The sequence below is a fragment of the Streptomyces sp. NPDC047841 genome, assembly GCF_040704085.1.
GTDB lineage: Bacteria > Actinomycetota > Actinomycetes > Streptomycetales > Streptomycetaceae > Streptomyces > Streptomyces argyrophylli.
In genome coordinates, this window is the sequence record NZ_JBEYRP010000004.1 from 225175 (window position 1) to 340517 (window position 115343).

Here is a 115343-nt window from a genome sequence, read left to right on the forward strand (position 1 = left end):
CAGGCGTAGCATTGCCGCGTGGCTACGACCTATGAATTCCCCAGTGACCTCCTCGCCGGTCAGGAGGAGCTGCATCAGGTCCGGGCCGAGCTGTCGGCCCTGCTCAAGCGGCTGCCCTGGTCGGTCGAGCCGATGGACGGCTTCAGTGACGACACCGGCTGGCGCAAGGTGGAGCGGCCCGCGTCCCCCGGCTGGACGGAGGACGAGCAGGCCGAGGTGGAGAAGCTGCGGCGGCGCGAGCACGAACTCGCGGTCTTCGTCAGCACGCACCGCTTCTGGGCGGAGGTCGCGGCGGCGGACCGCATGGAGGCCCGCTCCCGGCTCAAGCACGCCCACGAGACGGCGGCGGAGGAGGAATAGGGCAAGGAAACGGCCCCTCGGAGACTGCTCCGAGGGGCCGGACCGGTGGGCGCGGACGGTTTCGAACCGCCGACATCCTGCTTGTAAGGCAGGCGCTCTACCCCTGAGCTACGCACCCGGGACAGGCCGACAGCCTACATTGCCCGAGCGGCTGCCCTGCAAACCCGGACAGGGGGCCGGGACAGGGGGGTTAACCCCACCCCGGTCCGGGAGGCCGCCGGATCGCCGGCGCGGGCCCGCGGGCCCTAGCGTCGGCGGCGACCGAAGCAGCACCGGCGCCGGGTCCCGCGCGCCGGATCAGACCGGTTCGCGCCGCAGGGCCGGTTCAGGGGGAGACATCACATGGTCCGTTCGCACTCGTTCCGCGCCGCCCGGCCGGCCGTGCTCGCCGGCGCGCTCCTCTCGGGGCTCACCGCCTGCGGCGCCTCCGCCGGCGACGACACCCATCCCGATCACCGCTCCTTCGCCCTGCACGGCCGTACCCTCACCGTCGACTCCGACGACTCGGCGCTGGAGATCGTCGCCGTACGGGGGCAGAGGACCGGCACGGTCGAGGTGACCCGCTGGTTCGAGGGGTCCGTGGTGGCCGGCGGCGAGCCCGGGGTGCGCTGGTCCATGGACGGCGACCGGCTCGTGCTGCGGGTGCACTGCTCCGGGTTCATCGCCGACTGCTCGGCCCGGCACCGGATCGAGGTGCCGCGCGGGGTCGGCGTCAGGGTCGTGAACGAGGACGGCGCCGTGCGCGCCTCCGGATTCCGGGACGCGGTCAGCATCCACGTCGACGACGGCGCCGTGCGCGTCACCGACACCAGCGGCCCGCTGGACCTGCGCGCCGGCGACGGCTCGGTGCGCGCGGTGGTCTCCTCGCGCCGGGTGAGGGCCGCCACCGGCGACGGTTCCGTGGACGTCGAGCTGACCGGTCCGCCGGACCTGGCCGACGTCCGCAGCGACGACGGGCCGGTGACGGTGGGCCTGCCCAAGGGCGCGTACCGGGTGTCGGCGGGGGCCGACGACGGGTCGGTGACGGTGTCCGTGCCCCGCGACGACAGCAGCCCGCACCGCGTGTCGGCGCATACCCAGGACGGGAAAGTCACGGTGCGCACGGCGAACTGACCGGCCCGTGTGTTCGTCTTCAACGGGTGGGAGAATGGCACCACCCAGGGCGGACCACAGCACGGGAGAGGGATGTGACGGCGACACCGGGCACGCCAGCGAGCCAGCCGTACCCGTCGTCGTCCACCGCACGGGCCCGGCGCGGCCCCACCCCGCTGCGGGACGCCCTCACGCTGCTCGGCCTGCCGGTGCTGGCCGCGCTCGCGCTGCCCCTCGCGTTCGCCGGCGGCGGCACCCGACGCTGGTTCGGCGGGCGGGCGGAGAGCCACCGGGCCGACGCGCAGGCCGCGAAGGACGCGGCGGCGACGGCGTTCTACGAACTCGACACCGCGCAGCGGGACCTGCGGATCTCGGTGGAGACCATCTCGGCGGTGGACGACTCCCCCGCCGCCCGGCGTGCCGTGGCCGACTTCGAGGCGCTCGGGCTGCGGATCGACGAGGTCAGCCGGCGCTACATCCAGGCCGTGGACGCCCACGACCTGGACCGGGACGATCTGGAGGCCGGCGCGGCGGCGCGGGCGCGGGCCGAGCTGACCGCGGCCAAGGACGAACTGGACCGGGTCCGGCAGGAACTGGACCGGTTCGGCGGCTCGCTGGAGCCGCTGCTGGGCAAGGCGGAGACGCAGCTGGCCCGGCTGGCGCCCGCCGTGGAGCGGGCCCGGCAGTCGCTGCTGGCGGCGAGCAACGCCCTGGACGCCGTCCGGGAGCGCGCGCTGCGGGCCGACGAGCTGGCCGCGCGGCTGGCGGCCCTGTCGCCGGAGCTGACCAAGCTGAACCAGGGCGCCGGGCGGCACGGGGTGCAGGCGACGCTGGAGCGGGCCGAGCGGGTGCAGCGGGAGGCCGGGGCGATCCGCGCGGAGGCGGAGCGGCTGCCGGAGCGGGCGGCCGAGATCGACCACCGGCTGGTGAGCCTGCGTACCAGGGCCGAGGCGCTGACCACGCGGGCCGGACAGGTGGAACCGGTGCTGAGCGAGCTGCGCCGCCGCTTCACCGCCGCCTGCTGGCAGGACCTCCAGCACGTGCCGGACCAGGCCGCGCAGAACGTACGGCAGGCCGAGCTGAAGCTCCGGGAGGCGCAGACGGCGCGGGACGCCCAGCGCTGGGCGGACGCGACCGCACTGCTGGCGACCGTGCGGGCCCTGCTGAACACCACCGACGAGGCGGTGTCGGCCGCCGGTGACCGGCTGGGCCGGCTGAACGCGGTGCAGAAGGACCCGCAGGCGGAGATCGAGCGCACCCGGTTCGCGATCCGGGACGCCCAGCGGCTGGCGATGACGGGCCGTTCGACCCCCGATCCGCGGCACGCCCGGCCGCTGGACGACGCGGTGGCCCGGCTGGAGCGGGCGGTCGGCACGCTGGAGGGGCGGCACCCGGACTACTGGCAGTTCCTCACCGAGACCGAAGGGGTGCGGCAGACGGTGGCGCGGGTGGTGGCGCAGATCCGCGAGGAGCGCGGCGCCGGGCACTGACGTGCGTGTTGCCGGGTGCTGTGCGGCAGCGGATATTAAGAGGACGGATGGCCTCCGCTAGCGCCCGAGGGAGGCGGACATGGCCACACACGCGGTGCACACGAGGAAGGCCGAGGAACGACGGCCCCGGCTGGACGACCATCTGCCCGTCGATCACCGGCTCAACCAGGTCTACCGGATCGGTGCCGGCCTCATCGGCGGATTCCTGGTCGCCTTCGGGATCCTCGGCCTGATCAACCGCATCGGCTTCTTCGACACCGGCGGCAACACGGTCGCCGGGCTGAACTCCAACGGCGCGCTGAGTGTGCTGTCGATCTGCATCGGCGCCGTGCTGCTGGCCGGCATGGTGATCGGCGGGAACCTCGCGTCGACCCTGAACATGGTGCTCGGCGTGCTGTTCCTGCTGAACGGCTTCCTGTTCCTCGGCCTGCTGGACACCGGCAGCAACTTCCTGGCGTTCAAAATCCAGAACGTCTTCTTCAGCTTCATCGTGGGCCTGCTGCTGATGACGTTCGGCATGTACGGCCGCGTCGGTCACAACCTGCCGCACGACAATCCCTACTGGCGGGCCCGCCACCCCGACGCCCCTCCGCGGGAACAGCGGGCGCGGCCCGAGCAGCTGACGCCGCCGGAGCGGCGTCCGCCGGACGAGCGGCGGGAGGGGCGGGAGCAGCGGGGCCCTCGGCAGCCAGGACCGGGTCAGGTCCTGTAGGCGTAGAACGCCGCGTTCGGGTACGAGGCGACGAGGCTGGCCACCGACCGGTTGTACGTGTTGGTCGAGTGGTAGCTCACGTACGGCACGCCCCGGCTGTCCCGGTACGTGACGATCATCGAGTGGTCCTTGGACCCGTCCCGGTTGAAGTCCATCTGCAGCACGTCGCCGAGGTCCATCTGGTAGACGTTGGCGAGGCTGGTGGCGCGCTGGGAGGACAGGGCGAACCAGGAGAACTCGTTGACGCCGACGAACGAGTCCGACTGGATGTCGGCGGTGCCGAACCACTTCTTCCAGTCGTACGTGTAGCCGGGCACGTGCTTCCAGCCGCCGGCCTTCAGGACCTGGCTGACGAAGTTGGTGCAGTCGCCGCCGGCGCCCTGCCCGTTGAAGTCCGGGTAGGCCGGGTTGTACGAGTTCCAGTACTTCTGCGCGTACGCGACCATGGCCTTGTAGTCGTAGCCGGTCGCGGAGAAGTTCTTCTTGTTGACCGGCGCGGGCCAGGTCGTGGCGGCGCGGGCCGCGGAGGGCGGGCCGTCGTCCGCGGTGGCGGTCTTCACCGAGGTGACGGCGGGCTTGGCGACCTGGTTCACCGCGAGGTAGCCGTCGTCGGTGTCCCGGATGCCGGTGAGCCGCCAGGTGCCCTTGCGGTCGGCCTCGAAGGTCAGCTCGTGGTGGGCCTGGAAGCCGGTCGACTTCGGTCCCTTCACGGTGGCCTTGTCGTAGGTCAGCGACGTGGTCTCGGTGACGGCGGCCTCGGCGTGCCGGCCCTTCACCCGGGTCGCGTCGAGCGTCACCTTGGTGCTGCCCGCGCGGTACGTCTCGCCCAGCCGGGCCAGCCGGCCGCGGCGGTCGCGCAGCTCGTCCAGCGCGGACTTCTCCTGGCGGGTCTGCCCGCCGGACAGGCGCACGGAACCGGAGAAGCCGGACGTGTGCCGGGTCTCCGCCTTGCCGGCGCCCTGCACGAGGGCCTGCGTGCGGTCGGTGAAGACCGCGTCGGCCAGCCGCTGGAAGGTCGCCTTGGTCGCCGCGTCCACCGTCGGGTCGTCGGTCACCGCCGCACCCGCGCTCCAGTTGGGCACCAGTGCCACGCCGGCGACCACCGAGGCGGCCGCGGCGGTGACTATGGCCGTGCGGCGCCGCCCACGGCTCAGTCTTCTAGATTTCAATGATGTTCCCCTCTACGCCGGTACACCTACCGGGCGAGGGGCATCTTCGCACGCCGTGCGCGTCGGTTGTGAAGGGGGTTGCACAAGTGGAATCCCCGGCGCGCGCCGGTCACTTGACGACCGCCGACCAGTCCGGCGACTGGGCCGGGTCGAGGCTGCGCAGGGCGGCCAGGGTCTGCGGCTTCTGCGCGTCGAGCCAGTCGGCCAGCTCCTTGAAGGACACGCACTTGACGCCCTTCTTGGTGCAGACGTTCTTGACCACCTGGTCGATGGACTTCATGTAGATGCCACCGTTCCAGTCCTCGAAGTGGTTGCCGATGAACAGCGGGGCCCGGCTGCCGTAGTACACCCGGTTGAAGCCGGCCATGTAGGAGTCGACGGTCTGCTGTTCCCACTGGGGGAACTTGGCCGGGTCGCCCTGGGTCTCACCCTCGGACTGGTTGTACAGGAAGTTGAAGTCCATGGACAGGCCCTGGTACTTGCCGCTCTCGTACGGCAGCATCTGCAGCGGGAAGTCCCATATGCCCTTCTTCTTCGACGGCCATATCTGGAAGTCGCCCGGCGAACTGGCGTCGTAGCGCCAGCCGTAGCTCTTCATGGCCTTCAGCAGGTTCGGCTGCCCCTCCAGGCAGGGCGCCCGGCCGCCGGTGACCTCCTTCCTGAAGTCGAAGGGCAGCGGCGCGAGGTCCTTGAAGCCGGTGTTGGTCTTCCAGTGCTCCACGAAGGAGTAGAACTGGTCGATCTCGCTCTTCCACTCCTCAACGCTCCAGTCGCCGCCGCCCTTGGCCCCGCAGAAGTGGCCGTTGAAGTGGGTGCCGATCTCGTTGCCGTCCTCGTACGCCTTGCCGAGCTGCTCCACCGTGGTGCGGATGTGGTCGTCGGTGGCGTAGTCGATGGCGGCGTCGCCCGGGGAGTGCATGGGGCCGTGGTACAGCGACTTCTTGCTCTTGGGCAGCAGGTAGATGCCGGTGAGGAAGAAGGTCATGTGGGCGTCGTACTCCTTGGCCAGCTCCCGGTAGTGCGAGAACAGGTGGTCGCTGCCCTCCAGCGCGCCGTCCCAGGAGAAGACCACGAACTGCGGTGGTTTCTCACCGGGCTTGAGCGGCACCGGCTTCAACTGCCCCTTCTGCGGCCCGGTGTAGGAGGTCGAGCCGTCCCCGAGCACCTTGGTCGTGCCGTCCCACTCGGGGGTCGGGCTGGCCTTCGGCGCGCTCTTCTGTCTCTTGCCGGCCGCGGCGGCCGGGGTGCTGTTGCCGTCCGTGCCGGACAGCGCCAGGAACCCGGCGACCAGCGAGGCGACGACGAGGAGGGCGGCCAGAGTCAGGACCTGCGGCCGCGTGGCGCGGGGCACACTGCGGCTGCGGGGGGCTCGACGGCGGCCTGACGACGACATCTTGCGGGGCATGCGCGGCTCATTCTGCGGAAGGGGAGGGTGTACGGGCCCCGGCTCAGCCGAGACCCGTCGCTGCCGACCAGAGGGCATACGGGACGCTGTGGGCGGACGTGCCGGCCAGGCCCTTGAGCGGCAGTGGCTCCAGGGACTTGGCCAGGTCGATCCGGTAGACGACGATCGCGGTGGACACGGAGTCGGCCGTGCCGACGTACCAGGCGGCGGTGTCCTTCTCGGTGGTGCCGGCCTTCCCGGACACCCCCGTCCGGCCGGCCGCCGCCTCGGGATGGGCGGTGCGGAAGGAGTCGCCGAGCGCCTCCGTGACCTGCCGGGCCACCTCGGCGCCGACCGCGCGCTTCGGGCGCGGGGTGGCCAGAGCGACCGGGGAGCCGTTGCGGGTGATCCGGCGCACCGAGTACGGCTCGGTGTGGTTGCCGCCGGCGGCGAAGGTCGCGTAGCCGCTGGCCATCCGGATCGCGCTGGGCGTGGAGTTCCCCATCGACAGGGCCGGGACCTGGGGGCCCATGCTGGAGGACAGCAGCCCGGACGCCACGGCGGTCTGGCGCACCCTGTCCAGGCCGGTGTCCATGCCGAGCTGCATGAACGGCGTGTTCACGGACCGGGCCACGGCCTCGCGCAGGCTGATGTCCCCGTACGACCGGCCGCCGTCGTTGTGCGCGGCGACCTTCTTGCCGCTGCGGTCCCAGTACGGCCCCTCGGGAGTGGTGACGGGCACGCCGTCGTCGCCGTCGTAGACGCTGTCCGGGGTCACGGGGGTGGCGGGTCCGCCGCGCGTCTTGTGCACGCCGTGTTCGAGTCCGGCGGCGTAGACGAACGGCGTGAACGCGGTGCCGGCCGGGACGGTGGTCGCGTTGGACTCGTTGTAGCCCTGGGTGCGGTGGTCGGGGCCGCCGTAGACGGCGAGGATCCGGCCGTCCGCCGCCACCGAGGCGGCGCCGTAGTGGCCGTTCTTCGCCGCCGCCGGATTGTCCCGCCCGGCCTGCTTGCGGGTCTTGGTGACGGCGTCGGTGAGCGCCTTCTCCCGCTTGCGGTCGAAGGTCGTGTAGATCTGGTAGCCGCCCAGGTCGAACTGCTTGTCCGTCAGGTGGCCGGACTTCTTGGCGTACTGCGAGGCCAGCTCCACCAGGTAGTCGCTCTGCGCACCGGTGTTGTACAGCGGGTTGCTCTTCAGCGGCTCGGGGAACTCGGTGTACTTCGCCCGTTCCCGCGGCGACAGCTTGCCGATCTTGACCATGCGGTCGAGGATCCAGGACCAGCGCTCGACGGCCCGCGCGTGGTTGGCCTTGCTGAGCGTGGGGTCGAACAGGCCGGCGCCCTTGAGCAGCCCGGCGAGCATGGCCGCCTCGGAGGCGTCGAGGTCGCCGACGTCCTTGCCGTAGTACGCCTGGGCGGCGCGCTGGATGCCGTAGCTGCCGCGGCCGAACCAGCTGGTGTTGAGATAGCCCTCCAGGATCTGGTCCTTGCTCATCCTGTTGTCGAGCTTGAGCGCGATCATCGCTTCGGTGAATTTGCGGCTGATCGTCTGGTTCTGCGTCAGATAGACATTCTTGACGTATTGCTGGGTGATGGTCGATCCGCCCTCGGTGTCCCCCTGTCCCAGGGTGCGGAACACGGCCCGGGTGATGCCCCTGGCGGATATGCCCGGGTCCGAGTAGAAGCTCTCGTTCTCCGCCGCGAGCACCGCCCAGCGGACGTCGGGAGGGATGTCCTTCAGCGGCATCGCCTGCCGCTGCACCCAGCCCGTACGGGCCATGGGCGTGCCGTCGGACCAGAAGTAGACGTTGTCCTGCTGGGTGGCGTACGAGTTGAGGTTCTCCGGTATGTCCGTCATCGCGTACGCGGTGACGAGGAAGGCGCTGAGCAGGCCGAACGAGGTCAGGGTGGCGCCGATCCACTGGCGCCAGGAGGGTATCCAGCGGCGCCAGCCGGTACGCCCGGGGCGCGGGTACACCGGCTTCAGGCGGCGCGCGTAGGGGGTTATCCGGCGCGCGTACGGGGCCAGCGGGGCGAGCAGCCGGACGACGGCGCCCAGGGCCGCGCTCGCGGGCGTGGGGCGCTCCCGTCCGGCCGCGCGCGCGTCACGCCGGCGTTCGGCCCGGCCGCCGCCCGGAGCGGGCGGCTCCGGTGGCGGGGGCACGCGCAACTGCATGGTCTGGTCGGCCCTGAGGGCGTCGACTCTCAGGTGCAGCGTCTCATCGGCGTCCAACGGCTCCTCGCCACGGCCACCCCCCATGGGGCCGTCCTCCCCCTGCGACGCATTGGTCACGCCTGCGTCTCCCTCCGCACTCGGTCTTGCTCGCGCGGGTGAGCTGACATCCTCGCAACGGCGTTCACAAATTATCAGTAACGTTTTCGAATGCCCCGCACATAGGCCGGATAGAAAGCAACACTCATGAAACATTGAGGCGCCCCCGGCCGGGCCCCGACGGCTAACCTGGGGCCATGCCTCGTTACGAGTACCGCTGCCGGACCTGCGGCGACACGTTCGAACTCAGCCGGCCCATGGCGCAGTCCGCCGCCCCCGCATCGTGCCCCGCGGGGCACGACGACACGGTGAAGCTCCTGTCGACGGTGGCGGTAGGCGTGTCGAACAACACGTCCGCGGCTGCGCCTTCGCCGAGGGCCGGCGGGGGCGGGTGCTGCGGTGGCGGGTGCTGCGGTTAGCCGCCTGCGGCGGGGCCGCACATCGATGCGGCCCCGCGCCCCTAAGGGGTTGCCGTGCGGGTCGCCTTCACGAACTCCCGCAGGATCCGCTCCCCCGCCAGGACGCCGCGTTCCGGCAGGGCGCTGATCCGCGGGGCCGTCCAGTCGGTGTCGGCGAGTTCGCCGTGGCCGGGGCGCCAGCCCCGGTCGGCGGCCAGCAGCAGGTCGGCGTCGAGCAGGGAGTCCCCCGCGGCCAGCGTCAGCTCCGCGCCGGTGCGCCGGACCACCTCGCGCACGGCCGCGCTCTTGGTGAGCGGCTTCGGCACGGCGTAGATCTTGCGGCCCTGCAGGGAGACCGTCCAGCCCCGGTTCTCCGCCCACACCGCGAGCTCCTTCACCCAGTCCCCGGGCAGCAGGTCACGCTCCACCACGAGGTAGGCGAACAGGTCCTCGGCGATCCGGTGCTTGCGCACCCACACCGGGTCGGCGGACCGCAGCAGATGCTCGCTGACCTCCGCGAGCGGCGCGCACTCCTCGGCGAGCCGCGCCTGGACGCCCGCGTGCCAATCCGCGTCGGTGACCCCGTCGACCAGCAGATGGCCCCCGTTGGCGCAGATCGCGTAGGCCGGCGGCGGCCCCGGCAGATTGATCCGCTGGTACTGCTTTCGCGTCCGGGTCGTCGTCGGCACGAACACGGCCGTGTCACCGAGGTCGGTGAGCAGCTGGGCCGCGGTCTCGGTCATGAAGGACAGCGGCTTGGCCTCGTGCACCTCCACGCACAGCAGCCGGGGCGCCCGCGGGTCCGGCATGGTCAGCGCCAGGGCCGCCGAGGAGTAGATCAGCGTGCGGTCGAGGTCGCTCGCCACCAGCACCGGCATCAGACGTTCACCGCCTTGCCGTCGGCGCCGGTGGCGCCCCGCGTGTACCGGGGGTGGATCAGCCCGACGCAGGTGTACGGCAGGTCGTCCACCTCCTCCACCGGCACCCCGCGCTGCTCGGCGAGCAGCCGCACATGGGCCAGGTCGTCGCCCGCCCCCGCCCGCGCCAGGATCTTCCACGGCACCCGGCGCAGCAGCACCCGGGTGGTCTCGCCGACGCCGGGCTTGACCAGGTTGACGTCGTGGATGCCGTACTCCTCGCTGATCCGCTCGACCGCCCGCCAGCCCGCCCAGGTCGGGGTCCGGTCCGCGGCCGACAGCTCCTTCACCGCGCCGTCCACGCCGTCGGCCACCTCGGGGAAGCGGGCGGCGACGGCGTCGAGGAAGGCCACCGAGACGTCCGCGCCCGCGAGTTCGCGGTAGAACTTGGCGCCGTGGAAGTCGTGCGGGCCGACCAGGTCGGCGCGCAGCACCGTGCGGGAGATCAGCCCGGAGACGGTCGAGTTGAGGCACGCGGAGGGGATGAGGAAGTCCTCGCGGGTGCCGTAGGTGCGTACGCAGGAGCCGGGGTCGGCGAGGACGGCGATCTCCGGGTCGAAACCGCTGATGCCCTCCTTCCGCTCGAACTCCTCGACCGCCTCGGCGAGTTCGCGGGTGATCGCGCCCTTGCCGGTCCAGCCGTCGACGAACACGACGTCCCGGGGGTCGTGGTGGGCGGCCAGCCAGCGCAGCGCGTTGGCGTCGATGCCCCGGCCGCGCACGATCGACACGGCGTAGTGCGGCAGGTCGAGACCGTGCCGGAAGCGGGCCCAGCGGCGCATCAGGATGCCGACGGGGGTGCCTGCGCGGGCCAGGGAGACGAGCACCGGGCGGGGCGAGCGCTCGGTGAGGACGGCCTCGGTCACGACACCGACGGCCCGCGCGAGGCGGGCGGCGGAGGCGTCCAGGGCCGCGTGGAACAGCTCCTGGTACCGCGCGCTCGGCTGGTACTCCACCGGCAGTGACTCGGCGTAGTGGGCGCCGCCGCGCTGGACGGCCTCCTCGCGCTCCTCCGTCGGCGCCTCCAGGGGCACGTCGGACAGGTCCTGGAGCAGCCAGCCGACCTCCTCCGGCGCGTACGAGGAGAACGCGGGGCCGCGGAGGGGCTCGGGCAGCATGGCCGGCCTTTCGGGAGCGTGCGGGACGTAGGAGGGGACGACCGCGAGCAGGACGTGCGGGACGTGCGCGGCGAGGGCGGCCAGCAGACCGTCCGGCGCGTGCAGGGCGGGAGTGTCGGCGGCGGAGTCGACCACGGCGACGACGGCGTCGAAGCCGGCGCCGGCCACGTTGTAGGCGTACCGTTCGCCGGGGCCGTCGGCCGGGTCGTCGTGGGCCGGGAAGACCAGGCGGCTGCGGATGGCGTAGCCGGGGTCGTCGACCGCGAGCACGGGCGACCGGGTGGTGGTGGAGAACCGCACCTCGGCGTCCACCGCCCGCTCCAGCTCGCGGGCGAGCCGCAGCGGGGCGTACATCAGCTCCTCGAAGCCGAGCACCAGAACGCGCCGGGCGCCGGCGGGCAGGGCCGCGCGTATTCGCCCGGCCATGGCGGGCAGCGCCGCTTCGAGCCGGGCGCGGTGGCCGGGGGTGAAGCCGTGCCGTCCGCCGTCGGGGAGCCCGGGGGGCCAGTGCAGGTCGACCTGGGCGACGGGCCCCGGCCGTGGCGTCCCTCCGGGGGCGCGGGCTCCCCCGTCGCTCCCGTGCCCGGCGGCCTCGCGTTCCGCGACCAGCCGCTGCCCCTTCTCCAGCACGCCCTCCGGCAGCCGTACGGTCCCGGACGCGGCGGCGATCACGTCGACCCGGGCGCCGATCTCCTCCGCGAACCGCTGGAGGCGGGCCGTGTCCCCGGCCGACCGCATGTCGACCAGGGCGACCACCACGTACCGCCCGCGCGGATACCGTGCGTGCAGGTCCCGGACGGTGTTCAGCACGGTGTTGCCGGTGGAGAACTCGTCGTCCACCAGCACCAGCGGTCCGTCCCCGGCCAGCAGGGCGGGGTCTTCCGGCAGCAGGAGGTGCGACGTGGCGTGCGAGTGCGACTCCTCGAAGCCGCCCGCGGGGGCGACCCCGGGCACCGGCCGCCGCGTGGAGTGCAGGTACGGCACCGCGCCGAGCCCGTCGGCGACCGCGTGCCCCAGCCCCGTCGCGGTCTCCGCGTAGCCGAGGACGACGGCCCCGGCCCCTTCCCCGCCGAGCAGCGCGGCGACCCGCCGGCCCAGGTGGAAGCCGTACTCGTACACCACGGCCGGCGACTGGGGGACGTGCTTGCCGAGGACGTTCGAGACCAGCAGGTGCGCCCGCTTGGGGTTGCGCCGCAGCGCGAGCCCGAACAGGTCCGGCAGGCCGTCGTCGCCCACGAGTCCGACCCCGAGCCGCTCGGCGACCCAGCTGCCGGACCAGACCCCGTCGTTCACTGCGTTGTTCATTCGTTCCTTGGAGAGGCGGAGGTGGAGGGTTGAGGTGAAGGTGGAGAAGGGTCAGCCGGGTATGCCGGCGGCGAGCAGTTCCACGAAGCCGACGTCCTCGTTGGCGACGCCGAACACCTCGGCGCGCAGCAGGGTCCGCTCGGCCCAGGCGCGGTGCGGTTTCACTTCGTTCATCTTGTTCGTGTAAGCGGACCGCAGTACACCCCCGCCGCCGCGTTCCGGCCGCAGGATGTCCTGGGCGTCGCTGAACTCCTCGTGGCTGACCACGGACAGCGCGTGCACGGGCAGCACGTGGGACGGGTGGATGCAGGTCTTGCCGAGCAGGCCGTTGGCCTGGTCGAGGGAGATCTCCCGGAGCAGTCCGTCCATGGCGTGTTCGATCAGCTTCTCGCGCAGCGAGACGGCCTGCACCTCCAGGAAGGGGCTCTGCCTCAGCTGCGGCTTGAACATGCGTTCGGAGACGCGGAAGTACTCCCAGACCGGGCCGGTGACGGTGAAGCCGGTGCCGTCGGCGCGGCCCAGCATGTTCACGACGTCGGCGATCACGGACGCGACGATCTGGACGTCGTAGGCGGTCATGTCGGGGGCGCGGCGCAGGCCGTAGGAGGAGCAGAAGTCGGTCACGCCGAGGCGCAGGGCCAGCACCCGGTCCCGGTACTTGCCGACCGCGCGGGAGATGCCCTCCAGGGTCTCCACCCGGGACTCGCGGTAGAGCAGCTCGGGGGACTCCAGGACGGGCATGGCGAAGAGCCGCCGGCCGCTGCTGTTCTCCGCCGCGGTCAGCGCCTCCAGGAAGGGGATGCCGCGTTCCTCGGTGAACTTGGGCAGCACGAACCCCGACAGCAGGCGCACGGCGGGGCCGAGACGACGGACCAGGTCCGGTATCTGCTCGGGGGTGCGCACCCGGATGAACAGCAGGGGCGGCTCCGCTCCGGGCCGGGCGGCGAGGTCGGCGAACTGCCGGACGAGGTTCTTTTCCCCCGGTTCGACGTCCGCGTCGTCGATCGAGTCCTCCAGGCACAGCACCATCGAGACCACGCCGTTGCACGCCTGTCTGACGATGTCGTCGGCGAGCCGGGGCCGCGTGGCCGGGCTGTACAGCGTGGCGCCCAGGGCCGCGGAGAGCAGCCGGGCCGGGGAGTCGGCGGTGAACGCGCACGGCTCCTGGTGGAAGAGGCGCTGCCGCACCTCGGGGGCGATGTGCCCGAAATGACGCATAGGACTCCCTCAGGGCGCGAGCCGATCCTCTGGGTTCGGTAAAGGGTGGCCGGTAATAGTACGTAGGGATCCGTGTCCGGGGTTCCCTGCGGGCATGAATTCCCGGTAACCCTGCCATGTCGGCGGTACCGCCCCCGCATTGTCGTGACCAGGACCGAGAGGGCAGGATGACCGTATGACGCACGCCATGCTGAAAGGGTCGAACGTCCCGCTGGACGCCGCCACGGTCCGTGCCGTGCTGCGCTGGACCCCCGGGCAGGGGGTCCCGGACGTGGACGTGTCGGCGCTGCTGCTGGGCCCGGACGGCCGTGTGCGCTCCGACGAGGACTTCGTCTTCTACAACCAGCCCCGGCACCCCTCCGGGAAGGTGTGGCGGCTCGGCAAGAAGCGGATCACCGAGGGGCTGACGGACACGATCCAGACCGAGCTGTCCGGGGTGGAGCCGGGCGTCGGCCGGATCGTGCTGGTCGCCTCCGCGGACGGGGTCGCCTTCGACCGGGTGCCGGCGCTGTGCATCCTGCTGTACGACGCGGCGGTCGCCGACGGGGAGCCGCTGGCCCGGTTCGAGATCAAGCCGGAGACGGGCGCCGAGACGGCGCTGATCTGCGGTGAGCTGTACCGGCGCGGGGAGGGCTGGAAGTTCCGGGCGCTGGGCGAGGGCTATTCGAACGGGCTGAAGGGGCTCGCCACGGACTTCGGGATCTCGGTGGACGAGTCCGAGATGGAGGAGGAGCCGGTCCCGTCCCAGCCGTTGCCCCCGGAGCAGCCGACGGCCGCGGTTCCGGCACAGCCGCCCGCGTACGGCTATCCCCAGCCGATGTCGGCGCCGGTGGCCGTGGCCGGGGACCCGTACTTCCGGCTGCCGCCGCAGGGGCCGCAGTTCCTCGGGCGGTAGTCAGCCCCTGGGGCGGGCGCCGGTCACCTGTCCACCTTCGTCTTGAAGCCCCTGCCCCACTGCAGGCCCCAGCCGTAGAGGCGGTCCAGTTCGCCCTGGAAGCCGTAGACGAACTTCACCTCGCGGCGGACGATCAGTTCGCCCTTGACGTTCTCGATCATGACCACGGCGCAGGAGCGGGCCTGGGGGTGGCGTTCGTCCAGGCCTATCTCGATGCGGGGGCCGTTGCTCGGGTAGAGGGTGACGATGGCGTGCGTACGGTCGAAGGCGGGGGTCTGGTCGTAGATGTAGACGAAGACGAGCAGTCGCTTGAGGGCGTCGCGGTGGTCGAGGTTGACGTACATCGTCTCGCCGGACGCCGAGCCGAACCGGTCGTCGCCGCTGAGTTTGATGTACGGCGGTGCGTTCACGTCGCCGAGATAGCCGCCGAGGGGCTGTACGACCCCCTTCGTGCCGTCGGTCAGTTCGTACAGGCAGCCGAGGTCCAGGTCGACGTTGACCATGCTCTGGCCGTGGCCCAGGACCTCCGGCGGTTTCAGTGCCTTGAACGGGTGCCGGAACAGGCTGGTGCGCTGGACTCCGTCGAAGTCGGAGGTCCGCATCCGCCAGGAGAGGTTGACGCGCAGGTGGCCGGTGGCCGCTTCCTGCTTGGTGAGGGACACCGTCTGGTGCCGCCTGGTCAGTTCTATGGCGTTGCTCGACGCGTTGCCCGAGTCGAAGTCGGCGGCGCGCCCGCCCAGCAGTCCGTCGAAGAAACCCATTCCCGCCCCCAGTACCTGTCGTGACGCCGGCGGGGCGGCCGGCCGTGCCGGCCGCCCCGTTCAGAGCGTTCCTCACCGTCCGGACCGTCACACCCCGGAGGAGACCTCGGCCTTCTCGCCGCTGCCCTCGCCCGCCGCGGCCAGGGCTCGGTTGCGGCGGACGGAGGAGAGGAAGGACGCCGCGATCAGGACGACGCCGACGAGACCGGTGACGACCTCGTTGATCTCGTACCGGATGGTGACCATGAGGATCACGGCGAGGGCGCCGATGGCGTAGTGGGCGCCGTGCTCCAGGTAGACGTAGTCGTCGAGGGTGCCCTGGCGGACCAGGTAGACCGTCAGCGACCGGACGTACATGGCGCCGATGCCGAGGCCGAGGGCCATCAGGACGATGTCGTTGGTGATGGCGAAGGCGCCGATCACGCCGTCGAAGGAGAAGGACGCGTCCAGGACCTCGAGGTAGAGGAACATGAAGAACGCGGCCTGGCCGGCCAGGACGATCGCGGGTTTCTGCCTGCCGGTGCGGGCGGCCGCTTCCTCCGCCTCGTGCTCGCGCTCCTCGTCCGCCTCCAGCTTGTCCTCGAAGTAGCCGGAGAGGCCGCCGACGACCATGTAGGTGATCAGGCCGGCGATACCGGCGATCAGGACCGTCTGGGCCTTGTCCGCGTGGGCGCCGCCGTGCTGGTGGGCGTGGGTGGCGAAGGTGAACGACGTGATCAGCAGGACGATCAGGGCGATGCAGACCGACAGCATGTCGACCTTGCCGAGCTTGGCCAGCGGCCGCTCGATCCAGCGCAGCCACTGGATGTCCCGGTCCTCGAAGATGAAGTCGAGGAAGATCATCAGCAGGAACATGCCACCGAACGCGGCGATCGCCGGGTGGGCGTCGGTGACCAGCTGCTGGTAGCGGTCCTTGTTGTTGAGTGCCAGGTCGACGGCCTCGATCGGACCCATCTTGGCGCTGATCGCGACGATGACGACGGGAAAGACCAGCCGCATGCCGAAGACGGCGATGAGGACGCCGACCGTGAGGAAGATCTTCTGCCAGAAGGCGCTCATCTTCTTCAGGATTCCGGCGTTGACCACCGCGTTGTCGAAGGACAGCGAGATCTCCAGGACGGCCAGGATCGCCACGATGCCGAAGGCGGTCCACCCCCCGTAGAACGCCGCCGCGACCAGACCGAGCGCGGTGACCGCGAACGACCAGCCGAAGGTTTTCAGAAGCACTGGCTACCCCATCGTGTGTGGGGGGCACCTCCCAGACGGAGTCCGGGGGAGGGTCTCCCCTGAGTCGTACCGATTTTTACGAAACGTTGACTCCGAAGTCTAGAGCGATGCCCCGTAGGCCGGACGCGTACCCCTGACCCACCGCCCGGAACTTCCACTCGCCCTGGTAGCGGTACAGCTCGCCGAAGATCATGGCGGTTTCGGTGGAAGCGTCCTCGCTGAGGTCGTAGCGGGCCAGCTCTTGGCCGTCGGCCTGGTTGACGACGCGGATGAAGGCGTTGGAGACCTGGCCGAAGGTCTGCCCGCGCTCGTCCGCCATGTGGATCGAGACGGGGAAGATGATCTTCTCGCACTGCGCCGGCACCCGGGCGAGGTCCACCAGGATCGACTCGTCGTCGCCCTCGCCCTCACCGGTGAGGTTGTCACCGGTGTGCTCCACCGAGCCGTCGGGGCTGGTGAGCTGGTTGTAGAAGACGAACCACTCGTCTCCCAGCACCCGGTTGCCGGCCCCGCACAGCAGCGCGCTGGCGTCCAGGTCGAAGGGGGCTCCGGTGGTCGACCGCGCGTCCCAGCCCAGTCCGATCATGACGTTGGTGAGGTTCGGTGCGGCTTTGGAGAGGGAGACGTTGCCTCCCTTGGCGAGCGTGACACCCATGCTGGTCCTCCCCTGGCGGTGCTTTCCCTGGTTGTCCTGCGCGTCCGGCGCCGCCCCCGGACGGAGCGGCGCCGGTCGCACGGGCTGGCGGGTCTCACACGTCCTTCGTGTCAGACGTTGACGCCGAAGTCCTGCGCGATGCCCCGCAGGCCCGACGCGTAGCCCTGGCCGATGGCGCGGAACTTCCACTCCGCGCCGTGCCGGTACAGCTCCCCGAAGACCATGGCGGTCTCGGTGGAGGCGTCCTCGCTGAGGTCGTACCGGGCGATCTCCTGCTGGTTGGCCTGGTTCACGACGCGGATGAAGGCGTTGCGGACCTGGCCGAAGGACTGCTGGCGGTTCTCGGCGTCGTAGATCGACACCGGGAACACGATCTTCTCGATGTCGGCCGGGACACCGGCCAGGTTGACCTTGATCTGCTCGTCGTCGCCCTCGCCCTCACCGGTGAGGTTGTCACCGGTGTGCTCGACGGAGCCGTCGGGGCTCTTGAGGTTGTTGAAGAAGACGAAGTGCTGGTCGCTCGCGACCTTGCCGGAGTTGTTCAGCAGCAGCGCGCTGGCGTCGAGGTCGAAGTCCGTGCCGGTCGTCGTGCGCACGTCCCACCCCAGGCCGACGATGACGGCGGTCAGGCCCGGGGCCTCCTTCGTCAGCGATACGTTGCCGCCCTTGCTGAGGCTGACTCCCACGGGTCCTCCATGTGGTGTCCAGGGGCGGGGAGCCCCGTCGTGCTTCGGATATGGGATCAACGTGCCGATCCTAGTGACGGGTTCCCGCACCTCGCAGACCCTGGACCCGAAGATGCGCGGGTGTCGCCCGCGGTCCGCTCACAGGGTGTCGAGAGCCTTCACGTAGTCGTTCAGATCACGGGCGTCCGGCAGGCCGTTGACCACGGTCCACCGCACGACGCCCTCCTTGTCGATCACGAAGGTGCCCCGGACGGCGCAGCCCTTGTCCTCGTCGAAGACGCCGTACGCGCGCGAGACGTTGCCGTGCGGCCAGAAATCGCTCAGCAGGGGGTATTCCAGGCTCTCCTGCTCGGCGAAGACGCGCAGGGTGTGGATGGAGTCGTTGGAGACGGCGAGCAGCTGGGTGTCGCGGTCCTCGAACCGCGGCAGGTTGTCGCGCAGCTCGCACAGCTCGCCGGTGCACACGCCGGTGAAGGCGAAGGGGTAGAAGAGCAGGACCACGTTCTTCTCGCCGCGGAAGTCCGAGAGCTTCACGGTCCGGCCGTGGTTGTCCTTCAGCTCGAAGTCGGGCGCCTTGTCGCCGACCTGGATCGCCATCGTCGTGCTTCCCTTCGGTGGGCTGTCGGGGTGGGAGCGCGGACGCTCGGTTCCACCCTACGCAGCGGTCACCGGGGACTTCCGGACGGGCTGGGGCGATGTCCAGCCCGTCCGGCGTCCGAGGACGGTCATTTCTTGGACTTGGCCGCCTTCGGCGTCGCCAGCCGGCTGCCGCTCCAGTCCTTGCCGACGCTGACGCTCTTCGAAGCGGTCAGGCCGGCCGTCGTGGCGGCGTCCTGGATGTCGCTCGGCTCCACGTACCCCGCACGGCCGGTCTTCGGCGTGAGGAGCAGGATCGCGCCGCCCTCTTCGATGTACGTGGTGGCATCCACCAGCGCATCCGTCAGGTCGCCGTCGTCGTCACGGAACCACAGCACAACGGCGTCGGCCACGTCGTCGTAGTCCTCGTCCATGAGGTCGCCTGCGATGGTTTCCTCGATGGCCTCGCGGAGCTCCTGATCGACGTCGTCGTCGTAGCCGATCTCCTGGACCACCTGCCCGGGCTGGAACCCCAGCCTGGCGGCAGGGTTCGTCCGCTCCTCCGCGTGGTCCGCGGTCGCGCTCACGGGTTGCCTCCTGATCATGTTTTGGTAAGTATCTCAGCCACGCGCGTGCGCGAAGCATTGGCCGTAGTCCACACGGGCGGGGCGGATCGCGCAAGTACCCGGCCGTCGGGACCGCCGAAACGGTGACGATCCCTGCCGTGTCGCCGCAACTCCCAGCACCGTATCTCGATTCCGCGCGACCCACATCACGCCCGTGTGCCCGGTTTGTCGGGTTCGGAATCATCCGGGGTTACGTCGCTCGAACAACTTTGCCATGCCCGTCACGCCCCGGGCGTATCGTTGCGTTTTGACCGGTGCAGACGACGGCGCGGATGACGGCGCGGATGACGTACGCCTTCCCGAGGTACACGATGGGGAACGGTGTAGGCAGGTGCAACGAACTGGCCCTCTGACAGCTAAGGAACAGCGTGGCTTCCGGATCCGATCGCAATCCGATCATCATTGGCGGCCTTCCGAGTCAGGTTCCTGACTTCGATCCCGAAGAGACCCAGGAGTGGCTCGACTCCCTGGACGCCGCCGTCGACGAGCGCGGCCGGGAGCGGGCCCGCTATCTCATGCTGCGTCTGATCGAGCGCGCCCGCGAGAGGCGCGTGGCCGTGCCCGAGATGCGCAGCACGGACTACGTCAACACGATCCCCACCAAGAGCGAGCCGTTCTTCCCGGGCAACGAGGAGATCGAGCGCAGGATCCTGAACGCCACCCGCTGGAACGCGGCCGTCATGGTCTCGCGCGCCCAGCGCCCGGGCATCGGCGTCGGCGGCCACATCGCCACCTTCGCCTCCTCCGCGTCGCTGTACGACGTCGGCTTCAACCACTTCTTCCGCGGCAAGGACGAGGGCGACGGCGGCGACCAGGTCTTCTTCCAGGGCCACGCCTCCCCCGGCATCTACGCGCGCGCGTACCTGCTCGACCGGCTGACCGAACAGCAGCTGGACGGCTTCCGGCAGGAGAAGTCGAAGTACCCGGACGGCCTGTCCAGCTACCCGCACCCGCGCTCGATGCCGGACTTCTGGGAGTTCCCGACGGTCTCCATGGGCCTCGGCCCGCTCGGCGCGATCTACCAGGCGCGGATGAACCGCTACATGCAGGCGCGGGGCATCGCCGACACCTCCCGGTCGCACGTGTGGGCGTTCCTCGGCGACGGCGAGATGGACGAGCCGGAGTCGCTCGGCCAGCTGTCCATCGCGGCCCGGGAGGGCCTGGACAACCTGACCTTCGTGGTCAACTGCAACCTCCAGCGCCTCGACGGCCCGGTCCGCGGCAACGGCAAGATCATCCAGGAGCTGGAGTCGGTCTTCCGGGGCGCCGGCTGGAACGTGATCAAGCTGATCTGGGACCGCACCTGGGACCCGCTGCTCGCGCAGGACCGGGACGGCGTGCTGGTCAACAAGATGAACATCACGCCGGACGGCCAGTTCCAGACGTACGCCACCGAGTCCGGCGCGTACATCCGCGAGCACTTCTTCGGTGACGACCTGCGTCTGCGCGCCATGGTCGAGAACATGACCGACGAGCAGATCCTGCACCTCGGCCGCGGCGGCCACGACCACCGCAAGATCTACGCGGCGTTCAAGGCGGCCCAGGAGCACAAGGGCCAGCCGACGGTCATCCTGGCCAAGACGATCAAGGGCTGGACGCTGGGCCCGAACTTCGAGGGCCGCAACGCCACCCACCAGATGAAGAAGCTGACGGTCGACGACCTCAAGCGCTTCCGGGACCGTCTGCACCTGCCGATCTCCGACAAGGAGCTGGAGTCCGGTGCGCCGCCGTACTACCACCCGGGCCGCGACTCGGAGGAGATCCAGTACATGCACGACCGCCGCAAGGGCCTCGGCGGTTACGTCCCGACCCGTGTCGTCCGCTCCCAGCCGCTCGCCCTGCCGGACGACAAGGCGTACGCGACCGTGAAGAAGGGCACGGGCCAGCAGTCCATCGCGACGACCATGGCCTTTGTGCGCCTCCTGAAGGACCTCATGCGGGACAAGGAGATCGGCAGGCGGTTCGTGCTGATCGCACCGGACGAGTACCGCACGTTCGGCATGGACTCCTTCTTCCCGAGCGCGAAGATCTACAACCCGCTCGGCCAGCAGTACGAGTCGGTCGACCGCGAGCTGCTCCTGGCCTACAAGGAGTCGCCGACCGGCCAGATGCTGCACGACGGCATCTCCGAGGCGGGCTGTACGGCGTCACTGATCGCGGCCGGCTCGGCGTACGCCACGCACGGCGAGCCGCTGATCCCGGTGTACGTCTTCTACTCGATGTTCGGTTTCCAGCGCACGGGTGACCAGTTCTGGCAGATGGCCGACCAGCTTGCGCGCGGATTCGTCCTGGGCGCGACCGCCGGTCGTACGACCCTGACCGGTGAGGGTCTCCAGCACGCGGACGGCCACTCCCAGCTGCTGGCCTCCACCAACCCGGCGTGCGTGGCGTACGACCCGGCGTACGCGTACGAGATCGCACACATCGTGCGGGACGGACTGCGCCGGATGTACGGCGGCTCGGCCGAGCACCCGCACGGCGAGGACGTCTTCTACTACCTCACCGTCTACAACGAGCCCATCCAGCACCCGGCCGAGCCGGCGGACGTGGACGTCGAGGGCATCGTCAAGGGCGTCCACCGGCTCGGGCAGGGCACGAACGGCTCCGTCCCCGCGCAGATCATGGCGTCGGGCGTGGCGGTCCCGTGGGCCCTGGAGGCGCAGCGGCTCCTCGGCGAGGAGTGGGACGTCAGGGCCGACGTGTGGTCCGCGACCTCCTGGAACGAGCTGCGCCGCGAGGCGGTGGCGTGCGAGGAGTACAACCTGCTGCACCCGGAGGAGGAGCAGCGGGTGCCGTACGTGACGCGGAAGCTGAGCGGCGCCGAGGGTCCGTTCGTGGCCGTGTCCGACTGGATGCGATCGGTTCCGGACCAGATCGCGCGCTGGGTGCCCGGGACGTACCAGTCCCTGGGCGCCGACGGCTTCGGCTTCGCCGACACCCGGGGCGCGGCGCGCCGCTTCTTCCACATCGACGCCCAGTCGATCGTGGTGGCGGTGCTGACCGAGCTGGCGCGCGAGGGCAAGGTCGACCGCTCCGTGCTCAAGCAGGCCATCGACCGCTACCAGCTGCTGGACGTCTCCGCGGCGGACCCGGGGGCGGCGGGCGGCGACGCGTAGCCGGTGCCCTCGGCTTCGGCCGACAAGGGCCCCGGGACCGACAAGGGCCGCGGGGATCTGCGGGTCCGTGGAGGGCTGATCGCGCAGTTCCCCGCGCCCCTTCGAGGCGCGCTGCCGTTACGGTTTCTTTACTATGCGGGGCATGGACCAACTGTCGGCGCAGGGGCGGTGGGAGGGGCTCACGCAGCGGCCCCTGCTGGGGCTCGCGGTGGCGTTCGCCGTGGCGTACGCGGTGCCGATCGTGGACGCCTCCGCCGGCCACGTGCTGACCACCCTGTGCACGGGTGTCGAGTGGGTGGTGTGGGCGGCGTTCGCCCTCGACTACCTGGTCCGGCTGGCCCTGGCCCCGCACCGGCGGGGCTTCGTACGGCAGCACTGGCCCGACCTGTGCGCGGTGGTCCTGCCGGTCCTGCAACCGCTACGGCTGCTGCGGCTGGTGTCCACGCTGCTGCTGGTCGGCCGGCGGGCCCGGATGGCACCGCAGATCCGGCTGACCACCTACGTCGTCGGGGCCGTGGTCGGCCTGCTGATGTTCGGGTCGCTGGCGGTGCTGTCCGTGGAACGGGAGGCGCCGGAGGGGAACATCCGGACACTGGGTGACGCCGTGTGGTGGTCGTTCACCACGATGACGACCGTCGGGTACGGGGACCACGCGCCCACGACCGGGCTCGGACGGATGATCGCCGTCGGCCTGATGCTGTCGGGGATCGCGCTGCTCGGTGTCGTCACCGCGAACATCGCCGCGTGGTTCATCTCGCGGTTCGAGAAGGACGACGTGGAGGAGCGGCGGCAGACCGAGGCCATCGCCGCCCTGGCCGAAGAGGTACGGCTGCTGCGGGCGGAGGTGGCCCGGTTGGCCGAACGCGAGCGCCCCGAACGGGGGGTGGAGAACCGCGCGGGCGGCCACGGCGTGCCCGCGGCCGCCAACGCGCCCACTCCCCGCGGCGGGACGCCGCCAGCTGACGAGAGGTCCTAGAGGAGCCCGTGACCCCACGTCGCCGCGCCCGCCAGGGCGACGATGGCGAGCAACGTGTCGATGGCGCCCAGGATCAGGGCGACCAGTGCGGGGACGTTGCCGTCGTTGGACCACTTGCGGCCCATCGACTGCCAACCGCAGAACATCGCCACCGGGCCCAGGACGATGCCCAGCGCGAAAAATCCGGCCACGGCACAGATCGTGCCGATGATCCCGAGCGTCGCACGGTCCGGCCCGGTCCGCTGCCACGTGCGGCCGCGTGACCGGGGGTACCCGCTTGTTCCTCGCCCGAAGCCCGCCATCATCAACTCCTCGCGGTGAATGGACAGTTCGGCTTCGGTGTGCGGGTACCCCGGTTCCGCGCCGGCAGACGTGCGCGCGCCGCCCCCCTCCGGCAGCGCGCGCCGCGGCCCGGCCTCCTCCCATGCCCTGCGGAGGACTTGACCCACTGTGACCTGCGGCGCGTGCCGGGGCGAGCGATCTTGAGCGGAGTCACCCTGATGGGGGAACTCCGCCGGGGAGGGGCGGGGCGGCCGGGTTCAGATGTGGCCCACGCCCACGCCCGCCTCCGCGTTCGCGCCCCGCTTGGTGAGCAGCGCGACGAGGACGGCGACCAGTGCCACGCCGGCCGCGACGAGGGAGGCGAGGCTCATGCCCGAGATGAAGGTGTCGTGGGCGACGGCGGTGATCTTCGCGACGACCGGTTCCGGCATGCCCTTCGTCACCGGGGCCACGCCGACCTGGACCGCCTCGGAGGCCTTGTCGAGCTGATCCGGGGTCAGCTTCGGCAGCCCCGCATCCGCCCAGTTGCCCGGCAGGTCACGGTCGACCTTGGAGGCCATCACCGCGCCCAGCACCGCCGTACCGAGGCTGCTGCCGATCTGCATGGCCGCCTGCTGGAGGCCGCCGGCGACACCGGACAGCTCCAGCGGCGCGTTGCCGACGATGACCTCGGTGGCGCCGACCATGACCGGTGCGAGGCCCAGGCCGAGCAGCGCGAACCAGACGGACATCAGACCGCTGCCGGTGTCGGGCTCCAGCGTCGACATGCCGTACAGCGCCGCCGCCGTCACGGCCATGCCGAAGGCCAGCGGGACGCGGGGGCCGAGCCTGGTGATCGCGGTGCCGGCGAGCGGCGAGCCGACGATCATCATGCCGGTGAGCGGCAGCAGGTGCAGGCCGGCCGTGACGGGGGTCATCCCGTGGACGTTCTGGAGGTAGAACGTCACGAAGAACAGGCCGCCCAGGAACGCGATGGCCATCAGGACCATCAGGACGACACCCGCCGACAGGGCCACCGAGCGGAACAGTCCCAGCGGGATCAGGGGTTCGGCGACCTTCGTCTCCCAGAAGGCGAAGAGGGCGAAGAGCACCACGGACGAGGCCATGAACGTCCACGTCTTGCCGTCGCCCCAGCCCCAGGTGGGGGCCTTGATGAGCGCCCAGACCAGGCAGAACATCGCGCCGGACAGCAGGGCGATGCCGAGGAGGTCGAAGGAGCGCGGGGCGTTCTCGGCCCGGTGGTCGAGCAGGATCATGGTGCCGAGGAGCAGCGCGAGGGCGCCGACCGGCACGTTGATGAAGAAGACCGACTGCCAGTTGACGTGCTCGACGAGGACACCGCCGAGGATCGGGCCGCCCGCGGTGGAGGCGCCGATCACCATGCCCCACACACCGATGGCCATGTTCAGCTTCTCGGCCGGGAAGGTGGCCCGCAGCACGCCGAGCGCGGCCGGCATCAGCAGCGCGCCGAACAGGCCCTGGAAGACACGGAAGATGACGACGGCGGCGATGCTGCCGGACAGTCCGATGGCGCCGGACGCGGCGGCGAAGCCGGTCACACCGATGAGGAAGGTCTGCCGGTGGCCGAAGCGGTCACCGAGCTTGCCCGCGGTGATCAGCGTGACCGCGAGGGCGAGGAAGTAGGCGTTCGACACCCACTGCACGTCGGCGAAGGACGCGTTGAGGTCGTCGCGGATGGCCGGGTTGGCGATGGCCACGATGGTGCCGTCGAGGGCCACCATCATGACCCCTACGGCGACGGTGATGAGGGTGAGCCACGGATGGCCGCGCAGGCCAGGGGCCGACGGGGGCCCCGACGGGGCTGCCGGCGCCTTGTCCCCCGGCCCCGTCGCGTCGACGGTGGTCTGACTAGTCATACTTCTCAGGCTAGTGACAGTCACTGACAGTTGACAAACCAATTCACTCGTCGGTTACTGACACGACATCGGCGCATAGGCTGGGACGGCCGGAAACGCACGGGAGAGAGGCCATGGAGACGCTGCGCGAGCGCAAGAAGCGGCGTACGAGGGAATCGCTGCTGCGGGCCGCTCTCGAACTGTTCACCACGCAGGGTTACGAACACACGACCGTCGACGAGATAGCCGAGGCCGTCGACGTCTCGCAGCGCACCTTCTTCCGCTACTTCGCGGGCAAGGAGGAGGTGGCCTTCGCGGTGCAGAACATCACGGAGGCGGCCTTCGTCGCGGCCGTCCGCGCGCGTCCGCCGCACGAGGCGCCGATGAAGGCCCTGCGGCAGGCGTTCCTGGAGGGCTGGGACGCGATACGCGAGACCGTCGAGTCGCTGGTGCCGGTCGAGCTGTACCTGCGCATGTACCGGACGATCGAGTCGACGCCCGCGCTGCTCGCCGCCCATCTGCGCCGGTCGGCGGCGACCGAGGAGACGATCGCCCGCCTGCTGGCCGAGCGGGAGGGCGTCGACGTGGACGACGATCCGCGCCCCCGGCTGGCGGTGGCCGTCTTCGCCGGGGTGATACGGGTCACCGAACGGCAGTGCTCCCTGCGCGAGGACTTCGGCCCGGAGGCGCTCCGCACGCTCAGCGCGGCGTACCTCGATCAGGTGGGTTCGGCCCTCACGGGTAACTGGCGCGCCGCCTGAGACCGTTGGCAGACCGCCGGACTCCGTGCCCGGCGGACCGCGTGCGCGGTGTCCCGCCCCTCGCCGTCCCGGTGTTCGGTCACCGCCGAAACGTGATCCCTGTCACTCGGTTACCCCGAGACCGTGCCGTTCTCCTAGTGTGTCCTCCCAGTGACTTCCTTCGACACCTCCCCGCAATGGAACGTCTGGCGCGCACTGCCGGCGCTGGCCGTCGTGTTCGTGATGCTCGCGACCACCGGCTGGACCGCCCTGCGCAGTCACCGGGAGGCGACAGCCCTGCAGGCCTCGCTCACCAAGTGGGAGCACGGCCGCCTGCACGGCCACGGCCTGCCGGACCCGCAAGCCGACCCGTCCCGGCTGGCCCGCTTCTTCGCCTCGCTCACCCCGCACGACCGCGGCCGTCTCGCCCACCGCTATCCGCTGGCGGTCGGCAACATGAACGGCGCGCCCGTCTCCCTGCGCTACCGGGCCAACCGCATCGCGCTGGCGCAGGCCCGCGAGGTCGAGCGCAAGCGCGTGCACGACAGCCGGCTCAGCACGGCGGGCCAGCAGGACGCGGCCCGCCGGATGGACCGCTACACGTCCCTGCTGAGCCCCGGCCGGCACATCCTGGCCTTCGACCCCGAGGGGTCGGGCCGGGTCGCCGAGGTCTTCGGCGACCTCTCCACGGCGCAGCGGATCTCGGTCGTCGTCCCCGGCGTCGACACCGACGTGCTCACCTTCCAGCGGACCAACCGCAAGTACAGCGCCCCGGTCGGCATGGCCACGGCCCTGTACGCGGCCGAGCGCGAGGCGAGCCCGCGGACCCGTACGGCCGTGATCGCCTGGGCCGACTACACCTCCCCCGACGGGCTGGGGGTGGACGCGGCCACCGGACTGCGCGCCGAGGAGGGGGCCGTACGGCTGAACGCGCTGCTGCGGGCGCTGCCCGGCCGGGCCCCGGTGTCGATGTTCTGTCACAGCTACGGCTCGGTGGTCTGCGGGGTCGCCGCACACGGCATGCCCCGCCGGGTCGCCGACATAGCGGTGGCCGCGAGCCCCGGCATGCGCGTCGCCGAGGCCTCCCACCTGGGCACGACGGCCCGGGTGTGGGCCATGCGGGACGCCAGTGACTGGGTGCAGGATGTTCCCTACCTGGAGCTGGGCGGTCTCGGCCACGGCGCCGACCCGGTCTCCCGGGCGTTCGGGGCGCGGGTGCTGTCGGCCCGGGACGCCCAGGGGCACAGCGGTTACTTCCAGCCCGGCACGGACAGCCTGCGCAACCTCGCCGACATCGGCGTGGGCGCGTACGAGGCGGTGACGTGCGCACGGGAGAACGATGCGTGCCGGTCCGGTCTGTCCGGCACGGTGACGGCCGGACGCGCGTAGAAACAGCAGGAAGTGCGGTCTGCGCGGGTGGCGACGGAGGAGCACGTGCCGCATACGATGAGCCGCATGGGTGACGTACTGGCGGGTTTTCATGCCGTCTGGGAGTTCGGGTCCGACTCCGTGCTCATCCGTTACGAACGGGGGATTCGATCACCGAAGCTGTTCCAGGCGCTCGGCGAGCGCCGGATCCCGCTGTCCGCGGTCGAGGGCGTGACCCTCGCCCCGGGCAGGCGCGGCACGGTCGTCCTGCGCCTGACGCCTCGTCCGGGTGCCGATCCGCTGATGGAGGCGGCCGACGGCCAGTTGAAGGAGGGGTCCGACCCCTACCGGCTGGTGCTGCCGGCCGAGCGGGAGACCCTCGCCGAGTACTACGCCGACGAGCTGAAGGGCCTGCTGACCGAGTCGGGGCCCGCCGAGCGGCACCTGGTGGCGGCGCCCGAGGCGCCGCTGCACTTCAAGGCGTACGACGGGAAGGCGTCCTTCGACGGGACGTCCGTACAGTTCCGCTGGTCCTGGACCGGGGCGTCGTCGGCGAAGTGGAAGGCCGGCGACCAGAGCTTTCCGGTGACCGGGCTGAGCGGGGTGGAGTGGCGGTCCCCGGAGATCTTCGAGGGGCACCTGCGGCTGGTGCCCCGCGAACCCGGCCCCGCCCGCTCGGCGCAGCCGGACCAGGACCCCGCGTCGGTGGTGTTCGGGCTCGGGTACGGGCCGGTGCACGAGTCGCTGCCGTTCGCCGCGGCCGTGCTGGCGGCCGTGCGGGCGCGCGGACCGGTACCCGCCGTACCGGCCCCGGCCCGGCGTGACCCCGCCGACATCGCCGAGCGGATCCGGCACCTCGGGGAGCTGCACCAGGCGGGGCTGGTCACCGACGAGGAGTTCTCCTCCAAGAAGGCCGAGTTGCTGGCCGAACTGTAGCTACCGCTCGCGCCCGTAGAAGCTGATCTTCTTGTCCAGGACGCCCAGCGTGTCGTGGAGTTCCGCGATCCTGGACAGGACGTCCCTGCGGGTCGACTCCAGCAGCTGACGGCGTTCCGCGAAGGTGTGGTCGCCCTCCCGGACGAGTTCCGCGTAGCGCACCATGTCCGCCACCGGCATGCCGGTCAGCCGGAGCTTGGTCACGAAGTCCAGCCAGTCCAGGTCGCGGTTGCTGTAGCGGCGCTGGCCGGTGTGCGAGCGGTCCACGTGCGGCATCAGCCCGATCCGCTCGTACCAGCGCAGCGTGTGCGCGGTGAGGCCGGTGAACGCGACGACCTCGCTGATCGTGTAGCGGTCCTGGCCGTCGGGGCGGGGGTGCCGCCGGGGCGGGGCGGAGCAGATGTCGGCGGGGGTGGCGTGCTCGGTGGCCGCTGGCGTGGTCTGCATCACCGTCATGCCCCCACGCTAGGGCCTTGGAGTGCACTCGAAGCAAGCGGGTCCGCCGGGAAAACCGCGGGACGGCGCCCGGGGCGGCTGACTAGCGTGCGTCCCATGAGACGTGTACGCCGGGCCCGGCCCGAGGACGCCGCCGAAGTGTTGCGACTGCGCCAGGTGATGATCGACTCCCTGTCCGGCGCGGGAGGTTCCGGGTCCGCCGAGTGGCACGCGGAGTCGCTGCCGGTGCTGCGGGAACGGCTCGCCGACCAGGACGGGGACTTCGCGGCCTTCGTCGTGGAGCATCCCGGCCGGCCCGGGGCGCTGGCCGCGCTGGTGGCGGGGACGGTGGAGTACCGCATCGGCAGGGCCGGGAACCCGCGGGGGCGGGTCGGGCACGTCTTCAGTGTGGCGACCGACCCGGACGCCCGGCGGCGGGGGTACGCGCGCGCGTGCATGGAGGGGCTGCTGGACTGGTTCCGGGCGCGGGGCGCCGGGCACGTGCTGCTGAACGCCTCGCCGGAGGCCGAGCCGCTGTACTCCTCCCTCGGCTTCACGCGCGACCCCGACCCGTCGATGCGGCTGCCGCTGTGAGCCGCATAGGCTCGGAGGCATGTCGTTGCAGAGCCTGGCGCTGATCGAGAACTGGCCCGTCCCCACCGTCGCGGCGGGTGTCGTACGAGCCGACGGGACCGTCCTCGGGACGCACGGTCCCGTCGGGCACCGCTTCCCGCTGGCCTCCGTCACCAAGCCGCTGGCGGCCTACGCGGCGCTCGTCGCGTACGAGGAGGGCGCGATCGAGCTGGACGAGCCGGCCGGGCCGCCCGGGTCGACGGTCCGTCACCTCCTCGCCCACACCTCCGGGCTCGCCTTCGACGAGCACCGGGTGACGGCCCCGCCCGGGGAGCGGCGGCTGTACTCCAACGCCGGGTTCGAGCAGCTCGGGGACCACATCGCCAAGGCGACGGACATCCCGTTCGCCGAGTACCTGCGGCAGGCGGTGCTGGAGCCGCTGGGGATGACGTCGACGTCACTGGAGGGGTCACCGGCGAAGGACGGGGTGTCGACGGTCGGGGACCTGCTGCGGTTCGCGGCGGAGGTGCAGGCGCCGCGGCTGCTGGACGCGCGGACGGTGGCGGCGGCGATGACCGTGCAGTACCCGGGGACGAAGGGGGTGCTGCCGGGGTACGGCCACCAGAACCCGAACGACTGGGGGCTGGGCTTCGAGATCCGCGACGGGAAGTCCCCGCACTGGACGGGCAGTTCCTCCTCGCCTCGCACCTTCGGGCATTTCGGGCAGTCCGGTACGTTCCTGTGGGTCGATCCGGACGCCGGGCTGGCCGCGGTCGCCCTGGCGGACCGGGCGTTCGGCCCCTGGGCGGTCGAGGCGTGGCCGCCCTTCACGGACGCGGTGCTCACCGAGGTGCGCGGCTGAGCCCTGTCGTTCGGATCCTCCCGGCCTGGTTCGGGTCCTCCCGGCCCAGCGGGACTAGGCCGTCATCTCCCACAGCAGCAGCTCCGCCGGCGTCGCCGCCACCGCCTCCAGGCCCTCCGCCCCTGTGATCCTCGCCGCATCGCCGGGGCCCAGCTCCTCCCCCGCCAGCCGGACCTCGCCCCGCACCACGTGCGCGTACACGTACGCCGCGTCCGGGACGGCGGTCCGCTCGCCGGGGTGCAGGCGGCGCACGTGGAGCACCGCGCCCGCCGCCGGCACCGCGTACGGCGTGGAGTCGGCGATGCCGGGGACGAGGCCGTAGGAGGGGTCGCCGCCGGGCTCGCGCGGCGCCAGCCACATCTGCACGAAGGTCAGGGGGGCGTCCCCGTCGTTGCGCTCGACGTGCCGTACGCCCGCCGCCGCGCTGAGGTGCTGGAGGTCACCGGGCCGGACCCGCCTCTCGTGGCCCGTGGAGTCACGGTGGGTCAGCTCCCCATCCACCACCCACGTGACGATCTCGGTGTGGCTGTGCGGGTGTTCGCCGAAGCCCGCGCCGGGCGCGAGCCGCTCCTCGTTGCAGGCGATCACCGCGCCGAAGCGGAGGTTGTCCGGGTCGTAGTGCGGGCCGAAGGAGAAGGCGTGCCGGGTGTCGATCCCGCCCTCGGGATCCCCTCCGCGATAGCGCTCGCCGGCGCGCCGTACGTCCATCACGGCACCACGGTAGCCGGGCCCGGCCCACGGAACCGGACCACCCCGGCGGCGCACGGGCCCGGCCCGATAAGGCAGTCTTGTCCCCGTGCCCGAACCCGAATCCCACAACGGCGATCCCGCAGCCCACGTCGTCCATCCGCACTCCGCGACCCTGAAGCGACTGGAGAAGTCCTCCGGGAGTCTGGCCGCGCAGGCCATCGCGCGTATGGACGAGTCCCTGCCGTGGTACCGGGCGATGCCCCCGGAGAACCGTTCCTGGATCGGCCTCGTCGCCCAGGCGGGCATCGCGGCGTTCACCGAATGGTTCCGGCACCCGGACGCGCCCCAGGCGATCTCCACGGACGTCTTCGGGACCGCGCCGCGTGAGCTGACCCGGGCCATCACCCTGCGGCAGACCGTGGAGATGGTGCGGACCACCATCGAGGTGATGGAGTCCGCCATCGACGAGGTGGCGGCGCCGGGCGACGAGAGCGTGCTGCGTGAGGCGCTGCTCGTGTACGCCCGGGAGATCGCCTTCGCCACCGCCCAGGTGTACGCGCAGGCCGCCGAGGCACGCGGCGCCTGGGACGCGCGGCTGGAGTCGCTGGTCGTGAACGCGGTGCTGAGCGGGGAGGCGGACGAGGGCGCCGTCAGCCGGGCCGCCGCGCTGGGCTGGAACTCGCCCGAGCACGTGTGCGTGGTGCTCGGGACCGCGCCGGACGGGGACAGCGAGCTGACGGTGGAGGCGATCCGGCGGGCCGCCCGGCACGCCAAGCTCCAGGTGCTCACCGGGGTGCTCGGCGACCGGCTGGTCGTCGTCGCCGGTGGCAGCGCCAACCCGCTCGCCGTGGCCAAGTCGCTGATCGGGCCGTTCGCCGCCGGGCCGGTCGTCGCGGGGCCCGTCGTAGCCGACCTGCTGGCCGCGACCCGGTCCGCGCAGGCCGCCGCCGCGGGGCTGAAGGCGTGTTCCGCCTGGCAGGACGCGCCGCGTCCGGTGCTGGCGGACGACCTGCTGCCGGAGCGGGCCATCGCGGGTGACCCGAGCGCCCGTGAGCAGCTGGTGGAGGAGATCTACAGACCGCTGGAGGAGGCGGGCTCGGCACTCCTGGAAACACTGAGTGTGTACCTGGAGCAGGCGAGCAGCCTGGAAGGCGCGGCGAGGATGCTCTTCGTTCACCCGAACACCGTGCGCTACCGGCTCCGACGTGTGACTGACGTCACCGGATGGTCGCCTTCGGATGTACGATCCGCGTTCACACTACGGATCGCGCTCATCCTGGGGCGTCTGGCCGACGCCGAAACCCAGACATAGGGTTTTGTCGGAGGCCCACAAAAGCCCTTCGTGTTCTTCGTCCCTGTCCTCACGGGCGGCCGTGCCCGTCCCCAAGAGAGAGTGTGAGAGTGCTCGTACTCGTCGCTCCCGGCCAGGGCGCTCAGACGCCCGGCTTCCTGACCCCCTGGCTCGAACTGCCCGGTGCCGCCGACCGCGTCGCCGCCTGGTCGGACGCCATCGAACTGGACCTCGTGCACTACGGCACCCAGGCCGACGCCGACGCGATCCGGGACACCGCGGTGGCCCAGCCGCTGCTCGTGGCCGCCGGCCTCCTGTCCGCCGCGGCACTCGGTGACATCGGCCCCGGCGCGGTCGCCGGGCACAGCGTCGGTGAGATCACCGCCGCCGCCTTCGCCGGTGTCCTGGACGACACGGCCGCCCTCGGCCTGGTCCGCAAGCGGGGTCTGGCGATGGCCGACGCCGCCGCGGTCACCGAGACCGGCATGGCGGCGCTGCTCGGCGGCGACCCGGAGACCTCCGTCGCGCACCTGGAGAAGCTGGGCCTGACTCCGGCGAACATCAACGGCGCGGGCCAGATCGTGGCCGCCGGCACGCTGGAGCAACTGGCCGCGCTGGCCGAGGACAAGCCCGAGGGCGTGCGCAAGGTCGTCCCGCTGAAGGTGGCCGGCGCCTTCCACACCCGTCACATGGCGCCCGCGGTCGAGACGCTCGCCAAGGCCGCGGCGGCGCTGTCGCCCGCCGACCCGAAGGTCACCTACGTCTCCAACAAGGACGGCAAGGCCGTCGCGTCCGGCGCCGAGGTGCTGGAGCGGCTGGTCGGCCAGGTCGCCAACCCCGTGCGCTGGGACCTGTGCATGGAGACGTTCAAGGAGCTGGGCGTCACCGCGCTCGTCGAGGTGTGCCCGGGCGGCACCCTGACCGGCCTGGCCAAGCGGGCCCTGCCCGGCGTCGCGACGCTGGCCCTGAAGACCCCCGACGACCTCGACGCGGCCCGCGCTCTGCTCGCAGAGCACACCGGTGCCTAAGGAGCCGTACATGGCGAAGATCAAGCCCAGCAAGGGCGCCCCGTATGCGCGCATCCTCGGCGTCGGCGGCTACCGGCCGACCCGGGTGGTGCCCAACGAGGTGATCCTGGAGAAGATCGACTCGTCCGACGAGTGGATCCGCTCCCGCTCCGGCATCGAGACCCGGCACTGGGCGGGCCCGGAGGAGACCGTGGCCGCGATGGCGATCGAGGCCTCCGGGAAGGCCATCGCGGACGCCGGCATCGACGCCGAGCGGATCGGCGCGGTGGTCGTCTCGACCGTGTCGCACTTCAGCCAGACCCCGGCCGTCGCCACCGAGATCGCCGACAAGCTGGGCACGGACAAGGCCGCCGCCTTCGACATCTCGGCCGGCTGCGCGGGCTTCGGCTACGGCCTGACCCTCGCCAAGGGCATGGTGGTGGAAGGTTCCGCCGACTACGTGCTCGTGATCGGCGTGGAGCGGCTGAGCGACCTGACCGACCTGGAGGACCGGGCGACCGCGTTCCTGTTCGGTGACGGCGCCGGCGCGGTCGTGGTCGGCCCCTCGGCGGAGCCGGCGATCGGCCCGACCGTGTGGGGCTCCGAGGGCGACAAGTCCGAGACCATCAAGCAGACCGTCTCCTGGGACCGGTTCGCCGTCGGCGACGTCTCCCAGCTGCCCCTGGACAGCCAGGGCAACATCAAGTTCCCTGCGATCACGCAGGAGGGCCAGGCGGTGTTCCGCTGGGCCGTGTTCGAGATGGCGAAGGTCGCCCAGCAGGCGCTGGACGCGGCCGGAATCACCGCGGACGACCTGGACGTCTTCATCCCGCACCAGGCCAATGTGCGGATCATCGACTCGATGGTGAAGACACTGAAGCTGCCGGAGCACGTCACGGTCGCCCGTGACATCCGCACCACCGGCAACACCTCGGCCGCCTCGATCCCGCTCGCGATGGAGCGGCTTCTGGCGACCGGGGAGGCGAAGAGCGGCGACACCGCGCTCGTCATCGGATTCGGGGCGGGTCTCGTCTACGCCGCCACGGTCGTTACCCTCCCCTAGGCACTCCGTGCCGGATCATGCGATCCGGCAGGGGGACAACTGCCACAAACCGTCTGGATTATCGAAGAAGGAGCGCCTGACATGGCCGCCACTCAGGAAGAGATCGTCGCGGGTCTCGCCGAGATCGTGAACGAGATCGCCGGGATCCCCACCGAGGACGTCCAGCTGGACAAGTCCTTCACCGACGACCTGGACGTCGACTCGCTGTCCATGGTCGAGGTTGTCGTCGCCGCCGAGGAGCGCTTCGACGTGAAGATCCCGGACGAGGACGTCAAGAACCTCAAGACCGTCGGCGACGCGACCGACTACATCCTCAAGCACCAGGACTGAGCCATCGCGTAGGCCGCAGGCTGCAAGCCCCGCCACCCGGCGGTGGCGCCGTAATCCCCGCAGACGCGGGGGTAGTCCTCCCGTATCCGTTGGAGAAAGAATTCCCGTGAGCCCGACCAATCGCACCGTGGTCGTCACCGGTATCGGCGCAACCACACCGCTGGGTGGCGACGCAGCCTCGACCTGGGAGGCCCTCGTCGCCGGCACGTCCGGCGTCAGCCTGCTGGAGAAGGAATGGGCGGCTCAGCTGCCGGTCCGGATCGCCGCGCAGATCGCCGTCGAACCGGGCGAGATCATCCCCCGCCCGCAGGCCCGCAAGCTGGACCGGTCCGCGCAGTTCGCGCTGATCGCCGCTCAGGAAGCCTGGAAGGACGCCGGCTTCACCGCCAGGGCCGGTGAGGACGCGTCCGTCAACCCCGACCGTCTCGGCGCGGTCATCGCCTCCGGCATCGGCGGCGTGACGACCCTGCTGGACCAGTACGACATCCTCAAGGAGAAGGGCGTACGCCGCGTCTCCCCGCACACCGTGCCGATGCTGATGCCCAACTCCCCGGCGGCCAACGTCGGGATCGAGCTGGGTGCCCGCGCCGGTGTGCACACCCCGGTCTCGGCCTGCGCCTCGGGCGCTGAGGCCATCGGGTACGCGATCGAGATGATCCGCACCGGGCGTGCGGACGTGGTCGTGGCCGGTGGTACCGAGGCCGCCATCCACCCGCTGCCCATCGCCGCGTTCGGCAACATGATGGCGATGTCCAAGAACAACGACGACCCGCGGGGCGCCTCGCGTCCCTACGACGCCGGCCGGGACGGCTTCGTGCTCGGTGAGGGCGCCGGTGTGATCGTCCTGGAGTCCGAGGAGCACGCGAAGGCCCGCGGCGCCCGGATCTACGCCGAGGCGCTCGGACAGGGCATCTCCGCCGACGCGCACCACATCACGCAGCCGGAGCCGTCCGGCAACGGGATCGCGCACGCGCTGCAGAACCTGCTGGACAACACGGATCTGAAGCCGGCCGAGATCGTGCACGTGAACGCGCACGCCACCTCGACGCCGCAGGGTGACGTGGCCGAGATCAAGGCGCTGCGGAAGGTGTTCGGCGACGACGTCGACCACATGGCGATCTCCGCGACCAAGTCGATGACCGGTCACCTGCTGGGCGGTGCCGGTGGTGTGGAGACCGTCGCGTCGATCCTGGCGCTGGTGAACCGCACGGCCCCGCCGACCATCAACGTGGACAACCTCGACCCCGAGGTCAACGCGGACGTGGTCGTCGGTGCGGCGCGGGCCCTGCCCGAGGGCCGTATCGCCGCGCTGAACGACTCGTTCGGCTTCGGCGGGCACAACGTGGTCCTGGCGTTCCGGACGCTCTGAGCAACTGAGCAACCGAGAAACGTGGAGAAGGGCCCTCACCGGCAGGTGAGGGCCCTTCAGCCATGTCCGCCGCTTGCGCCGGCGGGCTCCGTCACGTGCGCGACGTCACACCACCTGGTGCAGCCAGCGGACCGGGGCGCCCTCGCCGGCGTAGCGGAACGGCTCCAGTTCGTCGTCCCAGGGCTTGCCCAGGAGCTTGGCGATCTCCGCCTCCAGGTCGGTCTCCCCCTGCTGGGACCGCGTCAGCGCGGCGCGCAGGCGGTCCTCGGGGATCAGGATGTCGCCGTGGATGCCGGTGACGGCGTGGAAGATGCCGAGGTCGGGGGTGCAGCTGTAGCGCTCGCCCTCGGCGGTCGCGCAGGGCTCGGCGGTGACCTCGAAGCGCAGCAGGTGCCAGCCGCGCAGCGCCGAGGCGAGTTTGGAGGCGGTGCCGGCCTGGCCCTGCCAGGAGAACTCCGAGCGCCAGGTGCCGGGCGCCGCGGGCTGCCGGATCCAGTCGAGGTTGACGCGCGTGCCGAGCACCCCGGCGACGGCCCACTCGACGTGCGGGCACAGCGCGCGCGGCGCGGAGTGCACGTACAGAACTCCACGTGTCGTCACCGGAACCTCCGGGCAGAGCGGGACATCTTGCGGACTGGCTGGGCGGCAGTGGCGCGACGGCCGCGTTGATGGCGAGGCTACCCTGCGGCGGGGCAAGGAGTGTGACGTACGGTCGGTCCCGGTGCCAGGAAACCGCCGCCATTCACCCAGGGGGACGCTTGTGCGGGGGTGCGCCGTTCCCGGGGAGCCGGGCCGGGAACCCTCGCACGTTGTCAGGGGAGGGGGATGCCTACCGTCGAACGAGGGGAACAGCAGGGATGCGGAAGCGAAGCCACCGTGTACGGGCCGTTCTCGCCGTCGTGGCGACCGTGCTGCTGGGCGCCGCCGGATGTGACGACGGGGCGGGGAGCGCGCCGGCGCCGGCGGGCACCGAGGCGGGCGCGGCCCGGCCCCCGGTGTGGGACCGCAGCCCGGACTCGATCGCCGCGGTGGGCGACTCCATCACGCGCGGCTTCGACGCGTGCACGGTGCTGTCGGACTGCCCGGAGGTGTCGTGGGCGACGGGCAGCGACGCCGCGGTGGACAGCCTGGCGGTGCGGCTGCTGGGCGTGACGGGGGCGGCGGAGCGCAGCTGGAACTACGCGGTGACGGGCGCCCGGATGGCGGACCTGCCCGGGCAGATGGAGCAGGTGGTCTCCCGCGCCCCGCAGTTGGTGACGGTGATGGTGGGGGCGAACGACGCCTGCCGGGCCTCGGCGTCGGCGATGACCCCGGTGGCCGGCTTCCGCGCGGACTTCGAGGAGGCGCTGCGCACGCTGCGTTCGGCGCTGCCGAAGACGCAGGTGTACGTGGCGAGCGTGCCGAACCTGAAGCGGCTGTGGTCGCAGGGCCGGACGAACCCGCTGGGCAAGCAGGTGTGGAAGCTGGGCATCTGCCCGTCGATGCTGGGCGACGCCGACGACCTGACCAGCGCGGCGACGCTGCGCCGGGACTCCGTGCAGCAGCGGGTGGTGGAGTACAACCGGGTGCTGAGGGAGGTCTGCGCCAAGGACCGGCGCTGCCGCTTCGACGGCGACGCGGTGTACGACTACCGCTTCGGCACGGACCAGCTCAGCCACTGGGACTGGTTCCACCCCAGCAAGGACGGCCAGGCGCGGCTGGCGGAGATCGCATACCGGAGGATCACGGCGGCACAGCCGTGACCGGCCCCGTCCGGTGAGCGGGTCGAACGGGCAGTGCGGCTTCAGCGGTGGCCGCGCTTCCTCTGCTCGCTCCGGATGATCAGTACGCTCACGATCAGTGCGGCGGACAGGATGCCCAGGAACCAGGCCGGAGGGCCGACGAAGACCGACACGACAAAGCCCAGGAAGGTGGCCAGCAGGGCCGTACTCGCCCACAGCTCGCGATCACTCATGCGTCCCCCGCGCGTGATGAGTCCTCGTCCGCCCCGGCAGCGAGCGGGGCGGGGGGAAACACCACCAGACACACGACAGCCCGTCAAGTGCCGGCGTGGCACATGCGGTCGACCGTCACCCGCAGCGGATCCGGCTTCCGACGGCACTACTAGGGTTTCCCACATGAACGAACTTTTCGGCACACTCCCCGACGGCACGGCGGTGCACCGGTGGACGCTGGAGCGCGGCGGGGTGCGGGTGCGGGTGCTGTCGTACGGCGGGATCGTGCAGTCCGTGGAGGTCCCGGACGGCGCCGGGCGGACGGTGGGCGTGGCGCTGGGCTTCCCGGACCTCGACGGTTACCTGGCGCATCCGGAGCCGTACCTGGGTGCCGTGATCGGCCGGTACGCGAACCGCATCGCGGGCGGCCGGTTCCCGCTGGACGGGCGGACGTACACGCTGGCCCGCAACAACGGCCCGAACTCGCTGCACGGCGGTGAACGCGGGTTCGACAAGCGGGTGTGGGAGGTGACGCCGGTCCCGCACGGCGTCCGCCTCGGCCGGGTCAGCCCGCACGGCGAGGAGGGCTTCCCGGGCCGGCTGGAGGTGGCGGTGACGTACACGCTCGACGCGTCGGGCGCGCTGCGGATCGCCTACGAGGCGGTCACGGACGCGCCGACGGTGGTCAACCTGACCAGTCACACGTACTGGAACCTGCGCGGTTCCGGTGACGCGGACGGGCACGAACTGCGGCTGGGCGCGTCCCGGTACACGCCGGTGGACGCGGACCTGATCCCGGCCGGCGCGCCGGCGGACGTGACGGGCTCCCGCTTCGACTTCCGCACGGCCCGCAGGACCGGCTCCGGCTACGACCACAACTTCGTCCTGGACAAGGGGGTGACCGGCGCGGCGGAGGAGGTGGCCGAGCTGTACGACCCGGCGTCCGGGCGGACCCTGACGGTGGCCACGACCGAGCCGGGCCTCCAGCTCTACACCGCCGACACGTTGTCCGGGCCGCTCGAACCCGGCGCCGGGATCGCCCTGGAGACGCAGCACTTCCCGGACTCCCCCAACCGGCCGGACTTCCCGAGCACGGTGCTGCGGCCCGGCGAGGTCTTCCGCTCCGAGACGGTGTACGGCTTCGGCGTCCGGGGCCGGTAGCCCCTCGACCCGGGGCCGTGAAGCCCCGGTCCGGGGGTCAGGTTCCCGGACCGGGGCTGCGCGGGAGACACGCGTCCCCGGGCGGGGGACTTGTCCCGGATCAGACGTTAATCGTCGTGATGACGCGGCGGTCCTCGATCGGGCGTCCGGCGGAGATCTCGTACGAACCCTTCACACTTGGCCACGTCCTCGCCGTCCCCGCCCCAGCCGCCGGTGCCGCCCGCACCATGGCGCGGGTCACGTCCGTCACGCGATACTGCGGCCGTCCACCGCACCACGCGCCCCACAGCGACGGAAGGACCCGAACTCCCTTGATGCGTCTACGTATCGGCCTCCTCGGGCTGGCCCTGCTGACCGGCCTGTCCGGGCCCGCCACCACGGCGTGCGCCGCCACCGCTCCGCCCTCCCCCACCGTCGAGGAACAGCGGCTGGACAAGGCCGTGCCGCAGGAGATCCTGCGGCGCTCCGGATTCGACGACGCGGCACCGGAGTTCGGCCGTGCCCTGCACCGGGCGCACTCCTACGCGCAGGCCCGCCGCGTCGTCGTCCGCGAGGGGTCCGCGCTGTGGCGGCGGGCCGTGGAGCGCGCGCAGGGGCGCGGGCCGGCCGGTGGTGACCTGAGCCGGGATGACGACCGTCCGCTGTACTGGGCCCGGCTGGGGATGACCCGGGAAGTGCGCACCTGGGAGCCGGACTTCGGGCTGTCCGACGGACAGCGGGACGCGCTCCTCGGGTGGCTGGAGCGGACCTCGCGCGGGCAGACCGACATCCGCTACCCGGGGAAGGGGCACCTGCGGCGCGTCCTGCTCACCGGGTTCGACCCCTTCACGCTCGACCGGGACATCCGCATCTCCAACCCCTCGGGGGCGACGGCGCTCGCGCTGGACGGCACGGTCGTCGAGACGGCGCGGGGACCGGCGCGCGTCGAGGCGGCCGTGTTCCCGGTGCGCTGGCGGGACTTCGCCGAGGGCACGGTGGAGCGGACGCTGCGGCCGTACCTGCCGCGGGTGGACCTGTTCACGACCGTGAGCCAGGGCCGGGCCGGCCGGTTCGACGTCGAGCGCACCAACGGCGCGTGGCGGGGCGGCTTCGCGGACAACGACGGCGTGGGCGTGACCGGGCCGATCCCGGTCGCGGACCCGGCGTCGCAGCCGCAGTGGACGAGCACCACCCTGCCGTACGCCGCTGTCGTGGCCGCGCGGACGGGCCGCTTCCCCGTGTACGACCACACGGAGGTGACCGAGATACCGGCCGGCGGTACCGCGCCCGTCGTACGGCCGGACGGGCCGACCCCCGGCTCCACCGCCCGTGCCGGGGCCGGCGGCGACTACCTCTCCAACGAGATCGCCTACCGGGCCACCCTGCTGCGGGACCGGCTCGGGCTGCGCGGCACGCTGCCGGGCGGGCACGTGCACACGCCCGTGCTGGAGTTCGGGGCCGGTAACACCACCGAGGTGACGGACCCGGAGTTCGTGCGCAACCGGCTGGACATCATCGCGCAGGTCCGGTCGATCGTCGCCGTGTCCGTCGGTGCGGCGGAGCGGGGACGGGGCTGAGGCCGGGACGGGGCCTGCGGCGAGCGTCTCGGTCAGGGGCTGACGTCCTGCGTCCGGGGCGCGTCGGCGCCGTCCCCGCCGCTCTCCTCGCCCAGCAGGTCGCGGGCGAGGAGCGTGGCGCCCGCGACCGCGCCCGGCATCAGGAACACCGCGACGAACGGAACCAGGAAGGCCAGGCCCAGGGGCGTGCCGAAGCCCCAGACGAGGGTCTTGCGGGAGCGGAGCAGGGTGAGCCGGGCGCGCAGGTCGACGCCCCGGCGCTGCATCGCCACGGCGGCCAGTTCCTCGGTGAGGAAGAAGCCGGTGACGAAGAAGCCGATCACGGGGACGACGGTCTGCCCGGCGAACGGCAGGAACCCGAGGGCGAAGAGCAGGAGGCCCCACAGGCCGGCCCGCACCAGCACGCGCAGGCTGTCCCGGGCGGAGATCCACAGCTCGCGCCAGAGCGGCAGCTCCGAGCGCGGGGCGGTGCCGTCGGGCGAGGCGCCGGCGTCGACCCGCTCCGAGAGGTTCTCGTAGAAGGGCTGGCCGACCAGCAGGGTGACGGCGGTGAACGTCAGCACGGCCAGCAGCAGGCCGAGGGCGAAGAGGACGGCCGTCAGGAAGCCGCGGAACAGGCCCTGCCAGGGGCTGGACCAGTCGTCCGCGAACGGGGTCGCCCAGGTGACCGCGTCCGCGCCCCACACGGCGAGCGCGACCAGCGCGGCGGCGTACAGCACGAGCGTGATCAGTCCGGGCAACAGCCCGAAGCCGTAGCTCCGTCCGTGCCGGGCCACCCATCGCTGGCCTTTCAGCAGGTACCCGAAACCCACCCCGAGATCGCGCATGGCGAGGACTCTACTGGCTGGGTGTGACGGCGCGGGCGGCCGGTGGCGGCAGGGGGCCGGCCGGGCCGGGTCTCAGGCGTCGAGCATGCGGCGCAGCAGGTCGCGCAGGGAGCGGCGCTGGTCGTCGGTGAGCGCGGCGAGCGGCTCGCGGGCGAAGTGCAGGCCCTCGCGCAGGTCCCGGGCCACCCGGCGGCCCTCCTCGGTGGCGGCGGCGACCTTGACCCGGCGGTCGGCCGGGTCGGGGCGGCGCTCCACCAGGCCGCGGGACTCGAGCCGGTCCACGATCCCGGTGACGTTCGACGGTTCGCACTTGAGCTTCTGGGCCAGCTTGCGCATGGGCAGCGGCTCCAGCGAGAGCAGGCTGAGCAGCCTGGCCTGCGGGCCGGTCAGCGTGTGCTCGCCCGCCGCCTCCTCGTAGTCCGCGTAGAAGCGGGCCACGACGTCACCGATCAGCTCGACCACTTCCATGGTCAGGGGGTCGGGGCGGTGGGTCTTCGATGGGTGGGACATGCCGTCCAGGATACCCGGTTACTTGACATCATGAAATATTCGGGCATGGTTGTTTCAGGTACTGAAGTAATTGCCGTGACACGAAAGGCTCCGTCATGATCAACCGCGAGTGGCACCTGCTCAGCCGGCCCGTCGGCTGGCCGAAGCCCGAGGACTTCGCCCTCGTCGAGGCGCCGGTCCCGACCCCGGGCGAGGGTCAGGTGCTGGTGCGGAACAAGTACCTCTCCGTCGACCCTTATATGCGCGGAAGGATGAGCGCGGCCAAGTCCTACGTCGCCCCCTTCGAGCTGGGCAAGGTCATGCAGGGCGGCGCGGTCGGCGAGGTGGTCGAGTCGCGCGCCGAGGGCCTCTCCGCCGGCGACCACGTCCTGCACTTCTCCGGCTGGCGCGAGTACGCGGCCGTGGACGCGAGGAACGCCGTGAAGGTCGACCCGGAGGCCGCCCCCCTGTCGACGTACCTCGGCGTCCTCGGCATGACCGGGCTGACCGCCTACGCCGGCCTGCTGCGCACCGCCTCCTTCAAGGAGGGCGACAGCGTGTTCGTGTCGGGCGCCGCCGGGGCCGTGGGCAGCCAGGTGGGCCAGATCGCCAGGCTCAAGGGCGCCTCGCGGGTCATCGGCTCGGCCGGGTCCGACGAGAAGGTCAAGCTGCTCCTGGAGGAGTACGGCTTCGACGCCGCCTTCAACTACAGGAACGGCCCGGTCGCCGAGCAGCTGCGCGAGGCGGCGCCCGACGGCATCGACGTCTACTTCGACAACGTCGGCGGGGACCACCTGGAGGCCGCGATCGGCTCGCTGAACCAGGGCGGCCGGATCGCCGTCTGCGGCATGATCTCGGTCTACAACAACACCGAGCCCGCGCCCGGCCCGAAGAACCTGGCCCGGCTGATCCAGACCCGCGGCCGGATCGAGGGCTTCCTGGTCGGCGACCACTACGACCTCCAGCCGCAGTTCGTCCAGGAGGTCGGCCCCTGGGTCGCCTCGGGCGCGCTGAAGTACCGGGAGACCGTGGTCGAGGGCATCGAGAACAACCTGGAGGCGTTCCTCGGGGTCCTGCGCGGCGACAACATCGGCAAGATGGTCGTCAAGCTCTAGACTTCCCGTGGTTTCCGGCATGCGGTAGCTTCTTTCCGAAATCCGTCGCGATCGTGGGCGCGAGTCGCGGCGGCCGAGGAGGAAGACAACCGCATGCCCATCACGCAGTCCGACGTCCTGTACACCGCCGTCGCCACCGCCGAGAACGGCCGCGACGGGCGGGTCGCCACGGACGACGGCCGACTCGACGTCGTCGTCAACCCGCCGAAGGAGATGGGCGGCAGCGGGTCCGGGACCAACCCGGAGCAGCTGTTCGCCGCCGGTTACAGCGCGTGCTTCCAGGGGGCGCTGGGGGTCGTCGCCCGGCAGGAGGGCGCCGACGTGTCCGGGTCCACCGTCACCGCCAGGGTCGGCATCGGCAGGAACGACGAGGGTTTCGGGATCATCGTGGAGATCTCGGCGCGCATCCCCAACGCCGACGAGGCCACCGCGCGGAAGCTGCTGGAGAAGGCCCACCAGGTCTGCCCCTACTCGAAGGCGACACGCGGGAACATCACCGTGACGCTGGCCTGACCTCCGTCGTTCCTCACATCGGCAGCCGCATCCTTGGACGTGGGGTGCGGCTGCTCTTCGCCGGGAGGCGTCCGCGCGCCTTCGGGGAGCTCCTCAGCCGGCCAGCGCCGCCTTGTGGACCTCCGCCGCGAACCTGTCGTTCTCGGGTGCCGCCCCGCCCGGGAACGCGAACCGGCGCCTCGTGTAGCCGTAGGCGATGCCCGCGTGCGGGTCCGCGAAGGCCTGGACGCCGCCGGCGCCGCTGTGGCCCAGCGCGCCCGCACCGAGGAACGGGTGCCAGGTGTCGGCGATCGCCTGGAAGCCGAGGCCGAACGACGTGTGGACGCGCATCACCAGGTCGTACCCCGTGGAGTGGATCTGGGCGAACTCCGCCAGTGTGTCGCCCTTCAGCAGCGGGCTCCTGCCGTCCACCTCGCTGATCATCGCCGCGTACATGGCCGCGAGACCGCGCGCCGAGCCGGTCCCGCCCACCGAGGCGGGTCCCCGGGCGCGGATCAGCCGCTGGTTCGGCAGGCTCTCCAGGTCGGTGGGCTCCGCGCCGTGCCGGTTGAAGGCGATCGACGCGAGGGTGTGCGGGCCGGTCGGCACGGCTTCGAGCTGCGCCCGCTGCGCGGGCGTCGGCAGCGTCGGCCGGACGGTGCGGAAGCGCGGCTCGTGCGCCTCCGGCAGACCCAGGTGGAGGTCCAGGCCGTGGGGAGCGCGGACCCGCTCCTCGTACACCTCCTGGAGCGTACGGCCCGTCGCCCGGCGGACGACCTCGCCGGTCAGCGCGCCGATGACCAGCGCGTGGTAGCCGAACGCCGTGCCCGGCCGCCAGAACGGCCGCTGGTCGGCGAGGCGTTCGGCGATCATCCGGTCGTCGGCCAGCTCGTCGGCACCGAACCCGGTGTCGGTGCCGACCAGCCCCGCGCGGTGCGCCAGCAGGTCCCGCAGTGTCAGCGCACTCTTGCCCTCGGCGGCGAACTCCGGCCAGTAGTAGGTGACTTTGCGGTCCAGCTCCAGGGTGCCGTCCTGCACGAGCAGCGCCGCCACCAGATGGGCCGCGCCCTTCGTGGCCGAGTGCAGGGCGTACAGCGAGTCACCCGTCGCCCCGGCGCCCGCCCACAGGTCCACGACCCGCCGTCCGTGGACGTACGCGCACAACTGGCCCTCGTAGTCGTCCCGTTCCCCGGCGACGAAGGCGGCGAACTCCTCGCGCACCGACTCGAAGCCCTCGGCTACCGTGCCCTGGACGGTGATCTCCTGCGTCATCCGCTCTCCTCGGCCGATCCGCTGCTCGCTGCTCCCCCTCGGCACGACGCCCTCCTCCGGCGTCGGGCGTTCCCGAGACCGGTACGGCGAGACGTGCCCGTTCGACTCAACCCCCGTGGAGGCCGGGGGGTGTCGTGGATGCCCCGGACGGCCGATGGCGCGGGGTGGCGGGGATGCGCCGGGCGTGCTTCACGTCCACACGGACGGAGCCGGACGGCGGGCGGGGGCACTCACATGCCCGCGACCGTCCTCAGCTGCACCACCACAGGAAGCGGTCGCAGGTCTTCGTGGGCGACGGCTCGGGCGGGGGCGCGGAGGTGGTCGGGGCCGCGGTCGGGGTGTCGGACGACTGGCTGGGGGCCGGGGCGGCCGGGGTCACCGGGGTCACCGGGGTCGCACCGGAACTCGTCGTGGCCGACTGCTGTGCCGTGCCGCTCCGCGTGGCGGAGGGGGAAGCGGAATCCTTGTCCCCGGGGGACTGCGACGGGGAGGCGGAGGCCGAGGCGTCCGGGGAGGCCGACCCGCCCGCCCGGGGGGTGGCGCCGGACGCGGCGCCTGCCGGGCCGGCGGTGCGGTCCGGCGCGACGGAGGCGGCGCCGCCGTCCGCCGAGGTGTTCCCGGCCGGGGCCGGGGCCTCGCTGGAGAAGGGTGAGAAGGGCGCGTCCGTGCCCAGTTCGGCGAGACTGAGCCCGCCCGCCGCGAGGACGAACCCGACGGCGACCAGGACGGTACGGCGGCGTCTTCGGCGGTGTGCGGCGGCCTTGCGGTCGCGGCGGCTGCCCTCGGCCCCGCCCCGGGCCCGCCGGCCGGCCGGGGCGCCCCCGTCGTCACCGGCGTCGTCGGCCCCCGCCTCCTCCGCTGCGCCGGCCCCCGCCTCCGCCGGTTCCGGTTCTTCCGCCCGCCCCGGCTCCCCGGGGGCGTCCGGAGCGCCTGGCGCCCCCTCGTGCCGCTGCTCGTACGGCTCGTACGGCTGCTCGTGCGCCGTCGGTGTCCCCGCGTGCCCGCGCCCGTCCCCCTGCTCGTGCGCGGGCGCGTCCGGTGCCGCCGTGGGGGCCGCGAGCCGGTCGGCCGGAGTACCGCACCCGGGGCAGGCCAGGGCGCCATTGAGGTGCCGTCGGCACGGGAGGCAGTAGTTCATGACGCGGGAAGACTAGGGTCCCCGAGGTTTCGGTTCCAGGCGCCGCTGTGAAGGTTTGGTGCGGGGTCGAAAGAGTTCTCGAGAGCCGTGCCGAAACCGTTACCTGTTCGACCCATTGACACCCCCGCCGGACCGTCCTTACTGTCACGCCAACATTTCGAACGTGTGACGAAATCTCGAACAGCTGAGGGGCAACTGCCGTGCGCATCACCGGAATCAGCACGCACGTGGTCGGCACGCCGTGGCGCAACCTGACCTACGTCCAGGTGCACACCGACGAGGGCATCACGGGAGTCGGCGAGACCCGGATGCTCGGGCACACCGACGCGCTGATCGGCTATCTGCGGGAGGCCGAGGCCAACCACATTCTCGGATCGGACCCGTTCGCTGTCGAGGACCTCGTGCGCCGGATGAAGTACGGCGACTACGGCCGCGCCGGGGAGATCGTCATGTCCGGCATCGCCGTGGTCGAGATGGCCTGCTGGGACATCAAGGGCAAGGCGCTGGGCGTGCCGGTGTGGCAGCTGCTCGGCGGGAAGGTGACCGACAAGGTCAAGGCGTACGCCAACGGCTGGTACACCACCGAGCGCACCCCGGAGGCGTACCACAAGGCCGCGCGGGGGGTCATGGAGCGCGGCTACAAGGCACTGAAGATCGACCCCTTCGGCACCGGGCACTTCGAGCTGGACCACCAGGAGACGGTGTACGCGGTCTCGCTCATCGAGGCCGTGCGGGACGCCATCGGCCCGGAGGCGGAGCTGATGCTGGAGATGCACGGCCGCTTCTCCCCCGCCACCGCCGTCCGGCTGGCCAAGGAGATGGCGCCCTTCAAGCCGGCCTGGCTGGAGGAGCCGGTGCCGCCGGAGAACCTGAAGGCGCTGGAGAAGGTCGCGGCCAAGGTGGACATCCCGGTGGCCACCGGGGAGCGCATCCACGACCGGATCGAGTTCCGCGAGCTGTTCGACAGCCAGGCGGTCGACATCATCCAGCCCGACGTCGGCCACATCGGCGGCATCTGGGAGACCCGGAAGCTGGCCGCGACCGCCGAGACCCACTACATGCTCGTCGCCCCGCACAACGTGGGCGGGTCGGTGCTCACCGCCGCCTCCCTCCAGGTCGGTTTCACCTCCCCGAACTTCAAGATCCTTGAGCACTTCAACGACTTCGCGGACGCGGAGATCAAGAAGGTGGTCAAGGGCGCCCCGCAGGTGAACCCGGAGGACGGCTGCTTCCACCTCTCCGACGCGCCCGGGCTCGGCGTCGAGCTGGACGTCGACGCGGCGGCGGAGTTCCCGCAGCAGCAGGCCCGGTTCGACCTGTGGGCCGAGGGCTGGGAGCAGCGCAAGCCCAAGGGCACGAAGTGAGCTCCCAGGTCCTGGTCGAGGCGCCGGGGGTGCACCGGGTCGAGGCCCACACGCCCCGGCGGCCCGGTCCCGGCGAGGCGCTGGTCGCGGTGCACGCGGCCGGCATCTGCGGCAGCGACCGCGAGGTGTACCAGGGCAACCGGCCCGAGGGGTACGTGCGCTATCCGCTCGTCCCCGGGCACGAGTGGTCGGGGACGGTCACGGAGGTGGGCGCCGGAGTGCCCGGTTCGCTCGTCGGCCGCAAGGTCGTCGGCGAGGGCTTCCGCAACTGCCAGGTGTGCGAACGCTGTCACGCGGGCGAGACCACGCTGTGCTCGGCCGGGTACGAGGAGACCGGCTTCACCCAGCCGGGCGCCATGGCCGCCACGCTGACCCTGCCCGCCCGGCTGCTGCACGTCCTGCCGGACGACGCCGACCTCACCGCCGCCGCCCTGCTGGAACCGGCCGCCTGTATCGCGGCCGCCGCGCTGAAGGCGGACGCCCGGCCGGGCGAGCGGGTCGCGGTGGTCGGCACGGGCACGCTGGGCATGTTCGCCGTGCAGTTCCTGAAGGCGGTCTCGCCGGCGGAGCTGCTCGTGGTGGGCACGCGGAACGACCGGGAGGCGCTGTCCCGGCGGTTCGGGGCGAGCGACTTCCGGCTGAAGGACGCCGAAGGTCCGGCGCTGCCCGGCGACTTCGACGTGGTGATCGAGACCGCCGGGTCGGCGTCCGCCGCGCGCACCGCCGCCGCGCTGCCGCGGCGCGGCGGCCGGCTGGTCCTCACCGGGATCCCGGCGCCGGGCGCGGACGGGCTCGACCCGACCGATCTCGTCGTACGGCAGCTGGAGGTGCACACCGTCTTCGGGGCACCGCCGGACGCCTGGGCCCACACCGTGCGGGTCTTCGGGGCCGGGCTGCTGGACCCGCTGCCGCTGGTCACCCACGAGTTGCCGCTGACCGAGTTCCCGCAGGCCATCGAGCTGGTCGGGGCAGGCGATCCCAAGGTGGGCAAGGTGCTGCTCCGCCCCTGACCGTGCGCCGGTCGGGGCGTGACCTGACGACGCCCCGACCGGCGTACGCCCCGCGCTCTTCCCTACCCAGAGCCGCGAACCTTGTCCGAAATACCGAACACTCAGGACCTTAAGGACAGCTTGTGACCGACGCTTCCGCCCCGGCAGCCCGCAGGCCCGGCGAGCAGGTGCTCGCCGCGCTCGGCCTCGGCGCGCCCGCCCTCGACCCCGCCGACGCCTCCGCCCGCACCTTCCCGGGCGGCGGTCGCTGGCGCACCGAGATCCCCTCGTGCGAGGGTCCCGAAGCGCTGGCGGTCGTGCTGAAGGAGGCCTCGCGCCTCGATGTGCCGATCCACCGGATCAGCCAGGGCAGCGGCGTGTGGATGCTCACCGACGCCGAGATCACCGAGATGGTCGACGCCACGAACGAGCGCGACATCGAGCTCTGCCTGTTCACCGGCCCGCGCGGCACCTGGGACATCGGCGGCTCGGTGCGGTCCGACTCGCGGGGGGCCGGACTGCGCGCCCGGGGCCACGACGCCGTCGCCGGCTGCGTCGAGGACGCCGTGCGGGCCACCGAACTGGGCGTGAAGTGCCTGCTGGTCGCCGACGAGGGCGTGCTGTGGACCCTGCACCGGGCCCGCCAGGCCGGGCTCATCCCGGCCGACACCACGCTGAAGGTCTCGGCGCTCATCGGCCCGGTCAACCCGGCCTCGTACGCCGTCTACGAGCGGCTCGGCGCCGACTCCGTCAACGTGCCCAGCGACCTGACGCTGGACCACCTCACCGAGATCCGCCGGGTCTCCGGCGCCCCCATGGACATGTACATCGAGGCCCCCGACGACCTCGGCGGCTACATCCGGATGTACGAGGTCGCCGAGCTGATCCGGCGCGGCGCGCCCCTCTACCTGAAGTTCGGCCTGTCCAAGGCCCCCGGCATCTACCCGTGGGGCACCCACCTGCGGGACGTGACCCTGGACACCGCCCGGGAGCGGGTGCGGCGCGGCCGGCTCGCCCTGGACCTGCTCGCCCGGCACGGCGCGGACGGCGACATGGCGCCGCTCGGCTCCCGACTGCCCGGGACGCTCCACCGCTTCCCCGTGGAAGCACCCGCACCGCTCACCTCCGCTCCTCTCAACGACGAGAACGACAAGGACTGATCCCAGATGCGCAACCGCAGAGCCGCACTCGCCGCCATAGCCGGAGCCGCCTCGCTCGCCCTCACCCTCACCGCCTGCGGTCAGAGCGGCGATGGCGGCAGCAAGGAGAAGTCGGGCGACGTCAAGGGCGGCACCATCGGCATCGCCATGCCGACCAAGTCCTCCGAGCGCTGGATCTCCGACGGCAAGAACGTCGTCAAGGACCTCCAGGCCAAGGGCTACAAGACCAAGCTGGTCTACGGCGAGGACGACCCGGAGACCCAGGTCTCGCAGATCGAGAACCTGATCACGCAGGGCGTCAAGGGCCTGATCATCGCGGCGATCGACAACAAGTCCCTGGACCACGTCCTCCAGGAGGCCGCGGACGCGCACATCCCGGTCATCTCCTACGACCGGCTGATCCTCGGCACCAAGAACGTCGACTACTACGCCTCGTTCGACAACGAGAAGGTCGGCAAGCTCCAGGGCCAGTACATCGTCGACAAGCTCGGGCTGAGCAAGGGCAAGAAGGGCCCGTTCAACATCGAGCTGTTCGCAGGCTCCAACGACGACAACAACACCAAGTACTTCTTCGGCGGCGCCATGAGCGTCCTCCAGCCGTACATCGACAAGAAGCAGCTGGTGGTCAAGTCCGGGCAGACCAAGCTGACCCAGGTCGTCACCCTGCGCTGGGACGGCACCACCGCGCAGAAGCGCATGGAGGACGTCCTCACCTCGGCCTACAAGAGCGGCCGGGTCGACGCGGTCCTCTCGCCGTACGACGGCATCTCCATCGGCATCCTGTCCGCCCTCAAGTCGGACGGCTACGGCTCGGGCAGCAAGCCGCTGCCCGTCATCACCGGCCAGGACGCCGAGCTGGCCTCGGTGAAGTCGATCATCTCCGGTCAGCAGACGCAGACCGTCTACAAGGACCTCCGCAAGCTCGCCGAGGTCGCCGCCACGATGATGGACGACTCCCTGAAGGGCAAGAAGCCCGAGGTCAACGACACCAAGACGTACGACAACGGGACGAAGGTCGTACCCGCCTACCTGCTCCAGCCGGTGAGCGTCGACAAGAGCAACTACAAGCAGGTGCTGGTCGACGGCGGTTACTACACCGAGGCCGACCTCAAGTAACCCGCCCACCTCCTACGGATTGGAAGGCACGACCATGGCGGGACCCGTCCTGGAAATGCGCTCGATCGTCAAGACCTTTCCCGGTGTCAAGGCGCTGTCGGACGTCACCCTGACCGTCCGGCAGGGCGAGGTCCACGCCGTCTGCGGGGAGAACGGCGCCGGCAAGTCCACCCTGATGAAGGTGCTCTCCGGCGTCCACCCCTACGGCAGTTACGAGGGGGACATCCTCTTCGAGTCGGAGACCTGCCAGTTCAAGGACATCCGGGCGAGCGAGCAGCACGGCATCGTCATCATCCACCAGGAACTGGCGCTGGTGCCGCATCTGTCCATCGCGGAGAACCTCTTCCTCGGCAACGAGCACGCCACGCGCGGACTCATCAACTGGCGCGAGACCCTGCGCCACGCCACCGCGCTGCTGCGCCGGGTCGGTCTGGACGAGCACCCGGAGACCCGGGTCGCCGACATCGGCGTGGGCAAGCAGCAGCTCGTCGAGATCGCCAAGGCGCTGTCCAAGCAGGTGAAGCTGCTGATCCTGGACGAGCCGACGGCGGCCCTGAACGACGAGGACAGCGACAAGCTCCTCGACCTGATCCTGGAGCTGAAGAACCAGGGCATCACCTCGATCATCATCTCCCACAAGCTCAACGAGATCCGCAAGGTCGCCGACTCGGTGACGATCATCCGGGACGGGCGGTCCATCGAGACCCTCGATGTGAAGGCGCCGGAGACGACCGAGGAGCGGATCATCGCCGGCATGGTCGGCCGCGACCTCGACCACCGCTTCCCCGAGCGCACCCCGCACCAGCCGGAGGAGGGCGCGGCGCCGGCGCTGGAGATCCGCGGCTGGACCGTGTTCCACCCGATCGACCAGCAGCGCAAGGTCGTGGACGACGTGTCCCTGAGCGTGCGCCGCGGCGAGATCGTCGGCATCGCGGGCCTGATGGGCGCGGGCCGCACCGAACTCGCGATGAGCGTCTTCGGGCGGACCTACGGCCGGTACGCGGCCGGCACGGTCCTGAAGGACGGCTCGGAGATCCGTACGAAGACCGTGGCGCAGGCGATCGGGCACGGCATCGCGTACGTCACCGAGGACCGCAAGCACTACGGCCTGAACCTCATCGACACCATCAACCGGAACATCTCGCTGACCGCGCTGGACAAGGTCGCCAAGCGGGGCGTGGTGGACGAGCACGAGGAACGGCAGGTCGCCGAGGGCTTCCGGAAGTCCATGAACATCAAGGCGCCCACGGTCTTCGAGCCGGTCGGCAAGCTCTCCGGCGGCAACCAGCAGAAGGTCGTCCTCAGCAAGTGGATCTTCGCGGGTCCCGACGTGCTGATCCTCGACGAACCGACCCGCGGCATCGACGTGGGCGCCAAGTACGAGATCTACACGGTCATCGACCAGCTCGCCGCCCAGGGCAAGGCGGTGGTCTTCATCTCCTCCGAGCTTCCCGAGCTGCTCGGCATGTGCGACCGCATCTACACGATGGCCGCCGGGCGGCTGACCGGTGAGGTGCCGCGGGCCGAGGCCACGCAGGAAGTGCTGATGCGCCATATGACGAAGGACAAAGAGGTAACGCGATGAGCACGGATGTGACCGCCAAGAGCCCGGCCCCCGCGCCGCCGGGCAGGAGCGGACCGGCCGCCGACGGGGGGCTGCTCGGCCTGGTACTGGCCGGTCTGCGCCGCAACATGCGCCAGTACGGCATGCTGATCGCGCTCGGCCTGATCGTCGTCCTCTTCGCGATCTGGACCGACGGGGACCTGCTGCTGCCGCGCAACGTCTCCAACCTGGTGCTCCAGAACAGCTACATCCTGATCCTCGCGATCGGCATGATGCTGGTGATCATCGCCGGGCACATCGACCTGTCGGTCGGCTCGCTCACCGCGTTCGTCGGCGCCTTCGCGGCCGTGCTGACCGTGCAGCACGGGATCTCCTGGCCCGTCGCGCTGGTGCTGTGCCTGGTGGTCGGCGCGGTCGCCGGCTCGGTCCAGGGCTATCTGATCGCCTATCTCGGCATACCGTCGTTCATCGTCACCCTCGCCGGGATGCTCCTCTTCCGCGGCCTCACCGAGATCCTGCTCAAGGGCCAGACCCTCGGCCCGTTCCCGGACGGTCTGCAGAAGCTCGGCAACGGCTTCCTGCCCGAGGTCGGCCCGGACACCAACTACCACAACCTCACCCTGCTGCTCGGGCTCGTCCTGATCGCGGCGGTGGTGTGGCAGGAGTTCCGGGACCGCCGCCGCCAGCAGGAGTTCTCCCTGGACGTGCTGCCGACCCGGCTGTTCCTGCTCAAGCTGACCGCCCTGGTCGCCGCGATCCTCGTGCTCACCCTGCTGCTCGCCAGCTACAAGGGCGCCCCGATCGTGCTGATCATCCTCGGCGCGCTGGTCGTCGGCTACGGCTACGTCATGCGCAACGCGGTCTTCGGCCGGCACATCTACGCGATCGGCGGCAACCTGCCGGCGGCCAAGCTGTCCGGCGTGAAGGACAAGAAGGTCACCTTCTACGTCTTCCTGAACATGGGCGTGCTCGCGGCCCTGGCGGGTCTGGTGGTCGCCGCCCGGCTGAACGCGGCCTCGCCGAAGGCGGGCGTCAACTTCGAACTGGAGGCCATCGCCTCCGCGTTCATCGGCGGCGCGTCCATGAGCGGCGGTGTCGGCACCGTCCTCGGCGCCATCATCGGCGGTCTCGTCCTCGGCGTGCTGAACAACGGCATGAACCTCCTCAGCGTCGGCACCGACTGGCAGCAGGTCATCAAGGGCCTCGCCCTGCTGGTGGCGGTCGGGTTCGACGTGTGGAACAAGCGCAAGTCCGGTTCGTAAGCGCCCAGACAACGGAGCCGCACCCATGGAACTGAACAGACGCACGGTCATCGCGGGAGCAGCCGCGGCGGGCATCGCCGCCACCACCCTCGGCGGCACCGCCGAGGCCGCCTCGGGAAGGAAGCCGGTGAAGGAGCCCTTCGGCACCCTCGCCGACGGCACGAAGGTGTACCGCTGGTCGCTGGAGAACGGCGGCACCCGGCTGAGGGTGCTGTCCTACGGCGGCATCGTCCAGAGCCTGGAACTGCCCGACCGGCACGGCCGGTACGCCGACGTCGTGGCCGGCTTCGACGACATCGCCGACTACGTGGCCAAGAGCCCGTACTTCGGCGCGCTGATCGGCCGGTACGGCAACCGCATCGGCAAGGGCCAGTTCACGCTGGACGGCACGGCGTACCAGCTCTCCGTGAACGACGGCGCCAACCACCTGCACGGCGGCGCCCAGGGCTTCGACAAGCACGTGTGGGACGTCGAGCCGTTCGCCAAGGGCTCCGACGTCGGGCTGCGCCTGCACTACACCAGCGTCGACGGCGAGATGGGCTACCCGGGCACGCTGCGGGCGACGGTCACGTACACCCTCACCCGGCACGGCGACTGGCGCATCGACTACGCGGCCACCACCGACAAGGCCACCGTCGTCAACCTCACCAGCCACGTCTACTGGAACCTGGCCGGCGAGGGCAGCGGCACGATCGAGGACCACGAACTCACGATCGCCGCCTCCCGCTACACCCCGACCGACTCCGGCCTGATCCCCACCGGCGAGCTGGCCGGGGTCGCGGGCACCCCGTTCGACTTCCGGCGCGCCAAGCCCGTCGGCCGGGACATCCGGGCGGGCCACGAGCAGCAGGTGCTGGCCAAGGGGTACGACCACAACTGGGTCCTGGACAAGGGGATCACCGCGAGGCCCGAGCACGTCGCCACCCTGCGCGACCCGCGCTCCGGGCGCACCCTGAAGATCGCCACCGACCAGCCGGGCCTGCAGTTCTACTCCGGCAACTTCCTCGACGGGACGCTCACCGGCACCGGCGGCCGCACCTACCGGCAGGGCGACGCGCTGTGCCTGGAGACGCAGCACTTCCCGGACTCGCCGAACCACGCGAACTTCCCGTCGACGGTGCTGCGGCCGGGGCAGACGTACCGGACGTCGACCCTGCACACCTTCGGGGCGTGAACCGGCTCACACCGGCGGTGAGTTGAACACCACTGCCGTCCCCTCCGTATCGAAGGGCGGCCCGTGCTCCCCCGCACGGGCCACCCTTCGACGGAGGTTCCCTTGGCCGGCAACGTCACCTCGTTGTTCCGCGGCACCGCCGCGCACAGCCCCTCCATGGCGGCGCTGACGCGGGAGGGCGGCGACGGGACCGGCCCGGTGGACTTCTGCATTCCGTGCAATCCGTACTTCCCGACGCCCGCCATGTTCGAGGAGCTGGCGGGCCGGCTGCGCGAGATCGTCACGTACTACCCGAGCGGCGCCGACACCGTCACCGCGGAGCTGTGCGACCTGCTCCGGCTCCCGCCGCAGTGCGTGGCGATGGGCAACGGCTCCACGGAGCTGATCACCTGGATCGACCACCTGCTGGTCCGCGAGTCCCTGGCCGTCCCCGTGCCCACCTTCGGCCGCTGGACCGACCAGCCGATGGAGACCGGCAAGCGGGTCGACATGTTCCCCCTCCAGGAGGCGAACGACTTCGCCCTGGACCTCGGCCGGTACGCCGAGTTCATCCGCGCCCGCGGCACCCGGGTGGCCGTGGTCTGCAACCCCAACAACCCCGACGGCGGCTTTCTGCGCCGGCAGCAGATCGTGCAGTTCCTGGACGCCATGGCGGACCTCGACCTGGTGATCGTGGACGAGTCCTTCCTGGAGTTCGCCGACGCGGAGGCCGAGCCGAGCGTCGTCCAGGAGGCCATGCTCCGCCCCAACGTGATCGTCCTGCGCAGCCTCGGCAAGAACTTCGGCCTGCACGGCATCCGCTTCGGCTACCTCGTCGCCAACCCGGCGCTCGCGGGCAAGGTCCGCTCCATGCTGCCGAAGTGGAACCTCAACTCCTTCGCCGAGCACGTGGTGTTCATGCTGAAGGAGCACGGCGCCGAGTACGCGCGGAGCCTGACGCAGGTCCGCCGCGACCGCCTGGAGATGGCCAGCCACCTCTCGGCGCTCCCCGGCCTCACCGTCTACCCCTCCCAGGGCAACTTCCTCTTCGTGCGCCTGCCCCTCGGCGCCGAGGGCACGGTGGTGCGGGACCGGATGCTCACCGAGCACCGGGTCCTGGTCCGCGAGTGCGGCAACAAGATCGGATCCTCCAGCCGCTTCCTGCGGCTCGTGGTGCGCCCCCAGGTCGACGTGCGTCGCCTGGTGTCCGGCCTGGAACAGGTGCTCTACGGGTCCGGGAGGGGAGCCGCCGTACCCGAGCCGGGCACCGGGACCGGCTACAGCTCGGGTACGGCGGCGGTCGACCGGCTGGTCAGCGAGACCAACGGGGCCGGGATGCGGCTGACCGCGTCCGGCCCCGCACCGGCCGCCGGCACCGGCATGCCGCTCCCCGCCGCCGTGGCCCCGCCCGGCGGCGGGATGCCGATGCCGGCGGCAGCCCCGCCACCGGCCCCGGCCGCTCCGGCGGCGGCCGTGCTGCCCGCACCGGCTGCCGTACCACCGGTCCCCACCCCGGTACCGGCTCCCGTACCGGCACCGATGGTCCCCGCGCCCGCACCGCCCGCGCCGCTCGCGCCCGCCGCGGCCGTCGCTCCCACCCCGCCCGGGGTCCCGGCCCGGGGCGGGCTCACCGCCGCCCAGGTCCGCGGGATGACGGCTCCGGCCCCGGCGGCCGGCCTGACCCCGGCCCCCGCGACGGGCTGGCCCAACGCCCAGAGCTGGCCGAACGCGGCGGGGACGGGCCAAGCGGCCGTCTGACACACAAGGAGCCCCGTCCAGCCGGGAGAGTGAACTCCGGCCGTCCACACCGGGGTTCTCACGTCCTCCCGCCGTGCGCGCGGCGCGCGGTGGCCGTGTCGTTCACTCGCCCCGGACACCCGTGGGGAGGACCGTCTTGAGCGACGTGACCGGGTGGCCGATCTCCAGGGCGCCGAGGACGCCGTCGAGGAGGGAGGCGCCGGGGACAGCGGCGGGCGGCGCGGGGCGCGTGCCTGCCTCGGCGGTGGCGGCGGAGGCCAGCAGGGCGGCCGTCAGGACGGTGACACAGGCGAGTTCCTTGATCATGCCTGCCCTAACGACGGACACGGGCGGGGGATACCCGCCGGTGCGCCGGCCGGGGGACCGGCGTTCCGCCTAACGGGTTCCCTTGCGGGAACGTGTGCGGGAGCTCCGGCACGGTGGCGATTTCTCCTGCCTTCACGGGGCCGTTACCCTGCCGTACGGCCAGCCCCGTACCGCCCGTACCGCGTAGTCCGCCCGCGCCGCGATCCTCATGGGTCCGTCGCGGGGGTGGGTCCGTGGGGAGAATGGCCGGACCGCGCCCCCGTAAGTACCGCCCGGGAGGACCCACCTTGGCGCTCAGCAGACGTACCTTCAGTGCCCTGGCCGGCTCCGCCGCGCTCGGTCTCGCCCTGGGCGGCAGCGGCGGCCCCGGGGCGCCGTCCGCGTACGCGGGCAGCAGCGCGCCGACCGGTCCGGCGCCGCTGCCGCCGAGCGCCGACGGCGAGCGGCACACCATCGGGTACGACCGGTACTCGCTGCTCGTGGACGGGCGGCGGCTGGCGGTGTGGTCCGGCGAGATGCACCCGTTCCGGCTGCCGAGCCCGTCCCTGTGGCGGGACGTGCTGCAGAAGATGCGGGCGCACGGCTACAACGCCGTGAGCGTCTACGTGGCCTGGAACTACCACTCCCCCGCGCCCGGCGCGTACGACTTCAGCGGCGTCCGGGACCTGGACCTGTTCCTGCGCACGGCCGCCGAGACCGGGCTGTACGTCATCCTGCGCCCCGGCCCCTACATCAACGCCGAGGTCGACGGCGGGGGCTTCCCCGGCTGGCTGACGGCGACGAGGGGCACGGCACGGACCGACGACCCGGTCTACCTGGCGCACGTGGACGAGTGGCTGACCCGGGTGAACCGGATCGCCCGCCGGCACCTGTTCACACAGGGCGACGGCACGGTCCTGCTGTACCAGATCGAGAACGAGTACGACGCCCATGTGGACGAGGCCACCGGGCGGAACTACATGTCCCACCTGTACCGGAAGGTGCGCGGCGACGGGATCGACGTCCCGTTGTTCCACAACGACAAGGGGCGCAACGGGTACTGGGTGCCGGGGTCGTTCGACACCGGCGGGGAGAGGGGCGGCTGGCTGTACGGGTTCGACGGGTATCCGTCGCCGAAGCAGACCCCGCCGGACTGGGGGCACTACGGTCCCGGCGGGGCCGAGGGCGGGGCCACCGCCTCCCCCGACACGCCCGGCTTCGTGCCCGAGTTCGGGGGCGGCTGGTTCGATCCGTGGGGCGGGGCGTGGTTCGACGGCAAGGGGTACGCCGAGTCGCGGCGCACCCGGGACGCCGCGTACGAGCGGCGCTTCTACCTGACCAACCTCGCCAACGGGCTCACCCTGCACAACGTGTACATGACGTTCGGGGGGACGTCATGGGGCTGGCTGCCCGCGCCGGTCGTCTACACGTCGTACGACTACGGCGCCGCCATCGACGAAGGCCGGAACGTCACGGACAAGATCGCGCCGATGCACCAGCTCGGCCATCTGCTCCAGCGCGTGCCCGACTTCGCGAAGCTGGACCGGGCGGCGGACGTGCGGGCCGACGGGCTGAAGGTCTACCACCTGACCAACCCGGACACCGGCACCCACGTGTACGTCGCCCGCAACGACGGCGCCGACCCGGTCACCACCGAACTGCCCACCGACGCCGGCACGCTGCGGATCACCGTGCCCGGCAAGGACGCCAAGCTGCTCACCACCGGGCTGCCGCTGGGCAGGCGGACGCTGAAGTACGCCACCGTCGCGCCCATGACGGTCCTGACGGCGGGCCGGCAGGACATCGCCGTGTTCGCCGGGCGGCGCGAGGAGATGGCCGAGCTGGTGCTGAAGTGCCCGGAAGAGCCCTCCGTGCAGCGGCTGGACCCGGAGGCCGGCTGGGCGTACGACCGGAACGAACTCCATGTGAACGCCCCCCTCGGCCAGGACGGGCTGACCCGGGTGCTGGTGCGCAAGGGCGAGACGGACACCCCGCTGCTGCTGCTCTTCGCCGACGACGCCACCGCCGTACGCCTCTTCCCCTACGACACCCCGTCCGGGACCCTCCTCGTCTACGGCCCGGCGCTGCTGCGGCACGCGGAGCTGCGCGGCTCCGAGGTCCACCTGACCGGTGACGTCGTCGAGCGGACCGGCATGGAGGTGTGGGGCCCGCGCGGGATCGACACCCTGGTCTGGAACGGGCGGAAGCTGCCCACCCGGGCCACGCTCTCCGGCAGCCTGCTGACCACCGGGATGCTGCCGGACGTGCCCGAGGTGCGGCTGCCGGAGCTGGGCGGCTGGCGGATGCGCAGGGAGAACCCGGAAGCGGGCCCGAGCTTCGACGACTCGTCGTGGAAGGTGGCGGACAGGACGTCGTCGTACAGCACCACGGCGGTCCCGGACGGACAGCCGGTCCTCTTCGCGGACGACTACGGCTTCCACTACGGGGACGTCTGGTACCGGGGCGAACTGGCCGGCACCACCGGTGTCGAGGAGGTCTCGCTCGCCTACAGCACCGGCACGCAGGGCCTGCTGATGGCCTGGCTGGACGGCGAGCCGCTGGGCACGCACCGGATGCCGGTACCGGACAAGGACGTGACCATCCGCAAGGGCAGCTGGGCGCAGACGGCGGTCTTCCCGGTGCGGGAGCGGCTGCGCTCCCCCGGCCGGCACGTTCTGTCGGTCCTCGTCCGGCGCATGGCGCACGACCAGGACGGCAAGGCGCTCGACACCCACAAGGCGGCGCGGGGCCTGACGGCGGTCACCTTCAAGGGGGCCTCGCCGAAGGTGCGGTGGCGCATCCAGGGCGCCGGCCCCGCCGACCCCGTGCGCGGGCCGATGAACAACGGCGGCCTGTACGGCGAGCGGGAGGGCTGGCACCTGCCCGGCTTCCGGGACCGGGACTGGGAGCGGGTGACCTTGCCGCGCGCGGCGCGGTACCAGGGCGTGACCTGGTACCGGACGACGTTCCGGCTGTCGGTGCCGGCCGGCGTCGACGCGTCGGTCGGCCTGACCCTGGACGACGACCCGTACCGCGCCTACCGCGCGCAGATCTTCCTCAACGGCTGGAACCTGGGTCAGTACATCAACAACGTCGGCCCGCAGCACACCTTCGTCCTGCCGAACGGCATCCTGCGCACCCGGGGCGCCAACACCCTGGCGCTGGCGGTCCTTACGGAGTTCACCACGCTGTCGGGCCCCGGGTCGGTGCGGCTGACCCTGCTCGGCAGGGCGTCGGGCGGTGTGCCGGTCACGCCGGTCTGACCACGTTCCAGGACGGCGGTTCCCGTACGGCGATCGAGGTGGTTCCTTGTTGAACGACAGCCGCCGGATCGCATGACGCGCACACATCCAGGCGCGTACGCTCGGACCAGCCGTAATCGGCGGTGGGAAGGGAGACAGATGAGTTTCGGGGGCGCGCGGGAGCGGGCGGCACGCCTGGCCTCACGACTGCGCCGCCGGCGCTCCGGCCCGGCCCGCACACGGCTCCCCGGCTCCGGCGCGGCGATGCGCGCCCTGGCCGGCGACCTCGCCTCCGCCGTCCGCGCCCGGCCCGAACCACCCGCCGGGACACGGGCGCTGTGCCGGGCGCTGTGCGAGGAGATGAGCGCGCTGCGGGGCGGCCGTCCGGTGCAGCTGCGCTTCGAACGCTTCCCGGACGAGATCGAAGTCACCGGTCTGTGGGTCGAGTTCGCCGACTTCGACCTGGTCATCGTGGAGGAGCGGGCCGAGGCCGTGCAGCAGCTGGTCATCCTCGGGCACGAGCTGTGGCACCTGCACGCCGGGCACCGGCACCACCACCTGGCCGGGGCCGCCGCCGCCCGGGCCCTCACCGACACGCCCGGCTGGCGGGAGGCGGCCCTCACCGTGGCCGCCCGCGACGGCTCCCGGGAGACCGACGAGGCCGAGGCCGACGACTTCGGGCACCGCCTGGCCACCCTGTTCCGGGGCCACCTCGAAGGGACCCGCACCGGCCCGCCGGACCCGGTGCAGCGGTCCCTCGGATACCGAGGACGCGGAGGCACGGCACGGTGACCCGGCTGGCGCTGAACCCCTCGGGATTCCTCGGCGAGTTCTACATCTCCTTCTGGATCCCCACCGCCGTGCTCACCGCCGCCCTGGTGATCAAGCTGCCCAGCATCATCCGGCTGTGGCGGGACCCGCTGCTGCGCGCGGTCGGCGGACTGCTGCTGCTGGCCTGCGCGGTGTTCGTGTTCTGCACCCCGTCCACCATCGCCTGGGTCAACCGGCTGACCGGCGTGCCCAACATCTCGGCGCCCTGGTGCTACTCGCTGATCACCGCGTTCTGCGGCTCCTGCCTGCTGCTCATCATCACCTGGCGCAACGGCCTGTCCGACCGCTCGGCCGCCACCCGCCGCGCCATGCGCTGGGTGATCTCGGTGTACTCGGGGGTGATCGTCGCCCTGTGGGTGCTGTTCCTGCTCGCCGACGCCCCCGAGGAGCGGCTGCGGGACCTGGACACCCACTACGCCACCACCCCGTTCATGCGCGAGGAGATCCTGCTCTACCTCGTCGCGCACGCCGTGGCCTGCCTGATCACCTCCCGGCTGATCTGGAACTGGGTGCGCACCGAGGGCCTGGACGCCTGGCTGCGCTGGGGCCTGAAGCTGCTGGGCGCCGGCTACGTGCTGAACCTGATCTTCGACGCGGTGAAGCTGATCGCCGTCGTCGCCCGCTGGTTCGGCCGGGACCTGGACTGGCTGAGCACCAATCTGGCCCCGCCCGTGGCCGCGCTCTCCGCCATCCTCATCGCCGTCGGCTTCATCCTGCCGCACGCCGGCCAGTACCTGCACGACCGCTGGCGCCTCCGGCTCGCCCACCGCGAACTGCGGCCCCTGTACCAGCTGATGCGCGCGGCGAACGGCGAAGGGGTGCCGTTCGTGCTGCGCGCCACGCCCGAACTCCGGCTCACCCGGCGCGAGACGTTCATCCGGGACGTGCTGCTGCCGCTGGCCCGGCACATCGACACCGGGCTCGGCCGGCGCGCCCACGACGCCGCGCTGGGCCTCGGCCACCCGCCGGAGCGGGCCCGCGCGCTGGCGGCCGCGGTGTGCATCCTCGACGCCGTCGAGACCAGGGCCCGTACGCCGGAGCCGCCCGAGCCGGCCGCCGGGCCGGACACCACGAACCTGCTCCAGGAGATCGGGGCCGTCTCCCGGGCCCTCCGCCGACCCGACGACATCGCGGCGGTGCGCGCGCGTACGGCCGTCCCAGCGGAGAGCGTTGCCGTTCATGAATGAGGACAGACCCACCGCCGTCGTCCTCGGCGGCTCCCTCGCCGGCCTGCTCACGGCCCGCGCCCTGGCGGCCGTCGGCGCCCGGGTGACGGTGGTCGAGCGGGACGCGCTGCCCGACGGGCCCGCGCCCCGCAAGGGGCTGCCGCAGGCCCGGCATGTGCACCAGCTGTGGTCGGGCGGGGCGCGGGCGCTGGAGGAACTGCTGCCCGGGGCGATCGGGCGGTTGCGCGCGGCCGGGGTGAGCCGGGTGCCGATGACCACGGACATGGTGGCGCTGTCCCCGTACGGGTGGTACCGGCGCTGGGCCGAGTCCGCGTTCATGCTGCCGGCGAGCCGGGACCTGCTGGACTGGGTGGTACGGGAGCTGGTGCTGGCCGACGGGCGGATCTCGCTGGTGGAGCGGGCCGAGGCGGCCGGGCTCACCGGTACGGGCGGCGCGGTGACGGGGGTGCGCATCCGCGCCCACGACAGCGCGGAGCGGACGCTGACGGCCGGCCTGGTCGTGGACGCGACCGGGCGCGGCTCGCGGGCGGCGCGGTGGCTGACCGGGCTGGGGCTGCCCGCGGCCGAGCGGCGGGAGGTCGACTCCGGGCTGGTGTACGCCAGCCGGCTGTACCGGGCGCCGGCGGCGGCGCGGGCCGGCTTCCCGGTCGTCAACATCGAGCCCGATCCGCGGGGTTCCGGGACCGGGCGCGGGGGCGTGCTGATGCCGGTGGAGGACGGCAAGTGGATCGTCACGCTGTTCGGGGGCCGCGGTGACGAACCGCCCTCGTGCGCCGCGGACTTCGAGCGCTACGCCCGTGCCGGGCTGCGGCATCCGCTGATCGGGGAGCTGCTGGGCGGGGGCGCGGAGCCGCTCGGCGAGGTCGCGGTCACGCGGACCACGGCGAACCGGCGCCACTTCTTCGAGCGGATGCCGGTGTGGCCGGAGAACTTCGTGGTCGTCGGCGACGCGGTGTGCGCGCTGAACCCGGTGTACGGGCACGGCATGGCGGTGGCCGCGCGCTCGGCGCTGGCCGTGCGGGACGTGGTACGGCGTCGGGGGCTGGGGAGCGTGGGACTGGCCCGGCAGGCGCAGCGGGCGGTCGGGCGGACCGTCCGGACGGCATGGGATCTCGCCGTCGGCGCGGACGTGTTCTATCCCGGCGCGACCGAGGAGGGGCCGACGCTGCGGGACCGGGTGCTGGCCGCGTACGTCGGCCGTCTGCTGCGGACCGCCACGGGAAACGGGCGCGTGGCCCGGCGGGTGACCGGCGTGACGGCGCTGGAGCGCGGGGCGGAGGTGCTGCTGGCGCCGAGTGTGGTGGTGGCGGCGGTGGCGGGGCCCTTGAAACCGGCGCTCGCCGCTCCGCCGTTGACTGCGGAGGAGCGGCGGTCCGCGGGGTTGTAGGGCACGGTGGGGAACGCGGTCGGCCCCGCGTGGGGCTCAGCCCTCGAACGCCGGTTGGGGCAGGCCCTTTCCGGCGTCCGGCACCACGAGCAGGGAGCCGGACAGGGGGTCCGAGGGCGGCAGGCCCGTGCGGGCCGTGGTGATGTAGAGGTCGGTCAGGGCGGTGCCGCCGAACGCGCAGGCCGTGGTGCGGGGAGCCGGCAAGGTGATCACCCGGTCCAGCTCGCCGGCGGGCGTGTAGCGGCGCACCGCTCCCCCGTCCCACAGCGCCACCCACACGCAGCCCTCCGCGTCGACGGTCAGCCCGTCCGGAAAGCCCGCGCCCTCCTCGATCTCCACCAGCGTGCGGCGCTCATGGATGCCGTCCGCGTCGTGGTCGAAGACGTCGACGCGCCGGGTGGGGGTGTCGACGTAGTACATCAGACGGCCGTCGGGGCTCCAGCCCGTGCCGTTGCTGACCGTGACGTCCGGCAGCACCGTGCGCACGGCGCCGTCCCCCGTCAGCCGGGACAGCGTGCCCCCGCCGGGCGCCTCGTCGTACCGCATCGTGCCCGCCCACAGCGACCCGTCGGGCGCCACCGCCGCGTCGTTCGCGCGGCGCCCGGCGACCGGCTCGTGGTGCAGCCAGCGGAACGTGTCGTCGGGGTCCAGCAGGCCCACGCCGTCCCGCAGGTTGAGCACCAGGCCGCCGCCCGCCCGGGGCTTGGCCGCGCCGATGTGCTGCGGTGCCGTACGGATCGTGCGCCGGCCGGAGGAGGGGTCGTAGGTGTGCAGGCGCGCGCCCAGGATGTCCAGCCAGAGCAGCCGGCCCGTCGCCGGGTCCCAGGTGGGTCCCTCGCCGAGTGCGGCCTCCGCCCGCACCGCGACCTCGTACGCCGTCATGCCGCGCTCCGGTGGCCCAGCCGCTCCGACAGTTCCGCCGCGCCCTTCGCGGCCAGTTGCTCCAGCTCCGCCCGGCGCTCGTCGCTCCAGCGGATCATCGGCACGGAGATGGACAGCGCGGCCACGACCTGTCCGGTGCGGTCGCGGACCGGCGCGGCCACGCAGGAGACGTCCGGGTTGGACTCGCGGTTCTCCACGGCGATCCCGCGCTGCCGGATGTCCGCGAGGACCTCGCGCAGGACGGCCGGGTCGGTGATGCTGTTCGGGGTCATCCCGGCCAGTTCGGTGCCGTCGGGCATCCGCGCGGTCAGCTCCGGTTCGGGCAGCGAGGCCAGCAGCATCTTGCCGACGGAGGTGCAGTGGGCGGGCAGCCGGCGGCCGGCGGCGGAGACCATGCGGACCGCGTGCGTGGAGTCGACCTTGGCGATGTAGATGACGTCGGTGCCCTCCAGGATGGCGACGTGCACCGTCTCGTCGCAGGTCTCGGCGACGGAGCGGGCCACCTGCTGGCCCTCGGCGGCGAGGTCGAGCTGCTCGGCGTAGCGGCTGCCGAGCTGGTACGGGCGTACGCCGAGCCGGTACCGTCCGGGCTGTCCGGGCACCTGCACGATGTACGACCGGGCGGCGAGCGTGGTGACCAGCTCGTGCACGGTGGTGCGGGGCAGCTGGAGCCTGCGCACGATGTCGGGGGCGGAGAGCGTCCCGTCCCCGTCGAGGAACAGCTCAAGAATGTCGAGAGCCCGGGTCACGGCAGGCACGAGGCGTCCCACGTCCGGCCCCCTCCCTTGGTCTGGCGTCTGCGTTCGAGATTTCAACAGACGATCGGCATGACGAACACAGGCTAGTCATGGTGGGGGGCGCGGGCAATGGGTCGGGAACGACCCCTGTGATCACGGGCACCATGGACACCATGGATCTCGACTTCCAGCTGGTCCTGCTGCGCCGCATGGCCGACCACAACCCGGACCTCGTGGAGGACGCCCGGCGCCGGCTGGGTGCCTCGATCGCGGACATGCGGGAGGCCAACAAGCGGTGGCAGGCCATGGTCCGCTCACGGCGGTCCCGGGGCGCGGCCGCCCGTTACCGCTCCGTCCTCGGCGCACCGGAGTCCGTGGTGCCCCGCCGGCTGGGCGACGCCGACTGCGAGGCCCGGCGGTGGGCCCTGCCGCTCTGGCCCGCCCTGCGCTTCGAGGTGCTCGTCGGGCCGGACGGCGGGGTCTGGAACGAGTGGCTGGTGCGGGCGCCGGGCGCCCCGGCGCCGGAGCTGCGCACGCTGGAGGACCTGGCCCCCTGGTCCTGCACGGTGGACGAGGCCGCCCGCGCCTTCGCCCCCGTCCGTCAGCTGGAGGGCACCGCTCCCACCCGGTGGGGGCTGGCCCTCACCGCCCCCGACCGCGACGGCGTACGGCGGCAGGTGGTCGCCGAGTTCACCTGGGGGCTGCTCCAGCGGACGGCCGTCCTCCCGTGAGCGCCGAGCGTGCGGGGTCAGGCGATCGCCGGGGCGGCCGGGGCCGCACCCCCGGCCGCCGCGAGGACCGCCCGCGTCACGCGCGGCAGCGAGTCCGGGTGCAGCCACAGGAACAAGTTCGGCTCCACCAGCTCCAGTTCCATCAGACGGGGCTCGCCGTCCTCGCCGTCCACCAGGTCCACGCGCGCGTACAGCAGCCCGTGCGCACCGGGCACGGCCGCCAACGCCTTCGCGGCGACGGCGAGTTCGGCCTCCGTGGGCTGCCAGCGCTCCAGGTCGGGGTGGGCCACCTTGTCGGCGTCGTACGGGGTGCCGGGTGAGAGCACGGCTCCCTTGCGGCTGGCGTGCAGCAGCCGCCCGCCGAAGAACTGCAGCGCCCGCTCACCGCGCACGTCGATGCCCGGCATGTACGGCTGCACCATAGCGGTGAAGCCCTCCGCGTGCATCCGCGCCAGGTGCCGTACCGCCGTGTCGTGCTCGGCGGGCGTGTAGCGGGCCGCGAACCGGGCGCCCGCGCCCGAGGTCGGCTTGATCACGAACTCGTGCCCGGCCGGCAGGTCGGCCGGCTCGCCGGGGGCCAGGTAGCGGGTGGGGACGGTGGGCACGCCGGCCGCCGCCAGCTCCCCGAGGTACCGCTTGTCGGCGTTCCAGCGCACCACCGGGGCCGGGTTGGCCAGCCGGGTCAGCGCGCCGACCCGCTCCACCCAGGCGGCGAACTCGGTGGCCCGCCAGCTGTAGTCCCAGGTGGAGCGGATGACGACCAGGTCGTACCCGCCCCAGTCCACCGCCGGGTCGTCCCAGTGCCGGGCCTCCGCCTCGGCACCGGCGTCCGCGAGCGCCCGCACCAGCGCCGGCAGGTCGGTGTCCTTGCCCGGCCCGGCTCCGGGGTCGTAGGTGGCGAGGGCTATGCGGGGCACGGCGGACTCCCTGTCGTACGCGGGTTCGACGGTCGGTGCGGCTGTGAGGCTAACAAGCGGCGCGGGAACCGGGACACCCCTGTTGACCTTCCCCTTCGGTCAGGCCCCAGCATCGGTGCCGGACGACGAGACGCGCGAGGTGCGCATGGAACTGCTGACCATCGGGGCGTTCGCGAAGGCGAGCCGGCTGTCACCGAAGGCCCTGCGCCTGTACGACGAACTGGACCTGCTGCCGCCCGCCCGGGTCGACCCGGACACCGGCTACCGCTACTACGCCCTCGCCCAGCTGGAACGGGCCCGGCTCGTGGCCTGGCTGCGCCGCCTGGGCATGCCCCTGACGCAGATACGGGCGGTGTGCGCGCTGGACGCGGCGGACGCGGCCCGGGAGATCCGGGCGTACTGGGCGCGGGTGGAGGCGGAGACGGCCGTGCGCCGGGACCTCGCCGCGTTCCTCGTCGAGGAGTTGACCGCCGAGTCGAGAGGGAGACACACCATGCTGGAACTGCGTTACGCGGCCCGTTCGGACCGCGGGCACGTCCGCCCGGCCAACCAGGACACCGTGTACGCGGGCCGCAGGCTGCTGGCCGTCGCCGACGGCTGCGGCCCGGCGGGGGCGCCCGCGAGCCATGCCGCCGTGGCGGCCCTGAGGTTCCTGGACGAGGCGGAGGAACCGGCCGCCGGCAGTGTGCTGAACCTGCTGGAGGAGGCGGTGCGCGGGGCGGACGAGGCCGTGAAGGCCCTCGCACGGGCCGGGGCCGAGGACGCCGGGGAGAGCGGGACCACGCTCACCGCGCTGCTGTGGACGGGCTCGAAGCTGGCCCTCGTGCACATCGGGGACTCGCGGGCGTATCTGCTGCGGGACGGCGGGCTGTTCCGCATCACCCACGACCACAGCGTGGTCCAGTCGCTGATCGACGAGGGACGGCTGACGGAGGAGGAGGCCGAGAGTCATCCGCAGCGGGCCCTGCTGCTGAAGGCGCTGGGCGCCCCCGGTGCGCCTGCGGTGCCGGACCTGCGGGTGCGGGAGGCCCGGGACGGTGACCGGTACCTGGTGTGCTCGGACGGGCTGACCCGGGTCGTCCCCGACGCGCTGATCAAGGAGCTGCTGGCCGCCGGGTCCGGCCCGGAGGACGTCGTACGGACCCTGATCGACGCGGCCAACACGGCGGGCGGTCCCGACAACGTCAGCTGCGTCGTGGCCGATGTAGTGGTGGCCGCCCGCCCGTCCGCCCCCGTCGGCTAGCACGGGCCGTACGGCACGGCACGGTACGGACACGGGTCCTGGTGTAGGAAGGGTGCTGTCGTCCCCGGCAGTCGGCACCGCCCGACAGTAAGGAGTGCGCCGCGTGTCCTCCCTCTTCCCCGCTCTGACGGACGGTCCAGGCGAGCGCAGCGAGAGGGGGGTCCCCCCGGACGACGTCCGGGGGAGGGTCGCCCTGCGGTTCGGGCCACGGACCCTGACGTACGGCGGGCTGGCGGGCGCCGCGGGTGCCCTCGCCGCGCGGATCGAGGGCTCCGGCCGGGTCGCCGTGTGGGCCACCGCGGAGCTGGAGACCGCCGTCGCGGTGACCGGCGCGCTGCTCGCCGGGGTGGCCGCCGTGCCGCTCAACCCCAAGTCGGGCGAGAAGGAACTGGCGCACATCCTGTCCGACAGCGCGCCGTCGCTCGTGCTCGCCGCGCCCGGCACGCACCTGCCGTCCGTGTTCGGCGACGTGCCGCGGATCGACGTCGACGCGTCCGCCACCGGTGCCGTCCCGGAGGAGCGCGCCGAGGACGGCGACCCGGCGCTGATCGTCTACACCTCCGGCACCACCGGCCCGCCCAAGGGCGCGGTCCTCCCCCGCCGGGCCCTCGCCGCCACCCTGGACGCGCTCGCCGACGCCTGGCGGTGGACCGGCGACGACGTGCTGGTGCACGGGCTGCCGCTGTTCCATGTGCACGGACTGGTGCTGGGCGTCCTGGGCCCGCTGCGGCGCGGCGGCTCGGTGCGGCACCTGGGTCGCTTCTCCCCCGAGGGCGTGGCCCGGGAGCTGGCCGCGGGCGCGACCATGGTGTTCGGGGTGCCGACGATGTACCACCGGATCGCGGAGGCGCTGCCCGGCGACCCGGAGCTGGCCGGGGCGCTCGCCGGGGCCCGGCTGCTGGTCTCGGGCTCGGCCGCGCTGCCGGTCCACGACCACGAGCGGATCGCGGCGGCGACCGGACGCCGGGTGATCGAGCGGTACGGCATGACGGAGACGCTCATGAACACCGCCGTGCGGGCCGACGGGGAGGCCCGGCCCGGGACGGTCGGGGTGCCGCTGCCGGGCGTGGAGCTGCGGCTGGTGGAGGAGGACGGTACGGAGATCACCGCGTACGACGGGGAGAGCGTCGGGGAGATCCAGGTGCGCGGCCCGAACCTGTTCACCGAGTACCTGAACCGGCCCGACGCCACCGTCGCCGCGTTCACCGCCGACGGCTGGTTCCGCACCGGGGACATGGCCGTGCGCGAGGGCGACGGCTACGTCCGCATCGTCGGCCGCAAGGCCACCGACCTGATCAAGAGCGGCGGGTACAAGATCGGGGCCGGTGAGATCGAGAACGCGCTGCTGGAGCACCCGGGGGTGCGGGAGGCGGCGGTCACCGGGGAGCCGGACGCCGACCTGGGCGAACGGATCGTGGCCTGGATCGTCCCGGCGGACGCGGCGAGTCCGCCGGGAGCCGAGGAACTGGCGGACCACGTGGCCCGGCGGCTGGCCCCGCACAAGCGCCCCCGGGTCGTCCGCTACCTCCGGGCGCTGCCCCGCAACGACATGGGGAAGATCATGAAGCGGGCCCTGGCCGATGCCTGAGCGGCTCACGGCACGGGAGACGGTGGCGCTGACGGCGGACCCGGACAGTTTCCGCGAACTCGCCGCGCCGCCCCGGGAGTCACCGCAGGACGGCCCCCTCGGCTGGGAGGGTTACGACGCCTCCCGCGCCCGTGCCGCCGCCCGCACCGGCGAGCGGGAGTCGGTGGTCTGCGGCACCGCGCGCGTCGCGGGCACCCGGGCCGTCCTGATCGCCTTCGAGTTCGGTTTCCTGGGCGGCTCGCTGGGCGAGCGCACCGGGGACCGGCTGGAGGCGGCGTACACCCATGCCCGCGCGCACCGGCTGCCCGTCGTGCCGTTGATCGCGACCGGGGGCAGCCGGATGCAGGAGGGCATGGTCGCGCTCACCCAGCTCCAGCGGGTGGCCCGGCAGTCCGCGCTCACCCGTGCGGCCGGCCTGCCGCAGATCGCGGTCCTGCGGGACCCGACGACCGGCGGCGGCTGGGCCACCCTCGGCGCGGGCGCGGACGTCGTCCTCGCCCTCCCCGGCGCCCAGGTCGGCTTCGCCGGCTCCCGGGTCCGCCCGCCGGACGCCGACCCGTCCGCGTACACGGCGGAGTCCCAGCTGGCGGCGGGCTCGGCGGACGCGATCGTCGCACCGGCCGAGCTGAAGGGGGTGCTGGGGAGGTGGCTGCGGCTGCTGGCCGGGCGCGGGGCGGGGGCCACGCCGCCCGAGCCCGCCCCCGTGCCGGACGCGCTCGGACCGGGCGGGCCGGCCGCGACCGGGTGGGAGGCCGTCGAGCGGGCGCGGGCCGCCGGACGGCCGCGGGCGCGGGCCTATCTGGACGCCTACTTCGACGACCGGCTGCCGATCAGCGGTGACCGGTGCGGGGGTGCCGACCCCGGCGGGATGCTGTGCGGGTTCGGTGAGCGGGACGGCCGTACCGTGGCGTACGCGGCGCAGACCGGCACGGCGACCCGCCCGGCCGGGTACCGCACCGCCGCCCGGCTGATCCGGCTGGCGGACCGGCTCGGCGTCCCCGTGCTGACGCTGGTGGACACTCCGGGTGCCGCGAACGACGCGGAGGCCGAGCGGCAGGGCGTCGGCGCGGCCGTCGCCGAGGTGTTCGGCGCGGTGGCCGCGGCCCGGGTACCGATCACCACCCTCGTCATCGGCGAGGGCGGCTCCGGCGGCGCCCTCGCGCTGGCCGCGCCCGGCAACACCTGGGCGACGCCGGACAGTTACTTCTCGGTGATCGCGCCGGAACTGGCGGCCGCCATCCTGAAACGCCCGCCGGAGCGGGTCCGTTCGACCGCGGACCAGCTCCGTGTGCGTCCCCGGGACCTGGTGGAGCTGGGCGTGGTCCGGGGCATCGTCGGCACGTCCGCGCCCGGGGGCGTCACCGGACCGCCACCGCCCGAATGATCTCCTGCGTCACCGCCGACCCCTTGTCGTCCTGGGCCGAGGCCCGCAGCGAGACGGAGGACGCGCCGCGCGGCACGGTGAGCGTGCCGCGCCAGGAGGTGTCCCGGCCGGTGCTCAGGGGGACCGTCCGCCAGGTCGTGCCGTCGTCGTACGACACTTCAAGGCGGCCGCCGCCGAGCCTGCCGGTGCCCGAGGCGTGCGCCACGTACGCGGCGCCGATCGCGACCGGTACGCGCCGCCCGCCGCGCACGGCACCGGCGAGGTCGGTGTCGAGGTCGTAGGCGAGGTTGATCAGCGGCAGGTACGTCCAGTGGTCCTCCGGGGTGGCCGCCGAGCGGAAGGTCCACTCGGTGCGGCCCCGGGTGGCGAGCGGCCACCGGCCGGCGTCCAGGGCGGTGTCGGTGACGACCTGGTACGTGTGCTCGTCGGCGGGCGCGTCCCAGACGTAGGCGGCGGAGCCGGTGTTCTCGTCGACCGGGCGGCCGTCGAGCCGGACGGAGGTGGTCTGGCGCATTCCGCTGTCCTCGCTCCACGCGTCGCCGAAGCCGGTGTGGTCGGGCCCGGAGTCGCCCCAGCCGGGCACGTTCACCTGGATCCGGTTCCCGGCGCGCTGCTGCCCCCAGCCGAGTCCGGTGCCCAGCCAGGGGTGCCACACCGGGCGGAACCAGTGCAGCTCCGGCCGGGTCCCGCCGTCGTAGCGGACGAGCCCGCCGCGCTCCTCCAGGGCGCCGCCGCCGGCGGTGACGGACTCGTGCCACAGCTGGCCGGGGCCGGTGGAGACGTAGTCGGTGCGCTCGGCGGGCAGGGCGACGCGCTCCCGGAAGCCGAGGCCGACCGGGAAGGCGCCGGTGATCGAGTACCGGAACTCGTCGCCGCCCTGCGGCCCTGGGGCGTGGAACGTGACGTGCACGGCGGCCAGTCGCCGGGCGCCGGGCGCGTACGTGAGGTCCCGGTCGGGGATGGCTCCGCGGTGGCCCTCGGAGAGGTCGTACACGTACGGCGAGTCGGTGGTGCCGGTCATGTCCGCCCGGCCCGCCGCCCTGAGGCGCGCCGCGTCCGCCTGATCGACGGTGGCGATCAGCAGGGGCCGGTCGGCGTTGTCGTCGGTGCCCCACCAGGCCATCAGCCGGCCGGGCGCGTCGTCCGTGACGAACAGCGCCCGGGCGCCCGCGTCCTGCGCGGCCCGCGCGAGCGCGGCGGGGTCGGCGCCGGGGGCGAGGCGGGCGAGGACGGCCTTGCCGGACACCCCGGTGACGGGCCCGTCGCCGACGTCCACCAGCGGCAGCCGGGTGCGGCCCGCGGTGAGGGTGCCGCCCGGCTGGACGGTGGCCTCGCCGACGCCCTCGACCTCCAGCCGCGGCTTGGCCAGCCGCCACACGGTCCGGTACTCGAAGGTGCCCTGTGTGACCTTTGGGGTGGGCGCGGCGAAGACGCTGTCGTAGGCGAGGGGCACCTGGACCGCGCCGAACAGGTCGGCGCCGTTCGCGTTCCGGTCGTACTCCATGACGAGCTGGCGGGTCTCGGTGCGCCGGTCCACGTCCGCGCGGACCTCCCGCAGGGTGCGGCCGTCCAGGGTGACGTCGCGGTCCCGGTCGAGGGTGATCTCGGGGGCGGTGAGGAAGCCGAGGCCGAGGGAGTCGGCGCCGTGGCCGCCGGGCACGTCGAGGAAGGTGGCGAGGGAGTAGGTGCCGGGTTCCAGACGCAGCCGGAGCGTGCCCGAGTCGCCGACGCGGGCGGGTTCGGCGTCCGCGCCCTCGGCGAGCCGCTGCACGGTGAGGTCGGCGGCGGCGGGTGCGCCCGACCGGTCCTTGACGTGGACGGTGAGCGTGTACCGCTCCTCCTCCTTGACCAGCCCGAACACGGTGTGCGCGACCGTGGCGCCGGCCGGGTCGGTGGCCACGATCTGCCCGCTGGTGTCGCCGACCGGCGCCGTGGAGGCGTCGCCGGTGACGGTGGTGGACGCCGTGCCGTGGGCGGGCACGGTGAGACGGTCGTCGGCGAGGCGGGCGACGCCGTCCGGGGCGCCCCGCACCGACAGCCGCAACTCGGCGGGCGAGCCGGTGGAGTTGGTGTAGGTGACGGTCCGGGTGACCGGCTGGTCCGTCTCGTACGGCCAGCGATGGAAGCCGAGGTCGGCGCTGCCGGTGGCGGTCACCGTCGCGCGCACCGCGTCCGGCACGCTCACCCGGCCCGCGCCCAGCGTGTAGGCGGAGGCGTCGAGCTGTGCCGAGCTGGACATCAGCGCGTCCTTCAGCCGCGCGCCGGTCCAGTCCGGGTGCCGCTCGGCGAGCAGTGCCGCGACCCCCGCGACCTGCGGGGTGGCCATGGAGGTACCGCTCATGGAGGTGTAGGGGCCGGTGCCGCCGGTGAGCCCGGAGCGGGCGGCGAGGATGTCCACGCCGGGGGCGGCGAGATCGGGTTTGAGGGCGTTGTCGCCGTACCGGGGTCCGGCGGAGCTGAACCAGGCGGCCTGGTCGGCGGAGTCGACGGCACCGACGGTCAGCGCGGCGTCGGCGGCGCCCGGTGAGCCGATGGAGGAGGGGGCGCCGGTGTTGCCGGCGGCGACGACGAACAGCGCGCCCGTCTCCCGGGAGAGGATGTCCACCGCCTGCGCCATGGGGTCGGTGCCGTCGCTCGCCTCCGTGGTGCCGAGGCTCATGGAGACGATCCGGGCGTGCACGTCCCGTGCCGCCCACTCCATCCCGGCGATGATCTGGGACTCGCTGCCCGAGCCCTGGTCACCGAGCACCTTGCCGACGGCGAGGGCCGCGCCCGGCGCCACCCCCTTCTCCTTGCCGTCGGAGGCGGCGCCGCTGCCGCCGACGGTGGAGGTGACGTGGGTGCCGTGGCCGTTGCGGTCGGCGACGTCCTGGCCGTCGACGAAGCTCTTGGCGGCGCTCACCCGGTCCACGAGGTCGGGGTGGCCGAGGTCGGCGCCGGTGTCCAGGACGGCGACGGTGACGCCCTTGCCGGTCAGCCCCGCGTCCCAGGCCGCCGCCGTGCCGATCTGGGCGTTGCTCTCGGCGAGTTCGGCCTTCACCCGCCCGTCGAGCCACACCTTGTCGATGCCGGGCGTCCGGGTGAACGACCGCCAGAAGGCGCGCCCTCTGCCGGCCTCCACGGCGGCGCCGCGCAGGCTGGGCAGCGCACGGGTCCGCTCGGCGCCGGCCGGGGTCGCGGCCCGCGCGTTCCGGTCGTAGGTGACGATCAGCGGCAGGGCGTCGCTCCCGGCGTCGGTGAGCCCCTGCCGGATCAGCCCGCTGACGTCGAACAGCCGCCGGTCCAGGGTGCCGGCCCGCAGATACGGCAGCGCCTCGTCCGGTACGACGGTGAGGTGGCCGTTGCCGCGCTGTGTCCGCACGGCGCCGGTGGCGCCCACGGGCCGGCGCACGGTGACGGTCTGTCTGCCGTGCCCGAGGTCGGTGACGGTCACCTTGTCGCCGGTGACGAGGGTGACGGTGGTGGCGGCGCTCGCCCCGGGGCCCTGGGGGCGCGGCGCCGCGACCGCCGGGCCGGCCGGGAGCAGGGCGCTCACCAGCGCCGCGGCGAGCAGGGCGGCCCCGCGTCTGACTGGTCCTGTCCTCATCCACGCCTCTTCTCGTGTGTGCCGAGTGCGTCGCGTGCTGGGACGAGTGTGATGTGCCGGTTGCCGTAAGGGAGTTGGCCGGTACTGACGGAAAGGCGCCCTGGCGGGTTCTCGCCAGCCCCGGAACACGTCACGCCCATCGGCGCCGTGTGTGTGACTCCCGCTGCACCGTCCGTAACATGGGGTGGTCACTGGTCGGGTACGACGGGGGAGCGAGCGTCACCGTGGACGAATTGGTGGAGTTCAGGACCGAGGACGGCGCGCTCGTCGTGGTGGAGGGTGCCGCGGGCACCCGGTCGGGAGCCCGCCTCGTCTCGCGCGGCGACGGACCGGCGCAGGCCGCGCGCACCTTCGAGGGAGCGCTCGACGGCGTACGGGCGGCCGCCGCGTCCGCGCTGCGGGTCTTCCGGGACGGCAGCCTGTGCCCGGACGCGGTGGAGATCGAGTTCGGTGTGCGGCTGTCCGCCGAGGCCGGGGCCGTCATCGCGAAGGGGTCGGCGGAGGGCCATCTCGTCGTCAAGCTCAGCTGGTCCCCCGGGCAGGTGCCGGACCAGGCCGCCGCGGCACAGAACCCGCCCGCGCGGGCCGCGTCCGCGCAGCACGCGTCACCGCCGGCCCTGCCCGGCCAGGCCACACCCGACCGGACCGTGCCCGGCCCGGAGTCCGCCGACCGGTGATGCGCGCTGCTGCCTGGCAGGCCCGGATCGCCTGCGGCGACGCGGTCGGGGCGGGCTTCCTGGTCACCGGCCGCCGGCTGCTCACCTGCGCCCACGTCGTCAGGCGGAGCGAGGCGGCGGCGGTGACCGTCACCTTCCCGCACGCCAGGGAGCTGGGCGTGCTGTCCGCCTCGGTCGTCGCCCACGGCGGCTGGGCGGGCGGGGTCACCGACCCCGGCGATGTCGCCGTGCTCGAACTGGACCGTGACGTCCCGCTCGCCCCGGCCGGCTTCGCCCCGCCCGACGCCGCGTACACCGAGCCGTACCCGCGGCTGGTCGCGTACGGCTTCCCCGAGGGCTACGACGAGGGCACGCTCGCCGAGTGCCAGGCCGTCTCCGGCCAGTTGATCGCCGGGGAGTGGCTGGAGCTGGTGGCGTGGCAGGGGCACGGGCAGCCGCTCGTGGACGGGTTCAGCGGGGCGGCGGCGACGCTCCCGGACGGCAGGGTGGCGGGGATGGTCACCGCGGCCGTGGGGTCGTCGCCGGACGTGCGCAAGGGCCGGATGCTGACACCGGACGTGCTGGCCCGGTACTGGCCCGAGCTCGGCGAACTGGTGCCCGCGCCCGGCTCGGACGACGCCCGCGGGCGGCTGTACGCCCTGCTGCGCCGGGCCGTGGCCGCCGCCGGCCGGGTGGGCGACCCGAACCGGCTGTACGTGGACGCGGTGGGCGCCTTCGGGCCGCCGCTGCCCCCGGGCGGCTTCCCCTCGCTGTGGGCCGCCGCCGCCTACGTGCAGTGGGAGGTCCCCGATCCGCGGGCGGTGGGCAGGTTCGCCGACCGGCTGCTGGAACTGCTGGACGCGGAGACGGCGTTACGGACCCCGGCGGCCCCGGCCCCGGACGCCCCGGCCCCGGCCGGCACGCCGGCGGCTCCCGCCTGGTCCCCGGTCGTCGTGGAGATCGACCACAGCGGCGCCGGTCCCGACCAGGTGACCGTGGAGGTGTCCGCGTACCGCGACGGGCGGCGCCGGCCGGTGGGCGCCCGCAGGCTGCCGCGCACCGGGGTGCGGGCCTACGTCCAGAGCCGCATCGACGAGGCCGTCGCCCACCTCGCCCCCGACGCGGACGAGCTGGTGACGTTCGTCCTGCCGCGCGAGTGGCTCAACGAGGCGGTGGCGCACTGGGAGTGCGGCGCGGACGACAGCACGCCGCTCGGCTGCGCCTACCCCCTCGTGGTGACCGACCGGGCGCGCCACCACAGCGGCCGGCTGCGCCACCAGCTGCGCAAGAAGTGGCAGAAGCTGGACTCCGGCGGCGGGGTCGAGGTGCACCGGGTCGAGTGCGGCACCCGGGAGCGGCCGCCGGGCCTGCGCAAACGGCTCTGGGACGGCGACGCCGGGGTGGCGGGTTACGCGGCCCCGCCCGCGGCGGCACGGCAGCACTTCGAGGTCGGTCTCACCGTGCCCGTCCCGATCCTGCTGTGGCCGCGCACCGGCTCCCCCTGCGCCGCCCACGAGGACGCGCCCTGCCCCCGCGCCGGGTCCGCCGCTTCCCCGGGCCCCGGCGTCGCGGATCCACCCCGCGCGGACACCGCCCCCGCGGCTGCGCCCTGCCCCGGCACCGCCTTCCTCGACCGGCTCGCCGCCTCGGTCGCCGGGGTGCCGCCCGCCGAACTCCCGCGCCACGTGCTGTCGTTGCGGCTGACCGCGGACGCCGCCGACGAGCCGGAGCTGCACTGGGCGAGAGACCTCCAGCTGCTCTGGGACGACCCGCGCTGCTTCCCCGGGACCACCGCGAGCCTGCACTCGCCCGTCGACTGACCCACCGCCCGACCGGACCACCCCCCACGGAGAAGAAGAGCCCATGCCCCTGTGGCCCGTCTACACCGGTACGAACGCGCCGCACGACGGCATCACCGAGCTGCCCCCGCCGCCGCCCTGGCGGGACTTCGACGGCGGGCCGGCGCTCCCGTCGCCGGACGCGTCCGCAGACGCCTCCGCCGTCTCCCCCGACCGCACGCACCGCGCCGAGACGTACCAGGCCACCGCGGAGACGGTCCAGCTGGTCAACGCGGCCCTGTATCTGCGCCGCCCGCTGCTGGTCACCGGCCCGCCCGGCACCGGCAAGTCCTCGCTCGCGTACGCGGTCGCCCGTGAGCTGCGGCTCGGCCCGGTGCTGCGCTGGAACATCACCAGCCGCAGCACGCTCCACGACGGCCTCTACCAGTACGACCCGCTCTCGCGGCTGTACGCGGCCCGGCAGGAGGCCGCCCGGCAGGGCGGGGCCGAGGGCGCGGACAACCGGTCGGGCATCGAGGACCATCTGCGCCTGGGGCCGCTCGGCACCGCCCTCCTGCCGTACGCCCGGCCCCGCGCGCTGCTCATCGACGAGATCGACAAGAGCGACCTCGACCTGCCCAACGACCTGCTGAACGTGCTGGAGGAGGGCCAGTACGAGATCCCCGAGCTGGTGCGTGCCGCGCGGCACGCGCCGGACGGCGTCGCCGAGGTGCTGGCCGACGGCACCGACGAGCGGGTCCCGGTGGCACGCGGGCGGGTCCGCTGCCGGGCCTTCCCCTTCGTCGTCCTCACCAGCAACGGCGAGCGCGAGTTCCCGCCCGCCTTCCTGCGCCGCTGCGTCACCCTGCGTCTGCGGCAGCCCGACGACCGCCGGCTCGCCGAGATCGTCCGCGCCCACCTGGGCGAACCCGACGCCCACGCGCGCACCCTGATCGACCGGTTCCTGTCCCGCGCGGGCACCGGCGACCTGGCCACGGACCAGCTCCTCAACGCGATCTACCTGGCCCGCTCCGCCGACCTGGACGCCGATTCCCTCGACCGGCTCGCCGAACAGCTGATGCCGTACCTGGGGCAGACCGCGCCGTCCGACGTCTTCTGACGGCCCCTGATGGCTTCCGCATCCTCCCGGGCCGCTGAACGCCCCGGTCCCACGGACCCCTTCGTCCGCCTGGCCGACATCCTGGCCGAGGCGTCCCACGGGGTGCGCCCGACCCCGCTGGAACTGGCCGAACTGCTCTGGCTGGCCCGGCGGATGACACCCGGCACCGGCGACGACGCCCCCGCCGGGCCCGGGGCCCCGGAGCGGGAAGCCCCACCCCCGGCCCCCGCCCCGCCCCCTCCGCCGGGGGAGCCGGCAGGCAAACCGGAGCCCGCCGCCGAGCCGCCCTCCCGCGTCCCCCTGCACCTGCCCGCCCGCCGCCCCGCCCCGGCGGCGGAGCGGTCCCACACCCCGCTCCTGGCCCCGGCGCCCCCGATGCTGCGCCACCCGCTCGCGCTGCAACGCGCGCTGCGCCCCCTGGGACGCCGGGTGAAGGCACCCGTGGGCCGGGAGCTGGACGAGCCGGCGACCGCCGACCGCATCGCCCGCCTCGGCGCCGACCCCGCGTGGTGGCTGCCGGTGCTGCGCCCCGCACGGGAACGCTGGCTGCGCCTGGACCTGGTCCACGACACCGGCCCCACCATGCCGGTCTGGCGGCCCCTGATCCGCGAACTGCACACGGTCCTCGCCCAGTCCGGCGCCTTCCGCACGGTCGCCCTGCACCGCGCCGCCGCCGACGGCACCGTGCACGGCCCCGGCCCGCACGCCCCCGCCGACAGCCGTACGGTCACCCTCCTGATCAGCGACTGCATGGGCCCGCAGTGGCGGGAGGGACCCGCCGGCACCCGCTGGTTCGCCACCCTGCACCGCTGGGCGCGCCGGACGCCCCTGGCCGTCGTCCAACCGCTCCCGGAACACCTGTGGCGGGACACCGCCCTGCCCACCGTCCCGGGCACCCTGTCGGCCCCGCACCCCGCCGCCCCCACGGCGACGCTCGCGTTCACCCCGTACGAGCCGCCCGAGCCCGCCGTGTCCGGCGGCGCGGTCCCGCTCCCCGTGCTGGAGCCGGAGCCGCGGTGGCTCGCGCACTGGGCCGGGCTGCTCGCGGCCCCGGGTGGCGGGGGATTCCCGGGCGCCGCCGCCCGGTTGGGGCGCCCGCTGCCGGCGGACGCCGAGGACCGTACGGACGTCGGGCTGCTGTCCGCCGAGGAACTGGTCCTGCGGTTCCGGGCGACCGCCTCCCCGGAGGCGGTCCGGCTGGCCGGCCATCTCGCGGTGGGCCGCCCCGACCTGCCGGTGATGCGCCTGGTCCAGGCCGCCGTCGAACCCGATCCGCGCCCCCGGCACCTGGCCGAGGTGATCGTCAGCGGGATGCTCACCACCGTCCCGGACGGCCCGCCCGGCTCCTACGCCTTCCGGGACGGCGTACGCGAGCTGCTGCTGCTCGGCCTGCCCCGCACCGACCGCCACCGCACCACCGGACTCCTGCGCAGCGTGGGCGAGTTCATCGACCGCAGGGCGGGCCGGGCTCCGGGCGAGTTCCGGGCGTCGGTCCCGGCCGCGCCGGGCGCGGGGACGGCCGCGGAGGGCGATCCGTTCGCCACGGTCAGCGAGGACAGCGTCCGGCGGCTGACCGCGGACGGCGCCGGGGAGCTGTTCGCGGGGCGGTACCGGCTGCTGCGGCGGGCCGAGGACACGGGCGGCACGGGCTGGTTCGCGCGGGACACCCGGGACGGTGACGCCCTCGTCGTGCTGCGCCGGTATCCGCCGGGCCCCTCCCCCGCCGCCTTCCTGGACCTCGGCCGGCGCCTCGGCGAGGTGCGCCACCCGGGGATCGCACCGGTGCGGGACCACGGCGTCGCCGGTGGAACCCCGTACCTGGTCCGCGAGTCCGTCGCCGGCCCGACCCTGCGCCGGCGCCTCCGGGACGCCCCGGACGGCCTGTCCGCCGAAGAGGTCCGCGCGCTGCTCCCGCCGCTGGCCGAGGCGGTCCTCGCCCTGCACGCGCAGGACGGGCCGCGCGGCGTGCTGACCCCCCGCTCCGTCGTGCTCACCACCGGCGGGCCGGTGCTGACCTGCCTGGACTCCGCGCCGCTGGCCCACGGGGACCGGCAGGAGGCGCTCCGGGCGCTCGGGGGCATCGCGCGCGCCCTGTACCCCGACGCCTCCGGCGCGCTCGGGACGGAGCTGGCCCCGGCCGTCGCCGCGCTCCTCTCCGGCAGCCCGGAGGAGCAGCGGCGCGGCGCCGAGCGGCTGCTGCGGCTGGGCCGGGGGCCGCGGAGCGAGCCGGTCGCAGCGGCCGCCGGCCGGGGAGAGATCCACTTCACCGCCGACGGGCTCACCGGCCGCCCGGAAGCCCGCATCACGCTCGAAGCCACCGTGCACGAGATCCTCGCCCGCGGCTCCCTCGGCCCCCGGCGGTACGAGGCGGAGGTCCGCCCGGACGGCTACCTGGTGCGCACCGCGCCCGGCGCCTACCTCCTGCCGGTCCTCGTCGCCGTGCTGCGCGAACTCCCCCAGGCGCTCGCCCGGCTGGCCGACCCGCCGCGGCTGCGGGTGACGTTCGGCCGGCCGCCCGTCCGGCCGCCGGAGGAAGCCGCGGACGTGGTGGTCGTCGTACCGCCCGCCCTGTACGACGACTTCGCCGCCAGCTCCGCCGCACGGCGCTCGCAGCGGTTCCGGCCGCTGTTTCGCGACAGCGCCCCGGACAGCCCGCCGGCCGCCTGGTACTGCCCGCTCGGGCCGGGGTCCGCCGAGCCCGGGGAGCGGGATCTGGTGCGGGGCCCGTTCATCACGGCCGACCTGCGCGAGCTGGGCGTCCCCACGCCGGGCCGCACGGCCGTCGTCCACACCCGGCCCGGCGGCCCGCTGGCGCTGCTCGACCCGATCCGCCCCTACGGCACGCGTCCGCCCCGCCCGGAGACGTACTACACGGTCGACCTCACCCCGCACGAGACCCGGGAGATCGTGTCCCTGCCGAGTTCCGGCAAGGGCGCGTTCACCGCCGCGGTGAAACTGTCCTGGCGGGTCGACGACCCGGTGGCGTTCGTCCGCGCCGAGGCCACCGGTGTCTCCGGCATCCTGCTGGAGCACCTGCGCGGCGCGGCGGCCCCCGTCACGCGCCGCTACCCGCCGCGCCGGGCGGGCGCGGCCCAGCGGGCGGTGAACGCCGGGGTGGACGACTGGCCGGTACCGGGGCTGGCGGTGTCGTACGCCGTGCAGCTGGTCCCCGAGTGGGCGCCCGCGCCGGCGGCGGAGCCACCGGTCCCGTCCCGGCGGCGGCTGGCGGCGCTGCTCTCGGGCGCCGGGACGGTGCTGGTCGGCTTCGACGGGCCCCTCGCCCGGCTGTTCCCGGGGCAGACGGCCCGGGAGGCCGTCCTCGACCTGCTGTCCGTCGTCGCCGACCACCGCGATCCGCCGGACGCGCCCACGGGCCGGCCGCTGCCCGTCGCGGGTGCCCTGGGCCGGGAGGCGTTCACGCACCCGCTGGACCTGCTGCGCGCCTACGCCCACGACGGGCTCGGCCCGCTGCTGCGGGCGCGGCTCGACGAGCTGGAGCTGCGGGCCGTGCCGGACGCGCCCACGACCCACCGCTCCCTCGCACTCGTCCGTGCCCTGCACCGCTCCGGCCGCCGGGTCTGCGTGGTGACGGACGTGTCCACCCAGGCCGTCCACCGCTGTCTGGAGCCCCACCGGCTGCCCCTCGCGGGCGTCCACGGCCGCCGCGCCGACCTCAGCCTGCTCACGCCGCACCCGGACTGTCTGCTGCGCGCCCTGGGCGCCGTCGGCACGCCGGCCCGCTCCTGTGTGCTGATCAGCTCCTCGGTCGCCGAGCTCACCGCCGCCCAGCAGCTCGGCCTCCGCTTCGTCGGCTACGCGCCCACCGCCGCCGGCCGGCGCCTCCTGCGCGAGGGCGGCAGCGAGGTCACGGTCTCCTCCCTCGAACCGCTGGAGGAGGCCCTCCGCGCCCGCTGACACGCCGACACTCCGCAGCGGCCGGGAAAGACACCCGTTCGGCGGCACCCCGCCCGGCGGCCCAGGAAAGGCGCCCGCTCCCGGGGCCGCGCAGGATTCCAGTGAGCCCGCCGGACAGGCGGGGACCTCAAGGCCCGCGCACTCGGGAGGATCCGCCGTGACCGTCGACCTGGAGCGGCTGCGCCGCTGTCACTTCGCCGTCGACCTCGGGGCGGCCCGCACCCGGGTGTATGTGAAGGGCTCCGGTCTGGTCGTGGACCAGCCCTCGGTCGCCGCCGTGAACACCCGCACCGGCGCGCTGATCGCCGTGGGCGAGTTCGCGGAGAGGATGACGGGGCGCACCCCGGACTACATCAGGGTCGTACGGCCCATCGCCGGGGGCACGGTGGTGGACATCGAGATGGCCCAGCGGATGCTGCGGCACCTGCTCGGCGACAAGATGCGCCGGGCGCTGCGCCGCAAGCCCCGGCTGCGGGCGGCGGCCTGCGCCCCGTACGACGCCGATCCGCTGGCCCAGCGCGCCACGACGGAGACGCTGGTCGGGCTGGGGGCCAGGCGGGTGGAGCTGGTCGACACGCTGATCGCCGCCGCGGTGGGGTGCGGGCTGCCGGTGGAGCGGCCCGAGGCCACCATGGTGATGGTGTGCGGGGCGGCGGCGACCCAGGTCGCGGTGCTCTCGCTGGGCTCCATCGTCACCGCCGAGCGGATCCCGGTGGGTGGCGAGGCCGTGGACCACGCGATCGTGCAGCACCTGCGGCACGCGCACGCGCTGATGCTGCCCAGCCAGGCGGTGCGGCCGCTGCAACTGGCCCTGTCGGGCAACGGGCTGACCCCGCACGGTCCGGCGTCGACCGAGATCCACGGCCGGGACGTGGCGACGGGGCTGGCGCGCAGTGTGCGGGTGGACACCGCCGCCGTGCGCGACGCGATCCAGACGCCGCTGACGGCCGTCCTGGACGCCATCGGCAAGGTGCTGCGCGAGTGCCCGCCGGACCTGGTGGCCGACCTCGCCGACCGCGGGATCGTGATGGTCGGCGGCTCGGCGCTGCTGCCCGGGTTCGACCAGATGCTGCGCCGGGCCACCGGGATGCCGGTGCACATCGCCGAGCGGCCCGACGTGTGCGCGGCGCAGGGCCTGGGCGCCATGCTGGAGGGCCGGATCGAACCGCTGGTCCTGGACCCGCTCGCCGCCTGAGCCCGCCCGGGGCGTGCGGTCAGCGGGGCAGGTAGGCGCGGATCGCCGTGCCCTCCGGGCCGGTGTGCGTGCGGACCAGGTCCGCCACCAGGTTGACCAGCAGCAGTCCGCGTCCGCCCCGCTGGTCGCGGGTGGCGGGGCGGCGGCCGGCCAGCGGGTCGGCGAGGCGGCCCCGGTCGCGGACCTCGCACAGCACGTACCCGTCCTCCGGCCACACGGTGAGGACGCCGGTGCCGCCGCCGTGAACGACGCTGTTCGTGGTCAGCTCGGCGGTGATCAGCGCCACGTTCTCCAGGCCCAGGCCGGTCAGGCCCAGCCGGGCGCCGTGGTCGGTGGCCAGGTGCCGTACGGCGGACAGGGAGGCCTCGTCGAAGGAGAGGCGCAGCACGCCGGGGCCGGCGCCGGGGGCGGGGGGCAGCGGCTCGTTGTACCGGGAGACCACGCCGTCGGGGTCGTAGGCCGCGCTGGTCTTCTCTGTGCCGGAGCCTTCCGGGATGACGACGGGGTGGGTGGCGTGCGCGTCGGCGAGCGCCCGCTCGTCCAGACGGGCGGTGTCGTACGGGCACAGGATGGTGACCTCGCGGCCCTGGAAGGCGGCGTTGATGAGCGCCTCGTGCTGGGCGCAGGCCGGGTACTCGGCCGGGCTGCGGTCCGCCCAGACCGGCTCGCCGATGATGTGGACCCGGCGGCCGGGCTGCTGGGCGTCGGCGAAGGCGCGCAGCACACCGGGGATGATCCGGCCGGGGTTGCGTCCGGCCTCGCGCATGTCCAGGAAGCGCACGGCGGCGCCGTCGGCGCCCAGCTCGTCCTTGATCAGCCGTAGGTTCTCGCCGGGGACGGCGACCGCGACGGGCTCGCCGGCCGTCAGCGCGGCCCGGACGAACGGCACGGTGCCGGCGACGTACTCCCCCGCGTCGGCGTAGAAGAACGCGGGGTGCACGAAGGGGTCCACGGGTTCGGTCGTGGCGGTCATGACGTCCGCACCTCGATCCCCGGCAGACCGGGCCACAGCAGGTCCAGTATCCGTGGCAGGGCGTCCGGGGGCCGGTCCAGCACCAGACGCCGGTGCCCGCCGAGGCCGCGGGCGGCGGCCGCGAGTGCGCCGGCGCCCGCGGCGTCGACGAAGGTCAGCGCGGAAAGCTCCAAGTAATACACGTCCTCGCCCTCGCGAACGGCCCGCTCCAGCGCGCGCTCCCAGATGCCGCGCGTGGGCAGGCTCACCTCCCCCGCCGCCCGGAATCCGCTCCGCCCGGTCAACGGTGACACGTCGAGCCGCGGCGCCGCGGGCGCCGGCCTCGGCACGACGGCCCGCCGGGGCCGCGCCGGTTCAGCTGCGTTCACACCGTCTCCCAGCCGCACGGTTCCATGACTGCCCAGTATGCGCCTCGGCTGCCCTGGACGGGGTGCAGGTCCGCGCACGGGAGGGGCGGGCGAGGTGTGCGCGGCCCTCGGCGGAACGGGACGACGGGCTTTCCCGCCCGTACGGCCCCGGCGGTCGCCCGTGGGCACGCGCACGCGTGCGGGTGGCGCCGACGGCCGGGGCGGTACGGCGGTCAGTACGGGAGGATGCGCCCCGAGGGCGTCCTGCGGTCGATCTCCTGCCCGCGCGGCGCGGCGGGCCGCCGGCTGACACGTACCCGGATCCGACGGTCCATGACGCCCTCCTGCTGCCGACACCGCCCGGCTGCACGCCGGTAGGAGGTCCGTGCCCAGGACGTGACCGGTTCAAGCCTGGACCGCCTCAAGTCTTCTCGCCGGCGCGGTGGTTGACGGTGGCCGGCCCGGGGCGAGAGCGTCGCCGGTTGACGGCCTTTCAGCTCGGCGGGTCCTCCCGGCTCAGCAGTACCTGTCCTCGGCCCGCGCGTACCCGTCGGAGTAGCCGTCGGCGTAACCACGCGCGAAGGAGCCGTTGTTCCGGGCGAAGTTGTTGTTGCCGCCGCTCTTCCGGCAGTCGTCCTTGGCGTCGGACCACCCGGCGCGGAACCCGGATTTGTACCCCTGGCGGTAGCTGTTGTCGCGCTCGACCGTGGCGGTGGCGCCGGCGTGCGTCGCGTTCGGCGACGCCGCGAACGCCTGCTGGATGCCGACAGGGCTCAGGGCGAGGGTGGCGGCGATGACGGCGGTGCCCAGGACGGCGGATCGCTTGCAGTGGCTGGCACGCATGACCTGCCCCCTTTGATTTATAGGTCACTTCAGGTCACTTTCCACCCTAATCACCCTGGTAACTCTCGCAACTGGCCGCACTCCAGTTGCACGGGACGACCGGCCGTGCCTGAGTTCCGGCCCGGCGGGACTCGTTGACGGGGCCGCCGCCCAGATCGTCGGCCTCCCGGGCCGCGGCTGCCTGGATCGACCTGTCGCCCCGGATGCCGCAGCCGGCCGCCGGCCAGGCCCGGTACTACGCCGTGTACCGCGTCTTCGGCGCCGCCTGGTTCAGCGACCCGTCCCGCCTCGTCCCTCTCGTGCGCCGGCGTCTGGCCCCGGGCAGCGTGTGGAAGCGGGCCGCACCGGCACGCTTCGTGCGAGCCACTGCCTGAACCGGCTCCATGCGGCCTGGGTTGGCGATCCGCCGGCCGAGGCCGCTCCCGTCCTGACTGAAAACGTTCCTGCGCCGAAGCGCCTCGGTGGGGCGGGTGGGACTCGAACCCACGACCGACGGATTATGAGTCCTTCGGCGATCTTCGGATCAGTCCCGGCTCCTGCCTCGTCTTTCCTATGACAGCAGCCAGAGGCACTGTTCCGTTCTGACTCTGTGCCGGCCTTCCTGATCCTTCCGCGTCCTTCCGTCCCCTGCGTGTCCCCTGGCAGTCCGCAGAGCCCTCCCGTGAGGGCGACTGGGGAACGTCGGGCGGCATCAACCCAGGTCGAGTAATGGGGTGGCCCCCTTTTACCACCCTCCGGAAGCGGAATTGCCTTCCGACGGGGAGAGCCGGCCTCTGTCCCCGTCGTTCTCCCATCGCCGATGAGCCCCCTGCCGGGACCCTTTCACAGCCCGTGCCGGTCAAGGATGCTCATCAGCTTGCGTCGGCGTTTGAGTTCCGCCCTCAGGCCGGCGAGATACCCGGTGAACGCGTCCTCGGTCCCGAGCGCGCGATGGCAGTCACGGGCTGCCAGGAGCAACCCGGTCAGGTGCTCATAGGCACGGTCCCCGGTCGGCTCCTTCGACCGCTCGACCAGCCGCAGGTACACGCCGAGCGCCTCGGCCGGACGCGTCTCGCGCGACAGGTCGGCGAGTCGCTCCCACTGCCGGTCGTCCGCGCGGTCGGCCGCCTCGCGCCAGGCGGCGTCCAGGTCGCCGTCGTCGAGCAGCACGTCGATCAGCACGGGCCCGCCGTACCGGCCGCCGCACTCACGACGAGCGTCGTCCCTCAAGATGGCCAGCGCCGCCGCGCGCTCAACCTCCCAGCAGTCTGCCGCCCAGGCGGCGGAGCGCAGATGCCGGTAGGCGGCGAGGGACCGCTCGACAAGGAACCGGTCCCGGCGCACCGCGAACGCGTCCGCCGCCCGCCCCGTCTTCGCGTACCGGACGCATACATGCTCGACCAGACGGCTGTCGATGTTCGTCTCGGCGGCACAGTCCCGCAGTCCCCGCTCGGCCCAGGCGAGTGCCTCTTCCGTACGGCCCGCCGTTTCCAGTTCCTCGGCGATGAGCAGATGGGTGGCACCGGACGGATCGAGGTCCTGCGCATACAGGGCGACCAGTGCGTCGATGTCGCCCTCCGCCTTGACCAGGCGCTCCATCAGGAACCGCTCCGCCCAGCCGGACGGCCTGCGCCTGAGTGCCTCAGCCGCCAACTGCCGAATGCGGGCCAGTCCGCTCGGCCCCAGCACGTCGGCATAGTCGAGCGGATCCGGATCCGTCACATCGCTGTCGTCGGCGAGCAGACGGCCTACCAGCCACTCCGCCAGCCGCTCCGGATCGGGGCGTGCGACCCCGCAGGCCTCCAGATGGACCTCCGCCACTGCGGTGGCGGCCTCCCCGACCACGCCGTCCGAGTCGTCGATTTTTTCGTAAGTCTCTCCCAGCACCCGGAGCGCCTCCTCGGCCAGAGCGACCGCCTGCGCGGCCTCCCCATCGGCGGTCAAGGCGCGCAGGGCACTAGCCGCCTCGGCGACCTGTCGTCCATACCCGGAGGCATCCGCGTACTCGATGTACCCGTACCGGGCGAACGGCCGCGGATCGATCAGCGCGATGATCCGATCCCGAACCGTACCGAGGTCAGCGCAAGCAGCGGCTGCCCGCAGCTCCAAACGGCGGCGCAGTTCCCGGTCCTCAGCGATCTGCTCCCGCACAAGCACCAGGAGTTGGTCGCGTGACAGCCCTGAAAGCCACGCTTCCAAGCCGGAAGACCGTGCCCGCGCCGCGGCCCGCTGCTGCGGAATCGTCTTCGCGCGCCGCAACACGGTCAACCCGACCGCCACACAGTGCTTGCAGAAGTTGCCCTCCTGCCCGTACGGGCAATCGCACCATCCCGAGACCCCGTCACCCCCGCCGAGGGTGAGCTCCACCTCGTAGACATCCGTACCGTGCACCACGGCGGTGACCGAGCCCTCCCCCACATCCAGACCACTCACCGCGTCCAGATACCCCAGCCCCCGCTCGAAGGACCTAGCCCCGGCCAGCACCCTCAGATCGTCCTCGCCGAATCCCACCACTTTCCGTGCCACACCGGCATTCAACCGCGGATCGGCAGCTCTCGGAGACCCGAGTAACCCGGCAGCCCACACGTGCGGCCCCACGCGACGGCTGAGCACCCCACCGAGCAGGGCGACTTACGGTGCATCAGCGATGATGGGCGGCCCCGAGCAAGGGGATGGTGAACGCCGGGTGGCCGCCGTCCTCAGAGGCGAGTGCGTCGGGAGCTTGCGCCGGATCTCGACCACCAGCTGCTGCACGAGCTGCGTGCATTCACGCTGTCTCACTTCATGGGGTGATACGGACGGAGGCCGAAGCGGCGGGCCAGGTCGTGTCACAACCTGCGTACATGAACACCGGGAAGGTCGTCGAAGCGCGCTCGCTTGTCGTAGGTGACTACTGTGCGTGCGGTTGTCAGGGCGGTTGCCGCGATGATCAGATCGCGGGCTCCTCTGGGCTGGCCAGCCCTGCGGACGTGGGCGAGCAGTCGCGCATGAGCCCGCGCGATGTCCACTGTGTACTCCTCGACCGGAACCGTGGCGAGGATGGCGTCGACGAATGACTGGCGGGCAAGCCGGTTGGTGTCGGCGGCCAGTTGGACGCCCTGGAGCACTCCGCGGCCGTGATGGCGGCGATCACCGGGTCGTCATCGTCTGCGAGTACATGGTCGAGGACGACTTTCCGGCGCTCGACCGCGATCAATACGCCAGTGTCCAGGATCAGTCGTTCCACGGATCGTCCAGGGTCGGCAGATCACGAGTGGCCATCACATCGCCCTCGAAGGCGTCGTCGAGGGTGTCGACGTAGGGCAGGAGAGCATCCTTCACCGCACGGCCCGTGGCTTTGGGCGCCGGACCGAGCACGGCCAGGCGTTTGCCCCCGCGGGTGATCACGATGGTTTCGCCGCGTTCCACGCTGTCCAGCACGGAGGCGAAGTTCCGTGATGCTTCGGTAGCGGTCATCGTCCTCATAAGGGGCATCCGGACGCCCGCAGCGAACCTCAGACAACACTTGCGAGCAGCGGATTCTCTCCGTTGGGGCCGTGCAGGCGGCTCAGAGGCACTGAAGAGACGTTTCCGCAGGTCACGGTAACGTTACTGGTGGGGCGGGTGGGACTCGAACCCACGGCCGACGGATTATGAGTCCGCTGCTCTAACCGGCTGAGCTACCGCCCCATAGCGGCGTGTCGCGTACAAGTGTGCGCGCCGTCTGCCGCAGCATAGCCGCTCATACGATCTCCTGCCTCGGCTGGTCGGCTACCGCGCTGCTCATGACCGTGAGGACAGCGCCCCAGGCCGCGGCGGTTCCCGAGGACATGAAAAAGGACCCCGGAGGGGTCCTCGTTCAGCGCTCCCCCGACTGGACTCGAACCAGTAACCTGCCGGTTAACAGCCGGCTGCTCTGCCAATTGAGCTACGGAGGACCGAAGCTCCCCCGACTGGACTCGAACCAGTAACCTGCCGGTTAACAGCCGGCTGCTCTGCCAATTGAGCTACGGAGGATCGCCTCGTTGCATCGAACGTACCTCCCTGGGTATTCGCCAGGGGGCGGGCGCTCGCTGCGACACATACATTAGCGCAAGCAGGGGGGTGCTCCGCCAATCGGTATCCCCGACGCCAGCGCGGTACCAGAAACCTACGCACGGGAAGGGTGGCAGCCATGCGCTACCGGCTCACGTTCCTCGCCGGACTGGCTCTCGGTTACGTACTCGGCACGAGGGCCGGTCGCGAGCGCTACGAGCAGCTGAAGAAGTCGGCCCGCCGGATCGCGCAGAACCCCGCGGTGCGCAACACCGCCGAGACGGCAGCCCAGCAGGGCCGCGTCTACGCGGGCAAGGCCCTGCACACGGTCAGCGACAAGGTCGGCGACCGGGTCCCGGAGTCGGTGGCCCACCCGGTGCGCTCCCTGCGCGACCGCAACAGCGACGGCAGGACCGAGGACGACTGGGGCACGAGCGACACGTGAGGGTCACTCCCGGGAATGCGGCAAAATTCTCCGCATGGGGATAGTCGCCGGCTTGGACAGCTCACCGGACTTCACACGCATCGTGGTCTGCGACACGGACACCGGTGCCGTACTACGGCAGGGGTACGCCCCGCACCCGGTCGAGGGCCGGCCCAGCGACGTCGACCCGCAGGTCTGGCTGCTCTCACTCGGTGAGGCGGCCGGCGGCGGGTTGCTGGAGGGCGTGCAGGCCATCGGCGTGTCGTCCCAGCAGAACGCGGTGGTCCCGCTGGACGCCCAGGGCAACACCGTGCGTCCCGCGATGGTCGGCGGCGACAAGCGCGCCCAGGTCGCGGCCGCCGACCTCGTGGACGCGCTCGGCGGCCGGGAGGCCTGGGCGCAGGCGGTCGGATCCGTCCCGCAGGCGGCCCAGCCGGTCACCAAGCTGCGCTGGCTCGCGAAGAACGAGCCCGAGAACGCGCTGCGCACGGCCGTCCTGCTCCAGGCCCACGACTGGCTGGTGTGGCAGCTCCTCGGGCGCCCCGTGCGGCGGACCACCGACCGCGGCGGGGCCTCCGGCACCGGCTACTGGTCGGCCGCCACCGGCGCCTACCGGCCCGACCTGGTCGAGCTGGCCCTCGGTCACCAGGCGGTGCTGCCGGAGGTGATCGGCCCGTCCGACGCGGCCGGTACGACCCCGGAGGGCCTGCTGATCTCCGCCGGCACCGGGGAGACCATGGCCGCCGCGTTCGGGCTCGGCATCGGGCTGGGGGATGCGGTCGTGTCCCTCGGGGCGTCCGGCTCCGTGATGGCCGTGCACCCCGAGGCGCTCACCGACCAGTCCGGGATGATCACCTCCCTCGCCGACGCCACCGGCATGCACCTTCCGGTCGTCACCACCCTGAACGCCGTACGCGCCCTGCGCGGCGCCGCCGAACTGCTCGGCCTGCCGGATCTGGAGAGCCTGTCCGAGCTGGCGATGAAGTCCACACCGGGCGCGCACGGGCTGGTGCTGCTGCCGTACCTGGAGGGTGAGCGGACACCGAACCTGCCGCACACCGCGGGGACCCTCGCCGGGCTGCGGCGCGAGTCGATGAAGCCGGAGCACCTGGCGCGGGCCGCGTTCGAGGGCATGCTGTGCGGGCTGGCCGACGCGCTGGACGTGCTGCGCGGGCGGGGCGTGGACGTGCGCCGGATCTTCCTGCTCGGCCCGGCCGCCGAGCTGCCCGCCGTACAGGCGTCGGCGCCGTCGCTGTTCGGCGCGCAGGTCGTCGTACCGCAGCCCGCGGACTACACGGCGATCGGCGCGGCCCGGCAGGCGGCCTGGGCGCTCGGCGTGTCGCAGGGCACACTCGACCCGCGCACCCCGCCGGCCTGGCAGGGCGCGGCGGCGCAGGTGCTGGAGCCCGGCGAGGAGCTGGCCGTGGGGCAGGCGGTGCGTCAGCAGTACACGGCCGTGCGGGAGCAGACCCATCCGGGGGCGTTCCGCCCCTGAGGACCGGCGGCGCGTTAATCGGTTGAGGTAACGCCGGTGGAGTGTCCGACGATAGGGGCCAAGGGCAACCGACCAGCCCCTGTCGCCGACTCCGAGAGACCCAGCGTGCTCATACGACTTCTGCGGACCTATCTCAGGCCCTACAAGAAACCCATCGCCCTGCTGGTGGCGCTGCAGTTCCTGCAGACCTGCGCCACCCTCTACCTGCCCACTCTGAACGCGGACATCATCGACAACGGTGTCGTGAAGGGTGACACCGGTTACATCCTGTCCTTCGGTGCCCTGATGATCGGCATCTCGCTGGTGCAGGTGGTGTGCAACATCGGTGCCGTGTACTACGGCGCCCGGACCGCCTCCGCGCTCGGCAAGGACGTGCGCGGTGCCGTCTTCGACCGGGTGCAGTCGTTCTCCGCGCGTGAGGTGGGTCACTTCGGGGCGCCCTCGCTCATCACCCGTACGACGAACGACGTGCAGCAGGTCCAGATGCTGGTCCTGCTGTCGTTCACCCTGATGGTCTCGGCGCCCATCATGTGCGTGGGCGGCATCGTGCTGGCCCTCGGTCTGGACGTGCCGCTGTCCGGGGTACTGGTCGCGGTGGTGCCGGTGCTCGGCATCTCGGTGACGCTCATCGTGCGCCGGCTGCGTCCGCTGTTCCGCGCGATGCAGGTCCGGCTGGACACGGTGAACCGGGTGCTGCGCGAGCAGATCACCGGCAACCGGGTGATCCGCGCCTTCGTCCGGGACGAGTACGAGCAGGGCCGGTTCGGGGAGGCCAACGGCGAGCTGACCGACATGCAGCTGGCCACCGGCCGGCTGCTGGCCCTGATGTTCCCGATCGTCATGACGGTGGTGAACCTGTCGTCCATCGCGGTCGTGTGGTTCGGCGCCCACCGGATCGACAGCGGCGGGATGGCCATCGGTGACCTCACCGCGTTCCTCGCCTACCTGATGCAGATCGTGATGTCCGTGATGATGGCCACCTTCATGTTCATGATGGTGCCGCGCGCGGAGGTGTGCGCCGAGCGCATCCAGGACGTCCTGGAGACCGATTCGAGCGTCGTACCGCCGGCGGCCCCGGTCACCGAGCTGCGGGCGCACGGGCACCTGGAGATCCGGGGCGCGGGCTTCCGCTACCCGGGTGCCGAGGAGCCGGTGCTGAAGTCCATCGACCTGGTGGCCCGGCCGGGGCAGACGACCGCCGTGATCGGCTCCACCGGCAGCGGCAAGTCGACCCTGCTGGGTCTGGTACCCCGGCTGTTCGACGCCACCGAGGGCGAGGTCCTGGTGGACGGCGTGGACGTCCGCGAGGTCGAGCAGCACCTGCTCGCCCGGACGGTGGGGCTCGTGCCGCAGAAGCCGTACCTGTTCGCGGGCACCGTCGCGACCAACCTGCGGTACGGCAACCCGGACGCCACCGACGAGGAGCTGTGGCACGCGCTGGAGGTGGCGCAGGCCGCCGACTTCGTGCGGAAGCTGGAGGGCGGTCTGGACGCGCCGATCGCGCAGGGAGGCACCAACGTCTCCGGTGGGCAGCGGCAGCGCCTCGCCATCGCCCGCACGCTGGTGCAGCGCCCGGAGATCTACCTCTTCGACGACTCCTTCTCCGCGCTGGACTACGCCACGGACGCGGCCCTGCGCGCCGCGCTCGGCCGGGAGACCGCCGAGGCGACCGTCGTGATCGTCGCCCAGCGGGTGGCGACCATCCGGGACGCGGACCGGATCATCGTGCTGGACGAGGGCCGGGTGGTCGGTTCCGGCCGGCACGCCGAGCTGATGGCATCCAATGAGACCTACCGGGAGATCGTGCTCTCCCAGCTGACGGAAGCGGAGGCCGCCTGATGGCCGGGCCCATGGGACGCATGATGGCCGGGGGCGGCCCCGACCAGCGCTCGATGGACTTCAAGGGGTCGGGCAAACGGCTCGTCGCCCAGTTCAAACCGGAACGCCTCACGATCTACGGCCTGCTGCTGTGCGTGGTCATCAGCGTGAGCCTGAGCGTGATCGGCCCGAAGATCCTCGGCCGGGCCACCGACCTGGTGTTCGCGGGCATCGTGGGCCGGCGGTTCCCGGCCGGCGCCACCAAGGAGCAGGTCCTCGACTCCCTGCGCGAGCGTGGCCAGGGCCGCATCGCGGACGTGCTCAGGAGCACCGACTTCACGCCCGGAAAGGGCATCGACTTCGACGCCGTCGGGCACGTCCTGCTGCTCGCGCTCGGTGTGTTCCTGGTCGCCGGCCTGCTGATGGCGGTCGCGACGCGGCTGGTCAACCGGGCCGTGAACCGCACGATGTACCGGCTGCGCAGGGACGTGCAGGCGAAGCTGTCGCGGCTGCCGCTGTCGTACTTCGACAAGCGCCAGCGCGGTGAGGTGCTGTCCCGGGCGACCAACGACATCGACAACATCGGGCAGACGCTCCAGCAGTCGATGGGCCAGCTGATCAACTCGGTGCTGACCATCGTCGGCGTGCTCGTGGTGATGTTCTGGGTGTCCTGGCTGCTGGCGCTGGTGGCGCTGGTGACCGTGCCGCTGTCGTTCGTGGTCGCCACCCGGGTCGGCAAGCGGTCGCAGCCGCACTTCGTGCAGCAGTGGCGCTCCACCGGCCAACTGAACGCGCACATCGAGGAGATGTACACCGGGCACACCCTGGTGAAGGTGTTCGGGCGGCAGGAGGAGTCGGCCCGGCAGTTCGCCGAGCAGAACGAGGCGCTGTACCAGGCCGCGTTCAAGGCGCAGTTCCACAGCGGTGTGATGCAGCCGCTGATGATGTTCGTGTCGAACCTGAACTACGTGCTGGTGGCGGTCGTCGGCGGTCTGCGGGTCGCGTCCGGCGCCCTGTCCATCGGCGATGTGCAGGCCTTCATCCAGTACTCGCGGCAGTTCTCGATGCCGCTGACGCAGGTCGCGTCGATGGCGAACCTGGTGCAGTCCGGTGTCGCCTCGGCCGAGCGGGTCTTCGAACTCCTGGACGCGGAGGAGCAGGAGGCGGATCCGGTGCGCGGCGAGCGGCCCGAGGAGCTGCGCGGGCGGGTGCGCCTGGAGCACGTGTCGTTCCGGTACGACCCCGAGAAGCCGCTGATCGAGGACCTGTCGCTCACGGTGGAGCCGGGGCACACGGTGGCGATCGTCGGCCCGACCGGCGCGGGCAAGACCACGCTGGTCAACCTGCTGATGCGGTTCTACGACGTCTCCGGCGGCCGGATCACCCTGGACGGGGTCGACATCCGCGGCATGACCCGGGACGAGCTGCGGGCCGGGATCGGCATGGTGCTCCAGGACACCTGGCTGTTCGGCGGCACCATCGCGGAGAACATCGCCTACGGCGCCTCCCGCGAGGTCACGCGCGGGGAGATCGAGGAGGCGGCCCGGGCGGCCCACGCGGACCGCTTCATCCGCACCCTGCCCGACGGCTACGACACCGTGATCGACGACGAGGGCACGGGCGTCAGCGCCGGTGAGAAGCAGCTGATCACCATCGCGCGGGCGTTCCTGTCCAACCCGGTGATCCTGGTGCTGGACGAGGCGACGAGTTCCGTGGACACGCGGACGGAGGTGCTGATCCAGAAGGCGATGGCCAAGCTGGCGGCGGGCCGTACGTCGTTCGTGATCGCGCACCGGCTGTCGACCATCCGGGACGCGGACACCATCCTCGTGATGGAGAACGGGTGCATCGTCGAACAGGGCGCGCACGCGGAGCTGTTGGCGGCGGACGGCGCCTACGCCCGGCTGTACAAGGCGCAGTTCGCGCAGGCGGTGGCCGAGGTCGACTAGGCGCGGGGGGCCGCTGCGCGGCGGCGGCCCCCTCAGTCCAGGTAGCCCCGCAGCTGGTCCGCGAACGCGTGGTCCCGGAGCTTGTTCAGCGTCTTGGACTCGATCTGCCGTATCCGTTCGCGGGTCACGCCGAAGATGCGGCCTATCTCCTCCAGGGTGCGCGGGCGGCCGTCGGCCAGGCCGTAGCGGAGCTGGACGACCTTCCGCTCGCGCTCCCCCAGCGTGGACAGCACCGCTTCCAGGTGCTCGCGCAGCAGCAGGAAGGCGGCGGACTCGACGGGGCTCGCCGCGTCGCCGTCCTCGATGAGGTCGCCGAGGGCGACGTCGTCCTCCTCGCCGACCGGGGCGTGCAGCGACACCGGCTCCTGGGCGAGCCGCAGCACCTCGCCGATCCGCTCGGGCGGCAGGTCCAGATGGGCGCCGACCTCCTCCGCCGTCGGCTCGTAGCCGCGCTCCTGGAGCATCCGCCGCTGGACCCGCACGACCCGGTTGATCAGCTCCACGACGTGGACCGGGACCCGGATGGTGCGGGCCTGGTCGGCGAGCGCGCGGGACATGGCCTGCCGGATCCACCAGGTGGCGTAGGTGGAGAACTTGTAGCCGCGCGCGTAGTCGAACTTCTCCACGGCCCGGATGAGCCCGAGGTTGCCCTCCTGGACGAGGTCGAGCATGGTCAGGCCGCGGCCGACGTACCTCTTGGCCACGGAGACGACGAGCCGCAGGTTCGCCTCGATGAGCCGGCGCTTGGCCATGCGGCCCATGACGACGAGCCGGTCCAGGTCCAGCGCGAGTTCGCTGTCCAGATCGGGGGTGGTGCCGAGCTTCTCCTCCGCGAACAGACCGGCCTCCACCCGGCGGGCCAGTTCCACCTCCTCGGCGGCGGTGAGCAGCGGGATGCGGCCGATCTCGCGCAGGTACTGGCGGAACAGGTCGGCGGAGGGCCCGCCGGATTCGGCCCGGGCGACGGCGGGGACCTCGACGGGCTCCTCGGGTTCGTCCGCGAGCGCCTCGGCGGGCGGCTCCGCCTCGGGGTGCAGGCCGGCACGGCTCTGCGGGGGCACGGCCGCGAGGACGTCCGCCTCCGCGTCCGGGTCGTCGTCCGCGGCGATGACGGTGGCGCTGGTGCTGCTGTCGGTCTGGGTGAGGGTCTGGGTCTGCACGGGGGCGACCTCCAGGATGATCGCTGCTGAAGGTGTGCGGCAGCGTGCGCTCCGAGGCTCGGGCACCGCCCCCAGTGTGGAGTACGACACAAGCCCGCCACGAGGGGCGTGCGGTGACTTTTTGCGTCCGGTCCGTCACCGGACGGTTACTCGTCTCGTGGGACTATGCGACCGGCAACCCCGCGGAGGGCCGGCCCCGCGTCACAGCGCCTCCGCGCCCCGTTCGCGCAGCGCCTGGTCGTACTGCTGGAGGATCCAGAGTTCGTTCTGTACGGCGGCCAGCTGGGCCGGGTCGCCGGCGGTGGACAGGCGGGTCATCTGGGACTGGATGTCGCGGATGCGGCGTTCCACGGCGCGGCGGCGGATCTGGACGAGGACCGTGCCGGCGTACGTCTCGTCCACCGTGCGGCGCAGGATCGGCTCGACGGCCAGCTCCGTGACCATCGCGCGCACGGTGTCGTCGGGCGCCGCCTCACGGACGCGGACCAGGTACTCCTGCGGGTCGGGCACGCCGTACTCGGCGCCGCCCGCCTCCGCGACGGCCTGGCGCACGGCGGCGTACGGCGGGGCGGTGAACTCGTCCACGCCGTAGGCGTCGAAGGCCGGGGAGACCAGTTCGGGGCGCTGGAGGGCGAGTTTGAGCAGTTCGCGTTCGGCGGCGAAGACCGGGTTGCGCAGGGTCAGGGCAGGCCCCGAGCCGGCCGGGCGGGGTGCCTGTGTCCACTGCTGGTCGGCCGGGCGGCGCCGGTCCTGCTGCTGGGGGCCCTTGCCGTCGCGCGCCCAGCGGGCCAGCTGGGCCACCCGGCGGACCACGAACTGGGTGTCGAGGATGCCGAGCATGCCGGCCAGTTCGACGGCGACCTCGTGCTGGGCGCCGCTGTTCTTGATCCGGGCGACGATCGGCGCGGCCTCGTCCAGGGCCGCGGCGCGGCCCGCCGGGGTGTCGAGGTCGTAGCGGCTCACGATCTGGCGGAGCGCGAACTCGAAGAGGGGCGTGCGCGGTTCGACGAGGTCCGCCACGGCCTCGTCGCCCTTGGCGAGGCGCAGATCGCAGGGGTCCATGCCGTCCGGAGCGATGGCGATGTACGTCTCGGCGGCGAACTTCTGGTCGTCCTCGAAGGCGCGCAGGGCGGCTTTCTGCCCGGCCGCGTCACCGTCGAAGGTGAAGATCACCCGGGCCGAGCCGTTGTCCATCAGCAGCCGGCGCAGGATCTTGATGTGGTCGCCGCCGAAGGCCGTGCCGCAGGTCGCGATGGCCGTGGTCACACCGGCGAGGTGGCACGCCATGACGTCGGTGTAGCCCTCGACCACCACCGCGCGGCTGCTCTTCGCGATCTCCTTCTTCGCCAGGTCGATGCCGTACAGCACCTGGCTCTTGCGGTAGATCGGCGTGTCGGGGGTGTTGAGGTACTTCGGGCCGTTGTCGGCCTCGTACAGCTTGCGGGCGCCGAAGCCGACGACGTCGCCGCCGATGTCCCGGATCGGCCACATCAGCCGGCCCCGGAACCGGTCGATGGGTCCCCGGCGGCCCTCCTGGGCGAGGCCGGAGAGGACCAGCTCCTTGTCGGTGAAGCCCTTGCCGCGCAGGTAGCGGGTCAGGTGGTCCCAGCCCTGGGGGCTGTAGCCGACGCCGAAGTGGACGGCGGCGGCCTGGTCGAAGCCGCGCTCGGCGAGGAAGACCCGGCCGGTCTCGGCCTCGGGGCTGGTGGCGAGCTGCTCGGCGTACCACTGGGCGGCGATCTTGTGCGCCTCGACCAGGCGGATGCGCTCACCGCGCTGGTGGGCCGGGTTGTACCCGCCCTCCTCGTACCGCAGCGTGATGCCGGCCTGCGCGGCCAGCCGCTCCACCGCCTCCGAGAAGGAGAGGTGGTCCACCTTCATCACGAAGGTGATGGTGTCGCCGCCCTCCTGGCAGCCGAAGCAGTGGAAGAGACCCTTGCTGGGGCTGACCTGGAAGGACGGCGACTTCTCGTCGTGGAACGGGCACAGGCCCTTGAGGTTGCCGCCGCCCGCGTTGCGCAGCTGGAGGTACTCGGAGACCACGGCGTCGATCGGGACCGCGTCCCGTACCGCCTTCACGTCCTCGTCGTTGATCCGTCCTGCCACGCGTGAATTCTACGGGGGCGCGGTGACAGTCCCGGCGCCCGCGGAGGTCACGGGGTGAGGCTGTCGAGGGGGACGTGCGGGTCGGAGAGCGCCTCGACGTTCACCTGGGCCCGGGAACGGATGAGCTTCTGGATGGGCTCTGTGACATCCCACACGTTCACGTTCATCCCGGCCAGCACGCGTCCCTCCTTCACCCAGAACGCGATGAACTCCCGCTTCCCCGCGTCGCCCCGGATCACCACCTCGTCGTACGACCCCGGCGGCGCCCAGCCGCTGTACTCCATGCCCAGGTCGTACTGGTCGGTGAAGAAGTACGGCACCCGGTCGTAGACCGCCTCCTCGCCCAGCATCGCGCGTGCCGCCGCCGGGCCGCCGTTCAGCGCGTTCGCCCAGTGCTCGACGCGCAGCCGGGTGCCGAACAGGGCGAGCGGGAAGGACGCCACGTCGCCGGCCGCGTGGATGTCGGGGTCGGACGTGCGCAGCCGTTCGTCGACGGCGATGCCGCCGCCGTGCGCCCGGTCGGCGATCTCCAGGCCGGCCGCCTCCGCGAGGGCGATCCGGGGTGCCGCGCCGATCGCCGCGAGGACGGCGTGCGCCGGGTGCTCCTCGCCGTCGTCCGTGCGGGCCGCGAGGACCACGCCGTCCTGGCCGACGATCTCGGTGAGCCGCGTCCCGAAGCGGAAGCGGACGCCGTGCTCGCGGTGCAGCGCGGCGAAGACGTTGCCCAGCTCGGGGCCGAGCACACCGTGCAGCGGGGTCGGCGCCGGTTCGATCACCGTGACCTCCGCGCCGTAGCCCCGGGCCGCCGCCGCGATCTCCAGGCCGATCCAGCCGGCGCCGGCGATCACCAGGTGCCCGTTGTCCCGGCCGAGGTGCTGCAGGACGCCCTTGAGGCGCTCGGCGTGCGCGAGGCGGCGCAGGTGGTGGACGCCCGCCAGGTCGGTGCCGGGGATGTCCAGGCGGCGCGGTTCGGCGCCGGTGACCAGCAGCAGCTTGTCGTAGCGGACGATCGTGCCGTCGTCACCGAAGCGGACCGTCTTCGCCGTACGGTCGATCCGGTCCACGGTCTGGCCGAGGTGCAGCTCGACGTCGTTGCGGGCGTACCAGGCGGGCTCGTGCACGAAGACGCTGTCCCGCTCCTCCTTGCCCAGCAGGTAGCCCTTGGACAGCGGCGGGCGCTCGTAGGGGTGGTCGCGTTCGTCGCAGATCAGTATCACCCGGCCGGTGAAGCCCTCCGCCCGGAGCGTCTCGGCCGCCTTGGCGCCGGCGAGACCGCCTCCCACGATGACGAACGTCTGATCCGCGTCGACCACTTGATGCCTCCTCGTAAGGGTGCCGCCACATGCGAGCGTCCCGCACGCGGCGTGCTGCGGGAAGAGGGTGTGACCCGATCAGGCCATGGCGGGTCATGTTCCTCTCACATATGCCCCGTAAGTCTCGCGTGCAGGGAGAGCGCCGAGGCGTCGGTCAGGGAGGCGATCTGGTCCACGATCACCCGCTTGCGCGCCTTGTCGTCGTCCGCCGCGTCGAACAGCGCCCGGAACTGGGGGTCCAGGCCCTCGGGCGCGCGGGCGGTCAGCGCCCCGGCCAGCTCCGCGACGATGACCCGCTGGTCGGCGCGGAGCCGCTCCTGTTCGGCGCGCTGCATCACGAACCGGTCCGCGACCGCCTTGAGCACGGCGCACTCCATGCGGGTCCCCCGGGGTACGACGAGTTCGGCGTCGTAGCGGGTGAGCGGCCCGGTGCCCCACGCGGCGCGGGTGGCGGCCTCGGCGGCCAGGCAGAACCGGCCGATGAGCTGACTGGTGGCGTCCTTCAGCCGGGCCTGGGCGACCGCCGTGCCGTCGTAGCCGTGCGGCCACCACTCCTCGTCCTGGAGGCGGTCGAGGGCGGCGGCGAGTTCGGCGGGGTCGGTGTCCGCGGGGACGTACCGGCCGAGGGCGGCCTCGAACACCGCCTGCCGTTCCGGCTCGGCGCGCAGGCAGCCGGGGTCGACGTGGCCGGCGTGCAGGCCGTCCTCGACGTCGTGGACCGAGTAGGCGACGTCGTCCGACCAGTCCATGACCTGTGCCTCGAAGCAGGTGCGGGTGCCGGGGGCGTGCCGTCTCACCCAGTCGAACACCGGGCGGTCGTCCTCGTACACGCCGAACTTCCGTGACGCCGGGTCGGTGGGGTGGGCGCCGCGCTGCCAGGGGTACTTGGTGGCCGCGTCCAGGGTGGCGCGGGTCAGGTTGAGGCCGACGGAGCCCTCGGGGGTGAACCGTTTGGGTTCGATGCGGGTGAGGAGCCTGAGGGACTGGGCGTTGCCCTCGAAGCCGCCGCAGTCGTCGGCGAACTCGTTCAGCGCGGTCTCGCCGTTGTGGCCGAAGGGCGGGTGACCGAGGTCGTGGGCGAGGCAGGCCGCCTCGACCAGGTCGGGGTCACAGCCGAGTGCGGCGCCCAGTTCCCGGCCGACCTGGGCGCATTCGAGGGAGTGGGTGAGGCGGGTGCGGGGGCTGGCGTCCCAGACCTGGCTCCTGGTGCCCGGGGTCACCACCTGCGTCTTGCCGGCGAGCCGCCGCAGGGCGGCGGAGTGCAGGATGCGGGCGCGGTCGCGTTGGAAGGCCGTGCGGCCCGGGCGTTTGTCGGGTTCGGGCGCCCAGCGCTCGACTGACGTGGGGTCGTATGCCGTGGGCAGTGCGGTGCCTTCCATGCGTCGACAGTAAGCCCCGTCGGGCGCCGGGCCGGCTTCCGCCGGCGGGCGCGGGTGCGGTGTGGCCTGTCAGGCGGCTGCCGTGGACGTTTCCGTCAGGCTCTGGTCGTAGCGGTGCAGGACCAGGCGCGCCATCGCCTCGTGGGCTCCCAGCGGGGCCGACGCGATCCAGGGGGCCTGGGCCGCGCACCGGGTCGCGAAGCGGCCCGGTGCCATGAAGGACGACGCCACCGCCACCTGGTGCCGGCCGCGTGCCGCCAGTGCGCGCAGGGCCGCGGGAACCGTCGGCGTCGCCGCCGAGGCGTACGCGGGGAGCACCGGGACGCCCAGGCGGGCGGAGAGGAGCCGGGCCGTGTGCCGGGTGTCCGCGGCCGAGTCGGGGTCGCGGGAGCCGGCCGCGGCGAGGACGACCGCGGCCTCGCGGCGGGTGGTGCCGTCCGGGGCCGCGGGCCAGCCGGCCTGGAGGAGGCGGGCGTGCAGGGCCTCGGCGAGGAGCGGGTGGGGGCCGAGCGGGGCGGCCAGGCGTGCGCGTACCGGTGCGGCCGCCGCCGTCTCGGGGATGTCCCGCTTCACGTGGTAGCCCCTGCTGAGGAGGAGCGGGACGAGGACGGCCGGGGTGTCCCCGAGGGCGGCGAGGGTGCCGGAGAGCAGGGGCTCGTTCAGCTCGATGTGGCCCAGGTGGACGGGGAGGCCGGGGCGCAGCGCGCGGACCCGGTCCAGCAGGGCCCGCACGGTGGTGAGCGCCCGGGGGTCCCGACTGCCGTGGGCGACCAGCACGAGGGCCGGCGGGGCGAGGAGCCGGCCGCCGGTGCGCAGGGGGGTGGACGCCGTCATGGCATCGATCCTGACCGGGAGACGTTGCGTGCCCGTTGCACGGCCGTCACCGGTGTTTTCCTCGGGTTCACGGCGTACGGATGCGCGGTGTGAGGCGAACCGGGACGGCGCCTGCGGCGTCCTCCTGGTCGGGAGCGAGCACGGGGGGCCGTATGAGGATGCGCCGACCGCGGTGGCCGCGCACGCGGACCGGGCAGCGGCGGCTGGTGCGTGCCGTGATGGCCGGGTGCGTGCTGGCGCTGCTGCCGTCGGCCTGGCTGTACGTGTCGACGGCGGACCGGCTGCGGACGACGGCGGACGTGCCGCGCACCGAGGTCGCGGTGGTGTTCGGGGCGGGGCTGTGGAAGCAGGGGCAGCCCTCGCCGTACCTCGCGCACCGGCTGGACGCGGCGGCCTCGCTGTACCGGGCCGGGCGGATCGAGGTGGTGCTGGTCACCGGGGACAACAGCCGGAAGGACTACGACGAGCCCGACGCCATGCGCGCCTACCTCACGCAGCACGGGGTGCCGGACGCGCGGATCGTCCGCGACTACGCCGGGTTCGACACCTGGGACTCCTGCGTCCGGGCGAAGAAGATCTTCGGGGTGGACCGGGCGGTGCTGATCAGCCAGGGCTTCCACATCCGGCGGGCGGTGGCCCTGTGCGAGGCGGCGGGGGTCACCTCGTACGGGGTCGGGGTCGACGCCGAGCACGACGCGACCTGGTACTACGGCGGGACGCGGGAGGTGTTCGCGGCGGGCAAGGCGGTGCTGGACGCCGTCTTCCAGCCGGACCCGACGTTCCTGGGACCGAGGGAGCCGGGGGTGGCGCGGGCGCTGGCCGCCGGCCGGTGACCGCGGCCTCACGGCCCGCCGTCCGGCGCGGGGAGGCCGCCGTGCCGGGCGTGTAACCGGGGGCGGCCCGGGGCCGTAACACAGGCGACGCACGCTGGGCGGCATGGAGAACACCTCGACGCCCACCCACTGCCCGTACTGCGCCCTGCAGTGCGGGATGAACATCACGCCCCTGCCCCGGGGAGGCGTCGAGGTCACCGAGCGCTCCGGCTTCCCGGTGAACCGGGGCGCGCTGTGCGGCAAGGGCCGTACGGCGGCCGAGGTGCTGTCGCCCGCGGTACGGCTGACCGCGCCGCTGGTGCGCGACGGCGGCCGGCTGGTGGAGGCGGGCTGGCCCGAGGCGCTGGACCGGATCGCCGAGCGCCTCGGGGCGACACGCGAGCGGTACGGCGCCGACGCGCTGGGGGTGTTCGGCGGGGGCGGGCTCACCAACGAGAAGGCGTACGCGCTCGGCAAGTTCGCCCGGGTGGTGCTGGGCACCTCGCAGATCGACTACAACGGCCGGTTCTGCATGTCGTCGGCGGCGGCGGCCGGTACGAAGGCGTTCGGCCTGGACCGGGGGCTGCCGTTCCCGCTGGAGGACGTCCCGAGGACCGGGTGCGTGATCCTCGTCGGGTCCAACCTCGCCGAGACCATGCCGCCGGCGCTGCGGTTCTTCACGGAGCTGCGGGAGAACGGCGGCACGCTGATCGTCGTCGACCCGCGCCGGACGCGGACCGCCGAGCAGGCGGACCTGCACCTCGCGCCCCGGCCCGGGACCGATCTCGCCCTCGCGCTGGGGCTGCTGCACCTGGTGGTGGCCGAGGGGCGCACGGACGAGGAGTACGTCCGGGAGCGGACCACCGGGTGGGAGGAGGCCCGGGCCGCGGCGATGGCGCACTGGCCGGAGTACGTGGAGCGGATCACCGGGGTGCCGGTGCCGCGACTGCGTGAGGCGGTGCGGATGTTCTGCGAGCCGGAGGCGGCGATGGTGCTCACCGCGCGCGGGCCGGAGCAGCAGTCCAAGGGCACGGACACGGTGGGCGCCTGGATCAACCTGTGCCTGGCGACCGGCCGCGCGGGCCGCCCCTTCTCCGGGTACGGCTGTCTGACCGGGCAGGGCAACGGGCAGGGCGGACGCGAACACGGGCAGAAGGCCGACCAGTTGCCCGGGTACCGCAAGCTGGACGACCCGGCGGCGCGGCGGCACGTGGCCGGGGTGTGGGGCGTGGACCCGGACAGCCTGCCGGGTCCCGGGCGCAGCGCGTACGAGCTCCTCGACGCGCTCGGCACGGACGTCCGGGCGCTGCTGCTGATGGGGTCCAACCCGGTGGTGTCGGCCCCGCGCGCGGCCCACGTCGAGCAGCGCCTGCGCTCGCTGGACTTCCTGGCGGTGGCCGACGTCGTCCTGTCGGAGACGGCGGAACTGGCGGACGTGGTGCTGCCGGTGACCCAGTGGGCGGAGGAGACGGGCACGACGACCAGCCTGGAGGGCCGTGTGCTGCTGCGCCGGCAGGCCGTCGCTCCCCCGCCCGGCGTCCGCAGCGACCTGTACGTCCTGCGTGAACTGGCCGACCGGCTCGGGGTGGAGAAGGGATTCCCGGCCGACCCGGAGGAGGTCTTCGAGGAACTCCGCCGCGCGAGCGCCGGCGGCCCGGCGGACTACTCCGGCATCACCTACCGCCGCCTGGCCGAGGAGGACGGCGTCTTCTGGCCGTGCCCGGAGGTTCCGGGTGCGACGGGGGGTACGGGGGTGGCAGACGGCGAGGACCCGGTCCCGGTCCCGCTGCCGGACGACCCGGCGGCGGACCCCGGCGGCACCGCTGACGTGCCGCCCGCCCCCATCACGGCGGACTCCGACATCCTGACGGCTGCGGCCGGGACCACGGGGGACGCCGGCACCAGCCGCGACGCCCTGCCCGGCCACCCCCCGGCGGACCCCGGTGCCCGCCCGCTCCCCGGCGCCCCCGTGGCGGGCTCCGGTCCGGCCGTCGTGCACCCCGGCACCCCGCGCCTGTTCCTCGACCGTTTCGCCACTCCGGACGGCCGGGCCCGGTTCGTGCCCGTGGTGCACCGGGCCACGGCCGAGGAGCCGGACGCCGAGTACCCGCTGCTGCTGACCACCGGGCGGGTGGTCTCGCAGTACCAGTCGGGGGCGCAGACCCGGCGCGTGGCGGAGCTGAACGCGGCGGCGCCCGGCCCGTTCGTGGAGCTGCACCCGCGGCTCGCGGCCCGGCTGGGGGCGGCCGACGGCGACCGGGTGGCGGTGGTGTCCCGGCGCGGCCGGGCCGTCGCGCCCGCGCGGATCACCGGTGCCATCCGGCCGGACACGGTCTTCATGCCCTTCCACTGGCCGGGCGAGGGCCGCGCCAACACGCTCACCAACCCGGCCCTGGACCCGACGTCCCGGATGCCGGAGTTCAAGTCGTGCGCGGTGCGGGTGGAGGTTCTGGGTCCGGCGGACCAGTGAGGCCGGTCCGCCGGCCGAGGCGCGAGGGGGTGGCGTTCGCGTAGGTTCGGGGTATGTCCGACACCGACCTGAGCGAGCAGAGCGAGCCGTACGACCTCGACGCCTATCTCGACCGCATCGGCTGGAAGGGCGAGCGGCGGGCCTGCCTGGCCACCCTGCGCGGGGTGCACCTGGCGCACGCGCTGTCGCTGCCCTTCGAGAACCTGGACCCGGTGCGGGGTAGGGCTCCCTCCCTCGCGCCCGCCGACCTGATGGCCAAGATGGTCCACGGCCGGCGCGGCGGCTACTGCTACGAGCACGGCATCCTGCTCCGGCTGGCGCTGGAGGCGCTCGGTTTCCGGGTGGTCCAGCTGGCCGCGCGGGTCGTGGTGGGCGCGCGGACACCGGAGAGCCGGCCCCGGACGCACGCGATGCTCCGGGTCGAGGTGCCCGGCGAGCCGCTGCCGTACCTCGCGGACGTCGGTTTCGGCGCGCCCGGCGCGTTGCTGCTGCCGGTGCCGCTGGTGACCGGCACCGAGTTCGAGGGCGCCGGCCGCCGGCACCGGCTGGTGCGGCTGCCGCACGACGGGCCGCTGGAGCTGTGGGAGTTGCAGGCCCACGACCCGCGCGGCGGCCCGGGGGAAGGGGCGTGGGCCGGTCAGTACGCGTTCACCCAGGAGCCGTTCGCCGCGTCCGACCTGGAGGTGTTCAACTGGTTCGTCGGCACCCACCCCCGGTCCCCGTTCACCCGCCGTCCGTACCTCCAGCGGACCACCGCGGATCGCCATCTCGCCCTGGACGGCGCCCGGTTCAGCGAGACGCGCGCCGACGGCACGGTGAGCGGGCGCACGCTGGCCGGGGAGGCGGAGGCGCGGCGCCTGGTGGAGGAGGAGTTCGGCATCGAGGTGCCCGAGGGGGTCACCCTGCTGTCCTGACTCAGCGGCGGGAGAGCCAGTCGCCGTCCGTGATGCGGGTGCCGGTGGCGCGCAGCCGGGCGGCGACGCGCGGGGCGGCCAGGTAGACCCAGGCCCGGACGGTGCCGCCGGCGGTGCGCACGACGTCCCGGGCGAGGCGTTCGTAGAGGTTGCGGGGGCCGTCCGGCTCGTACTCCTCCAGCCGGTCCAGGGCGGCCAGCAGGTCCGCGTACGCCTCGGGCCGGGCGGTCACCAGTTCCCCGCGCACGGTGCCGCCGGGCTCCTCGACGGCGTAGGGGTAGCCGGGGCCGTCGTACAGCACGGCGCCGCTGAGGCGGGCGGGTTCCTCGGCGAGGGTGCGGCCGCGCAGGTAGAGGTCGTGGTTGGCCTCGCCGGGGCGGAGGGTGCCGTAGACGAAGAAGGGCAGGGGTCGGGGGTCCTCGGCGGTCACGCGAACGATTCTGGACCCTCGCCGGCTCCCCACACATCTCCCCGAAGTTCCATGAACGCGCTATGGACATGACATGTCATGCCCTCTTAAATCTCGGTGACACGTCAGCGCCATCCCCACTCCCAGCCTGGCGCCTCCCCGAGGAGACAGATGAGCCGGATACGGCAGCACGTCCGAGGAAACCGCCGCACAGCCACCGCCGGTGTCGCCCTGACCACCGCGACCCTGCTGGCCGTCGCCCTCTCCCCCGCCGCCCACGCCGATGCCAGACCGACCCGGGCCACCGCGGTCCGGAACGCGGCCTCGGCCCTCCTGGCCCACGCGACGGCCCTGGGCCTCACCGCGCCCCAGGACACCAGCGTCCGGGACGTGGTCGTGGACAAGGACGGCACCCAGCACGTCCGCTACGACCGCACCTACCGTCAGCTCCCCGTCCTGAGCGGCGACTTCGTCGTCCACCTCGCCCCCGACGGCGCCTACCGCGGCGCCGACCGCGCCACCCGGCAGGCGATCTCCGTGCCCTCCGTCACCCCTCGGGTCTCCGGCCCCAAGGCCGCCGGCCTCGCGGTGAGCGCCCTGCGCGCGGCCCACCACGGCACGACGCTGAAGCAGGCCAAGGCCAAGCCGGTGCTGGTGGTCGACGCCCTACACGGCAGCCCGAAGCTGGCCTGGCGCACCGACGCGGCCGGCCTGGACTCACTCGGCAACCCCGTCGCCCGCACCGTGCTGACCGACGCGCGCACCGGCGCGCAGATCGACGCCTGGGACAGCATCGAGACGGCCACCGGCGACGGCACCGGCCTCTACAGCGGCACGGTCGCGCTGGAGACCACCCAGTCGGGGACCTCGTACCAGCTCAAGGACCCGACGCGGGGCAACACCTACACCGGTGACGCCGAGAACAAGACCGACCTGTGCGTCTTCGGCATCTGCTTCAGCCGGGCCCCCGCGACCCTGTTCACGGACGCCGACAACCACTGGGGCTCGGGCACCACCGCGGACCGCGCCTCGGCCGCCGTCGACGCCCAGTACGGCACGAACGAGACCTGGGACTACTACAAGAACGTCCACGGCCGCAACGGCATCGCCGGCGACGGCAAGGGCTCGTACAACCGCGTCCACTACGGCAGCAACTACAACAACGCCTTCTGGGACGACAGTTGCTTCTGCATGACCTACGGCGACGGTGACGGCACCACCTTCGGGCCGCTGGTCGCCCTGGACGTCGCCGGGCACGAGATGACCCACGGCGTGACGTCCAAGACCGCCGCGCTGACCTACTCGGGCGAGTCAGGCGGGCTGAACGAGGCCACCTCCGACATCCTCGGCACGATGGTGGAGTGGTACGCGAACAACTCCTCCGACACCGGTGACTACCTCATCGGCGAGAAGATCGTGAAGCCCGGCTTCGGCAAGGCGGCCCTGCGCTTCATGGACAAGCCGTCCAAGGACGGCAGTTCGGCCGACTACTGGAGCTCGTCGGTCGGGAACCTGGACGTCCACTACTCCTCGGGCGTCGCCAACCACTTCGCCTACCTGCTCGCCGAGGGCAGCGGAGCCAAGACCATCAACGGCGTCAGCTACGACTCGCCGACGTACAACGGCTCCCCGGTCACCGGCATCGGCCGGGACAAGGTCGGCAAGATCTGGTACCGGGCGCTGACGGTCTACATGACCTCCTCGACCAACTACGCGGGCGCGCGCACGGCCACCCTCAACGCGGCCAAGGACCTCTACGGCGCGGGCAGCACCGAGTACAACGCGGTGGCCGCCGCCTGGAGCGCGGTCAACGTGAACTGAACCGGCGCGGCCTCCCCCGGCGGGTGGGGGCCAATCGTGTGCTCTTCGCACCCGGCCCCTCACACAGCCCTGACCTGCCGGAACACGCTCCGGCTAGGCCGTGTGGGGGGCCTTTCGCGCCACCCGTTCACCGCATTCCCGGCGCCGCCTCGGGAAGCGGATCCCCGCGACTGCGACTTACCTCGGTAGGGCAGGGGCGCACCCCTGGACGAGTCGGACAAGCCCTGGGGAGCACCATGCGACGCACTGCCCGTCTGCTGGCCGGTACCGCGCTCGCCGTGACCGCCGCGGCACCCGCCCACGCGGCCGGGACCGGCCGTCTCGACCTGTACCCGGCGACCGTGGCGCCCGGTGACCAGGTCACGGTGAACACGGCCGCGTGCGGGGACACCGGACCCGCGACCGGCGACGCGGGCGCGGTCGGTGCCGGCACGTTCATGCTGGCGCCCACCACGCACGAGGGCGAGGCGATCGGGCAGTTCCGGGTGCCGTCCAGCGCGCAGCCGGGAACGTACGAGATCGTCGCCCGGTGCGCCGAGGGCGACCGGCAGGTGGCGGGCGACCTGGTGGTGGCCCTGAGCGCGGTGCACCAGGAGGTGCTGCCGCGAGGAAGCGTCAAGACGGGGGTCGGCGGCGGACTCGGCCCCGACCCCGTGCAGACCGCGGCGGGCGTGGCGGCACTGGCCGTCGCCGCCGCGGGCGGTACCTGGCTCCTGCATCGCCGGGCGAGAGGCGACGGGATCTGACGGACACCCTCCGCTGTCCGTCCGCCGGTACCGCACATCCCGCCCCCTCCGGGTCCGACGCCCCTCGCGGCCCGGAGGGGGAAGGGGCCCTTCGGGGGCACGCCCCCGGGAGAGGGGATTGGCATGCGCAAGGCCGCCGGAAACCGCAAGGCCGCCGGGAACCGCGGGACCGCTCGCGGCGCCAGGACGGCCCGGCTCGGCGACACCGCCATAGCCGCCGTCACCGTCGTCGCCCTCGGCTCGGGCGTGTGGCTGCTGGGCGGCGGCACCGTCCCGCACACCCCGCCGCAGCCGTCCGCCGCCGAGGGCCGCCCCGACCCGGGCGGTACGCGGGTCGCGGCGCCCGGCCTCGCGCCGTCCCCGCCCCTGCGCATCCGCATCCCCGCGATCCGGGTGGACGCGCCCCTCACGGGCCTGGCCCTGACCCGCTCCGGCAGCCTGGACGCGCCGCCCGCCAAGGAGAAGAACCTGGCCGGCTGGTACGAGGCCGGCACCACCCCCGGCGAGACGGGCACCGCGATCGTCGCCGGCCACGTCGACAACACCGAGGGCCCCGCCGTCTTCTACGACCTGGGCGCGCTGAAGCGGGGCGCCCGCATCGAGGTGGACCGCCGGGACGGCTCGGTGGCCGTGTTCACCGTGGACGCGGTGGAGGTGTACTCGGCCCGCGACTTCCCCGACGAGAAGGTGTACGGCGCCGCCCACCGCCCCGAACTGCGCGTCATCACCTGCGGGGGCGGCTACTCGAGGAGCACCGGCTACCAGGGCAACGTGGTGGTGTTCGCCCATCTGACCGGCAGCCGCTGAGGGCATCGCCCCCCAGGCGGCTCAGTGCGGCGCCGGCGCCCCGCCCAGTACGTGCCTTCTGCCCCAGCCGCCGAGCGGCTCCAGCGCCTCGTTCAGCTGGAGGCCGCTCGGGGTCAGCGTGTACTCCACGCGGGGCGGCACCTCGTCGTACTCCTCGCGGTGCACGACCCCGTCGGCCTCCAGTTCGCGCAGCTGCGCGGCGAGCACCTTCTCCGTGACGCCCGGCAGCCGCCGGCGCAGCTCACCGAAGCGGCACGTACCGCGTTCGCCCAGCACCCACAGGATCGACACCTTCCACTTGCCGTCGATGATGTCCATCGCCGCGTCGGTCCCGCACAGGTACGCCCCCGGCCGCCGTCCCACCGGCATGGTCCTCCCCCTTCCGGCCCGCATGCTTTCCCGCTGGTAACCACCCACTCGGAAGTACGTACTTCTGCGCGGCGGCTCCACGGGCGAGCCTAGTCGCCATGACCGACACCTCCCCTTCCTCCGCGTCCCCCACTCCCCTGACCCTGCTCGGCACCGGTGCGATGGGCACCGCGCTCGGGCGGGCCTGGCTCGCCGCCGGGCACCCCTTGACCGTGTGGAACCGCACGCCCGGGCGGACGGCCGCGCTGACCGCCGCGGGCGCGGTCGCGGCGGGGAGCGCGGCCGAGGCGGTGGCCGCGAACCGGCTCGTCGTGGCCTGTCTGCTGGACGACGCCACGGTGGGCGCCGCCCTGGACTCCGCCGAGCTGGCCGGCCGGGACCTGGTGAACCTCACCACCGGCACCCCCGCCGACGCCCGGGAGCGCGCCGCCTGGGCGGAGAAGCGGGGCGCCCGGTTCCTGGACGGCGGGATCATGGCCGTACCGCCGATGATCGGCACGCCCGGCGCCTTCGTCCTCTACAGCGGTGACCCGGAGCTGTTCGAGGAGCACCGGGCCGCCCTCGCCGTCCCGGCCGCCACCGAGTACGTCGGTGCCGACCCCGGTCTCGCCGCGCTGCACGACGTGGCGCTGCTGAGCGCGATGTACGGCATGTTCGCCGGGGTCACCCACGCCTTCGCGCTGCTGCGCGGGACGGAGGTGGCGCCCGGGGACTTCGCCGCGCTGCTCGTGCCCTGGCTGACCGCGATGGCCGGCACGGCCGAGGAGACGGCCGGCCGGCTGGCGTCCGGTGACTACACCACCGGGGTCGTCTCCCACCTGGGCATGCAGGCCGCCGGCAGCGCGACGCTGCTGCGCACGGCCGCGGAACAGGGCGTGAGCGCGCACCTGCTCACCCCGTTCCTGGACCTGATGCGCGCACGGGCGGCGGCGGGCCACGCCACGGAGGACACCACCGGCCTGGTGGACCTGCTGCGCACCCGCTGACCCGCGGCTTCGGGGGCCGCCGGGCCGGCCCCCAGGCCCACGGCGGCCCCCGCCTCACACCCCTCCCCCGGCCCCGCGCAACCCCCTCACACCCCTCGCCCCGGTCCGCTGAGGGCAGCGTTCCGCCCGGGAAACAGACGTGATGCCGCCGGGTAACGTCGGGGACGCACGCTCGGGACATGACCTCGAATACGCGTGTGGTGGTGATCGGCGCCGGCCTCGCGGGCGTACGGCTCGCCCGGCGGCTCGGCGAGCTGGGCACGCCCGCGCTGCTCGTCGGCGAGGAGGAGCACGCGCCGTACAACCGGGTGCTGCTGGCCGAGGTGCTGGCCGGCCGGTACGCCCCGGAGGTGATCGCCCTCCCGCCGCCCGCCGGCCTGCTGCGCACCCGGGTCACCGGCATCGACCGGGCCGCCCGGACCGTCACCTGCGCCGACGGCACGCGCATCGCGTACGACGCGCTGGTGCTGGCCACCGGCTCCAACCCGGTGCTGCCCCCGCTGCGCGGCCTGTTCGGGCCCGGCCACCAGCTGCCCGCGGGCGTCCACGCGTTCCGCACCATGGACGACTGCCTGGGCCTCGCCGGGGCCGTGCGGCCCGGCGTACGGGCGGTCGTCATCGGCGGCGGGCTGCTCGGCGTCTCCGCGGCCCGCGCGCTCGCCGTGCGCGGCGCCCAGGTGGTGCTCGCGCAGCAGGCCGAGCGGCTCATGGAACGCCAGCTCGACCCGGACGCCTCCCGGCTGGTGCTGCGGCACCTGACCGGGCTGGGCGTCGAGGTGCACACCGAGTGCCGGGTGCGGGACGTGCGCTGCGTCGCCGGCCAGGTCCGCTCGGTGGAGCTGGCCGACGGGTACGCGCTCGGCGCCGACCTCGTGGTCCTCGCCTGCGGGGTACGGCCCCGCACGGGTCTCGCCGAGCAGGCGGGCCTCGCCGTCCGCGAGGGCATCCTCGTCGACGACGAGCTGCGCACCTCCGACCCGCGCGTGCACGCCATCGGCGACTGCGCCCAGCACGACGGCACGGTCTACGGACTGGCCGCCCCGGCCCTGGAACAGGCCGACGCGCTCGCCGAGCTGCTCGCGGGCGACGCCCGTGCCCGCTACACCGGCACCCGCTCGCTGACCCGGCTGACCCTCACCGGTCCCGGCTCCCCCTTCGACCTCGCCGCGTTCGGCGAGACCGAGCCGCACCCGGGTGACGACGTCGTGCGGATCGCCGACGCCACCCGCGGCACCTACCGCAAGGTCGTCGTCCGCGACGACCGCCTGGTCGGCGGGGTCCTCGTCGGCGAACTCGGCACCGTCGGCGCGCTCGCCCGCGCCTGGGAGGGAGCGGATCCGCTCCCCGGCGACGGCCCCCTGCTCCACCTGCTCACCAACGACGGAGGCTCCTGAATGACCGCCACCTTGGGGGCCACCCCCACGATCGTGCTCGTCGGCCACGGCATGGTCGGCCAGCGCTTCCTCGAGGCGCTCGCCGAGCGCGGCCTGACCGCCACGCACCGCGTGGTCGTCCTGTGCGAGGAACCGCGTCCGGCGTACGACCGCGTCCAGCTGACCTCGTACTTCTCCGGCAGGACGGCCGAGGACCTCTCCCTGACCGACATGGGGTTCATCGAGGACCACGGCATCGAGCTGCACCTCGGCGACCCGGCGGAGACGATCGACCGCGAGGCGCGCACGGTGACCGCCCGCTCGGGCCTGGCCGTGGACTACGACGTCCTCGTCCTGGCCACCGGCTCCTACCCGTTCGTGCCGCCGGTGCCGAACAAGGACGCCACGGGCTGCTTCGTGTACCGGACCATCGAGGACCTGCTGGCGATCGAGGAGTACGCGAGGACCCGGGCGACGACGGGTGCCGTGGTCGGCGGCGGTCTGCTCGGCCTGGAGGCCGCCGGCGCGCTCAAGGGGCTCGGACTCGACGCGCACATCGTGGAGTTCGCGCCGCGCCTGATGCCGGTGCAGGTGGACGACGGGGGCGGCGCGGCCCTGCTGCGGACCATCCGGGACATGGGCCTGACCGTCCACACCGGCGTGGGCACCCAGGAGATCGTCACGGACGGCTCCGGTGCCGTCACCGGCATGAAGCTGTCCGACAGCTCCGAAATCGCCACCGACCTGGTGGTGTTCAGCGCCGGTGTCCGTCCCCGCGACCAGCTGGCCCGCGACGCGGGCCTGACGGTCGGCGAGCGCGGCGGCATCGCGGTGGACGAGCAGTGCCGGACCGTCTCCGACCCGCACGTGTTGGCGATCGGGGAGTGCGCGCTGGCCGCCGACGGCCGGGTCTACGGCCTGGTGGCACCGGGCTACGAGCAGGCGGAGACGGCCGCGGCGACCATCGCCGCCGACGAGGCCTCCTTCACCGGCGCCGATCTGTCCACCAAGCTGAAGCTGCTCGGCGTCGACGTGGCCTCCTTCGGCGACGCGCACGGCACCACCGAGAACTGCCTGGACGTCGTCTACTCCGACTCCCGCGCGGGCCTGTACAAGAAGCTGGTCATCGGCGCGGACGGCACGCTGCTCGGCGGCATCCTGGTCGGCGACGCGGAGGCGTACGGCACCCTGCGCGCGCTCACCGGCTCGGTGCCGCCCGTCTCCCCCGAGTCGCTCGTGCTGCCCGCCGGAGCCGATTCGGGGGCACAGCTGGGCGCGGCCGCGCTGCCGGACGACGCGATCATCTGCTCCTGCAACAACGTCCGCAAGGGCACGATCCGCGCGGCGGTCACCGAGCACCGGTGCACCACGGTGCCCGAGGTGAAGAAGTGCACCAAGGCCGGTACCACGTGCGGCAGTTGCGTGAAGGTGCTGGGCGGGCTGGTCGACGCCGAGCTGGAGGCGTCCGGCGTAGAGGTCGACAAGGGCCTGTGCGGCTGCTTCGCCCAGACCCGCGAGGAGCTGTACGAGATCGTCCTGGCCCTGCGCATCACGTCGTACCGGGAACTGCTGGACCGCCACGGCCGCGAGGGCGCCCGGGGCGGGGACGGCTGCGAGGTGTGCAAGCCGGCCGTCGGCTCGATCATCGCCTCCCTCGCCCCGGTGATCGGCGCGAGCGGCTACGTCCTGGACGGCGAGCAGGCAGCGCTCCAGGACACCAACGACCACTTCCTCGCCAACCTCCAGAAGAACGGCTCGTACTCGGTGGTGCCGCGCATCCCCGGCGGGGAGATCGCGCCGGAGAAGCTGATCGTGATCGGCGAGATCGCCCGGGACTTCGGCCTCTACACGAAGATCACCGGTGGTCAGCGGATCGACATGTTCGGTGCCCGTGTCGAGCAGCTCCCGCTGATCTGGGCCCGGCTGGTGGACGCCGGCTTCGAGTCCGGCCACGCCTACGGCAAGTCGCTGCGCACGGTGAAGTCCTGCGTGGGCTCCACCTGGTGCCGCTACGGCGTGCAGGACTCGGTCCGGATGGCGATCGACCTGGAGCTGCGCTACCGGGGCCTCAGGTCCCCGCACAAGCTGAAGTCGGCGGTGTCCGGGTGCGCCCGGGAGTGCGCGGAGGCCCAGTCCAAGGACTTCGGGGTGATCGCCACCTCGGGCGGCTGGAACCTGTACGTCGGCGGCAACGGCGGCGCCAGCCCGCGCCACGCCGACCTGCTGGCCCAGGACCTGTCCGACGCCGAACTGGTCCGGCTGATCGACCGGTTCCTCATGTTCTACATCCGTACGGCCGACCGTCTGGAGCGCACCAGCACCTGGCTGGAGCGCCTCCCGGGGGGCCTGGAGCACGTACGGGACGTGGTGGTGCACGACTCGCTCGGCATCTGCGACGAGCTGGAGGAGCTGATGCGGGCGCACGTCGCGAACTACCGCGACGAGTGGGCGGAGACGGTCGAGGACCCCGAGAAGCTGGCCCGGTTCGTGTCCTTCGTGAACGCCCCGGACACCCCGGACCCGGTCGTCTCCTTCGTCCCCGAGCGCGACCAGATCAAGCCCGACCTGCCGCTGCTGGCCATCGGCCTGCGGCCCGCCGACGACGTCCTGGAAGGAAGCGCCCAGCGATGACCCTGGCAGTTGAGACGACCGACCTGAAGGTCCGGCTCCGGCTGGCGGACGACTGGTTCACGGTCTGCGACCTGAGCCTGCTGGTCCCGGGCCGCGGAGTGGCGGCCCTGCTGCCGGACGGCCGCCAGGCGGCCCTCTTCCGCGACCGCGCGGACCGGCTGTACGCCGTCGACAACCGCGACCCCTTCACCGGCGCCGCCGTCCTCTCCCGCGGCCTGACCGGCACCCACCGGGGCCGCCCGTTCGTGGCGTCCCCGCTGCTGAAGCAGCGCTTCGACCTGGTCACCGGGGAGTGCCTGGACGACGAGTCGGCGCGGGTGACCGCGTACGAGGTGCGGGCGCTGTAGCGGCGGCGCGGGCCGGCGGGGCCCACGGACCGGGCCGCGGACCAGGTCGGGCCAGGTCCGTGCGCGGCACGACCCGGCGGCCCCCCCGCAGCTCCCCCCGCGCGTGCGCCACGGCGGCGAGTTCGACGGACGTCGCGTGCGAGATGAGATGCGGGCGCGGGCGCCGTAGCGCCGGCCGAGACGGCGGGGCGCACGGGCCGGGCCGCCGCCACAGGCCGGACCAGGTCAAGTCAGGCCAGGCCCGTGCGCAGCACG

Annotated in this window: 98 protein-coding genes, 4 tRNA genes and 1 pseudogene; 59 read left to right on the forward strand and 44 right to left on the reverse strand. The window is 72.8% G+C overall.

Annotated elements, in window-relative coordinates; genetic code table 11:
* Positions 1-18: 18 nt before the first annotated feature.
* A complete protein-coding gene (locus AB0947_RS07875; protein ID WP_366749385.1) occupies positions 19-360 on the forward strand; it encodes a hypothetical protein in 342 nt (113 codons plus the stop codon).
* 46 nt (positions 361-406) lie between these two features.
* Here AB0947_RS07875 and AB0947_RS07880 read toward each other — a convergent pair.
* Positions 407-478, reverse strand: a tRNA-Val gene (locus AB0947_RS07880).
* A 224-nt stretch (positions 479-702) separates the two neighbouring features.
* On the opposite strand from AB0947_RS07880, the gene AB0947_RS07885 reads away from it, so the two are divergent.
* The 3 genes from AB0947_RS07885 to AB0947_RS07895 all read left to right on the forward strand — a co-directional run bounded on the left by AB0947_RS07885 (position 703) and on the right by AB0947_RS07895 (position 3654).
* Positions 703-1473 carry a DUF4097 family beta strand repeat-containing protein gene (locus tag AB0947_RS07885; protein ID WP_366749386.1) on the forward strand — a complete coding sequence of 257 codons (771 nt, stop codon included), beginning with the start codon at positions 703-705 and terminating at the stop codon, positions 1471-1473.
* A 74-nt stretch (positions 1474-1547) separates the two neighbouring features.
* Positions 1548-2942 (forward strand): hypothetical protein, encoded by a 1395-nt coding sequence (locus AB0947_RS07890; protein WP_366749387.1) that lies wholly within the window; start codon positions 1548-1550, stop codon positions 2940-2942.
* A gap of 79 nt (positions 2943-3021) precedes the next feature.
* Positions 3022-3654: a DUF4383 domain-containing protein gene (locus AB0947_RS07895; RefSeq protein ID WP_366749388.1), complete on the forward strand. Its 633-nt coding sequence runs from the start codon at positions 3022-3024 to the stop codon at positions 3652-3654.
* Here AB0947_RS07895 and AB0947_RS07900 read toward each other — a convergent pair.
* The 3 genes from AB0947_RS07900 to AB0947_RS07910 all read right to left on the reverse strand — a co-directional run bounded on the left by AB0947_RS07900 (position 3642) and on the right by AB0947_RS07910 (position 8467).
* A complete protein-coding gene (locus AB0947_RS07900) occupies positions 3642-4745 on the reverse strand; it encodes an amidase domain-containing protein (protein ID WP_366749575.1) in 1104 nt (367 codons plus the stop codon). The genes AB0947_RS07895 and AB0947_RS07900 overlap by 13 nt on opposite strands.
* 187 nt (positions 4746-4932) lie before the next feature.
* Complete coding sequence (locus AB0947_RS07905; protein WP_366749389.1) at positions 4933-6228, reverse strand: hypothetical protein; 1296 nt, start codon at positions 6226-6228, stop codon at positions 4933-4935.
* A 43-nt stretch (positions 6229-6271) separates the two neighbouring features.
* A complete protein-coding gene (locus AB0947_RS07910) occupies positions 6272-8467 on the reverse strand; it encodes a transglycosylase domain-containing protein (protein WP_366749576.1) in 2196 nt (731 codons plus the stop codon).
* 209 nt (positions 8468-8676) lie between these two features.
* Here AB0947_RS07910 and AB0947_RS07915 point away from each other — a divergent pair, with 209 nt between their 5' ends.
* Entirely contained in the window at positions 8677-8898 is a 222-nt protein-coding gene (locus AB0947_RS07915) for a zinc ribbon domain-containing protein (protein WP_366749390.1), read from the forward strand.
* A gap of 41 nt (positions 8899-8939) precedes the next feature.
* On the opposite strand, the gene AB0947_RS07920 is transcribed toward AB0947_RS07915, so the two are convergent.
* The 3 genes from AB0947_RS07920 to AB0947_RS07930 are packed head-to-tail and all read right to left on the reverse strand — an operon-like array spanning position 8940 to position 13435.
* Positions 8940-9755, reverse strand: a complete 816-nt coding sequence (locus AB0947_RS07920; RefSeq protein WP_366749391.1) for an HAD family hydrolase — start codon at positions 9753-9755, stop codon at positions 8940-8942.
* Entirely contained in the window at positions 9755-12217 is a 2463-nt protein-coding gene (locus AB0947_RS07925; RefSeq protein ID WP_366749392.1) for a phosphoribosyltransferase, read from the reverse strand. Before AB0947_RS07925 ends, AB0947_RS07920 begins: the two co-directional genes overlap by 1 nt.
* Positions 12218-12268: 51 nt before the next feature.
* On the reverse strand, positions 12269-13435 hold the full coding sequence (locus AB0947_RS07930; RefSeq protein ID WP_366749393.1) for an HpcH/HpaI aldolase/citrate lyase family protein: 1167 nt from the start codon (positions 13433-13435) through the stop codon (positions 12269-12271).
* A 175-nt stretch (positions 13436-13610) separates the two neighbouring features.
* On the opposite strand from AB0947_RS07930, the gene AB0947_RS07935 reads away from it, so the two are divergent.
* Entirely contained in the window at positions 13611-14330 is a 720-nt protein-coding gene (locus AB0947_RS07935; protein WP_366749394.1) for a TerD family protein, read from the forward strand.
* A gap of 23 nt (positions 14331-14353) precedes the next feature.
* Here AB0947_RS07935 and AB0947_RS07940 read toward each other — a convergent pair whose 3' ends face one another.
* From AB0947_RS07940 to AB0947_RS07965, 6 genes are all read right to left on the reverse strand, one after another.
* A complete protein-coding gene (locus tag AB0947_RS07940) occupies positions 14354-15091 on the reverse strand; it encodes a Tellurium resistance (protein WP_366749395.1) in 738 nt (245 codons plus the stop codon).
* 87 nt (positions 15092-15178) lie between these two features.
* Entirely contained in the window at positions 15179-16318 is a 1140-nt protein-coding gene (locus AB0947_RS07945) for a DUF475 domain-containing protein (RefSeq protein WP_366749396.1), read from the reverse strand.
* A 76-nt stretch (positions 16319-16394) separates the two neighbouring features.
* Complete coding sequence (locus AB0947_RS07950) at positions 16395-16973, reverse strand: TerD family protein (RefSeq protein ID WP_366749398.1); 579 nt, start codon at positions 16971-16973, stop codon at positions 16395-16397.
* Between the two features lie 110 nt (positions 16974-17083).
* Complete coding sequence (locus tag AB0947_RS07955) at positions 17084-17659, reverse strand: calcium homeostasis/redox stress adaptation protein (RefSeq protein WP_363217549.1); 576 nt, start codon at positions 17657-17659, stop codon at positions 17084-17086.
* Between the two features lie 138 nt (positions 17660-17797).
* Positions 17798-18256: a peroxiredoxin gene (locus AB0947_RS07960; RefSeq protein WP_366749399.1), complete on the reverse strand. Its 459-nt coding sequence runs from the start codon at positions 18254-18256 to the stop codon at positions 17798-17800.
* A 128-nt stretch (positions 18257-18384) separates the two neighbouring features.
* Positions 18385-18822, reverse strand: a complete 438-nt coding sequence (locus tag AB0947_RS07965; protein ID WP_366749400.1) for a DUF3052 domain-containing protein — start codon at positions 18820-18822, stop codon at positions 18385-18387.
* A 407-nt stretch (positions 18823-19229) separates the two neighbouring features.
* Here AB0947_RS07965 and aceE point away from each other — a divergent pair, with 407 nt between their 5' ends.
* Together aceE and AB0947_RS07975 are read left to right on the forward strand one after the other, a co-directional pair.
* Complete coding sequence (gene aceE / locus AB0947_RS07970; RefSeq protein ID WP_366749401.1) at positions 19230-21977, forward strand: pyruvate dehydrogenase (acetyl-transferring), homodimeric type; 2748 nt, start codon at positions 19230-19232, stop codon at positions 21975-21977.
* 142 nt (positions 21978-22119) lie between these two features.
* Entirely contained in the window at positions 22120-22953 is an 834-nt protein-coding gene (locus AB0947_RS07975; protein ID WP_366749402.1) for a potassium channel family protein, read from the forward strand.
* Here AB0947_RS07975 and AB0947_RS07980 read toward each other — a convergent pair.
* Together AB0947_RS07980 and AB0947_RS07985 are read right to left on the reverse strand one after the other, a co-directional pair.
* Positions 22950-23255 (reverse strand): hypothetical protein, encoded by a 306-nt coding sequence (locus AB0947_RS07980; RefSeq protein WP_014672470.1) that lies wholly within the window; start codon positions 23253-23255, stop codon positions 22950-22952. The genes AB0947_RS07975 and AB0947_RS07980 overlap by 4 nt on opposite strands.
* Positions 23256-23492: 237 nt before the next feature.
* Positions 23493-25112 carry an MFS transporter gene (locus AB0947_RS07985; protein WP_366749403.1) on the reverse strand — a complete coding sequence of 540 codons (1620 nt, stop codon included), beginning with the start codon at positions 25110-25112 and terminating at the stop codon, positions 23493-23495.
* 113 nt (positions 25113-25225) lie between these two features.
* Here AB0947_RS07985 and AB0947_RS07990 point away from each other — a divergent pair, with 113 nt between their 5' ends.
* From AB0947_RS07990 to AB0947_RS08000, 3 genes are all read left to right on the forward strand, one after another.
* The gene (locus tag AB0947_RS07990; protein ID WP_366749404.1) at positions 25226-25852 is read left to right on the forward strand and encodes a TetR family transcriptional regulator; all 627 of its coding nucleotides are present in this window, start codon (positions 25226-25228) and stop codon (positions 25850-25852) included.
* Positions 25853-26002: 150 nt separating this feature from the next.
* Positions 26003-27220 carry an alpha/beta hydrolase gene (locus AB0947_RS07995; protein WP_366749405.1) on the forward strand — a complete coding sequence of 406 codons (1218 nt, stop codon included), beginning with the start codon at positions 26003-26005 and terminating at the stop codon, positions 27218-27220.
* Positions 27221-27286: 66 nt separating this feature from the next.
* On the forward strand, positions 27287-28135 hold the full coding sequence (locus AB0947_RS08000; protein ID WP_366749406.1) for a DUF4429 domain-containing protein: 849 nt from the start codon (positions 27287-27289) through the stop codon (positions 28133-28135).
* Here AB0947_RS08000 and AB0947_RS08005 read toward each other — a convergent pair whose 3' ends face one another.
* Positions 28136-28591 carry a MerR family transcriptional regulator gene (locus tag AB0947_RS08005; protein WP_189813159.1) on the reverse strand — a complete coding sequence of 152 codons (456 nt, stop codon included), beginning with the start codon at positions 28589-28591 and terminating at the stop codon, positions 28136-28138.
* 96 nt (positions 28592-28687) lie between these two features.
* Here AB0947_RS08005 and AB0947_RS08010 point away from each other — a divergent pair, with 96 nt between their 5' ends.
* Together AB0947_RS08010 and AB0947_RS08015 are read left to right on the forward strand one after the other, a co-directional pair.
* Positions 28688-29164 carry a GNAT family N-acetyltransferase gene (locus AB0947_RS08010; RefSeq protein ID WP_366749407.1) on the forward strand — a complete coding sequence of 159 codons (477 nt, stop codon included), beginning with the start codon at positions 28688-28690 and terminating at the stop codon, positions 29162-29164.
* Positions 29165-29183: 19 nt separating this feature from the next.
* Complete coding sequence (locus AB0947_RS08015; protein WP_366749408.1) at positions 29184-30005, forward strand: serine hydrolase domain-containing protein; 822 nt, start codon at positions 29184-29186, stop codon at positions 30003-30005.
* A gap of 54 nt (positions 30006-30059) precedes the next feature.
* On the opposite strand, the gene AB0947_RS08020 is transcribed toward AB0947_RS08015, so the two are convergent.
* Positions 30060-30713: a pirin family protein gene (locus AB0947_RS08020; RefSeq protein ID WP_366749578.1), complete on the reverse strand. Its 654-nt coding sequence runs from the start codon at positions 30711-30713 to the stop codon at positions 30060-30062.
* Positions 30714-30801: 88 nt separating this feature from the next.
* Between AB0947_RS08020 and AB0947_RS08025 the strand changes: the two genes are divergently transcribed.
* From AB0947_RS08025 to fabF, 5 genes are all read left to right on the forward strand, one after another.
* Positions 30802-32007, forward strand: coding sequence for a helix-turn-helix domain-containing protein (locus tag AB0947_RS08025; protein WP_366749409.1), 1206 nt, complete (start codon positions 30802-30804; stop codon positions 32005-32007).
* Between the two features lie 89 nt (positions 32008-32096).
* The gene (locus AB0947_RS08030; RefSeq protein WP_366749410.1) at positions 32097-33014 is read left to right on the forward strand and encodes an ACP S-malonyltransferase; all 918 of its coding nucleotides are present in this window, start codon (positions 32097-32099) and stop codon (positions 33012-33014) included.
* 10 nt (positions 33015-33024) lie between these two features.
* Positions 33025-34056 carry a ketoacyl-ACP synthase III gene (locus AB0947_RS08035; protein ID WP_366749411.1) on the forward strand — a complete coding sequence of 344 codons (1032 nt, stop codon included), beginning with the start codon at positions 33025-33027 and terminating at the stop codon, positions 34054-34056.
* An 81-nt stretch (positions 34057-34137) separates the two neighbouring features.
* Positions 34138-34386: an acyl carrier protein gene (locus tag AB0947_RS08040; protein WP_366749412.1), complete on the forward strand. Its 249-nt coding sequence runs from the start codon at positions 34138-34140 to the stop codon at positions 34384-34386.
* Positions 34387-34492: 106 nt separating this feature from the next.
* Positions 34493-35755 carry a beta-ketoacyl-ACP synthase II gene (fabF, locus tag AB0947_RS08045; RefSeq protein ID WP_366749413.1) on the forward strand — a complete coding sequence of 421 codons (1263 nt, stop codon included), beginning with the start codon at positions 34493-34495 and terminating at the stop codon, positions 35753-35755.
* 105 nt (positions 35756-35860) lie between these two features.
* Here fabF and AB0947_RS08050 read toward each other — a convergent pair whose 3' ends face one another.
* Entirely contained in the window at positions 35861-36355 is a 495-nt protein-coding gene (locus AB0947_RS08050) for a DUF3145 domain-containing protein (protein ID WP_366749415.1), read from the reverse strand.
* 257 nt (positions 36356-36612) lie between these two features.
* Between AB0947_RS08050 and AB0947_RS08055 the strand changes: the two genes are divergently transcribed.
* Complete coding sequence (locus AB0947_RS08055) at positions 36613-37497, forward strand: SGNH/GDSL hydrolase family protein (RefSeq protein ID WP_366749416.1); 885 nt, start codon at positions 36613-36615, stop codon at positions 37495-37497.
* 41 nt (positions 37498-37538) lie between these two features.
* On the opposite strand, the gene AB0947_RS08060 is transcribed toward AB0947_RS08055, so the two are convergent.
* A complete protein-coding gene (locus AB0947_RS08060; protein WP_366749417.1) occupies positions 37539-37709 on the reverse strand; it encodes a hypothetical protein in 171 nt (56 codons plus the stop codon).
* 163 nt (positions 37710-37872) lie between these two features.
* Between AB0947_RS08060 and AB0947_RS08065 the strand changes: the two genes are divergently transcribed.
* A complete protein-coding gene (locus AB0947_RS08065) occupies positions 37873-38850 on the forward strand; it encodes an aldose epimerase family protein (RefSeq protein WP_366749418.1) in 978 nt (325 codons plus the stop codon).
* Positions 38851-39164: 314 nt separating this feature from the next.
* Entirely contained in the window at positions 39165-40406 is a 1242-nt protein-coding gene (locus AB0947_RS08070) for a pyroglutamyl peptidase (RefSeq protein ID WP_366749419.1), read from the forward strand.
* A 32-nt stretch (positions 40407-40438) separates the two neighbouring features.
* Here the strand turns inward: AB0947_RS08070 and AB0947_RS08075 are convergent, their stop codons facing one another.
* Both AB0947_RS08075 and AB0947_RS08080 read right to left on the reverse strand, forming a co-directional pair.
* Positions 40439-41233: an EI24 domain-containing protein gene (locus AB0947_RS08075; protein WP_366749420.1), complete on the reverse strand. Its 795-nt coding sequence runs from the start codon at positions 41231-41233 to the stop codon at positions 40439-40441.
* 72 nt (positions 41234-41305) lie between these two features.
* Positions 41306-41743, reverse strand: a complete 438-nt coding sequence (locus tag AB0947_RS08080; protein ID WP_366749421.1) for a MarR family transcriptional regulator — start codon at positions 41741-41743, stop codon at positions 41306-41308.
* Positions 41744-41838: 95 nt separating this feature from the next.
* Here AB0947_RS08080 and AB0947_RS08085 point away from each other — a divergent pair, with 95 nt between their 5' ends.
* On the forward strand, positions 41839-42837 hold the full coding sequence (locus tag AB0947_RS08085; protein WP_366749422.1) for an NADP-dependent oxidoreductase: 999 nt from the start codon (positions 41839-41841) through the stop codon (positions 42835-42837).
* A gap of 93 nt (positions 42838-42930) precedes the next feature.
* Positions 42931-43350: an organic hydroperoxide resistance protein gene (locus tag AB0947_RS08090; protein WP_366749423.1), complete on the forward strand. Its 420-nt coding sequence runs from the start codon at positions 42931-42933 to the stop codon at positions 43348-43350.
* A gap of 93 nt (positions 43351-43443) precedes the next feature.
* Here the strand turns inward: AB0947_RS08090 and AB0947_RS08095 are convergent, their stop codons facing one another.
* A complete protein-coding gene (locus AB0947_RS08095) occupies positions 43444-44601 on the reverse strand; it encodes a serine hydrolase domain-containing protein (RefSeq protein WP_366749424.1) in 1158 nt (385 codons plus the stop codon).
* A 250-nt stretch (positions 44602-44851) separates the two neighbouring features.
* Positions 44852-45739: a hypothetical protein gene (locus AB0947_RS08100; RefSeq protein WP_366749425.1), complete on the reverse strand. Its 888-nt coding sequence runs from the start codon at positions 45737-45739 to the stop codon at positions 44852-44854.
* 200 nt (positions 45740-45939) lie between these two features.
* Between AB0947_RS08100 and AB0947_RS08105 the strand changes: the two genes are divergently transcribed.
* The 8 genes from AB0947_RS08105 (at position 45940) to AB0947_RS08140 (ending at position 56105) form a co-directional block, all read left to right on the forward strand.
* Positions 45940-47103 carry a mandelate racemase/muconate lactonizing enzyme family protein gene (locus AB0947_RS08105; RefSeq protein ID WP_366749426.1) on the forward strand — a complete coding sequence of 388 codons (1164 nt, stop codon included), beginning with the start codon at positions 45940-45942 and terminating at the stop codon, positions 47101-47103.
* Entirely contained in the window at positions 47100-48113 is a 1014-nt protein-coding gene (locus AB0947_RS08110) for an alcohol dehydrogenase catalytic domain-containing protein (protein WP_366749427.1), read from the forward strand. The genes AB0947_RS08105 and AB0947_RS08110 overlap by 4 nt, the downstream gene beginning before the upstream one ends.
* Before the next feature lie 122 nt (positions 48114-48235).
* Positions 48236-49252, forward strand: coding sequence for a hypothetical protein (locus AB0947_RS08115; protein WP_366749428.1), 1017 nt, complete (start codon positions 48236-48238; stop codon positions 49250-49252).
* 6 nt (positions 49253-49258) lie between these two features.
* On the forward strand, positions 49259-50368 hold the full coding sequence (chvE, locus tag AB0947_RS08120; protein ID WP_366749429.1) for a multiple monosaccharide ABC transporter substrate-binding protein: 1110 nt from the start codon (positions 49259-49261) through the stop codon (positions 50366-50368).
* A 34-nt stretch (positions 50369-50402) separates the two neighbouring features.
* Positions 50403-51953, forward strand: coding sequence for a multiple monosaccharide ABC transporter ATP-binding protein (gene mmsA, locus AB0947_RS08125; RefSeq protein WP_366749430.1), 1551 nt, complete (start codon positions 50403-50405; stop codon positions 51951-51953).
* Positions 51950-53194 (forward strand): multiple monosaccharide ABC transporter permease, encoded by a 1245-nt coding sequence (gene mmsB, locus AB0947_RS08130; protein WP_366749432.1) that lies wholly within the window; start codon positions 51950-51952, stop codon positions 53192-53194. The genes mmsA and mmsB overlap by 4 nt, the downstream gene beginning before the upstream one ends.
* Positions 53195-53219: 25 nt before the next feature.
* A complete protein-coding gene (locus AB0947_RS08135; protein WP_366749433.1) occupies positions 53220-54368 on the forward strand; it encodes an aldose epimerase family protein in 1149 nt (382 codons plus the stop codon).
* A 102-nt stretch (positions 54369-54470) separates the two neighbouring features.
* Positions 54471-56105, forward strand: coding sequence for a histidinol-phosphate transaminase (locus tag AB0947_RS08140; RefSeq protein ID WP_366749434.1), 1635 nt, complete (start codon positions 54471-54473; stop codon positions 56103-56105).
* Between the two features lie 102 nt (positions 56106-56207).
* On the opposite strand, the gene AB0947_RS08145 is transcribed toward AB0947_RS08140, so the two are convergent.
* Positions 56208-56432, reverse strand: a complete 225-nt coding sequence (locus tag AB0947_RS08145) for a hypothetical protein (protein WP_366749435.1) — start codon at positions 56430-56432, stop codon at positions 56208-56210.
* Positions 56433-56698: 266 nt separating this feature from the next.
* Here AB0947_RS08145 and AB0947_RS08150 point away from each other — a divergent pair, with 266 nt between their 5' ends.
* The 4 genes from AB0947_RS08150 (at position 56699) to AB0947_RS08165 (ending at position 63037) form a co-directional block, all read left to right on the forward strand.
* Entirely contained in the window at positions 56699-59653 is a 2955-nt protein-coding gene (locus AB0947_RS08150) for a beta-galactosidase (RefSeq protein WP_366749436.1), read from the forward strand.
* A 138-nt stretch (positions 59654-59791) separates the two neighbouring features.
* Positions 59792-60424, forward strand: a complete 633-nt coding sequence (locus tag AB0947_RS08155; protein ID WP_366749438.1) for a toxin-antitoxin system, toxin component family protein — start codon at positions 59792-59794, stop codon at positions 60422-60424.
* Positions 60421-61650, forward strand: a complete 1230-nt coding sequence (locus AB0947_RS08160) for an MAB_1171c family putative transporter (protein WP_366749439.1) — start codon at positions 60421-60423, stop codon at positions 61648-61650. Before AB0947_RS08155 ends, AB0947_RS08160 begins: the two co-directional genes overlap by 4 nt.
* Complete coding sequence (locus tag AB0947_RS08165) at positions 61643-63037, forward strand: FAD-dependent oxidoreductase (protein WP_366749441.1); 1395 nt, start codon at positions 61643-61645, stop codon at positions 63035-63037. Before AB0947_RS08160 ends, AB0947_RS08165 begins: the two co-directional genes overlap by 8 nt.
* Positions 63038-63073: 36 nt before the next feature.
* Here AB0947_RS08165 and AB0947_RS08170 read toward each other — a convergent pair whose 3' ends face one another.
* Positions 63074-63919, reverse strand: coding sequence for an SMP-30/gluconolactonase/LRE family protein (locus tag AB0947_RS08170; protein WP_366749442.1), 846 nt, complete (start codon positions 63917-63919; stop codon positions 63074-63076).
* Entirely contained in the window at positions 63916-64689 is a 774-nt protein-coding gene (locus AB0947_RS08175) for an IclR family transcriptional regulator (protein WP_366749443.1), read from the reverse strand. The genes AB0947_RS08170 and AB0947_RS08175 overlap by 4 nt, the downstream gene beginning before the upstream one ends.
* Positions 64690-64829: 140 nt before the next feature.
* Between AB0947_RS08175 and AB0947_RS08180 the strand changes: the two genes are divergently transcribed.
* Positions 64830-65387 (forward strand): hypothetical protein, encoded by a 558-nt coding sequence (locus tag AB0947_RS08180; RefSeq protein WP_366749444.1) that lies wholly within the window; start codon positions 64830-64832, stop codon positions 65385-65387.
* Between the two features lie 17 nt (positions 65388-65404).
* Here the strand turns inward: AB0947_RS08180 and AB0947_RS08185 are convergent, their stop codons facing one another.
* Positions 65405-66304 carry a hypothetical protein gene (locus AB0947_RS08185; RefSeq protein ID WP_366749445.1) on the reverse strand — a complete coding sequence of 300 codons (900 nt, stop codon included), beginning with the start codon at positions 66302-66304 and terminating at the stop codon, positions 65405-65407.
* A gap of 145 nt (positions 66305-66449) precedes the next feature.
* On the opposite strand from AB0947_RS08185, the gene AB0947_RS08190 reads away from it, so the two are divergent.
* From AB0947_RS08190 to AB0947_RS08200, 3 genes are all read left to right on the forward strand, one after another.
* Positions 66450-67547, forward strand: a complete 1098-nt coding sequence (locus tag AB0947_RS08190) for a MerR family transcriptional regulator (RefSeq protein ID WP_366749580.1) — start codon at positions 66450-66452, stop codon at positions 67545-67547.
* 103 nt (positions 67548-67650) lie between these two features.
* Positions 67651-69135: an acyl-CoA synthetase gene (locus AB0947_RS08195; RefSeq protein WP_366749446.1), complete on the forward strand. Its 1485-nt coding sequence runs from the start codon at positions 67651-67653 to the stop codon at positions 69133-69135.
* The gene (locus AB0947_RS08200; protein ID WP_366749447.1) at positions 69128-70519 is read left to right on the forward strand and encodes a carboxyl transferase domain-containing protein; all 1392 of its coding nucleotides are present in this window, start codon (positions 69128-69130) and stop codon (positions 70517-70519) included. The genes AB0947_RS08195 and AB0947_RS08200 overlap by 8 nt, the downstream gene beginning before the upstream one ends.
* On the opposite strand, the gene AB0947_RS08205 is transcribed toward AB0947_RS08200, so the two are convergent.
* Positions 70494-74105 (reverse strand): S8 family serine peptidase, encoded by a 3612-nt coding sequence (locus AB0947_RS08205; protein WP_366749448.1) that lies wholly within the window; start codon positions 74103-74105, stop codon positions 70494-70496. The genes AB0947_RS08200 and AB0947_RS08205 overlap by 26 nt on opposite strands.
* A 179-nt stretch (positions 74106-74284) precedes the next feature.
* Between AB0947_RS08205 and AB0947_RS08210 the strand changes: the two genes are divergently transcribed.
* The 5 genes from AB0947_RS08210 to AB0947_RS08230 all read left to right on the forward strand — a co-directional run bounded on the left by AB0947_RS08210 (position 74285) and on the right by AB0947_RS08230 (position 82769).
* Positions 74285-74782 carry a CU044_2847 family protein gene (locus AB0947_RS08210; protein WP_366749449.1) on the forward strand — a complete coding sequence of 166 codons (498 nt, stop codon included), beginning with the start codon at positions 74285-74287 and terminating at the stop codon, positions 74780-74782.
* Positions 74782-76581, forward strand: coding sequence for a trypsin-like peptidase domain-containing protein (locus tag AB0947_RS08215; RefSeq protein ID WP_366749451.1), 1800 nt, complete (start codon positions 74782-74784; stop codon positions 76579-76581). Before AB0947_RS08210 ends, AB0947_RS08215 begins: the two co-directional genes overlap by 1 nt.
* Before the next feature lie 43 nt (positions 76582-76624).
* The gene (locus tag AB0947_RS08220) at positions 76625-77659 is read left to right on the forward strand and encodes a MoxR family ATPase (protein ID WP_366749452.1); all 1035 of its coding nucleotides are present in this window, start codon (positions 76625-76627) and stop codon (positions 77657-77659) included.
* 9 nt (positions 77660-77668) lie between these two features.
* The gene (locus tag AB0947_RS08225) at positions 77669-81574 is read left to right on the forward strand and encodes an SAV_2336 N-terminal domain-related protein (RefSeq protein WP_366749453.1); all 3906 of its coding nucleotides are present in this window, start codon (positions 77669-77671) and stop codon (positions 81572-81574) included.
* Between the two features lie 157 nt (positions 81575-81731).
* Positions 81732-82769, forward strand: a complete 1038-nt coding sequence (locus tag AB0947_RS08230; protein WP_366749454.1) for a rod shape-determining protein — start codon at positions 81732-81734, stop codon at positions 82767-82769.
* 19 nt (positions 82770-82788) lie between these two features.
* Here AB0947_RS08230 and AB0947_RS08235 read toward each other — a convergent pair whose 3' ends face one another.
* The 3 genes from AB0947_RS08235 to AB0947_RS08245 form a co-directional block, all read right to left on the reverse strand.
* On the reverse strand, positions 82789-83742 hold the full coding sequence (locus AB0947_RS08235) for an anti-sigma factor RsbA family regulatory protein (protein ID WP_366749455.1): 954 nt from the start codon (positions 83740-83742) through the stop codon (positions 82789-82791).
* Positions 83739-83990: an STAS domain-containing protein gene (locus AB0947_RS08240; RefSeq protein WP_366749456.1), complete on the reverse strand. Its 252-nt coding sequence runs from the start codon at positions 83988-83990 to the stop codon at positions 83739-83741. Before AB0947_RS08240 ends, AB0947_RS08235 begins: the two co-directional genes overlap by 4 nt.
* A gap of 615 nt (positions 83991-84605) precedes the next feature.
* Positions 84606-84932, reverse strand: coding sequence for a hypothetical protein (locus AB0947_RS08245; protein WP_366749457.1), 327 nt, complete (start codon positions 84930-84932; stop codon positions 84606-84608).
* 233 nt (positions 84933-85165) lie between these two features.
* Between AB0947_RS08245 and AB0947_RS08250 the strand changes: the two are divergent.
* Positions 85166-85264 (forward strand): annotated as a pseudogene (locus tag AB0947_RS08250) (SAM-dependent methyltransferase); the annotation flags it as partial.
* A 490-nt stretch (positions 85265-85754) separates the two neighbouring features.
* On the opposite strand, the gene AB0947_RS08255 reads toward AB0947_RS08250, so the two are convergent.
* From AB0947_RS08255 to AB0947_RS08280, 6 genes are all read right to left on the reverse strand, one after another.
* Complete coding sequence (locus tag AB0947_RS08255; protein ID WP_366749458.1) at positions 85755-87437, reverse strand: SWIM zinc finger family protein; 1683 nt, start codon at positions 87435-87437, stop codon at positions 85755-85757.
* 302 nt (positions 87438-87739) lie between these two features.
* On the reverse strand, positions 87740-88018 hold the full coding sequence (locus AB0947_RS08260) for a PIN domain-containing protein (protein ID WP_366749459.1): 279 nt from the start codon (positions 88016-88018) through the stop codon (positions 87740-87742).
* Positions 88019-88124: 106 nt separating this feature from the next.
* On the reverse strand, positions 88125-88385 hold the full coding sequence (locus tag AB0947_RS08265) for a type II toxin-antitoxin system Phd/YefM family antitoxin (RefSeq protein ID WP_366749460.1): 261 nt from the start codon (positions 88383-88385) through the stop codon (positions 88125-88127).
* A 118-nt stretch (positions 88386-88503) separates the two neighbouring features.
* A tRNA-Ile gene (locus tag AB0947_RS08270) sits at positions 88504-88580 on the reverse strand.
* 175 nt (positions 88581-88755) lie between these two features.
* Positions 88756-88828: transfer RNA gene (locus AB0947_RS08275), tRNA-Asn, on the reverse strand.
* Positions 88829-88834: 6 nt separating this feature from the next.
* Positions 88835-88907: transfer RNA gene (locus AB0947_RS08280), tRNA-Asn, on the reverse strand.
* A gap of 157 nt (positions 88908-89064) precedes the next feature.
* Between AB0947_RS08280 and AB0947_RS08285 the strand changes: the two genes are divergently transcribed.
* The 4 genes from AB0947_RS08285 to AB0947_RS08300 all read left to right on the forward strand — a co-directional run bounded on the left by AB0947_RS08285 (position 89065) and on the right by AB0947_RS08300 (position 94611).
* On the forward strand, positions 89065-89370 hold the full coding sequence (locus tag AB0947_RS08285; protein WP_366749462.1) for a YtxH domain-containing protein: 306 nt from the start codon (positions 89065-89067) through the stop codon (positions 89368-89370).
* A 34-nt stretch (positions 89371-89404) separates the two neighbouring features.
* Positions 89405-90844, forward strand: coding sequence for an FGGY family carbohydrate kinase (locus AB0947_RS08290; protein ID WP_366749464.1), 1440 nt, complete (start codon positions 89405-89407; stop codon positions 90842-90844).
* Positions 90845-90949: 105 nt separating this feature from the next.
* The gene (locus AB0947_RS08295) at positions 90950-92683 is read left to right on the forward strand and encodes an ABC transporter ATP-binding protein (RefSeq protein WP_366749466.1); all 1734 of its coding nucleotides are present in this window, start codon (positions 90950-90952) and stop codon (positions 92681-92683) included.
* Positions 92683-94611 (forward strand): ABC transporter ATP-binding protein, encoded by a 1929-nt coding sequence (locus AB0947_RS08300; RefSeq protein WP_366749468.1) that lies wholly within the window; start codon positions 92683-92685, stop codon positions 94609-94611. Before AB0947_RS08295 ends, AB0947_RS08300 begins: the two co-directional genes overlap by 1 nt.
* 32 nt (positions 94612-94643) lie before the next feature.
* Here AB0947_RS08300 and AB0947_RS08305 read toward each other — a convergent pair whose 3' ends face one another.
* The 5 genes from AB0947_RS08305 to AB0947_RS08325 form a co-directional block, all read right to left on the reverse strand.
* Positions 94644-95861 (reverse strand): RNA polymerase sigma factor, encoded by a 1218-nt coding sequence (locus tag AB0947_RS08305; protein WP_366749469.1) that lies wholly within the window; start codon positions 95859-95861, stop codon positions 94644-94646.
* A gap of 111 nt (positions 95862-95972) precedes the next feature.
* The gene (dnaG, locus tag AB0947_RS08310; RefSeq protein ID WP_366749470.1) at positions 95973-97877 is read right to left on the reverse strand and encodes a DNA primase; all 1905 of its coding nucleotides are present in this window, start codon (positions 97875-97877) and stop codon (positions 95973-95975) included.
* Positions 97878-97924: 47 nt separating this feature from the next.
* On the reverse strand, positions 97925-99190 hold the full coding sequence (locus tag AB0947_RS08315; RefSeq protein ID WP_366749471.1) for an FAD-dependent oxidoreductase: 1266 nt from the start codon (positions 99188-99190) through the stop codon (positions 97925-97927).
* 104 nt (positions 99191-99294) lie between these two features.
* Positions 99295-100569 (reverse strand): deoxyguanosinetriphosphate triphosphohydrolase, encoded by a 1275-nt coding sequence (locus tag AB0947_RS08320; RefSeq protein ID WP_366749472.1) that lies wholly within the window; start codon positions 100567-100569, stop codon positions 99295-99297.
* 69 nt (positions 100570-100638) lie between these two features.
* On the reverse strand, positions 100639-101403 hold the full coding sequence (locus tag AB0947_RS08325; protein WP_366749473.1) for a sirohydrochlorin chelatase: 765 nt from the start codon (positions 101401-101403) through the stop codon (positions 100639-100641).
* Between the two features lie 152 nt (positions 101404-101555).
* Here AB0947_RS08325 and AB0947_RS08330 point away from each other — a divergent pair, with 152 nt between their 5' ends.
* From AB0947_RS08330 to AB0947_RS08340, 3 genes are all read left to right on the forward strand, one after another.
* Positions 101556-102236 (forward strand): ElyC/SanA/YdcF family protein, encoded by a 681-nt coding sequence (locus tag AB0947_RS08330; RefSeq protein ID WP_366749474.1) that lies wholly within the window; start codon positions 101556-101558, stop codon positions 102234-102236.
* Between the two features lie 103 nt (positions 102237-102339).
* Positions 102340-104685, forward strand: coding sequence for a molybdopterin oxidoreductase family protein (locus AB0947_RS08335; protein WP_366749475.1), 2346 nt, complete (start codon positions 102340-102342; stop codon positions 104683-104685).
* A gap of 53 nt (positions 104686-104738) precedes the next feature.
* Positions 104739-105599, forward strand: a complete 861-nt coding sequence (locus AB0947_RS08340) for an arylamine N-acetyltransferase (protein ID WP_366749477.1) — start codon at positions 104739-104741, stop codon at positions 105597-105599.
* 1 nt (position 105600) lies between these two features.
* Here the strand turns inward: AB0947_RS08340 and AB0947_RS08345 are convergent, their stop codons facing one another.
* A complete protein-coding gene (locus tag AB0947_RS08345; RefSeq protein ID WP_366749478.1) occupies positions 105601-106029 on the reverse strand; it encodes a gamma-glutamylcyclotransferase family protein in 429 nt (142 codons plus the stop codon).
* 150 nt (positions 106030-106179) lie between these two features.
* Between AB0947_RS08345 and AB0947_RS08350 the strand changes: the two genes are divergently transcribed.
* The 3 genes from AB0947_RS08350 (at position 106180) to AB0947_RS08360 (ending at position 109382) form a co-directional block, all read left to right on the forward strand.
* On the forward strand, positions 106180-107829 hold the full coding sequence (locus AB0947_RS08350) for a M4 family metallopeptidase (RefSeq protein ID WP_366749479.1): 1650 nt from the start codon (positions 106180-106182) through the stop codon (positions 107827-107829).
* Between the two features lie 236 nt (positions 107830-108065).
* Positions 108066-108575, forward strand: a complete 510-nt coding sequence (locus AB0947_RS08355) for a hypothetical protein (RefSeq protein ID WP_366749480.1) — start codon at positions 108066-108068, stop codon at positions 108573-108575.
* Positions 108576-108698: 123 nt separating this feature from the next.
* Positions 108699-109382 (forward strand): class F sortase, encoded by a 684-nt coding sequence (locus AB0947_RS08360; RefSeq protein ID WP_366749481.1) that lies wholly within the window; start codon positions 108699-108701, stop codon positions 109380-109382.
* A 21-nt stretch (positions 109383-109403) separates the two neighbouring features.
* Here the strand turns inward: AB0947_RS08360 and AB0947_RS08365 are convergent, their stop codons facing one another.
* A complete protein-coding gene (locus tag AB0947_RS08365) occupies positions 109404-109751 on the reverse strand; it encodes a helix-turn-helix domain-containing protein (RefSeq protein WP_366749482.1) in 348 nt (115 codons plus the stop codon).
* Positions 109752-109849: 98 nt separating this feature from the next.
* Here AB0947_RS08365 and AB0947_RS08370 point away from each other — a divergent pair, with 98 nt between their 5' ends.
* The 4 genes from AB0947_RS08370 (at position 109850) to nirD (ending at position 115088) form a co-directional block, all read left to right on the forward strand.
* Positions 109850-110737, forward strand: a complete 888-nt coding sequence (locus tag AB0947_RS08370; RefSeq protein ID WP_366749483.1) for an NAD(P)-binding domain-containing protein — start codon at positions 109850-109852, stop codon at positions 110735-110737.
* Between the two features lie 179 nt (positions 110738-110916).
* Positions 110917-112131: an FAD-dependent oxidoreductase gene (locus tag AB0947_RS08375; protein ID WP_366749484.1), complete on the forward strand. Its 1215-nt coding sequence runs from the start codon at positions 110917-110919 to the stop codon at positions 112129-112131.
* A complete protein-coding gene (gene nirB / locus AB0947_RS08380; protein ID WP_366749485.1) occupies positions 112132-114741 on the forward strand; it encodes a nitrite reductase large subunit NirB in 2610 nt (869 codons plus the stop codon).
* Entirely contained in the window at positions 114738-115088 is a 351-nt protein-coding gene (nirD, locus tag AB0947_RS08385; RefSeq protein WP_366749486.1) for a nitrite reductase small subunit NirD, read from the forward strand. Before nirB ends, nirD begins: the two co-directional genes overlap by 4 nt.
* Positions 115089-115343 lie beyond the last annotated feature (255 nt).

Excerpts from the sequence above, each read along its gene's own strand:
- AB0947_RS08220 (WP_366749452.1), top strand. The coding sequence starts at position 76,625 with ATGCCCCTGTGGCCCGTCTACACCGGTACGAACGCGCCGCACGACGGC.
- AB0947_RS08170 (WP_366749442.1), bottom strand. The coding sequence starts at position 63,919 with ATGACGGCGTACGAGGTCGCGGTGCGGGCGGAGGCCGCACTCGGCGAG.
- AB0947_RS08210 (WP_366749449.1), top strand. The coding sequence starts at position 74,285 with ATGGGGTGGTCACTGGTCGGGTACGACGGGGGAGCGAGCGTCACCGTG.
- AB0947_RS07925 (WP_366749392.1), bottom strand. The coding sequence starts at position 12,217 with ATGAACAACGCAGTGAACGACGGGGTCTGGTCCGGCAGCTGGGTCGCC.
- AB0947_RS07935 (WP_366749394.1), top strand. The coding sequence starts at position 13,611 with ATGACGCACGCCATGCTGAAAGGGTCGAACGTCCCGCTGGACGCCGCC.
- AB0947_RS08070 (WP_366749419.1), top strand. The coding sequence starts at position 39,165 with ATGCGTCTACGTATCGGCCTCCTCGGGCTGGCCCTGCTGACCGGCCTG.
- mmsA (WP_366749430.1), top strand. The coding sequence starts at position 50,403 with ATGGCGGGACCCGTCCTGGAAATGCGCTCGATCGTCAAGACCTTTCCC.
- AB0947_RS08290 (WP_366749464.1), top strand. The coding sequence starts at position 89,405 with ATGGGGATAGTCGCCGGCTTGGACAGCTCACCGGACTTCACACGCATC.
- AB0947_RS08085 (WP_366749422.1), top strand. The coding sequence starts at position 41,839 with ATGATCAACCGCGAGTGGCACCTGCTCAGCCGGCCCGTCGGCTGGCCG.
- AB0947_RS08350 (WP_366749479.1), top strand. The coding sequence starts at position 106,180 with ATGAGCCGGATACGGCAGCACGTCCGAGGAAACCGCCGCACAGCCACC.
- AB0947_RS08065 (WP_366749418.1), top strand. The coding sequence starts at position 37,873 with ATGAACGAACTTTTCGGCACACTCCCCGACGGCACGGCGGTGCACCGG.
- AB0947_RS07910 (WP_366749576.1), bottom strand. The coding sequence starts at position 8,467 with ATGGGGGGTGGCCGTGGCGAGGAGCCGTTGGACGCCGATGAGACGCTG.
- AB0947_RS08135 (WP_366749433.1), top strand. The coding sequence starts at position 53,220 with ATGGAACTGAACAGACGCACGGTCATCGCGGGAGCAGCCGCGGCGGGC.
- AB0947_RS07980 (WP_014672470.1), bottom strand. The coding sequence starts at position 23,255 with ATGGCGGGCTTCGGGCGAGGAACAAGCGGGTACCCCCGGTCACGCGGC.
- AB0947_RS08335 (WP_366749475.1), top strand. The coding sequence starts at position 102,340 with ATGGAGAACACCTCGACGCCCACCCACTGCCCGTACTGCGCCCTGCAG.
- nirB (WP_366749485.1), top strand. The coding sequence starts at position 112,132 with ATGACCGCCACCTTGGGGGCCACCCCCACGATCGTGCTCGTCGGCCAC.
- AB0947_RS07930 (WP_366749393.1), bottom strand. The coding sequence starts at position 13,435 with ATGCGTCATTTCGGGCACATCGCCCCCGAGGTGCGGCAGCGCCTCTTC.
- AB0947_RS08080 (WP_366749421.1), bottom strand. The coding sequence starts at position 41,743 with ATGTCCCACCCATCGAAGACCCACCGCCCCGACCCCCTGACCATGGAA.
- AB0947_RS08060 (WP_366749417.1), bottom strand. The coding sequence starts at position 37,709 with ATGAGTGATCGCGAGCTGTGGGCGAGTACGGCCCTGCTGGCCACCTTC.
- AB0947_RS08225 (WP_366749453.1), top strand. The coding sequence starts at position 77,669 with ATGGCTTCCGCATCCTCCCGGGCCGCTGAACGCCCCGGTCCCACGGAC.
- mmsB (WP_366749432.1), top strand. The coding sequence starts at position 51,950 with ATGAGCACGGATGTGACCGCCAAGAGCCCGGCCCCCGCGCCGCCGGGC.
- AB0947_RS08325 (WP_366749473.1), bottom strand. The coding sequence starts at position 101,403 with ATGACGGCGTCCACCCCCCTGCGCACCGGCGGCCGGCTCCTCGCCCCG.
- AB0947_RS08190 (WP_366749580.1), top strand. The coding sequence starts at position 66,450 with ATGGAACTGCTGACCATCGGGGCGTTCGCGAAGGCGAGCCGGCTGTCA.
- AB0947_RS08285 (WP_366749462.1), top strand. The coding sequence starts at position 89,065 with ATGCGCTACCGGCTCACGTTCCTCGCCGGACTGGCTCTCGGTTACGTA.
- AB0947_RS08090 (WP_366749423.1), top strand. The coding sequence starts at position 42,931 with ATGCCCATCACGCAGTCCGACGTCCTGTACACCGCCGTCGCCACCGCC.
- AB0947_RS08155 (WP_366749438.1), top strand. The coding sequence starts at position 59,792 with ATGAGTTTCGGGGGCGCGCGGGAGCGGGCGGCACGCCTGGCCTCACGA.
- AB0947_RS08265 (WP_366749460.1), bottom strand. The coding sequence starts at position 88,385 with ATGCCCCTTATGAGGACGATGACCGCTACCGAAGCATCACGGAACTTC.
- AB0947_RS07940 (WP_366749395.1), bottom strand. The coding sequence starts at position 15,091 with ATGGGTTTCTTCGACGGACTGCTGGGCGGGCGCGCCGCCGACTTCGAC.
- AB0947_RS07885 (WP_366749386.1), top strand. The coding sequence starts at position 703 with ATGGTCCGTTCGCACTCGTTCCGCGCCGCCCGGCCGGCCGTGCTCGCC.
- AB0947_RS08370 (WP_366749483.1), top strand. The coding sequence starts at position 109,850 with ATGACCGACACCTCCCCTTCCTCCGCGTCCCCCACTCCCCTGACCCTG.
- AB0947_RS08095 (WP_366749424.1), bottom strand. The coding sequence starts at position 44,601 with ATGACGCAGGAGATCACCGTCCAGGGCACGGTAGCCGAGGGCTTCGAG.
- AB0947_RS08010 (WP_366749407.1), top strand. The coding sequence starts at position 28,688 with ATGAGACGTGTACGCCGGGCCCGGCCCGAGGACGCCGCCGAAGTGTTG.
- AB0947_RS08020 (WP_366749578.1), bottom strand. The coding sequence starts at position 30,713 with ATGGACGTACGGCGCGCCGGCGAGCGCTATCGCGGAGGGGATCCCGAG.
- AB0947_RS07985 (WP_366749403.1), bottom strand. The coding sequence starts at position 25,112 with ATGACTAGTCAGACCACCGTCGACGCGACGGGGCCGGGGGACAAGGCG.
- chvE (WP_366749429.1), top strand. The coding sequence starts at position 49,259 with ATGCGCAACCGCAGAGCCGCACTCGCCGCCATAGCCGGAGCCGCCTCG.
- AB0947_RS08215 (WP_366749451.1), top strand. The coding sequence starts at position 74,782 with ATGCGCGCTGCTGCCTGGCAGGCCCGGATCGCCTGCGGCGACGCGGTC.
- AB0947_RS08340 (WP_366749477.1), top strand. The coding sequence starts at position 104,739 with ATGTCCGACACCGACCTGAGCGAGCAGAGCGAGCCGTACGACCTCGAC.
- AB0947_RS08235 (WP_366749455.1), bottom strand. The coding sequence starts at position 83,742 with ATGACCGCCACGACCGAACCCGTGGACCCCTTCGTGCACCCCGCGTTC.
- AB0947_RS07895 (WP_366749388.1), top strand. The coding sequence starts at position 3,022 with ATGGCCACACACGCGGTGCACACGAGGAAGGCCGAGGAACGACGGCCC.
- AB0947_RS08245 (WP_366749457.1), bottom strand. The coding sequence starts at position 84,932 with ATGCGTGCCAGCCACTGCAAGCGATCCGCCGTCCTGGGCACCGCCGTC.
- AB0947_RS07915 (WP_366749390.1), top strand. The coding sequence starts at position 8,677 with ATGCCTCGTTACGAGTACCGCTGCCGGACCTGCGGCGACACGTTCGAA.
- AB0947_RS07905 (WP_366749389.1), bottom strand. The coding sequence starts at position 6,228 with ATGCCCCGCAAGATGTCGTCGTCAGGCCGCCGTCGAGCCCCCCGCAGC.
- AB0947_RS08035 (WP_366749411.1), top strand. The coding sequence starts at position 33,025 with ATGGCGAAGATCAAGCCCAGCAAGGGCGCCCCGTATGCGCGCATCCTC.
- nirD (WP_366749486.1), top strand. The coding sequence starts at position 114,738 with ATGACCCTGGCAGTTGAGACGACCGACCTGAAGGTCCGGCTCCGGCTG.
- AB0947_RS08200 (WP_366749447.1), top strand. The coding sequence starts at position 69,128 with ATGCCTGAGCGGCTCACGGCACGGGAGACGGTGGCGCTGACGGCGGAC.
- AB0947_RS08180 (WP_366749444.1), top strand. The coding sequence starts at position 64,830 with ATGGATCTCGACTTCCAGCTGGTCCTGCTGCGCCGCATGGCCGACCAC.
- AB0947_RS07975 (WP_366749402.1), top strand. The coding sequence starts at position 22,120 with ATGGACCAACTGTCGGCGCAGGGGCGGTGGGAGGGGCTCACGCAGCGG.
- AB0947_RS08165 (WP_366749441.1), top strand. The coding sequence starts at position 61,643 with ATGAATGAGGACAGACCCACCGCCGTCGTCCTCGGCGGCTCCCTCGCC.
- AB0947_RS08360 (WP_366749481.1), top strand. The coding sequence starts at position 108,699 with ATGCGCAAGGCCGCCGGAAACCGCAAGGCCGCCGGGAACCGCGGGACC.
- AB0947_RS08320 (WP_366749472.1), bottom strand. The coding sequence starts at position 100,569 with ATGGAAGGCACCGCACTGCCCACGGCATACGACCCCACGTCAGTCGAG.
- AB0947_RS08015 (WP_366749408.1), top strand. The coding sequence starts at position 29,184 with ATGTCGTTGCAGAGCCTGGCGCTGATCGAGAACTGGCCCGTCCCCACC.
- AB0947_RS08075 (WP_366749420.1), bottom strand. The coding sequence starts at position 41,233 with ATGCGCGATCTCGGGGTGGGTTTCGGGTACCTGCTGAAAGGCCAGCGA.
- AB0947_RS08055 (WP_366749416.1), top strand. The coding sequence starts at position 36,613 with ATGCGGAAGCGAAGCCACCGTGTACGGGCCGTTCTCGCCGTCGTGGCG.
- AB0947_RS08355 (WP_366749480.1), top strand. The coding sequence starts at position 108,066 with ATGCGACGCACTGCCCGTCTGCTGGCCGGTACCGCGCTCGCCGTGACC.
- AB0947_RS07950 (WP_366749398.1), bottom strand. The coding sequence starts at position 16,973 with ATGGGTGTCACGCTCGCCAAGGGAGGCAACGTCTCCCTCTCCAAAGCC.
- AB0947_RS08000 (WP_366749406.1), top strand. The coding sequence starts at position 27,287 with ATGGGTGACGTACTGGCGGGTTTTCATGCCGTCTGGGAGTTCGGGTCC.
- AB0947_RS08365 (WP_366749482.1), bottom strand. The coding sequence starts at position 109,751 with ATGCCGGTGGGACGGCGGCCGGGGGCGTACCTGTGCGGGACCGACGCG.
- AB0947_RS08375 (WP_366749484.1), top strand. The coding sequence starts at position 110,917 with ATGACCTCGAATACGCGTGTGGTGGTGATCGGCGCCGGCCTCGCGGGC.
- AB0947_RS08205 (WP_366749448.1), bottom strand. The coding sequence starts at position 74,105 with ATGAGGACAGGACCAGTCAGACGCGGGGCCGCCCTGCTCGCCGCGGCG.
- AB0947_RS07990 (WP_366749404.1), top strand. The coding sequence starts at position 25,226 with ATGGAGACGCTGCGCGAGCGCAAGAAGCGGCGTACGAGGGAATCGCTG.
- AB0947_RS08300 (WP_366749468.1), top strand. The coding sequence starts at position 92,683 with ATGGCCGGGCCCATGGGACGCATGATGGCCGGGGGCGGCCCCGACCAG.
- AB0947_RS08005 (WP_189813159.1), bottom strand. The coding sequence starts at position 28,591 with ATGACGGTGATGCAGACCACGCCAGCGGCCACCGAGCACGCCACCCCC.
- AB0947_RS08330 (WP_366749474.1), top strand. The coding sequence starts at position 101,556 with ATGAGGATGCGCCGACCGCGGTGGCCGCGCACGCGGACCGGGCAGCGG.
- AB0947_RS08100 (WP_366749425.1), bottom strand. The coding sequence starts at position 45,739 with ATGAACTACTGCCTCCCGTGCCGACGGCACCTCAATGGCGCCCTGGCC.
- AB0947_RS07960 (WP_366749399.1), bottom strand. The coding sequence starts at position 18,256 with ATGGCGATCCAGGTCGGCGACAAGGCGCCCGACTTCGAGCTGAAGGAC.
- AB0947_RS08040 (WP_366749412.1), top strand. The coding sequence starts at position 34,138 with ATGGCCGCCACTCAGGAAGAGATCGTCGCGGGTCTCGCCGAGATCGTG.
- AB0947_RS07920 (WP_366749391.1), bottom strand. The coding sequence starts at position 9,755 with ATGCCGGTGCTGGTGGCGAGCGACCTCGACCGCACGCTGATCTACTCC.